Consider the following 113,121-nt stretch of genomic DNA (forward strand, 5'->3'; position numbering starts at 1 on the left):
GTAGAGGATGAGGCCGAGCAGCAGCATGACCCCACCCGCGACCATGAGCGGTCCGGCCCACGGGGTCGAGTTGTCGAGCGGCCAGGACACCACGATGTCATCGGGAGCGTCGGCGGTCCCGTCATAGGCGACGAGCAGACTCGTGCCTTCGGGAAGCTGCATGTTCTCCGCGGTGAGGCGATCCTCCTTGACGAAGGAGTCGAGCCAGAGGTCGGAGCCGCGCGGGTCACGGCCCGTCGGAGCGCCTTCTGACGGATCGGCCTGTCCGTCGCTCGGAGCATCGGTGGACGTGTCGGTCTCGGAGTCGGAGGCGGCGATGTGCTTGACGGCCAGATCGCCGTCCTTCTTCATCGTGACCTGGTTGTAGTCAGAGTCCGCGAGCCAGGCCTCCATGTCGGCCGTGCGACCGTAGCTGCCGAAGATCTCGCCCTGCCCACGGACGATCAGTGTCTGGGCACCGGGATTCGCTCGAAGAACATCGCCGTCGATGAGAACGAACGGTGCCGGTTCACTGATCTCGACTTGGGTCTTCTGAGTGGAGGGGCCCATGAAGATGGTGCGCTGAGCAATCCCTGCACCGATCAGTACGGCAGCCAGCACGAAGGCCACCACGGCCCATACGAAACGCACGAATAGTCTCCTCACGCATCACGGACCTCTGTCCGCGACGCAACACTCGACATTTCAGACTAGCGAAATCAGCTGTGTGTTGCCCACGAGCAGACGCAGTGACGGCTGGACCGGCACGTCGTCCGCGCCGACGAAGCGCGTCTGGATAATCTTGCGGGAGCCGTCCCGAGGAGTCTCCGATGAAGATCCACAATCCCTTCCGCACCGCCCTGGTGGCGACGCTCGGCGTGGGGTTGGGGATCCTGCTGATCAACAGCGTGCAGAATCTCTCCACCGTGCTGCTCTATCTCGGCACCGCCCTGTTCCTGAGTCTCGGACTCGACCCGCTCGTCTCGTTCCTCGAACGCCGACGGCTCCCCCGCTGGGCGGCCGTGTTGGTGACGATCCTCGCGGTGCTCGGCGTCTTCGTGAGCATCGTGCTCATCGTCCTCCCGGTCCTGGTGGACCAGATCTCCCAGCTGGTCGCCCAGATCTCGGCGATCGTCCAGCGCGGGAATCTGATACCCGACCTCAAAGAGTGGATACAGGACGCCTTCCCGAACCTTCTCGTCGACGATGTCTTCACGTACGTCACCAACTGGTTGACGAGCAACCTCGCCGAGATCGGCGGATCCATCGGTCAGGGCGTGCTCGTTGCCAGCGGCGCTGTGCTGGGCGGCCTGTTCGGAGCGTTCATCGTCCTGATCCTGACGATCTACCTGACGGCATCGACGCCGTCGCTCAAGCGCGCTGTCTACCAGCTCGCGCCCGCGTCGAAGCGCGATCGATTCATCGACCTGTCGGAGCAGATCACCGACTCGGTCGGCTATTACGTCATGGGCCAGGTATCGCAGGGTGTGCTCAACGGTGTGCTCAGCGCGATCTACCTCTCGATCATCGATGCGCCCTTCCCCGCCGTCCTGGCCGTGATCGCCTTCTTCTTCTCGCTGATCCCGCTCGTCGGCACGCTCACCGGCTCGACGATCATCGTGCTGGTATGTCTCATCCCCGGACTCGGCTCCCCGGCGACCGCCATCGCCGCCGCGATCTACTACCTGATCTACATGCAGATCGAGGCGTACATCATCTCGCCTCGCATCATGAGCCGCGCCGTATCGGTGCCCGGTGCCGTGGTCGTGGTGGCGGCCCTCGCCGGTGGAAGCCTGCTCGGCCTCCTCGGCGCTCTGATCGCGATCCCCGTGGCCGCGAGCATCCTGATCATCTACCGCCAGGTGCTCATCCCTCGGATGAACGAGCTCTGACGTCGAGGCCGTCGGCCTCTCAGTCGTCGGCGGGCCAGTGGGTGGCGAGAGGCAATGCGGAGGGGTTGACCGCCGCGACGATCTCGGTGAGCACGCGCCGCGTCTGCGTCTCGCCCACCCAGAGATGCTTGCCGCCCTCCACCGCGATGAGCGTGGCGTGCGGAATCGAGGCGAAGCGGTCCTTTGCCTCGGCCGGACGCAAATAGTCGTCGAGTTCCGGCACCAGGACCACGACGGTGCGGTCGGTCGACGCCCAGGCGGCGACCTCTTCCGGCGTGGCGCGGTGCAGCGGCGGCGAGAGAAGGATGATGCCTTCGATGTCGTGCTCCCGGCCGTACTTCAGAGCGAGCTCCGTGCCGAAGGACCATCCGAGCAGCCAGGGGCGCGGTAGAGCGCGCTCGCGGACGAAGTCCATCGCGGCGGCCACGTCGAACTGTTCAGCGGCTCCCCCGTCGAAACTCCCGTCGCTGGTCCCTCGTGGGGATGTGGTGCCTCGCGTGTTGAACCTCAGGACGGCCAGGTCTGCGAGGGCGGGCAGCCGTGCGGCCGCCTTCCGGATGATGTGCGAGTCCATGAAGCCGCCGGCGGTCGGCAGGGGATGCAACGTCACGAGCGTCGCGACCGGTGGTGCATCCTCGGGCTGAGAGAGCTCCCCGACGAGGGTGAGGCCGTCCGCCGTGATCAGTTCGATGTCCTCGCGTCGTGCGGGCAATTCCAGCGGTCCACGGATCTCGATGGTCATGCAAGCCTCCAACAGTGCGTGTGCCAGTGCCGACGGGCCGCCAGGTCAGCGGCGTCCCCGAGTACCCCGTCCGCACGCCAGGCGACGAGATGAGCTGTCCCGGCGACGATGCCCCGGCCGCAGCCGGGGCACACGTACTCCTTCTGTGCCTGCGCGGCCGACACCGGTTGAACGGTCCACTCGCTGCCACGTCGAGTCTCGGTGCGCTTCCAGCCGGCGAGGAGACGATCGAATGAGTCCTCGGATTCAGGGCGCGCCGAAGGGCGTCTGCGGGAGCGGGGCATCGTGCCTGCTCACCACCAGTGGTTGTTGACCCAGAAGTTGTAGGCGCCGGCCCAGCTGCCGTAGCGGCCGGTCGCGTAGCCCGTCGCCCAGCGGAGGTTGTCGACCGGGTTGTAACCGTTGCCGGGAACCTTGCTGCAGGGCAGAGCCTGCACCAGTCCACATGCCCCTGACGACTTGTTCGTGGCGTTGGGGTTCCAGCCGCTCTCACGCGAGACGACGTAGTCGACGTACTGCCAGTCGCTCTGCGCGATACCGGCGGCGGCCATCCACTCCGCAGGAGCCCCACCACCCGTGTACGGAGGAAGCGCGCCGCGGGATGAACCGCCGGACGACCCGGTTTTGGGCGCTGCAGCAACCGTGGGGACGGGAGCCGGTTTCGGCTTCACGTACACTTCGAAGCCTCCGCGCACGACCGGCGCGATCTCGGCACCTTCGACGGTGACGGTGAGGTTCTGCGTGTCAGCGAGCGCGAGCGAATACGCCGAGTCCGGCGACTCCTCCGGTGCCGGCGCGGCCAGTGCCACCCCGGTCGGAGCGACGAGCGCGCCAGCGAAGCCGACGACCGCGAGGGCGCTGAAGACGCCGACGACGCCGCGGCTCCGAGACCAGCGACGGGTGCCCGTGCGCGCCGAACCGGCCTTCGCTGCGGGCACAGGCGAACGGTCGTTTCTGTCTAGAGTCATGTCGTTTCGGGAGTTCACGATGAGGGACAGTCTACGCAAGGTCGCCTGAATCGACCATCAGGAACCTCAACGAACCGCGAGGATGACGTCGATCGTGGCGTCGAGAAGGGCATCCACCTGCTCCTCGCGGTATCCGCCGCGCTGCATCCGGAAGGCTGCGGACCGCAGCTGCTCGGCGGTCAGGGCGTCCCCGTCACGCAGGTAACGAACGATGCGGGTCGACACGTGGTCGACCTCGTCGAGACGATAGCCGAAAGTAAGCACCCCGGTGCGGGCGAAACGATGCCGACGGGGGCGAGCCAGGTGATCCAAGATGACCTGCGCGTCCTCCCGTGCCCGCTCGACCCAGGCTCCGGCCCCCTGTGCGCGCACCACTCGCTCGCGTTCCCGCGCGGCGAAGGCATCTTCGACGCGTCCGAGTGCAGCATCGACATCGGCGACCACGTAGCCGTTCTTGACCAGAGGGAACGAGGCCGTCCGCACATCCTCCGCGCTGAGGTCAGCGCCGCCCTCTTCGAAGGCGCGGCGGGCCGAGGCGAGGAACGTGTCGACGGCTGCACGGTGGTATCCGCGCACGCGTCCGGAGGTGAGGGCGAACGCCGCGGGCGCCTGCGTGGGCTGTTCGTCCAACTGATCTTCGGTCATCACAGAGCCACCCAAGGAGAGAAGAGGAAGTAGAGACACAGAGCGGGGATGGTGGAGGGAAGGATGCTGTCGAGTCGATCGAGCAGCCCGCCGTGACCCGGCAACCAGGAACTCATGTCCTTGATGCCGAGGTCGCGCTTCAGCATGGATTCACCCAGGTCGCCGAGCGTCGCTGAGAGCAGGATCGAGACACCGAACACGAGGCCGCACCACCACGGCAGCTCCAGGAGGAAGATCGCCAGCAGCACGCCAGCGGCGATGGACGCGGCGACCGCCCCTCCGAACCCTTCCCAGGTCTTCTTCGGACTGATCTTCGGCGCCATGGGGTGTCGGCCGAAGGCCAGACCGGCGGCGTAGGCACCCGTGTCAGCGGCGACGGCGATCGCGATGAAGCTGAGCACCCACCACTCACCGCCCTCCTGCTTGAGCAGGATGAGCGCGATACCCGCGAGGAAGGGGACGTACACCTGGACGAAGCCGCTGATCACGGCGTCTGCGAGCACGTCGCCGTAAGTCCGTCCGTCCTTCTCCACCATCTGCGCGATGAGTCGCCAGACGATCACGAAGGCAACGGACACGAAGAGCATCACCCAGCAGAGCCACGGCTCCGCGAAGTATGCCGAAAGCACGAGGAAAGTGGCTGCGATCAGTTGGGGCACCACGTCGACTCGCCGCCCGGAACCCCGCAGGGCTCTCGAGAGCTCGTACACGCCCAGCAACGCGGCCGCGAGGGCGAACGGGACGAAGAGCACCTTGAGGAAGAGCAGGGAGCCGAGCAGCGCAGCTCCGAACGCGAGGCCGATCACCGTGGCGAGGATGAGATCCCGGCCGGTGCGCTCCTTGATGCGTTCGTTCGCCTGGTCGAGCTGGTCACGTGCGTGGGAGACGTGGCTGCCGAGCTCATCCCTCGCCGCCCGCCACTGCTCGCGGATGGCGTTGTGATCTGCCGTGTCCAGGGAGCTGATGTCCCCGACTGCGACGCGGTCCGCGGGGGCTGGAAGTGGCGGCCGAGGGGGTACCTCGGCACTGTCGAACGTGGGGAACGCCGCATCGACGAGCGGGACGCCTTCGGACGGGGTACCGTGATGCGCGTCTCGACGCGCGAACGGCTTGTCGTCGTCGGCATCTCGCGTTTCGTCAGACATCCCGACTACACCTCGAGGAGTTCTGCCTCTTTGCGCTTCAGCGCGTCATCGATGAGATCGACATGCTGGCGCGTCAGAACATCGAGCTCCTTCTCACCGCGAGCGATCTCATCCTCACCGAGCTCGCTCTTGAGCGCGTCCAGCTCATCCTTGGCCTTGCGGCGGATGCCACGGACGTGGACCTTCGCGTCCTCTGCCTTGGTCTTGACGAGCTTGACGTACTCCTTGCGCCGCTCGGCGGTGAGCTCCGGCATTGTCACACGCACCAGGTTGCCGTCGTTCGTGGGATTCGCACCGAGGTTCGGCATGTCGCGGATGGCCTGCTCGATCGCCTTCAGAGCGGACTTGTCGTACGGCGTGATGATGAGCGTCCGCGCCTCCTGGTTCGCCAGGGACGCGAGCTGCGCGATCGGCGTGGGAGTGCCGTAGTAGTCCACGAGGACCTTCTGGAACATCTGCGGGTTCGCACGACCGGTGCGCACCGTGGAGAAGTCCTCCTTGGCAGCTTCGACCGCCCGGTTCATGCGAGTGGTGGTTTCAGCGAGGACGTCCGCGATCACGGTGACTCCTATCGTCGGGGTGTTCTGCAAATTCTATCGGGCGAAGTCGTCTCCGCCCGTCGCACACTCAGGTGGTGACCAGCGTGCCGATCGGGTCTCCGAGCAGAGCGCGGGTGACGTTGCCCGCCGGCTCCATGCCGAAGACCCGCATGTTCATGTTGTTGTCCATGCAGAGACTGAACGCTGTCGAATCGACCACCTTCAGGCCGCGCTGCAGTGCGTCGCTGTAGGTGACCCGCTCGATGCGCTCGGCGTCGGCGTGCTTGTTCGGATCCGCGGTGTAGATGGCATCGACGCCGTTCTTGGCGACGAGGACCTCCTCCGCACCGATCTCCAGCGCACGCTGAGCCGCGACCGTGTCGGTCGAGAAGTACGGAAGACCCGCGCCGGCTCCGAAGATCACGACGCGCCCCTTCTCGAGGTGACGCTCAGCCCGACGCGGGATGTAGGGCTCCGCGACCTGAGTCATCGAGATCGCCGACTGCACGCGCGTGGCGGCACCGGCCTGCTCGAGGAAGTCCTGCAACGCAAGTGCGTTCATGACCGTGCCGAGCATTCCCATGTAATCGGCGCGTCCACGGTCCATGCCGCGCTGGCTCAGCTCGGCTCCGCGGAAGAAGTTCCCTCCCCCGACGACGATCGCCACCTCGACGCGGTCGACGGCAGCGGCGATGTCGCGCGCGATCTGGCTGACGACATCCGGGTTGACGCCCAGCTGTCCAGCGCCGAAGGCCTCTCCGGAGAGCTTGAGAAGGACGCGGCGGCGTCCGGTGCGTTCAGTCATGGGTGGGTGTCCTCTCGTCCCGATTCAAGATAGTGCCTCGTGGGCATGAAGAAGGGGTTCGGATCATGACGATCCGAACCCCTTCGACGTTGCTACGCGCCGACCTTGAAGCGCGCGAAGTCCGTGACGGTGATACCGGCGTCCTTCGCCACCTGGGCGACAGAGAGCTTGTTGTCCTTGGCGTAGTCCTGCTCGAGCAGGGCGACCTGCTTGATGAACGCGGAGACGCGGCCTTCGACGATCTTCGGGAGAGCCGCTTCCGGCTTGCCCTCGTTGCGGGAGATCTCGGTGACGATCTCGCGCTCCTTCTCGACAGCGTCCGCCGGGACGTCCTCGCGGGACAAGTACGACGGGTTGGCGAAGGAGATGTGCTGAGCGATGCTGCGCGCGGTCTCGGCGTCGTCACCCGTGTAGGCGACGACGACGCCGATCTGCGGCGGCAGGTCCTTGCTCGTGCGGTGCAGGTAGACCTCGACCTTGTCGCCGGAGATCGTGCGCACTCGACGCAGCTCGACCTTCTCGCCGATGATCGCAGCCTCTTCGGAGATGACCTGCTCGACGCTCTTGTCGCCGGCGGATGCAGCCAGGGCGGCCTCGACCGAGTCGGCCTTCACCGCGGCTGCGGCGTCGGCGACCTTGTCGGCCAGCGCGATGAAGCGCTCGTTCTTCGCGACGAAGTCCGTCTCGCACGCGAGCTCGATGAGCGTCACGGCGCCATCCTGCTCGCGAGCGACGATGAGTCCCTCGCTGGTCGAACGGTCAGCGCGCTTCGCGTTGCCCTTCGCACCCTTGAGACGCAGGATCTCGGTGGCCTTCGCGACGTCTCCGTCGGCCTCCTCGAGCGCCTTCTTGGTGTCGACCATTCCGGTGCCGAGCTGCTCGCGCAGCGCCTTCAGGTCAGCGATGGTGAAGTTGGCCATGTGTGGTGGCTCCTTGCTTCGTTAGGTGTGTGTACGAGGGATTACTTGGCGTCAGCGGCTTCGGCGGCGGCGACCTCAGCGGTCTCCTCACCGGAAGCGGCGGCGATCGCCTCGTCGTGTGCCTCTGCACCGGCCTCGTCGGCGGCGGTCTCGTCGGCAGCGGGGGTCTCGACGACCGCGGCAGCGTCATCCGCGGTGGTGACCTCGGCGGCGTCAGCGGACTCCTGGACCTCCTGTGCGGGGGCCTCGAGGAGCTCCTTCTCCCAGTCGGCGAGAGGCTCGGCGTCACCGGTCTCCGGGTTGTGCTTCTGCTGCAGACCCTCGGCCGCAGCGTCCGCGATGATGCGGGTGAGCAGCGACACCGAACGGATGGCGTCGTCGTTGCCGGGGATCGGGTACTGGAAGTCGTCCGGGTCGGCGTTCGTGTCGAGGATGCCGATCACGGGGATGCCGAGCTTCTTGGCCTCGTCGATGGCGAGGTGCTCACGCTTGGCGTCGACGACCCAGATGGCAGACGGCGTCTTCGTGAGGTTGCGGATACCACCGAGCGACTTGTGCAGCTTGTCGAGCTCGCGCTTCTTGAGAAGCAGCTCCTTCTTCGTGAAGCCGCTGTTCGCCGGGGTCTCGTAGTCGAGCTCCTCGAGCTCCTTCATACGAGCCAGACGCTTCGAGATCGTCTGGAAGTTGGTGAGGAGACCGCCGAGCCAGCGCTGGTTCACGAACGGCTGGCCGACACGTGTCGCCTGCTCCGCCAGGATCTCCTGCGCCTGCTTCTTGGTGCCGACGAAGAGGATGGTGCCGCCGTGGGCGACCGTCTCCTTGACGAAGTCGTACGCCTTGTCGATGTAGCCGAGCGACTGCTGGAGGTCGATGATGTGGATGCCGCTGCGCTCGGTGAGGATGAAGCGCTTGACCTTCGGGTTCCACCGACGGGTCTGGTGTCCGAAGTGCACGCCGCTGTCGAGCAGCTGGCGGATGGTGACCACAGCCATGGTCGTCTCCTGGTTCTGGCGCGATTCTGCGCCGTTGAGGTTGCAAGCCGACCGGATGATCGGACTCCCTGGTGCCCGGCTCACACCCGCCTGTCGGAGGACAGGACCTGTGGGAGTAGATGCCGCGAAACGAGTCGCTCTGGGCACGCGTAGTCACCTCGATCTCGAGGTGCTCCTCCAGCATACAGGATCAGACGGCCGGCTCCCCTGCACCGTGGCTTCCCCTGCACAGTGGCGTGGTGTCACGTCTTACTCCCCGGATGTGTACGCCGCACTGCGCATGGTGCACCGCGGCAGCGTCGAGCCATCAGGATGCCTTCATGCGCTTGAGATCCAGAACACGAGCCCTGCTCACCCCGACTCTTCTCGTCGTCTCGATGGTCGCCTTCGCAGTGATGCTCTCCCCCGGCGCGGCAGCGTGGTCCGACGAGCCTGACGTACCCGCCTGGAGCTGGCCGGTCACCGGACCACGCTCGGTCGTCGCGCCCTACCGCGCTCCGGCTCATCGATACGGCGCCGGGCATCGTGGCGTCGATCTCAGCGCCGCGATGGGGACGACGGTCTCGGCTCCTGCTGACGGAGTCGTCGCTTTCCGCGGGACGGTCGTGGATCGGCAGCTCATCACCATCGAGCACGCCGGCGGGCTGGTGTCGACATTCGAACCGTTGCGATCCGATCTCCTGGTCGGCGATCTCGTTGCAGAGGGTCAGGAGATCGGAGTGGTCGATGCTGGCGGGCACACACCGCCCGGCGCGATCCATCTCGGCGTACGTCTCGACGGGGACTACATCAACCCGATGCTGCTCTTCGGCGATGTGCCGCGCGCAGTGCTCCTCCCCTGCTGCGAAGCCCCGTGATCGAGCTTCCGAGTCGTCGGAGTCAGGCGCGGGGATGGGCGAGCCGGTAGGTGGCCGTCAGGCGCTCGGTCGAGACGTGCGTGTAGATCTGCGTGGTGCCGAGGCTGGCATGCCCGAGTATCTCCTGCACCGCCCGCAGGTCTGCTCCGCCGTCGAGGAGGTGGGTGGCGGCGGTATGACGGAGCGCGTGCGGACCGATCGTCTCCGCGCCGACGATCGGTGCCAGGACACGCGCGACGAGTTCGTACACCGTTCGCGGGCCCACTCGCCCTCCTCTGCTTCCGAGCATCACGGCGGGGGTGAAGGTCCGTGACCTGGCGATGAGGACCGGCCTTCCTCGTCGCAGGTAGGCGGAGAGCGCATCTCGTGCCGGCGCCCCGTAGGGGACGACGCGTTCCTTGTCTCCCTTGCCGACCACTCGGGCTGTGCCGCGCTCGAGGTCGAGATCGTCGACGTCCAGACCGCAGAGCTCGGAGACGCGGATGCCGGACCCGTAGAGCAGCTCGAGGACGGCATGGTCTCGCAGCGCGAGTGGGTCACCCTCCGACGCTGTGGCGCGATGCGCGTCGAGAAGCTCGGACATCGCATCGCGCGAGGCGACCGTCGGCAACGTCCTCCCCTTCTTCGGCGCGACCAATCTCAGGCTCGGGTCATGCGCGGCGATCCCCTGTTCAGTTGCCCAGCCGAAGAAGGACCGTGCGGTCGCGGCGCGGCGCGCGAGAGTGGACCGCGCGTCTCCACGCTGCGTGGCGTTCCAGAGCCAGTCCCGGAGGACTTCCAGGTCGACGTCCTCGACGGCGACTTCCCCTGCAGAAGCGGCGAGGTCTCGAAGGTCGGAGCGATAGGCCTTCACCGTCGCCGACGACAGCCGACGCACCCGCAGCAGGTGGTCGGCGAATGCGTCTGCGGCCGCCGCGATCTCCATGACCCCAGCTTGCCGCGATCGAGCTTCCTGACCGGCAGCCTCGCCGTCGGATCGGCTATCGTCTGGGCGGCGCAGCCCGGTGCCACCCCGCGCTGTCGAGTGCGACATCTCCTTCCAGGCGCAGCAGTCCGAGCACTGATCGGACGCGATCAGGGGAGAGCCCCGACCGGCGGGCGACCTCGTCGATGGAGAGGCGTGCCCGAACGGTCATGACCTCCAGGATGCGTGCGTGGTGAGGATCCCGCTCCCCCGGGCTCGTGTCGGGTCGATGACCTATCGCGCCGAACAGCTCGCGCACCTCCTGCGCCGATGTGACACACTGCGCGTCGTACTCGCGCAGCAACCGATGGCATCCCGCTGAGGACGCGGAGGTCACCGCTCCGGGGACGGCACCGAGTGGACGCCCGAGCGTCGCAGCGTGACCGGCGGTGTTCAGCGATCCACTCCTCCAGCCCGCTTCCACGACGACCGTCGCGTGTCCCAGTGCGGCGATCAGACGATTCCTCGCCAGGAACCTCCACTTCGTGGGCGCCGTGCCGCAGGGTGGCTCGCTCACCAGTGCCCCCTCTTCGGCGATCCGCCTCAGGAGCGCCTGGTGCCCCGCCGGATAAGCACGGTCGACCCCGCCGGCGAGGAAGGCCACCGTCGCGCCCTCCACTCCGAGGGCAGCTCTATGGGCAGCTCCGTCGATCCCGTACGCACCGCCCGAAACGATCACCACGCCTGTGGCTGCCAGATCTCCCGCGATCTCTGAGGCCACGTGCTCGCCGTACCCCGAGGAGGCGCGCGCACCGACGATGGACACGCGAGGCTGATGGTCGAGCAGCTCCACACGACCCCGCACCCACAGTGCGGCGGGGACATGCGGTCCGAGATCGTCGAGGGCGGCGGGCCACGCCGCGTCGCCGGGAATCAGCAGCCGGACACCAGCGGCAGCGGCTCCGTGGAGCGCTGCCAGCACGGCTCGTGGTGCTGCCCGCGGGGTCCAACGTGCACGCCCGTCGGCGAGCATGCGGGATGCCGCCGCGTTCGCGCTCCCGGGAGACAGCAGCGATGACGAGTGACCCACGGCCACGGCGAGTGCTTCCGCAGCACCGAGCTCCGCGATCAGAGCGCCGGCGACGGCATCGCCCGGCTCCGCGATCACGGTCCATGCGGCGCGTGCCATGCACTCATCCATACTCCCACCCGGGTGGATCTGTTCCGTGAGGGCCACAACTTCGGCGTCGGCCAGGAGCTCGTCGATCATCGCGGCAACCCCCGTCGAAGGTGCAGCGCGCGGCCGATCTCATCGGTTCCCGGCCTGTCCAGCGCAGCCAGGTCCGCCATCGTCCATGCGACCCGGAGAACGCGGTCGTAGCCGCGAAGTGTCAGCGCTCCACGCTCCAGGGCCCGATCGAGCGGCGATCGCGTCGAAGCGGGCAGCCGGAGCGCTCCCTGCCGCAGCCAGGTGCCCGGCACATCCGCATTACGACGCCATCGGGTGCTCCGCCAACGCGACGCTGCTCTCGCCCGCGCGTCCGCGACACGGTCCCGCGCCCGCTCGGTTGTCAGCTCCGCACTCGCGTCACCCATCGCCAGCGATGCGGCGACCCTCGTCACCTGGAGATCGATGTCGATGCGATCGCGGAGCGGTCCGGACAGACGGGTGGCGTAGCGTCTGATCGCCATCGGCGGGCACACGCATTCCGCACCGCGCACCCCATGATTTCCGCAGGGACAGGGATTCATCGCGAGCACGAGCTGGAATTTCGCGGGGAAGGTCGCGGTGAATCCGGCCCGATGCACAGCGATCACCCCCGACTCCAACGGCTGGCGCAGCGCATCCAGCGCGACGCGTGAGAACTCGGCCGCTTCGTCGAATAATCGGAAATACAATCGAATAAGAGACAACCACGAAGGAACGACTACATGGGTACCCCAGCCGCAATCTACGCGCGCTTGTCCGTCGACCGCGACGGCACCAAGGTTGGTATCGACACCCAACTCGAAGACTCTCGCAAGCTCGCTGAACAACGAGGTTGGACAGTCGTTGCTGAGTACGTGGACCGAAACCTCACCGCTGCTGACAAGCTCGTCAAGCGCCCCGAGTACGACCGCATGGTTGCCGACTTCGAATTGAGTCGGTTCTCGAATCTCGTGTGCTGGGACCTCGACCGTCTGACCCGTCAGCCGCGACAGCTCGAAGACTGGATCGACGCCGCCGAGGATCGTGGACTTCGGATCGTCACCGCGAACGGGGAGGCTGATCTCGGCACCGATGGAGGGCGCATGTACGCCCGCATCAAGGCCGCCGTTGCGAAGGGCGAAACCGAGCGTGCGAGTGCACGCCAAAGGCGCAACAAGCTCGAACGTCGCAAGAACGGCCTATGGCACGGAGGCACTCCCCCGTACGGCTACCGAGCCGAGGCAGGGAGACTCGTTCCCAACCCTGCCGAGGTCGAACGCATCCGCGAGGTTGCTCGTCGGATGCTCGATGACCGTGAGGCCATGCACAGCATCGTGACTGACTGGAACAACCGCGGAATCCAGACTCGCAGAGGTAACCACTGGCGCCAGGCCAATCTCCGGTCGATCATGCTCAACCGCGTGATGCTCGGGGAAACGGTTCTCGGTACTCCGGCGCAGTGGGACCCGATCATCGACCAGCGGACGTTCGACCGCATGAACGCGCTTCTCACAGACCCGAGCCGAAAGGTCATCCACTCCCCCGGCGTCAAGGGTGGGAAGTACAGCATGGGTGGAGGACTCACCGTCTGTGGCGCTTGCGGCAAGCCACTCATCACTCACATCCGGACTGAGGGTGGCAGCAAGTCGGTGACCATCGCCTGTCTCGCTCGCGTGCATGGCCCATCGGACAAGCACCCGCGCGAACGTCGTACGCGCGGCGGTGTCGAACGCCCGGAAGACACCGGCCGAGTCTCGATCGTGCACGACGCGCTGGAAGAGGTCGTCTGGGAAGAATTGATCGGCAAGCTGAAGGCGACTCCGCGATTCATGCAGCGCATGTCGGAGCAAGACCCGGAGACTGACGACCAGTTGGATGCTCTCGAACAGGAGCGCCGCGACCTTCGGGCGCAAAAGGAGCGCGCACAAAAGGCGTACGTGCTCGGGATCATGGACGAGCGCGACTCAGTTGCCGAGGTTCAGCGCATCGATACTCTGCTGGATGCGCTCGGCAAGGAGTACGACTCACTGCTCCGATTGCCAATCTCCCTCGCGGACTTCGATCCTGAGAAGGGCATCGACTGGCGATCTTGGACAGCCGGTCGCCGTCGCGCCGCACTCAAGGGATTCGTCAAGCGCATCGAAGTTCACAGCTACCCCGAGGGCATGGCTCGGACGCGCCGTCGCCGCAAGAACGAGTCCGAGCAGGACTACCTCGATGCCAGGTGGAAGATTCTCAAGGAGGCGACGGCTTCGCGAATCAGGATCGTGTGGCAGTGGGAGTCTGCGTAGCGGCTGACGGCCATCGACAGGATGTTGGTCGAAAGAGCACCGTGTACCGCTGCCTGCGCGACCTACGGCGGCCCACGCGCACTGCTCGGCGCGTCGGAAGTTCTTGTCTGCGGAGGCATGGTGAACTGATCGCGACTTCAACCGACCAAGTACGGGGGCCCGATTGTATCTCAAGCGAGTGGAACTGCGCCGGTTTAAGCAGTTCTCCAACAGTAAGACTAACCTCAAGCCTGGGCTCTCAATCGTCGCTGGCGGCAACAACTCTGGGAAATCTAGCCTGCTGCAAGCGATGGCGATTTGGGAGTTCTGCAAAATCGCGACTGTTGCCCAGAAGGGTGCGACAGCTCTGCACGAAGGATCAACCAGCAGCCAAGGTTTTGGATTGGGAGACGATGAGTTCTCCCCCATCAACGTTCCATCTCTGAAGCACTTGTGGAGCAACCTCAAGACACAGAAGACCGACAAAGATCCAGACGGATACACGCTCTTAATAGCGTGCGAATGGGACGATGACGGTGGTACAGCGCATCGTCTGGCGTTCACCCTAGCGCTCGCCAACGACCGTCTGTTCATCAAGGTGGCCGACACAACTCTGAACGAGGGCGACCGGCCACCGGTCATCGCATACTTGCCACCGTTCGCTGGCATCTCTGCCAGAGAAGAGCGCACCTACGGCGCAGTCCGTCGGCGGCGAATCGGCGAGGGCCTCGCTGGCGCGGTTCTCCGGAATCTGCTGCTTGACATGCGCGATGAAAACACCGCCGAGCGGAAACGTCTGCGTGGCGAGAAGACCAAGATTTCAGACGCCGACCTTCGGAACCTACGTGCCACGGACCCGTGGGAGGTCCTGCAGCAGACGCTACGCGAAGTGTTCTCTGCGGAGATCGCAATAGCCGATTTTGACAACGAGTACCACACGTACATTCAGGCGAACGTCGTGAAGGGAAAGGTGGATGGTTACCTCTTGACTAGGTATCCGGGGTACAACTCGCGGGATCTTATGGTTGAGGGCAGTGGATTCCTCCAGTGGCTGAGTGTCTACACTCTCGCTACATCGAGCAGCGTAGACGTCCTGCTTTTCGACGAGCCAGATGCGCACCTCCACGCCTCGCTCCAAGCCCAACTCGTTGACCGTCTTCGGGAACTGGCGTCGACGTTCAAAAAGCAAGTACTTCTGGCCACACATTCAACTGAAATCTTGCGCGCCACCGAACCTGAAGACATCCTCGAGGTTCGTCCGGGAGGTAAGTTCAGATATCTCGAAGGCGAAGAGCAGAAAGTCGGTCTCGTCGTTGGAATTGGGTCAGCATATGCACCCCGCATCGAGAGGGTCCGCGATACCAAAAAGGTCTTCTTCTACGAGGGAAAGAGTGATCTGTCGGTGCTTCGCGAAGTGGGGATCATTGCGGGCCTTCCATTGCCCGAGTCGATCGCTTACTGGCAGACGACCGATCAGCAAAAGGAACGCAAGCAACTTTGGCGTGTATTCGACTCGGAGTTCAGCGGCGTTGAAGCCTTGAGCCTTCGCGACCGCGATGGAGAACCGATCACCACGGTCACCGACGACCTCGAGGACACGTACATGCCAAGCGTTCACGGTTTCACTACAAGAAAGTGGCGCCGCCGTTATATCGAGTCCTACCTTGTTCATCCTGCGGCCATCGCAGCGGCCTCCGGCAAGACTGAACAGGAGGTTCGCCAGGTGTTACAGGATGAGTTCGCCCTTGCCATTGGCGAGAACTTCATCAACGCGGATGTGCCGACCACACTGTGCGACGTACATGCCAAGGAGATTCTCGAACGCTTCGGCGTCTCCGCTGTGCAAGTAGCACGATCACTGCAACCTGATCAGGTCTGCGCGGACATGAAGCTTCTGCTTCGCCAACTTGCTGATTTCGCGACGGGTTAGGCTTCGGCTCCCCAAACAGTGACTTCGGAGCCGCCTAGAGATTTGAGTCAGAACCGATAGCATCCATTCGTGCCACTAGCCGAACAGCAGGGAGCCTATTGGGCAGCGATTGCCCAGATCGTGCCAGTGCTTGCCCTCGCCCTTGCCCTGGAAGCGCGACTGATGGCGCGCCGCTTCAGCCGTCGGAACGCTGGCGTCTCGCGGAGAGCCCAGGGCGCGTTCGCAATCTGGCTCACCGCTACATGGGTCCTGCTGTTCGTCGCTGAGTCGATCGCGATTCGCGCGCTGATGCCTACCGGGCCAGCGTCCTCAGATTCTAACCGGGCCAACATTTTGCTTGCTGGGATCGCAGTGATGAACGGACTCTTTGTCGTGGCGGCGATACCGGTCCATCGCGTGGCTGAGCCTGGCTGGGTCATTATTCACCACTACTTCAGATTCACCCTTCCCTGGGGCAAGCCACAACGTCTCCGGCGGAGCATTGAGCGAGCAAAGGTATCGATCCAGCAGGACCTCACAAACGTTCGAGCTGCGCGCCTCGACCTTCTCCTGCGTACCTCAGAAGCGCTCGTGCGCACTGGCGGGCTCGCGCGTCTGCATAAGACGGTGAGCGCGGAGGTAGCCGGCCTGTACGTTCCGCCGGAGCATAGAGAAAAGCTCGCCACGAACCTCGCTGAGCTCCAGACCCTGGTCTCTGAAGCGCTTGCCTCCTTCGAGAACTCTATGAAACTGATAGTGCAGCACGACGACTTGGAAGCGTACTTGCGCGACATGCTCCGCCGACAGGACAAGCACTTGCGACGACTAGAGAAGATGCGAGCAGGCAACAGCAAACGTGACGAGAGGGCATTTCGAAGCATTTGGGCAGAGGTCGCACGCACCTGACTGGCGAAAGAACGCCGTGTCTCCGTCAAGCGGCTCGCCTGACGCTGGTCGGATACCACCTCCCGCCCTTCGGCGACGCAATGCCGGCCGAATTGAGGTCGTCCGCGATCGCCTGGAGTGTTAGACCCTTGGCGCGCATGGCAGCGATCTGATCCGCGACCTCGGCAGGGACGGCGCTCTGAGGGCCTGGAACGATACCGCGCTCTCTCTTCGCGATGGCAAGAGCGGCCTTGGTGCGTTCACCGATGATCTTCGCCTCCCATTCCGCGACCTGCATGAGAATCCCGGCGACGAGTTGCCCGGTCGCGGTGGTCATGTCGATGCCGAGGTCGAGGGCGATCAGACTCCAACCTTGTCTCGTCGCAGTCCGCAGGATGTTGCCGAAGTCCACGACAGAGCGAGACAGCCGATCAAGCTTGGCGATGACCAGGGTGTCGTACTCCCCCGAGCCAAGGAGAGACAGAGCCTGTTGAACGCCGTCGCGTCGGAGCGATCGAGCACTCTTGCCGTGGTCAACGATGTAGTGAACCGTCCAACCGCGGCGCTCCGCTTCGCGCTCAATCACTTCTCGTTGAGCGTCAACGCCGTAGTCCTGACGATCAGTGGAGACTCGAAGATAGCCGATCACGTTCATGAGCGACCGGCGATCGCGCGCAATGCTGCTACGTGGGGATGCCGGAGTTGCCCCGTGCAATCTGATCGTCGATCCACTTCTTGCAGAGGTGGCAGGTCACATCGTCGAGGTTGTCCGAGGTCTCGTGAGGAGAGGTTGCCCCGCACGGCCAGTAGCCCGAGGTGCTGTTGAGATGAACCTTGTACATGGCGACGTTCCCTCTCGTCGGAGCCTGATGTCTGAATCCTACTCATACGACCCTGCCTTCCATCAGGCAGTAAAGGTCGCCCTCAACGTAGTGAATGACTGCTCCGCTGGCCGGGTGTACGCCCGTCCAGAGGTAGTCCCCTTCCTCGAAGTCAACGCTCCACCCTGCATCTATGATCGCGTCGGCAAGGGTGTCGTCAGCGCCGCCAGGAAAGAAGGCGTCTCCGCTGCTCTTCTGCTCGAAGGTATCGAGTACGAGCTTGACCCCGGCAAAGGTGGTCGGTCGCTCAGCACGGATACGTGCAAGGGTCTGGTCGTAGCGCGTCCAGTACAGATCGAGCGACATCAGTGGACCTCGATCATGTTCATGTGGACGACCATGAAGCTCTCCGCCTCGGCATTGCGACCGGCAGCGCGTAGCTCTTCATAAACGATCTGACCAGCTCCCTGCCCTGAGTCCTCTTCGTGGATCGCGGCAAGGAGAATCGCCAACTCGTTGAGCTGGTACTTCTTCAATGACTTGATGAGCTGTCGAGCAGACTCGCGAGTCTCGTTCATCGGTCGGACTCCCGCTCTTCGAGCGCAGCAACGAACTCGTCGCAGAACAGATCGGTACGGAACCGGTCAACGTTGATGCAGGCGTCGTACGCAGCGGACATGTCGTCGGCTCCGAGCGCAACCAGGTCTCGGGCAAGGGCTCGGAGCACGTCAGGCTCCATGTCGCGAATCACGAACCGGAGCAGAGCAGGCCGCTCTGCGATGTTGGCAGCGGTCAAGGCAATAGAGGCCATGAATTCATTCCTTCGTTAACGTCGTACAGGAATTGCGAAATGCAATTCCTGTTACAACAATTCAACCAGGAAGCATCGCCCATGTCAGGTTCGAGCGAACTCGATAAATGCCTTCTCAATAGCGCTTTATGGCATCGACCTAGAGCATCGATAGCGTCGCCCAAATTTGCTCCAAGGTCGATCGATACCAACCCTCGAAGTTCTCGTCTCAGATCGACGCTCAGCAACGCTGAGGGCAGGTTGGTGGCGATCCTGGCCAGTCGATCCGCAGCCACACGCGCTCTAGAGTCGCGGTAGGTAGAGGTTTCGCCCTCGCTCTAGGGATGGATCATTCAGTCAAACCCTCCCCTCAGACCACCCCGAGACAGGTTTCATGGCCTCAACCGCTCTTAGCTGGCCGATCCGTAAGAACCCAAGATCTACCGAGTTAGTACCCATGTAGTACCTAGTACCCGCTGTACTACCCCTAATAACAAAAATCGAAACTCAAAGAGAGATGTAAATTCCGATTCGCGATATAGAGCCAATCGATAACTTGTATTTGAGGGTAGTACGGCGGGTACTGGGTACTAGTTGGGTACTACTTTCGGGTACTAGCCCTCTCCCTCGCGCCTCTCGGTGTCGCCAGTCACGTCAGAAATCATCTCGGCTTCAAGCCGAGCAATGGCCTCGTCGTAGAACTCGCGGTCCTTGTACTTCAACTTCTGCTTGCGCTGGCTCACGGTTGCGTTCGGGTTGTCAGCGATGAACCTGCGTAGGTTGTCAGCGATTCGAGCGATACGCGTCTCGTGAGCGTCCGCGACGTGCTCCAACGTCCGGGTCTGGACGAACGCTGCACGCTTCGCTGACGCTTCGAGGTTCCGTTCTCTCATGCCTGCCAGCGCCAGTTGCACACGCGCTCTAGTGGCGTTGCTGTGGTCCATGACAGCGCCCGCAAGCTCCCAGTCCTCGTCGTTCAGTTGGTTGCGACCTTCGAGAACCATCAGGCCGACAGCAACTTTGACTCGAACCATCACCGCGTGACCGTCAATGGCGTTGCGCTCTCCTCGGTGCCCCGCGCGCATGTGGTCGCGGTGCTCGCGGTTCATCGCGTCGAGTGCCTTGATGTACGGCACCCCCTCCCATGACACCGGCTTGAGTTCGAACGGCTCTATCCAGACCGCGTTAAAGTCGTCGTGATCGAGCGCCGAATCTCCGAACGGCGGGTAGTCCATCAGGCACCACAGGAACCGTCCGGGCGTACCGCCAGCAACCTCGGCCTCCGATAGCAGAACCTCGGCGCGCGTGGGCTGCGCGTTGATCGTGATCGTGAATCGGTACTGATCCTTGCCCAGTTGGACACCCAGGTTCCCGGCCAGCTTGCGCCCGATCTGCTCGCCAGTCAGAGCTGACTTGATGTACTCGAAGATCGTCGAGCCGTCACGCTTGGCGATAGCACCGAGCTTGCCGACCTCATCGAAGCGGAACCTGTGAGCGTGCGACGGCACAAGCCACGCGAGTTCACGAGTCGGCCCACCTTCTTCGCGCTCGTCCTTCGGGATGTTCCGCCAGTAGGCGTACGAGTCGACGATGGACTCTCCTGAGCCGGCCTCGCTTTCTGAGAACTCCGCAAACGGACCGAAGTCGAGCATGTCGTCCAGCAGCCGCCCTGTCAGGCTCTTATTGCCGCCAGACTCTCCAACGTTGATGACTCCGAGATTGAGAGACGCTGGCCCTCGAAACGACCTGTAGAGCACGTTGTAGGGCACCGTGTGGAGGCCGCGTAGGATCGCGCCACCAAGTGCACCCCAGGGCGATACTCCCGTCTTCTCTGAGTTCGCGTAGATGGACGCCAGAACAGGCCGACGATCCCAGAACCCTTCCTGGTCGTGGAAGAACGGGTCTCCGTCCTCGTGATCTTGCCGGAACGCCTGCTCGATCTTGACCATGGCATCAGCGATAGGGAACGGCGGATTGCATCGAACGGCAGCAGCGACCACGAAGGCCGTCACGATGTCGCGGTTGTCGTTGTACTTGCGCCGAAGCTGGCAAGCCTTCCGGAAGATCGTGTCGTCGCGGCTCCCTTCATCGACACCGTCGAGGAAGTCGAGGTCTGACGGCAGCGGCCCATGTTCGCCGCCACCGACCCCTGACGTCGAGGACAAAAAGTCCACCAAGAGTTCGGGTGCATGGGTGATCCGTACATCGCGGATCACTCGGTAGTCGCCCTTGAGATGGTTCGAGCCCGGCAGGAGAACGTAGCCACCAGTCGCTCGAACATCGACGCCGGGGAGCACGCCTACCCGGTTACGAAGATTGATGCCGCGACCCTCGAAGTAGTAGTGCAGTCCCCCGCTACCCGTCTGAACGACGTGCGTTGCGAAGGGCACGATTGATCGCTCTTCCAACCAGGACTTGATCGCTGCCGCGCCGTCCTTGGTGTCGCTCCGATCGAGGTCGAGCACCCAGGTACCTGACGGCGCGCCAGTTGCAAGCGCCCAGTTCGCATCCGGCCACATCTCCCGCCAACTAGCCACCTGCTCACGGTTGAGGGTTGCCCCCTTGACACCGTTGAAGATTCGCGGGTGCTTCCCCGCAGCAGAGCACTTGACGTCACCGCACGAGCAGTTGCCGTCGCGGATCGAGTGACACGGGAAGATTGCCCACCCCATGTCCGTGTACTTGTGGAGGTCATCGAGGCTAAACACTGTGGCCGCCTACGATCACCGAGAGCGCCGAAAGAATGACCGCGACGTTCGCGGCCACCAACGAAAACAGAGACCATCCGTCGAGCGTGACAGAAAATCGCTCTGACCAGGGCTTCCTGGTATTATCGCTGTTGACTGGAATCGTGATCTTCGGTCTGTTCTTTCTAGCTGCGGTGGGGAGAAGGGTCGCCTTGGTCGGGGCGGCCCTTTTCTCATGCGTGAGTGGCATCGGACTCACCCCCGCGAAGGAACGCGACGAACCAGTCAACGTATTCGTCCGGGATCGGAGCAGGAGTTGCCTGCTCAGCCGAGGCACTCACTGTTCGACCGTTCGCGCGTCGCGACCAGAGCGCGAGAACCGGCTGCCGTTGACGTTGAAATACTTCAGCAACGCGGGCTCGAACATGGTCTGCACCGGCAGACCAATGAGACCTTCGAGAGCGTCGATCTCGTGCGCAGTCGGATAGCTCCGACCACTGATAAGCACGTTGACTCGCGGCACGGAGCAGCCGAGTGCGCGCGCGACCTGCTTGTGAGTGAGTTCACGAGCGCCGATGTGATTGCCGAGTGGCTGGCGACGGAAAGGGAGACCCATCTGGGATCACCACCTAACGGTGTGATCGACCAGAGGTTCTGTCCGTGTGTACTAACCGGAGGTCCGAGCCTCGCCCGACTAGCTGAGTTGCTTCGCAGACTTGGAAGCAGAGATCAGATCGGCGCATTCGCGATTGGTGCGATACAACAATTGTAATACGGATCGATACAGATTTTGATGTCTGGATCAGCCCGTTATCGAACCGTTTTGTTACACCAGACCTACCCGTCGATCAACACCGATTCGGAGCGGTGGATCACTGCCTGAGCGTTGCCGAGCGTCGATCTGAGCGACTTTCTCGTCTACCTGGTCGAATCGATGGACGGCGAACCTAAGCAACGCTGTCGTCGTGCTGCCTGATGTACGCGCGAGCGTCGGAGACACGCCGAAACCCGCAGCATCGGCAATCTCGCATCCCGTGTGGCGAGTCAAGGCATCCAGGCGCGATAGCAAAGGTGATCTGCTTATAGGTTCCCCAGGACTGACCTTCTCCTGCCGACCGCAAGCGCCAACCGCGCTCCCCTACCGGCGTGATCATCGAAGAGGATTCGCGGAGCCACGAACGCGACCGCGTCCAGTCGCCGAATCAGGCATGATTCGTGGACCGTCGAAGCGTTCAAGTTTGGAGAGGTCAGCGACCGGCTCAAGGGATTCATCTACGACTTCGGCATCCTCGATGTCATCGGAGATGGATTGGTAGTCGTCCGTCACCGGCATGATGATCGCCTGCATGGTGACCTCCCACGGCTTGTCTTGCTTGTGCTCGATGGTCATTCCCTTGCCGAAGCCGGTTCGGTCAAGAACCATCGAGACTGCACGGAGCTTGTCGCCGTCGGATGTGCTCGGAGCTTCCAGGATCTTGTTGAGCTCAACGAGCGCGGGCATGACCATAGCCTGCAGCCGCTCTTGCGCCTTGCGCTGAATGTGCGCCGCAGCACCGCCATGCTTCTTGCAGACAGTGCCGCCCTTGATCGGCGCGTTCTTGCACTGTTCGCCGTTGCGCTTCGTGTACCTGCATCGCGGTGCGTCGATGCCGTCGAGCGCCTTCGCGATCACGTCGTTCGGCTTGTGCTTGCCGCCACCATGCGCTTGGCAGACCTTCGAGCCGTGGACTGCCCAGCGACGGCAGGGTGCACCGGCTCGGGTAGTCGCGTTGCAGTAGACGCGTGACATATCAGCCTCGACGCCCTCTACGCGGCGTAGCGACGAGTTCAGAGTCGAACTGGTCTACGAGTGCCACCAGATGCGTATCGGCGCTCACACGCGCGCTCACGGCTGCGTGGAGGCGCTGAGAGATGGGTTCTACCTCGGTGTGCAGCGTGCGTTCGAAGCTTCTCCGAAGCTCGGGATCGAAGCCAGCGCCCATCGGCGTCGTGTTCTTGAAGTCAAGGACGGCGCGCGCGGTAGCAACGTCTCGTCCTGAAAGTAGTGAGTTGATGAATGACATTGGAGTGGCTCTCCCAATCTGTGGCTCGAAAAGGTCAGGGCGCCGTACCGGAGCCACACGGCACGGCGCCCTGGTGTGGAAGTCGCGTCAGAACCCCTAGCGCGACGACCGGAGGTAGGCCTTACGGCCAGGTCGGGTTCTGGTAGGAGCCCGAAGCCTTGATCTGCATGACAGCAGCCGCGCCACGGTGCCGGACACCGACACCGAACCCGCGCGTGAAGTACGAGTTCACCAGGGGGTACCGCGAACCGTCGTTCGGGTTCACGAGGCGAAGGCCGCGGTGCTGCGCGCTGATGTGCTCACGGAACAGGAGCGGGTTGCGAGACGAGTTCGGGCCCGAGGTCGCAAGAGCGATGACGTAGCCCTGCGGCACGCGGTAGTTCTTGCTGATCCAGGCGTCGCCGTAGGAACCCTCGATCGGCAGACCGTTGAACTGCGCCGGAGGTTTGTCGCCGACGATCGTCAGATCGGTGAGGTACGCGGGAGCACTCACAGACGGGATGAAGTCGTATGGGTTCGCCGCCAGGTTCGCAGGGTCACGCCGGAAGGTCGCGATTGCGTCGGCCTCTGTGGGGTGCGCGAAGATCACGATCTGTTCGCCAGACTCGCGACGACCGTAGCCGTGCTCCTGGATCGTGTCGGTCAGTGCCTTGATGTCGCCGCCGTCGACAGTTGCAGCACCCGACACGAGGTAGTGCGAGTGGGAATCGGTGAACGTCTTGCCGTCGTAGACCGGCGGCACTTCGCCGGTCGATCCGTCCCACAGGTCGAAGATGTCCACCCCGTTCTCATTGACGTCGCGGGAACCGGCGATCCGCTTGTCGGTGAGCGCACTCATGGTCTTGCGGAAGACGAGTCGGTTGTCCATCTCCAGCTTGTCCTGGAACTGGAGGTCCACCTGTTCGCGAGATGCGTCGCGCAGGAACGCCGCAGTGAACCGCGATGCGGCGTCGAACCACTCGAGCGGGAGACCCATTCGGAAGTAGTCGATGTCGCGGCGGCTCGAACGCGGTACGCCGAACTCGCTCTGCGGTTCGAAGTCCTCGCCCTTGCCGGGCTCCTTCGGAAGCTGCGCGAACGAATCGGTCGTGTTCGACGTGAACATGGCCGACAGCGCCGAGCGCCCACGGTTCCACTCGTTGAGAGCGTCGATGAACTCGTTGTAGATGTCGTTGAGGGGAACACCGTCAGCCGTCTGCGTAACGATGTCCGCCGCAACGTTGAAGCCTCGGTCGGCTCCGTAGATGTCACGGATCGGAACGTCCATGGCAACTCCTATCGTTGAGATGGGTTGCGCGACCACGGGTCGAGCTGGATGGCTCTGACTTGCGAGAGGGAGCTAGAAGCTCGAACCTCTCTGCTCAGCAGATATGCGGTCGACCACCGGTGTTCCGTTGGTTCAATTGTACTAGGAGGGCTATCGCCCTGTCAGGTTTCTTGATTGTATTCCTGATTGTTTGACTCATCGAGGAACAACACGCCGCGGTGCGCACGCGCTATCGCTCCCGGTCTCGCGGCACGGGACCCGCCACCGACCAGTGCCGCGACCGACGCGCTGTGGTGCGGGGCCTCCAGCGGAGGGAGAGAATCCAGCGCGGACACCGCTTCTCCGCTGAGCGAGCGAACGGATGCGACCTCGAGTGCCTCCTCTTCATCGAGTGCGGGCATAATGCCGGGGAGACGCCGAGCGAGCATCGTCTTTCCGGCGCCGGGAGGACCGCTCAAGAGCAAATGGTGCCCACCGGCAGCGGCGACGACGAGAGCTTCGACGGCCTCCTCCTGCCCGATCACGTCGGCGAGATCGAGGGCCTCGCGCGAGCTCCGCGTGTCGGATGCGACCTCCACGAATTCGACATCGGGCACCTCCACGTCGGCGCCGTGCCAGACGGCGACCTCCGCCAGAGACCCGGCTGCGCGTACGTCGATACCGGGCACCAGCCTCGCCTCTGCCTCGTTCCCGTATGGCACGATCGCCGTCTCGAATCCCGCTCGTGCCGCCGCGAAGACCGCGGGGAGGACACCGGGCACCGGTCGGATCCTGCCGTCGAGACCGAGTTCACCGATATGGACCGTCCGGGCGATGGAACGCGACTCGACGGCTCCGCCCGCCGCCAGACACGCCACGGCCACGCCCAGGTCGAACCCGGCGCCATGCTTCGGAAGGCTTGCGGGCGAGAGATTGACGGTGAGCCGTCGACGTGGCAGATCCAAACCGGCGTTCTTGCAGGCATTGTGCACGCGCTGGACGGCTTCGCCCAATGACTTGTCAGGAAGACCGATGATCCGGAACTCGGGCGCCTGGCTCGACATGTCGGCCTCGACCTCGACGAGGTGTCCGTCCACGCCGGTCAGTGCGACGGCCCAGGTGCGCGCGGTGCTCACGCGATGTCCACGAGATGCTCGAGCACACCGGTGGTCGGATCGGCTCCGATGATGCCGATCGCCTCGAGGCGCACGTCTCGCCCTCGCGCGACTCCCGGATGCTCTGCGATCCACGCCTGCGCCAGTTGCCAGAGCCGCCGGCGCTTGCGCGCGTCGATCGCCTCGAACGGGTGCCCGAATGCGTCCGTCCGCCGTGTCTTGACCTCCACCACGGCGAGATGATCGCCGCATACGGCGACGATGTCGATCTCACCCTGTGCGCACCGCCAGTTCCTCGCGAGCACGGTGTACCCGCTGCTCCTCAGATGTTGCGCGGCGCGGTCTTCTCCCGCTCTTCCGAGTTCATCCTTCGCTGCCATCTGCCCAGCATCACGTGGACACGCTTCCCGGGGTCGGGGCACGGCTGCAGATTCACGGCGTCTGGGGAGAAGTCAGCTCTTCAGCGCAGTGTGGAGTGAGTCCGGGCGCATCGGCGCGAGAGTCTTCGTCACTCGCCGTCGAGCGAGAGCTCCTGCGGGAGTTCGAACTCCCTGCGCTGCAGCTCCTCGACGTTGACGTCCTTGAACGTGAGCACGCGCACAGCCTTCACGAAGCGATCGGCACGGTAGATGTCCCACACCCAGACGTCCGTCATCGAGATCTCGAAATAGAAGTCGTGCTCGGTGTCCCGGCGGACGACGTTCACGTCATTGGCCAGGTAGAACCGGCGCTCGGTCTCCACGACGTACTGGAACTGCGACACCACATCCCGATACTCCCGGAACAGTGCCAGCTCGAGTTCGCGGTCGTAGTCGTCGAAGGCTTCCTCATCCATGATGTGTCCATCCTAGAGTCGCGGGCACCGGGGAGCGTCATCGGCTGCCGGGGCGCGTCCTCGGTGCCTCTGTCAGAACAGCGTGGGAGCGTCGGCTATGGCCCACGACGCCCTGTGGTGCGGCGACAGCCCGATCGTCCGGATCGCATCGCGGTGCTCGATGCTGGCATAGCCCTTGTTGCGGTTCCACTGATACGCGGGATGCGTCTCATGAAGCTCCGCCATGTAGCCGTCCCGCGCGACCTTCGCGATGACGGAGGCCGCCGATACCGAAGCACAATCACGGTCCGCCTTGACCACGGGACGCACATTCAGCGGAGTCGGGTGCACCTTCGACACGTAGTCGTGGTTCCCGTCGAGCAGGATAAGGGCTCCGTCGAGCACGGCACCCTGCGCAGCGACGGCCGAGACCGCGCGGGACGCGGCGAGTCCGAGCGCCCTCATGATGCCGACCTCGTCGACCTCCGCCGCACTCGCCCAACCGACCGCTGACGCCTGCACCCACGCGGCGGCACGGGCGGCCACCTCCGGCCTGCGCTTCTCCGTCACGAGCTTCGAATCACGCAATCCTTCGGGCACACGACGGCGGGCACCGGTCGCATCCATCACGGCAGCACCCACCGCGACCGGTCCCGCGAGCGCACCACGACCGACCTCGTCCAGGGAGATGATCAGTTCGCATTCACCGAGGAGCCGACGTTCCAGGGTGAGCTTCGGCGCGATGACGGTCATTCCGGATCCGGAACGCCGTTGAAGATCTCGTGGTGGCCGTCGATCGGTCCCAGCCGGTTCAACGGCCAGGTCGTGAGGAACGCCTTGCCCACGATGTTCTCCATCGGGACGAAGCCTCCGCTGGGCAGGTCCTGGTGCGCGCGGGCGTCGCGCGAGCGGTCCCTGTTGTCACCCAGCAGCCACACGGAATCCTCCGGGACCACGACATCGAACGGCTCGTTCGACGCGGCAGTGTCGCCCTGAGGGAGATTGAGGTAGCTGAGCTCGTCGATGGGCGCACCGTTGATCGTGATCTGTCCGAGCGCATTGCAGCAGACCACGTGGTCGCCAGGAAGCCCGATCACCCGTTTGACGAGATGATCCTGGGAGTCGGTGGCGGAGATGCCCACGAAGTTCAGTACCCAGTCGACGGCCTCGACCAGAGGCGGCTGTGCGGGCGTCTGCGGCTGTCCGTCCAGCCAGCCTCCCGGGTCCTTGAAGACGACGACGTCTCCGCGCTCGTAGTCGGTCCAGCGCGGAGTGAGCTCGTCGACGAGGATGCGGTCGTTGACCAGGAGCGTGCGCTCCATCGACGCGGAGGGGATGTAGAACGAACGGACCACGAAGGTCTTCACGACGAAGGAGACCAACGCGGCGATCACCACGATCACCAGCACGTCTCGAAGGAAGACCAGGAACCCGCGGCGTCGTCTGGACGTGGGCGCGGATGGGGATTCAGTCATCTGGTTCCTTCACGATCATGCGCCGGCGCGCGGCGACGATATCTAGGGTCGCACACCGGAGGGAGAACGAAGCACCCCGGGACATCGTGTCCCGGGGTGCTTCGGAGATGCGTCGACTCAGCGGTCGCGCTTCTCCTTGATCTTCGCCTTCTTGCCACGCAGCTGGCGGAGGTAGTAGAGCTTCGCGCGACGCACGTCACCGCGGGTGACGACCTCGATGTGGTCGATCACCGGGGAGTGCACCGGGAAGGTACGCTCGACGCCGACCTGGAAGCTGATCTTGCGCACGGTGAACGTCTCGCGCACGCTGTCACCCTGGCGACCGATGACGACGCCCTGGAAGACCTGGATACGAGAGCGGTTGCCCTCGGTGATGTTGACGTGCACCTTGACGGTGTCACCGGGGAAGAAGTCCGGGATGTCCGAACGGAGGGAAGCCGCGTCGACGGCGTCGAGGATCTGCATGATCGTCTCTCTCTGCACCCGCCACAGGTCGCATGCATGTATTTAAAGGAACAAGAAAAGGGTTGAACTGTACGGAGCTGACGCGTCCGCGGGCTCCCCTGTGGCAGAGCCGGTCACAGCACAAACATTCATTCTGCCACGAATGCGGTGACGGGCCAAAACGCGATGTCAGTCCCGGATGTCCGTCTCCCGCACCACGATGACCTCGTGCGCACGCGTCGGCACGGTCGGCTCATCGACGGTGGGGATCGTGGACCAGGAGATGGTCTCGCGCAACCGCGCCCCACTTCCCCTCGCTTCGTTCCACAGCTGCCACAACTGCAGCCAGATCAGCGCGATCCCCGCGACGATAGCCCCCGTGAGCAACCACGGGAATGCGCCGTCGATGAAGAACCCGACCGCGATCGTGAGGCCGTTCCAGATCGTGAACCCGGCGACGTCCCACCACGAGACCGCTCGCTCGATGCGGACGGACGGACGGGACCGCGTCAGAAGGGTGAGGAGAAGCTGCCCGAGGAACACGGAGGGCATGGCCACGAGCAGCACCCACAGGATCGACCAGCCGCCCTGGAAGACACCCCACCCGATCAGCAGCCACAGGGGCAGCAGGAAGGCCGCCGGGAGAAGCCATCGGAAGTAGGCCTGTCGCAACCACATGCTGAGATCGTACGACGACGATCCGACGCGCGCTCCTGTGTTCGCTGAGAGCGCTCGGCCTTCCTCGGCCTCACGATCAGGGAGAATGGGAGGGACGAGAGGACAACCGATGATCGAACTGCGCACCCCCGCCGAGATCGAAGAGATGCGCGCCGCAGGGCGGTTCGTCGCCGAAACCCTGGCGACGTTGCGTGACGAGACCAAGGTCGGAACCAACCTGCTCTCGATCGATCGTCGCGCACACGACATGATCCGTCGCGCCGGCGCCGAGTCGTGCTACATCGACTATCACCCCTCGTTCGGAGCGAGTCCGTTCGGGAAGGTCATCTGCACCTCCGTCAACGACGCCGTGCTGCACGGCCTCCCCCATGACTACGTGCTCCGCGATGGCGACCTCGTCACCCTCGACTTCGCTGTCGCAGTCGACGGCTGGGTCGCCGATTCCGCCGTCTCGTTCGTCGTCGGAACAGCCAGCGACGAAGATCTCCGACTCATCGACACGACCGAGCGCGCCCTGACCGCGGCGATCGACGCCGCATCCGTCGGGAACCGCATCGGCGACATCTCCGCAGCGGTCGCCACGATCGCACACGGTGAGGGTTACTCGATCAACACCGACTTCGGCGGCCACGGCGTCGGCCGGACGATGCACGGCGATCCCCACGTCCCCAACGACGGCCGCCCCGGTCGTGGCTTCCCCCTGCGCGCCGGCCTCGTCCTCGCCTTGGAGCCCTGGCTTCTCGCCACGACCGACGAACTCGTCACAGACCCCGACGGGTGGACGCTGCGCAGCGCAGACGGGTCCCGCGGCGCGCACTCCGAGCACACGATCGCGATCACCGAGCAGGGCCCGATCATCCTGACCGACCGGTCGTTCCTCGGCGTCGACTGACCTGCCACGGTACTGATCGTCGTATCGGGTCGTGCAGACGTAGCACGCAGGCGCGGTCGGCGCTCCGGTGTGCCATCCTGAGTCCATGATTCCGCAGGATCGTCATGTGCCGGAGCGAGTGCTCCTCGCGCGTCACGGGCAGACCCAGTGGAACAGAGAGCATCGCCTGCAGGGACGGCTCGATTCGCCCCTCACTCCCGAGGGAGTCGAACAAGCGCATGCGATCGCGGATCGGTTGACGGACGTCGACGTGCGCACGGTGTGCTCCAGTCCGCTCGGCAGGGCGGTACACACGTCGACGATCGTCGCAGAGCGCCTCGGTGCCGACGTGGTCGAGGTGCCCGAGCTCGCTGAGCTCGACCATGGCGAGCTCAGCGGCCTGACGTGGGAGGAGATCGACGCGGAGTATCCGACCGCAAGGGAAGAGCGGGCGGCCAACCGCTACGGGTGGGCCTTTCCCGGCGGGGAGAGCTACGCGCAGGCGAGAGCGCGCGCACGCAAGGCGCTCAGCAGCTGCGGATGGGTGTCACAAGGCATCCCCCTTCTCATCAGTCACGAGATGATCGGGCGCATGCTGCGTGCGGAACTGCGAGGGTTGGATGCCTCGACCGCACTCGGGCTGAGGCACCCACACGGGGTCGTGTTCGAGATCGACGGCGCCTCCGAGCGCATGCTCTGAGAGACACGTTCCCGGTTCGAGGCCTCGGTCAGGAAGACGGCGACGTGTCGTCGAGGAGATCGGGACGGCGCGACCGTGTTCGCTCGATCTGCTGCTCGTGGCGCCACGCGGCGATCGCCGCATGGTTTCCGCTCAGCAACACGTCGGGCACCGATCGTCCCCGCCACGATGCGGGCTTGGTGTACGACGGATACTCGAGCAGACCGTCCTCGTGGGATTCCTCGACGAGGCTCTCGGGATTGCCGACGACACCAGGGATCAGCCGGCCGATGGCCTCGATCATCGCCATCGTGGCGACCTCTCCCCCGTTGAGGACGTAGTCGCCGAGACTGATCAGCCGGACATCGCCCCGCTCGGCGGCGTACTCGAACACGCGCTCGTCGATGCCCTCGTAGCGGCCGCAGCCGAAGATGAGATGTTCGCGAGTCGCCAGATCACGCGCGGTCTTCTGGGTGAACACCTCTCCGGCGGGCGACGGGAAGATGATGGTGGGACGTTCAGCGACCGTTGCGGCGGCTGCTTCGCTGATGTCATCGAGGGCGAGTCCCCAGGGCTCCGGCTTCATCACCATGCCCGCTCCGCCGCCGTAGGGGGTGTCGTCAACGGTGCGATGACGGTCCGAGGTCCAGTCGCGAAGGTCTCGGATGCGGAGATCGATGATCCCGGTCGCCTGAGCCTTTCCGAGCAGCGAGAGCGTCAGACCGTCGAAGTAGGACGGAAAGATCGAGAGGACGTCGATGCGCACGGGGACCCGTATCAGCGATCACTCGGACGCGTCGGCGTCCGCGCCTGCCTGCGGCTCGGCGTCAGTGGACTCCGGGAGCTCCTCGAAGAGGCCGGGCGGCGGGGTGACGATCACGCGACCGGCCTGCACATCGACGGTGGGGACGATGGCGGAGACGAAGGGCACCATCACCTCGTCCTCGCCTGCCTTGACGATGAGGAGGTCCTGTGCGGGGAAATGCTCCACCCGAACGACCCGACCGATCACGGTGTCATCGCGGACCACCTCGAGGCCGACGAGCTGGTGATCGAACCACGCATCGTCTTCGGCCTCGTCGACATCCTGATCGATCCAGAGGATGGCACGGACGAGGCTGTCAGCCGCGTCGCGGTCCTCGACATCCTGGAAGAACACGACGGGGTTGCCGTTCATCACCCGGTACTCGCGCACCGTGATCTCCTTGCCGTGCCACGGAGATGCCTCGGGCACCTGCAACGTGAAACCGGCTCCGGGGACGAAGCGCCCCTCGGGGTTGTCTGTGTACAGCTCGAGCTTGAGTCCGCCCTTGAGCCCATGCGCCTTGACGAGACGCCCGACTCGCAGCTGGTTCTTGCCCTGGTTGCGGTCCTTCGCCACCACGTCAGTCATCCGCGACATCGACGCGGACCCGCCGCCCGTCAGCGAGTGCGCTGACGAGGGTGCGAAGGGCCTTCGCGGTGCGGCCGCCGCGCCCGATCACGCGTCCACGATCATCGGGGTGCACACGCACCTCGAGGAGGTCGCCTCGCGGCGATGTGGATTCGTTGATGCGGACATCTTCCGGGTGATCGACGATCCCCTTGACGATGTGTTCGAGCGCGGCGGCGAGCACGGCGGATTACTCTGCGTCTGCTGCGGGAGCCTCAGCGGCCTCCGCGTCGGCCGCGGCGGGAGCCTCCTCAGCAGGAGCCTCCGCCTTCTTCTCGGCCTTGGGCTTGACGACGGACTTCTTGGACGCGTCGATCTCGAAGGGGGCCTTCGGCTCGGCGACCTTGAGCGTGGACTTCGCGTCCTTGTCGCCCTTGAACTTGCCCCAGTCACCCGTGATCTTGAGGATGGCAGCGACCTGCTCGGTCGGCTGTGCGCCGACGGAGAGCCAGTACTGCGCACGCTCGGAGTCGACCTCGATGAACGAGGGCTCCTCGGTGGGGTGGTACTTGCCGATCTCCTCGATCACGCGACCATCGCGCTTGGTCTTCGAGTCGGCGACGACGATGCGGTAGTACGGCGCGCGGATCTTGCCCAGGCGCTTGAGACGAATCTTGACAGCCACGATTCTCCTGAATTGTGTGGAAGGAAACGAACCGGTCGCCTGGAGAGTGGGGTGCACACCCGGCGGAAGCTCTAATGAGTGTGGACTCCTGCTGGATAGAGGGTCGAGCAGGTCGTCCGACCCTCTATTCTGCCAGATCCGAGGGCCGGGCGCGAAACGTGGCGAAACCCCCGTTGCCGTGTCGCGCCTGCTGCGTGCCAGACTGTGCGGGTGAAACTCGAGTTCGCCTCTTCGGCCCGGTCCACCGTCGGTCTCGAATGGGAGATCATGCTCGCCGATCCGGTGAGCGGTGACCTCGTCGGGCGCGCACCCGAACTGCTCGCCGCGCTCGAAGCCGAGAGTGCGGACGAGCGACACACCGTCACGGGCGAGCTGCTCACCAACACGATCGAGGTGACGAGCGGCATCGGCGACTCCGTTGCGCACGCGGTCGACGACATCGGGAACGCCATCGCGGCGGTCCGCGCGGCGACGGATCCCGCTGGCATCGAGCTGCTGTCGGCGGGAAGTCACCCGTTCGCACAGTGGTACGACCAGCAGGTGACCGACAAGTCGCGCTACCACACGCTGATCGAGCGCACGCAGTGGTGGGGGCGCAACATGATGATCTGGGGCATCCACGTGCACATCGGCGTCGAGGATCAGCGCAAGGTCTTCCCCATCATCAACGCCCTCGCGGGGTACCTCCCTCATCTACAGTCGCTCGCCGCGTCGAGTCCCTACTGGGCGGGAGAGCGGACCGGCTACGCATCGAACCGCGCGCTCGTGTTCCAGCAGCTTCCCACCGCCGGGCTCCCCTGGCCCCTGCACGACTGGGCGCAATACGAATCGTATCTCGACGACATGGTGCGCACCGGGGTGATGGCCGATGCCACGGAGGTGCGTTGGGACATCCGTCCCGCTCCGCGCTGGGGGACCATCGAGGTGCGCGCCTGCGACGGGCTGTCGACGTTGCCCGAGCTCGCCTCGGTCGCCGCGCTCGTGCAGGTCCTGGTCGAGGACTTCTCACGTCAGCTCGACGAAGGGAGGACCCTCCCCGAGCTTCCCGCCTGGTTCCACCGCGAGAACAAGTGGAGGGCGGCACGCTACGGGCTCGACGCCCGTGTGATCGTGGATGCGACAGGCACACAGCGCCCCGTTCGCGAGCATCTGTCCGAAGCTCTCGAATCACTGGCACCGACCGCTGTCGAACTCGGATGCGGCCGGGAGTTCGGCGGAATCGCCACGATCCTGGACGGCGGTGCCAGCTACGCGCGTCAGCTCGCCGTCGCCGACGCCGCGGACGGCGACCTCGCAGCGGTCGTGCATCATCTGATCAGGGAGTTCCGTTCCGGACCCGAGTCGTCGACCGAAGAGCCGTAGCTCCCGGCACGCCTGACGGCGGACGCCGCAGTTCAGTCCTCGACGAGGCGCCTCGCGAGTCCCTCGTCCAGGACCACATCGGTGATGAGTCCGGCCGCCAGGGCGGCGCGGAGGCTCACCAGCTTCGGGATGCCGGATACGACGCACACGCGGCGTGGAACCCGACGGAGTCGATCCAGGCCGGGGCCCGTGGCGCGCGCGTTCACCCGGATGTCCCGCCACGACCCGTCGGAGCGGAAGAAGACGGTGGCGACATCGCCGATCGCATGGTCCTCGCGGAGGCTGCGATAGTCGTCACGTCCGAGGTACCCGCCCACATAGACACGGCTCGGCACCTCGGCAGCGGGCGAACCGAGGCTGAACACGGCGACATCCATCTTCGCCTGCAGATCGAGCACACGTCGCGTGCTGCGTTCACGCCACATCGCCTCGCGCGTCGCAGGATCGTCGAAGAACGCGGGCACCGGGAACTGCTGGACCTGCGCGCCGAACGCACTGCCGAATCGCTGCAGGATGTCGCTGGAGTACTCGACGCCCGTGGTCTGGGTGTTGCCTGCGCCGTTGAGCTGCACGAAGGTCGTGTTGTGGGTCTCCTTCTGGGTGAGTCCACGACTCACAGCGCTGATCGTCGACCCCCACGCGACGCCGATGACCATGTTCGAATCGACGAATTGCGACAGCAGACGCCCTGCCGTCAGAGCCACGCGCTCGAGGCGCTCGACCTCGCTGAGGATCTCCGGCATCGGCACGACGTGCGCGGCCACTCGATGCCGATCCCGGATCCGGTGTTCGAGCATCCCGAGACGCTCGAGCGGCGAGTTGATCCTGATGTCGACCAGTCCGCTCTCCCGCGCGAAGCTCAGCAGACGTGAGACCGATGATCTCGACGTGCCGAGTTCCTTCGCGATGACCTCCATGGTCTTGTCCTGCATGTAGTAGAGCTGCGCCGCTGTGAGCGCCGCGATCAGCTTGCTGTCGCGAGATTCCGCGCTTGCACCGGCCATGACGTCCTCCTCAGCTTCGATCCTTGCACATATGTGCAGTGGGCTTGCGCGGGATGTCACACAGGTCGATGCTGGTGGCAAGCAAGGAAGAGAGGGTCGACGATGATCGATTCGACACACTCGTCGGCGGAGCGCGCGGAGATTCGCGCTGTCCGCGAATCCGGGCGCACGAGCGTCCTCGTCATCGGCGGCGGGATCAACGGAATCTCCACGTTCCGCGACCTGGCGCTGCAGGGAGTCGACGTCGTGCTCGTCGAACGAGGGGACTTCGCCTCCGGCGCCTCCTCCGCGTCGAGCCACATGATCCACGGCGGCATCCGCTACCTCGAGAACGGCGAGTTCCGACTCGTCCGCGAATCCGTGGAGGAGCGCAACGGTCTTCTGAAGATCGCCCCTCACTACGTGAAGCCGCTCGAGACGACCATCCCGATCTACTCGACCTTCTCGGGCATCCTCTCCGCGCCGTTGCGCTTCCTCACGCACAAGAGCGGCAAGCCGCAGGAGCGCGGAGCCTTCCTCATCAAGATCGGGCTGACGATCTACGACACCTTCTCGCGCGATGGTGGCACCGTTCCTCGGCACCGTTTCCTCGGCCGCAAGAAGTCGCTCGCCGAGCTGCCTTCTCTCGACCCCAAGATCAAGTACACCGCGACCTACTACGACGCCTCGATGCACGACCCCGAGCGCCTGGCTCTGGACGTGCTCCAGGACGGACGATCCGCCCACCCGAGCGCGCACGCGCTGAACTACGTCGAAGCCGTCTCTCGTGACGGCGACAAGGTCGTGCTCCGCGACCGTGAGAGCGGCACGGAGTTCTCCGTGCAGGCCGATGTCGTCGTGAACGCATCGGGTCCCTGGACCGACCTCACGAACGATGCCCTCGGCACCGAGACGAGGTTCATGGGAGGAACCAAGGGCTCGCACATCGTGCTCGACCACCCCGAACTGCTCGAGGCGACCCGCGGACGCGAGATCTTCTTCGAGCACTCCGACGGTCGCATCGTCCTCATCTACCCCCTCAAGGGACGCGTTCTCGTCGGCACCACCGACATCGATGCCGATCCACGCGAAGTGGCCGTGTGCACCGAGGAGGAGGTCGACTACTTCTTCGATCTCATCCACCACGTGTTCCCCACCATTCCGGTGTCGCGCGAGCAGATCGTCTACAAGTTCTCGGGAATCCGTCCCCTGCCTCGTCACGAGGACACGGCCCCCGGGTTCGTCTCCCGCGACTACCGCGTCGAGGTCGACCAGAAGGGCGCCGTGCCGCTTGTGAGCCTCGTCGGCGGCAAGTGGACCACGTTCCGCGCACTCGGCGAGTCCCTCTCCGACACGGTGCTCGGCCTGATCGATCGCACCAGGACGGTCTCGACGGCAGGGCGCGCGATCGGCGGTGGGCGCGAGTTCCCCCGCACCGAGAAGGCCAAGCGCATCTGGTTCCAGGAGAACCTTCCCGGCGCCGGCGCACGTGCCGATCAGCTGCTGGCCCGATACGGTACCCGCGCGGCACAGGTCTGGGAGTTCGTCGAGCAGGGTGCGGACGCGCCACTCGCCGGCGGTGACCTCTCCACGCGTGAACTCGAGTGGATGGTGCAGAACGAGCTGGTGACCCGCCTGGAGGATGTCATCCTGCGTCGCACCAGCATCGCGTTCACCGGCGGGGCGACCGCCGAGGTTCTTGACGAGATCGCCGATGCCCTCGCGCCGATGCTCGGCTGGGACCGAGCGCGCCACGATGCCGAGGTCGAGCAGACCCGCGAACTGTTGAACGAACGTCACGGACTCGATATCCCGTCCCGCGCCCGCGGCTGACGGGGTCTCGGACTGCCGCCCTCCTCGCGGTGCAACTCCCATAAAGTGTCGGGGCAGAGGGGCCCCGACACACAAGAAAGGTCAAAGAAGACATGGCTGATGTGAATCTCGGTCTCTACTTCCTCTCCGAACTGGTAGGAACAGCGATGCTGGTCCTGCTCGGATGTGGTGTCGTCGCCAACGTCGCGCTCGCGAAGAACAAAGGCTTCGGCGGCGGCTTCCTGATGGTCAACTGGGGATGGGGTCTGGCGGTCTTCGCCGGTGTGCTCGTCTCCGCGTACTCCGGTGCCATCCTCAACCCGGCCGTCGGCATCGGACTGCTGATCTCCGGCACGATCGACTTCCCGATGTTCCTCGTCGCCACCGCGGCGGAGCTCGTCGGTGCGATCATCGGTGCGATCGTCGTGTGGCTCGCCTACAAGCAGCACTTCGACGAGGAGCCGGAGGCCGCCAACAAGCTGGGCGTCTTCTCGACCGGCCCCGCGATCCGCTCCTACGGATGGAACCTGGTCACCGAGATCATCGGCACCTTCGTGCTGGTCTTCGTGATCCTCGCGTTCGCGGACTACGGCGACATCGAGGTGGGAACCCCCGGAGGCCTCGGACCGCTCACGGCCCTCCCCGTCGCTCTGCTCGTCGTCGCTATCGGTGCCTCGCTCGGTGGCCCGACCGGTTACGCGATCAACCCTGCCCGCGACCTCGGTCCGCGTATCGCGCACGCGATCCTCCCGATCAAGGGCAAGGGTTCCAGCGACTGGTCCTACTCCTGGGTCCCGGTGGTCGGTCCGCTGATCGGTGGCGCGATCGCCGCTGCCGCAGCGCCCGTCCTGCTGCACCTCGCCTGAACGACCTGAATTCAAAGGAGAACAACATGGCTGACTACATCCTCGCCATCGACCAGGGAACGACTTCGAGCCGCGCGATCATCTTCGACAAGAAGGGCAGCATCATCGCGACGGGCCAGAAGGAGCACGAGCAGATCCTGCCGAAGGCCGGCTGGGTCGAGCACGACGCCTCGGAGATCTGGCGCAACGTCCAGGAGGTCATCGGGCTCGCCCTGAGCCGCGCCGACCTGACGCGCCACGACATCGCGGCCGTCGGCATCACCAACCAGCGCGAGACCGCGGTGGTCTGGGACAAGACCACCGGCAAGCCCGCCTACAACGCGATCGTGTGGCAGGACACCCGCACGCAGGCGATCGTCGATCGTCTCGCGGCGGACGGCGGCGTGGAGCGGTTCAAGCCCGTCGTCGGGCTCCCCCTGGCGACCTACTTCTCGGGAACCAAGATCGCCTGGATCCTCGAGAACGTCGACGGCGCTCGCGAGAAGGCGGAGGCCGGCGACCTGATCTTCGGAACGACCGACAGCTGGGTCCTCTGGAACCTGACCGGCGGCGTCGACGGCGGTGTGCACGTGACGGACGTGACGAACGCATCGCGCACGATGTTCATGGATCTCGAGACGCTCGAGTGGCGCGACGACATCCTCGAGGCCTTCGGTGTGCCGCGATCGATGATGCCGGAGATCCGCTCGTCCTCCGAGGTCTATGGGGCGGCCGAGGACTCCTCGCTGCTGCGTGAGACCCCGATCGCCGGCATCCTGGGCGACCAGCAGGCCGCGACGTTCGGGCAGGCCGCCTTCCAGAAGGGCGAGAGCAAGAACACCTACGGCACGGGCTGCTTCCTCATCTTCAACACGGGCGAGGAGATCGTCCACTCGAAGAACGGGCTGCTCACGACCGTCGGCTACAAGCTCGGCGACCAGCCGACGCACTATGCGCTGGAGGGCTCCATCGCCGTCACCGGATCCCTGATCCAGTGGCTGCGCGACCAGCTCGGCATCATCTCCTCTGCCCCTGAGGTGGAAGAGCTGGCCGACAAGGTCGAGGACAACGGCGGCGTGTACATCGTGCCCGCCTTCTCCGGTCTGTTCGCACCGTACTGGCGTCCTGACGCCCGAGGCGCGATCGTCGGGCTCACCCGTTACGCGAACAAGAACCACATCGCTCGCGCAGCGCTCGAGGCCGTCGCCTTCCAGACGCGCGACGTGCTCGACGCCGTGAATGCGGACGCCGGTGTGGACCTCACCGAGCTCAAGGTCGACGGCGGCATGGTCGCGAATGACGCGCTCATGCAGTTCCAGGCGGATGTCCTCGGCGTGCCGGTGGTGCGTCCGGTCGTCGCGGAGACCACGGCCCTCGGTGCCGCTTATGCGGCAGGCCTCGCAGTCGGGTTCTGGAACGGGCTCGACGACCTCTCCGCCAACTGGCAGGAGGACAAGCGCTGGGAGCCGTCGATGGACGAAGCAGAGCGCGACCGTCAGCTGCGGCTGTGGCGCAAGGCCGTCACGAAGTCGATGGACTGGGTCGACGACGACGTGAAGTGATCTGACACGAAGGCGAAGCGGGTTCGGAGCTCATGCTCCGGACCCGCTTCTCCATGCGCTGTCCGAGCTCTCCCAGCTCGACGTGACGGCTTCCACGACACCGACGAACGCGCGAGCGACGTTCCTCGGTGCCGCCGTATCCCAGGCGAGGTACTCGACCCGCACCGGGCCACCGCGCACTGTCGAGATGGACACGTCGAACGCGGAGCGCTGGACGGTTCCCGGCGCCAGCAAGGTCACCGCCAATCCCGCCTCCACCAAGCCGAGGATGAGGGTCGCGGAGTCGGCTTCGAAAGCCACATCGCGCGTGAGATCGGCCGCGTGGAATGCCGCGTCACTCTGGGCTCGTCCCGAAGTCGCGACGGGGAAGTCCGCGAACGTCATCCCCGCGAGGTCCTCCAGTGCGATGTCGCTCCTGTGCGCGAGCTCGTGCCCTCGAGGGAAGACGGCGACGAGCCGCTCACGAGAGAGAACACGGGACGCCACTCCCAGAGGTTCAACGCCTTCGCGCAGGCCCAGCAGGGCGACATCGAGCTCATCGTGCCGGAGCCTGCGCATCAGGACATCACTGTTCCCGACCTGCAGTTCCACCCGCACGTCCGGGTACGCCGCACGGTAGGCGACGAGCACGGCCGGCACGTCGACGGCGGTCACCGTAGGGATGACACCGACCCGAAGCGTCCCCTCGACGACACCGTCTACCGCGGCCGCATCCTCTCTGGCTCTTTCAGCAGCTCGGAGGGCAGCGCGCGCATGACCGAGGAATGCCTCGCCCGCCTCGCTCAGGCGCACCTGGCGACTGGAGCGAACGAACAAGCGCCGGCCGAGTTCGCGTTCGAGTGAGGCGACCTGATGGCTCAGCGCGGACTGCGTCACGAAGCATCGCTCGGCGGCGCGGGTGAAGCTCAGGGTGTCGGCGACTTCCACGACGTACCGCAATTGTTGGAGTTCCACGATTCATGATCTCTCTTCATGCGTGATGGTGCAATTATGCGTTGGACTCATCGGTTCCATGGTCGCAGGCTGAAGGCATGAACCGCATGACGCTCGTGCTGACCACTGCTCTTGCTCCCATCGCCTGGGGCACCACCTACCTCGTGACCACCGAACTGCTTCCGGCCGGGCACCCGCTGTTCGCGGGTCTGCTCCGCTCACTCCCTGCGGGTCTTCTCGCGGTCGCCATCAGTCGGCGGTTTCCGTCAGGGTCGTGGTGGTGGAAGTCCTTCGCCCTCGGCGCGCTCAACATCGGCGCTTTCTTCCCTCTGCTGTTCCTGGCCGCGGAGCGGCTTCCCGGCGGCGTCGCCGCCGCCGTCGCCGGAGCGCAGCCACTCATCGTCCTGGCTCTCGGAGCGCTCGTCCTACACGAGCGCATCCGGCCGATCACGGCCGCAGCGGCTCTCGTGGGCGCGGGAGGCGTCGCTCTGGTCGTGCTCGGCCCGGCCGCCGAACTCGATCTCTGGGGCGTTCTCGCTGCGCTCGGCGGTGTCACAGCGACGGGTGTGGGCATGATCCTCACCAAACGCTGGGGTCGCCCCGTCGGGGTGGGGCCCGTGTCCTACGCGGGCTGGCAGCTCAGCGCGGGCGGCATGCTGCTGCTACCGGTCACTCTGATGGTCGAGGGCGTGCCTCGGGAGATCGACGGCAATGCCGCTCTCGGCTACCTGTGGCTCGCCACCGCCGGGGGAATCATCGCGTACACGCTCTGGTTCCGAGGCGTCCAGCAGCTGCCGGTCGTCGCGCCGGGGCTCCTTGCACTCCTGTCCCCCATCGTCGCGACACTTCTGGGGTTGGTGGTCGCCGGTGAGCGTTTCACCGCGCCTCAGGCGATCGGATTCGTGCTCACGCTCGGCGCGCTCGTCCTGGGGCAGTTCGTCACGCGTCCGAAGCCGAGCTCAGACCGACGTGCCGAGGAGACACTCGGCGAAGCGCTCTCGGCGCCGCGCTGAGTGCACTCAGTTCTTGCCGAAGAGCTTCTGGATCTCGGCGAGGTCGGCCTCGCTCGGAGCCTGGGCAGCACCGCCGCCGATCCCGAACCCCGATCCGGTGGGCGTGGTCGTGGAGGATGCGATGCCCGCGTTCTCCGCTGCACGCTTCGCAGGGTTTCCCGAGCGGGACTTGCCGGAGGAGGACTTGCTCTTCTTCCCTCGCTTGGACGACGCGCCGGGTCGTCCCATACCAGGCACGGGTCCCATGCCGGGGATGTTGGGGGTACCCCCACGAGCGACGGTCTTCATCATCTTCGCGGCCTGCTCGAAGCGCTGCACGAGCTGGTTCACATCCGTGACGGTCATGCCGGAGCCGCGGGCGATACGCAGCCGACGCGAGCCGTTGAGAACCTTCGGGTTGCGTCGCTCGCCCGGAGTCATCGAGCGGATGATCGCCTCGGTGCGGTCGATCTCGCGCTCGTCGAAGTCGTCGAGCTGCTGCTTCATCTGCCCCATGCCCGGGAGCATCCCGAGCATCTTCTTCATGGAGCCCATCTTCTTCATCTGCTGAAGCTGCTCGAGGAAGTCCTCGAGGGTGAAGGCCTCGGTTGCGAGCTTCTCGGCCATCTTCATGGCCTCTTCCTCATCGAAGGCCTGCTGGGCCTGCTCGATGAGGGTCAGGATGTCGCCGAGGTCGAGGATGCGGCTCGCCATGCGGTCGGGGTGGAACGGTTCGAGGTCCTCGAGACGCTCACCGGTCGAGGCGAAGATGATCGGGCGTCCGGTCACGGAGGCCACCGAGAGCGCAGCGCCACCACGGGCGTCACCATCGAGCTTCGACAGGACGACGCCGGTGAAATCGACGCCCTCCTGGAAGGCCTTGGCGGTGTTCACCGCATCCTGACCGATCATCGCGTCGATGACGAACAGCACTTCGTCGGGGGTCACGGCCTTGCGGATGTCCGCAGCCTGCTTCATCAGCTCGGCATCGACGCCGAGGCGTCCGGCGGTGTCGATGATGACGACGTCGTGCTGCTGACGACGGGCATACTCGACACCGTCGCGCGACACCTTCACCGGGTCGCCGACGCCGTTGCCGGGCTCCGGAGCGAACACGGTCGCGCCCGCCTGCTCCGCGACCACCTGCAGCTGGTTGACGGCATTCGGACGCTGGAGGTCTGCGGCCACGAGCAGAGGCGTGTGCCCCTCGCCCTCGAGCTGCTTGGCCAGCTTGCCGGCGAAGGTCGTCTTACCCGAGCCCTGGAGTCCCGCGAGCATGATCACGGTCGGTGCCGTCTTCGCGAACTGCAGGCGGCGCTGTTCGCCGCCGAGGATCTGCACGAGCTCCTCGTTGACGATCTGCACCACCTGCTGCGCCGGATTCAGCGCCTTGTTGACCTCGTCGCCGAGGGCACGCTCGCGCACCTTCGCCGTGAAGTCCTTGACCACCACGAGCGCGACGTCGGCGTCGAGCAGAGCGCGACGGATCTCGCGCACGGTGCCGTCGACATCGGCGGCGGTGAGCTTTCCCTTCGTGCGCAGATTGCGGAAGGTTTCGGTGAGCCGATCGGAGAGCGAGCCAAAGGTAGCCATGGTGCGTACGATTCTACGCGAGTGAAGCGGCGCCGCTCAGCGCCGTGCGGGCTCAGGACCAGGGCAGGTCGTGAATCATCGCCAGCGCTTCCCGCAACACGGTCTCCGGCGTTCCGCGCCCCGCGCCCTGCTCTGCCCACACGCGCAGCGACGAGAGCACCGCAGCCGCGTGCGCCGCCCCGAGGATGTCGGCCCGGATCACGTCCACGCCCGCCGAGGACGCCGCGAGCGACACGGCAGCGGACAAGCGTGCCATTCGCAGGCCGGTGTCGCGCACGAGCTCGTCCTCCAGCCCCATCGCCCCCGCGTTGCGAAGGGCGAGAGCAAGCGGATCCGGTGCGAAGTCGTGGACGACCCGCAGCAGGATCTCCCGCACCGACTCCCCCGTCGCGACCCGGCCCAGGCCCCGGAGAGACTCGACAGCCTCACCGACCCGTTCGTCGATTCCTGACCACAGCACGTCGCTCTTCGAAGCGAAGTAGTTGAAGAAACTCGAACGGCTCACCCCGGCGCGCTGCGTGATGTCCGCCACCGAAGTGGCAGCGTAACCGCGTTCCAAGAAGAGCTCGCACGCAGCCTCGGCGAGCGTCTCCCGTGACGATGCCTTCGGGCGCCCGGCTTTCCCCGTCGAACTCATGCACTCACGCTACCGCGCGGCGCGGATCGAGAACGCCGTCCTCGACCCGAAGGAGTATTGTTGCTCTCAGTCCATTTACACCGAAGGCGGTTCTGTGATGCTCGAGATCCTCACGCCCGGGTTCGTTCCTACGCCGGTGCCGTACCTCGACGGGTGGGAGCTTCAGCGCCGGGTCCATGCCGACGTGGTCGCAGGCACTCGGCAGGACACCCTCATCCTGCTCGAGCACGAAGCCGTGTACACGGCGGGCAAGCGCACGGAACCGCATGAGCGTCCGCACGACGGCACGCCGGTGATCGACGTCGATCGCGGCGGCAAGATCACCTGGCACGGCCCAGGACAGCTGGTCGGCTATCCGATCGTCCGCCTCGGCGAGCCTATCGACGTGGTCGCCCACGTGCGCCGACTGGAGCGTCTGCTCATCGAGGTGCTGCGCCCGCTCGGAGTCGACGGCTATCAGGTGGAGGGCCGCAGCGGCGTCTGGGTGCGCCGCCCGCTCTCCGAGGACAAGGTAGCCGCGATCGGGGTACGGGTGCAGCAAGGAGTCACGATGCACGGCTTCGCCATCAACTGCGACAACTCCCTGGCCGGTTTCCGCGGCATCATCCCGTGCGGCATCACCGACGCGGGTGTCACGACCGTGAGCGAGGTCACGGGATCCTCCGTCTCGCCCCGTGACCTCGTCGATGCCGTGACCCGTGCGTTTCTCGCCGAATACTCGACCCCCGAACTGTCAGGAGCCCACGCATGACCGCCGCACCCGAGGGCCGGAAGCTCCTCCGTCTGGAGATCCGCAACGCCGAGACACCGATCGAGCGCAAGCCCGAGTGGATCAAGACCAAGGCGAAGATGGGTCCGGAGTACACGGCGTTGCACTCGCTCGTGAAGAGCGAAGACCTGCACACCGTGTGCCAGGAGGCCGGCTGTCCGAACATCTACGAGTGCTGGGAGGATCGCGAAGCGACGTTCCTCATCGGCGGGTCGCAATGCACGCGTCGCTGCGACTTCTGCCAGATCGACACCGGCAAGCCGGCTGACTACGACACCGACGAGCCCCGCCGCGTCGCCGAGAGTGTGCAGCGGATGAACCTCCGGTACGCGACCGTGACCAGCGTGGCCCGTGACGACCTGCCCGACACGGGTGCCTGGCTCAACGCGGAGACCGTCAGGAAGATCCACGAGCTCAACCCGAACACCGGGGTGGAGCTGCTCGCGAACGAGCACAACGCCGATCCGGCTTTCCTCAACCAGATCTTCGACGCCCGACCAGAGGTGTTCGCGCACAACGTGGAGACCGTTCCCCGCATCTTCAAGCGCATCCGACCCGCTTTCCGCTACGAGCGCTCGCTGAACGTGCTCACTCAAGCCCGCGACGCCGGGCTCATCACGAAGTCCAACCTCATCCTGGGCATGGGCGAGGAGCCGGAGGAGGTCGTGCAGGCGCTCAACGATCTGCACGATGCCGGCTGCGACATCATCACGATCACGCAGTATCTCCGCCCGACACCGCGGCACCACCCGGTCTCTCGTTGGGTGAAGCCCGCGGAGTTCGTGGAGTTCAAGGAGGAAGCCGAGCGCATCGGTTTCCTCGGCGTCCTCGCCGGTCCGCTCGTGCGCTCCTCCTACCGGGCGGGGCGCCTGTGGGCGCAGTCGATGACGTCCAAGGGCCGCGAGATCCCCGCGCACCTCTCCCACATCGCAGCGAGCGCCGATCTCGGATTCGCCCAGGCCGTCTGACCTCGTCGCTGCCCGGGGTAGCCGCTCGTGCGGCTAGTCCGCGCTCATCACCGACTGCACGCTGCCGTCGGAGCCGAGGTTGACGAGCAGGACGTCATCTGACGAGCTGTCGTCGAGCGCGTACTCGAGCACCGCGAACGGTTCCGAGCCCCCATGCTCGTCGGCGAGGATCGTCATGCTCATGAGCCGGAGCGAGCGGATGATGTCGACGGCGGCGTCTCCCGACACGTCGACGAGCACGTCGGGCAAGTCATCGCCGTACGCCTCCTGCTGCTGAAGGATGTACTCGGTGACCTCGCTGGTGCGGTCGTCCACCTCTGCGAGCATGCCTCGACGCGCCGTGTCGTCGACGCTCTCCAGGCCCGCGATGAGCGAGGCGGCGATGTCGAGCGCATCGGACGAGACGTCGTCCTGGTCCGGAGCGGTCAGGTCCACGGTCACACTCTGATCACCGAGCTCCACGGTCTCCGACCAGAAGATCGATCCGTCCGGGCCCGAGGACAGGAGTCCGAAGTAGTCGTGTTCGATCGCCATAACGCTATGAAACCAGCCTCGTGCTCACTGCGGTAGTCCCGTCGTCAACCGACCAGCGACTGGACGAAGACATGAGGGGTGAAACCGGTGAGGTCATCGATCCCCTCGCCCTGTCCGAGCAGCTTGACCGGGATGCCCGTGCGCTCCTGCACGGCCAGCACGAAGCCGCCCTTGGCCGACCCGTCCAGCTTGGTGAGGACGAGTCCGGTGACGCCGGCGTGTTCGAGGAATGCCTCCGCCTGCATCACGCCGTTCTGGCCGGTGGTGGCGTCGAGCACGAGCAGCACCTCGCTGATGGGCGCCTGCTTCTCGATCACGCGCCGGACCTTCGAGAGCTCGTCCATGAGGCCGCCCTTCGTGTGCAGGCGGCCCGCCGTGTCGATGATCGCGATCTCGATGCCTTCGCGCTTCGCATACTCGACCGTCTGGAATGCCACTGAGGCGGGGTCCTGACCCTCCTGCTGCGGACGGACGATCGCCGCCCCACCGCGCTGCGCCCAGGTCGCGAGCTGATCGACCGCTGCTGCGCGGAACGTGTCGGCGGCACCGACCACCACACTGCGCTGGTACCCCCGGAGGAACTTGGTGAACTTCCCGATGGTCGTGGTCTTGCCGACGCCGTTGACGCCGACGACGAGGACCACTGCGGGACGCTCGGTGAGCTTCAGCGTCGTGTCGAACTTCGCGAAGTGCTCCTCGAGCGTCTCCCGCAACATGCGCTGGAGGTCTTTGGGGTCGGTCGTCCGGTAACGGTCGACCTTCTGGCGCAGCTCGTCGACGACGCGCTCGCTGATGTCAGGGCCGAAATCAGCCGTGATGAGCGCTGTCTCGAGATCCTCCCAGGTCGTCTCATCGATGGTGGGCTTGACGAACATGCCGCGCAGTGCACGACCAAGAGACCAGGACTTCTCCGCCATCCCACCAGCCTACGGGGTGCTCAGCGGATGGAAGGCGTGCGCGCCGATGGACTCGGTCAGACCGCGGCCGCAGCTCGGTCGCCGACCCGCTGTCCTACGACCGCCGAGACGCCGTCCTGCCGCATCGAGACGCCGTACAGCGCATCAGCGATCTCCATCGTGCGCTTCTGATGCGTGATGACGAGGAGTTGCGAACTCTCCCGCAGCTGCTCGAACACGGTCAGCAGACGACCGAGGTTCGCGTCGTCCAGAGCTGCCTCCACCTCGTCGAGGATGTAGAACGGGCTCGGCCGAGCCTTGAAGATCGCGACCAGCAGAGCCACCGCCGCGAGCGACCTCTCGCCGCCCGACAGCAGCGACAGGCGCTCGATCTTCTTTCCCACAGGACGGACCGACACCTCGATGCCGGTGGTCAGCATGTTGTCGGGATCTGTGAGCGAGATGCTGCCCGTTCCCCCCGGGAACAGCAGCGGGAACACCTGGCCGAAGGCCTCCTTCGTGTCCTCGAAGGCGCTCGCGAAGATGGTCTGCATCCGCTCGTCGAGGTCGGCGATGATCGTCAGCAGGTCCTGTCGCGTCTGAGTGAGGTCGGCCAGCTGCTCGGTGAGGAAGGCGTGGCGTTGCTCCAGCGCGGCGAACTCCTCGAGGGCCAGGGGGTTGACGCGTCCGAGCTGCGCCAGCTTGCGCTCTGCCTCTGCGAGACGGCGCTGCTGGATGCGGCGATCGAAAGGAATCGCCGCGGCGCCGTCTCCGGTGTCTCGGTCCGCCGCTGTCGTCGCGGTCGGATCGCGCGGGACGAGCTGGTCAGGACCATATTCCGCGATGAGAATATCTTCGTCCAGGGCCAGTTCAGAGGAGACCCGCTCCAGCAGGCTGTTCAGGTGCAGCTTCTTCTCGTGTATCTGCAGCTCGAGCCCGTGCACGCTCTCGGTGAGCCCTGTCAGACGTTCGCGCAGCGATGCCTCCTGAGCCCTGAGGCCGACGAGTTCCTGGTTCTGGGCCGACCGAGCGGCCTCGGCCTCTTTGAGCGCGAGACGTGCCTCGGCTACGGAACGATCGAGCGAATCGAGGATGCGCGGCAACTCGTCCGCAACGCCTGAGGCCGACTCCCGCTGCGCGCGGCGGATGACCGCGCGTCGGGCCGCCTCAGCCGCAGCGTCACGTTCCTGCTCGCGCTGCCGTTCCAGGCTCGCGACCCTGGACTGCGCGGCGCGGACGCGCTCGCGCAGGGTCTCGATCTCGAGTCGAGCCCGCACCTCGCCCTCACGTGCCAGCTCGAGAGCTTCGAGGAGCCCGTCCCGTGCGGATGCATCCAGAACCGGCCGCGGCGCTGCGATCGCTTCGTCCAATGCCGCTTTCGCCGCCTCCGCCTTCTCCTCCGCCTCGGAGACGGCGGACTGCGCCTGCGCGAGCCCGGTCTCCAGCCTCTCGCACTCCGCGACGGCGGATTCGTGTCGCACGGTGATCCGGTTGACCTGCTCCGCGTGCGTGGCGAGGGCAGCGTCGTGTTCGCGGAGCGCTCGAAGAGCCTCCTTGGCCTGCCGTCTCGTCGTCTCGACCGCCTCGTCGGCATCCCGACGAGCTTCACGGAGCGAGTCCGCCACGATCCGGATCTCCGCCAAGCGTTCGGCTGCGGCATCGCGTTCAGCCGCGAGCTCGAGACGCGAGCGCTCACCGCCCGAGCCGGTGCGAAGGGTCTGAGCCGTGATCACGTCTCCGCCGAGGGTGACGATGGTGGTCCCGGTGTCCCCCTTCGCATCGAGTGCAGACCGCGCCGCTCTGGCCGAGTCGAGGTCATCCGCTATCAGCACATGCGACAGGATGCCCAGCACTCCCTCGGGGGCGGTAACGACGTCGACGGCGGGCACGACGCCTGCCAGGGACGGCAACGCCGCGTGCGGTCGCGGCGAGTCGGCGATGACGAAGTCCACCACTCCCCTGCGCTGTTGCGCCGATTCGACGGCCATCGCGAAGGCATCAGACGCCGTGTCGATGAGCACGCCCTCCGCAAGCGGCCCGAGGACCGCGGACACCGCCGCCTCATAGCCGGCACGTACCTGCACGGCATCGCCGACCAGGCCGCGGACGCCACGTCCTCCGGCGCTGACGATCTCCGCCGCACCGCCGGAGAGCGCCAGAGCGCTGCTCAGCGCGGATGTCTTGGCGGTCAAGGAGTCGACTTCACGCTCAGCCGAGTGCAGACGCTCCCGGAGCGACTCGCGCTCGGTCTCCGCCGCCGTGGCGGCCCGCTGCGCGCTCTCGTATGCCGCCGCATGCTCGACGGCCGTACCCTCCGGTGCCTCGGCGTCGTCGATGGACTCCAGTGCCTCAGCCGATTCCCGCCGACGAGCGTTCGCGGCCTCGAGGGCGTTCTCCTGGCGGAGAACCGCCCCTCGGACCGCGGCGAGAGCTGACGCCGCAGCCTCGGCGGATCCCCGCAAGGCAGACAGTCGCATGTCGTACTGGGAGACGAGCGCGCTCTGCTCGGCGATGTCGACATCGAGGGTGTCGAGTTCCGCGCGCGCGTGCACGACCTCTCGGCTCGCGGCGGCTGCCGCGTCCTGGGCGTCACCCAGTCCCGCAGAGATCGTGTCGATCTCGGCTCTCGCCTCGTCGATCGTGGCCTGTGTCACGGTGATCGCGGTGACCGCGGCATCGTCGTCGTCCGTGCCGAGCAGCGCGAGGCGCTGATTCGCGAGCGTGTAGAGCCCGCGCATCCGCTCCTGCACCTGCTCGAGACCGAACGCCACGCTGCGCGCCTCGTCCACGGCGACGGAGTTCTGATCCTGTTCGAGCCGCGCGATGCTCGCGCGAACCGTCTCCGCCTGGTCGGACAGAACGAGACGCTCGGTGTGGCGCTCGTGCTCGGTCCGAGTGTGGTCAGCGAGAGCGGCACGCAGAGAAACCACGTCGTCCGCGAAGAGACGCGCCTTGGCATCACGCACCACGGCGGCGATGGTCTGCGCCTCGCGCGCGATCTCGGCCTGTCTTCCCAGAGGCTTGAGCTGCCGCCGGATCTCGCCCGCGAGATCGCTCAATCGGGTGAGATTCGTCTCCATCGCATCGAGCTTGCGGAGCGTCTTCTCCTTGCGACGTCGATGCTTGAGGATTCCCGCCGCTTCCTCGATGAATCCTCGGCGGTCCTCGGGCGACGCCTGCAGCACGGTGTCGAGACGTCCCTGGCCGACGATGACGTGCATCTCGCGTCCGAGTCCCGAGTCGCTCAGAAGCTCTTGAACGTCGAGGAGACGACAGCCCTCGCCATTGATGGCGTACTCGCTCGAACCGTTGCGGAACAGGGTGCGACTGATCGTCACCTCTGCGAACTCGATCGGCAGCGCCCCATCGGAGTTGTCGATCGTCAGCTGCACCTCGGCCCGACCGAGAGGACCGCGTGTCGACGTGCCGGCGAAGATGACGTCTTCCATCTTCCCGCCGCGGAGAGTCTTCGCACCCTGTTCGCCCATCACCCAGGCGAGCGCGTCGACGACGTTCGACTTTCCGGAACCGTTCGGTCCGACGATGCAGGTGACCCCGGGCTCGAAGACGAAGCTCGTCGGCTGCGCGAACGACTTGAACCCTTTGAGCGTCAGGCTCTTCAGATGCATACGGGCACCGCTCGTCCGGGGAGAATCACGCGGCTACGCTACCGGAATTCCGGGCCTGGAGCCTCATCCCGCGCGGGTCGACGGCGAACTCAAGAGGCCGGCGACACGCCGAGCGGAACAGTATGTGCTTGACGTGGCTCTCGCGGGTTCGCTACGGTGGCCTCCGGATCGCCACACGAAAGGAGGTTACCGATGATTACGACTCAGCTCAACGCACAGGCCACTGGCCTCGCCGCGCCCGCGCACTTTGCGCCGCGCCCTGCGTTCTCGGTAACCGCCGGCGTCCGCATGAGCGCTCTCTCGTAGAACCGCAACCCGACTCTCCAGACCTCCCGTAGGTCCAGTCCGGCCGTTTCTCTCGCGCCCCCTCCGCAGATCTGCCACGCAGATCTCGGCACATCCCGCATCCGCTGGCCGCCTCTTCGGCCTGCGTCGACGCCTGCTCTCCCGCACCGTTCGCAGCTGCATCCGCAGCCGACGTGCGGTGCTTCCGCACCCATCATCACCATCACTTCCGAAGGAACCACCGTGAACACCACGTTGCACCGCAGCGACATCCACCCGCCCGATATCGAGGACCACGAGGTCCTCCAGATTCCCCGCCCCGATGAACTGCGTCGCCTTTCGATGGCAGATCGTCTCTCCCTCAGGATCGGCCTCTGGCTCTTCCAGAGGGCACAGCGTCCGCGGCACACCCGTCGCGGCCTGCGCATCGATCCGGCCGACCTGTTCCTCCTCGGCGAGCAGCGTCATCGCTCCGCCGCCGAGTCGTACGCCCTGCTCACGTACGACATGCAGCGCGGCATGCGCTGAGGCCGTCGAGTCCATGACGAGCATCTCTGCGACGGCGTCCGCTCGCCTCACCCGCGAGCGGGCGCCGTCCCATCACAATCCCCTCCACACACCCCGCACGGAAGAACAGACATGAAGACCATGGAAACCACGATCACGCCGCTGATCGTCCCGGTCAGCCTGCAGAGCGAGGATGCCGCCGAGTTCCTCGCCTTCGGCGAGCTCAACAGGCTCGTCTGCGATGAGCAGGTGGGCCTCCCGGACCTCGCACCGGATGCCGCGCAGATGCTGCCGAACTGGCAGGACGACACGGATGCACTCGACGTGGGCTTCGTCGCCCGTATCGACGGCGACATCGTCGGCATGGTGACGATCTCCTTCGCCCAGGAAGCCGATGCTCACGCCGCGGAGATCGACCTGCTGGTTCCGTCGGCCCACTGGGGCCGTGGCGTCGAAGAGGCGCTCCTCGACACAGCGGAGGCGGAAGCGCGCGCGCACGGTCGGAGTGTCCTGCAGATCTGGAGTCTGCACCGTCCCGAGGAGAGCGAACGGATGCTGATTCCCCGCACGGGCTGGGGGCGCGTACCGGCGACGCCGCTCTCCGACCTCGCGGAGGCACGCGGTTTCGTCCTCGAACAGGTGGAGCGCAACAGTGAGTACGACCTCCGAGGCGACTCGGACCTGCTTCGCGCGGCCCTGAGCGACGCGATCGCTCTGGCGGGCGAAGACTACGCACTGCTCGAATGGGACATGCCCACGCCTCCGGAGCTGAGGGCAGGGTTCGCCGCTGTGCTCGCCCGGCTGTCCACGGACGCACCCAGCGGCGACATGGACTTCGTCGAAGAGGTATGGGACGCCGAGCGGGTGGTGCGGCGTGAGGCGCGACTGCTCGGCGCCGGGCAGGCTGTCTCCGTGGCGGCAGTGCGTCATGTCCCGTCCGGGACCATCGTCGCGTACAACGAACTCCTCATCGCCGCCGATCGCACGGGTGTGACGCACCAGTTCGGAACGCTGGTGAGCAAGGACCACCGTGGCCATCGTCTGGGAACCATCGTCAAATGCGCCAACCTGCTCCGCTGGCGGGAGCTGATGCCGGAGTCGACCGTCGTCTCCACTTTCAACGCCGAGGAGAACCGGCCGATGCTGAACATCAACGAGGCCATCGGCTTCGTGCCGGTCTCCTACGCCGGGGCATGGCAGAAGAAGCTCTGACGAGGGTGCGGGCCCGATCTCATTCTCCGGGATGACGTCGAGCCCGCACCGTCATCCGCCCGGGCGACGACCGAGCCGGGCGGGACGGCGAGGCTGGAATCATGAACATCCCCGTGATCGAAGCCCACGCCCTCAGCAAGAACTTCGGGTCGACACGCGCCCTCGCCGGCGTCGACCTCGCCATCCATCGCGGTGAGTCCGTCGCCATCATGGGAGCCTCCGGTTCCGGGAAGACCACTCTCCTCCACGTCTTGGCGGGGATCACCGCACCTGACGCGGGCGGAGTCGTCTTCCGCCCCGCCGAGGGATCCGCTATCGAGGTCACCGCGCTCGGAGAGTCAGCGCGCTCACGACTGCGACGCGAGAAGTTCGGGTTCGTCTTTCAGCAGGGCCTTCTCATCCCCGAGCTGACCGCGGTGGAGAACGTGGCCCTCGCCTCGATGATCAACGGCATCCGACGTCAGGACGCCGTGCAGCACGCGGCATCCTGGCTGGCGGCTCTCGGACTCGCCGGGATGGAGGACCGCCGGATCGGCGAGCTGTCGGGTGGGCAGGCACAGCGCGTCGCCATCGCACGCGCCCAAGCCACCGGCGCGGAGGTCGTCTTCGCGGACGAGCCCACCGGAGCGCTGGACTCCACCACGTCCTCGGAGGTCATGGACGCGCTCCTGTGGTCCACGACCGGACAGGGCCGCACCCTCGTCGTCGTCACCCATGACGCCGAGGTCGCCGCTCGGTGCACGCGAACGATCGCAGTGCGCGACGGACGGATCATCTCGTCGGCGGTGACCGCATGAACCGCAATGTGCTCGCCCTCCTGCTTCGCCCCGCTCCCGGTCAGGGCAGCGTTATCGCTCTGCCGGTCGTCGCCTTCGCCGTGGTCACGACGCTGGTTCTCACCGTCATCGGCGGGGCGCAGTCGTTCTGGGGATGGACCGACGAGTTCGCTCCTCTGTATCAAGCCCTTGCGGCCATCGCCCTCGTGCTGCTGGTCGTCCCGCTGATGTCCGTCGGCGGAGCGGCAGCACGACTCTCCGCGCGTCGACGCGACGAACGACTCTCCACGCTCCGTCTGCTCGGTGTGTCGCCGGCGGGTGTGACCGTCGCCACCGTGGCGGAATCCGTGCTCGTCGCCGCGGCCGGTGCCCTGGTCGGTGTCGTCGCGCACGTCGCCCTCAGCCCCCTCATCGGACTCATCCCGTTCCGCGGCGAAGCCCTCGGATTCGGTGCCGTCGTCCTCCCGCCGGCGCAGACGGCCCTCGTGGTGGCGGCCGTGCTCGCCCTCGCGTCGACGAGTGCGATCATCGGTCTGCGTCGTGTCGTCATCTCACCGCTCGGCGTGCGCACACGCACCGATGTTCCCAAGGTGCACTGGATCCGGGCGGTGTTCGCCGTCTGTGCGATCGCCGTCGCGTTCGTGCTGATCAAGGTCTTCCCTTCCGTGGGCGGACTCGTCCTCACGATCGTCGTACTCGCCGGCCTCTTCGGCGCCGTGCTGGCAGTGCTGAACCTCGTCGGGCCGTGGGTGCTCAAGGTGGTCGCCTCAGGGCAGCTCCGTCGAGCCGAGCGACCGGAGCGACTGCTCGCAGCCCGCATCGTGCTGGACTCGCCGAAAGCGGCCTGGCGGCAGGTCGGTGGTATCGCCATGGCGAGCTTCATGGCCGTCTTCGCCGGTACCGGAGTCGCGCTCTTGAGCATGATGAGCACCTCCGATGCCGCTGCCGCCGACATCGCGCTCGCCCATGACATCCGGACCGGTCTCATCATCACGCTCATCGGCTCCTTCCTGATGGTCGCGGCATCGGTCGGGGTCAACCAGGCCTCAGACGTCCTCGACCAGCGCGAGTTGCACCGCAGTCTGCATCACCTCGGTATGCCTCTCGAGACCGTGGACAGGGCGCGACGGCGGGCGATCATGTCACCGCTGCTGGTGACCGCGATCGGCTCCGCGCTCGTGGCCGCGATCCTCGTGTTCCCGTTGGTCGGAATCGCGCTGATCACGGCGCCCGAGTCGCTGCTGACCATCGCGCTCGTGGTGTCGGTCGGGATCGGTGTCGTCTGGGCGACGACGTGGGCGACCCGTCCACTCCTGCAGCGCTCCTTCGTGGCTACGTGAACACCGTGCCGCCTCTATGGGGTTTCGGTGAGCATGCCGGGGTGTGGCGAGAACTGTCGCCGCGGGCTGTGGTATCCGTGGGGGATGACGTTCAGAGGTCGACGCCGAGCACAAGCGAGATTCGAACAGAAAGTAGCGACTCTTGCGTCGGCCATGAAGCACGAAGCAGGCAAGAACCACGCGCTGCAGCAACAAGTAGCTGGCCTGGTCGCGGAAGTCTCGAGCATCAAGAGGTCGCGTACATGGGTGTGGGTCGGCGGCGTGACCGCGATCGGCAGCGCCCTCGCTGCTCTAGGAACGCTGTTCTTCTCAATGGCTCAGCTCGCCCCCCTCTACGCTCAGGCAGAGTCAGCCCAAGCACAGACTCAAGCGCTTCAGCGCACATCTGATTGGGCGACGGTCGGTGCTGTGACGGTGTCGGTCGAGGAAGGCATGTTCGTCCTGGAGAACCGGTCCCGCAGCGCGATCATGTCCACGACGACCTGGCTCGTGGGAAGCACCGAGGGTTGGGATCGGTTCGATGCGATTCGCTTCGACCTGGAGGGGATTCCGGCCTGCAGCAGCGTCTCCGTACCGGTCGCCGAAGTCACGCGATGGCCCGAGCCGATCCGAGAGCTCACCTGGGTCGAACCACGGAAGAGCTGGGACTGGCCCGAGTTCGTCGACGCCTACACGTACATCATCGCCCCTTCAGGCGGGCTGTACTCGACATCGTCACGGGGCGGCGTCGTGGATCACGGAGTGGTGGGCATGGTGGATCAGGCCTCGGCGAACTACGGAGAACGCGAGTCACCCATACCGGTGAACGTGGACGATCCGACCACTCTCGTGTGGGTCCCGGACACCTTCTGGGAGTTCCGCGACGTCCAGGTCGCCCATGCGGGCGAGCCGCTTTGGGCAGGCGCCCCGCTCATGGGCGCTGATAACGATTCTGTGATCACGCCACTCAGCTGCTATTCCTGATGAGCCTCTCGATCCGCGCTATCTCGGCAGCCGCTGGCAGCGCGGGCAGAAGTGAGAGCCGCGGTTCATGAAGCTCTCGCGCACGATGGGCGTTCCGCACCGCGGGCAGGGCTTGCCCTGCTGCCCGTAGGCGTTGAGCGAGTGCGCGAAATAGCCGGCTTGGCCGTTGACGTTGACGTACTGCGCATCGAAGCTGGTTCCGCCCTCGGCGAGGGCTTTCGCGAGCACGAGCCGGACCTCGGCGAGCAGCCTGCGGACGGCCTGCGTCGACAGACGAACGGCCGGCGTCTCGGGGTGTATCCGCGCTGCCCACAGCGACTCGTCTGCGTAGATGTTGCCGATCCCGCTCACGACACCCTGATCGAGGAGAACACGCTTGATCGCACTCCCCCGTCGCCCCAGAGCTGCTCGAAAGCCACGGTCGTCGAATGCCGGATCCAGGGGGTCACGAGCGATGTGCGCCACCTGAGTCGGGATCCGCGATCCGCCGTCGTCGATCAGCGCGTCGACGGCGAGGGATCCGAAGGTCCGCTGATCGGCGAAGACGATCGCGAGCTCGCCGTGCCGGGGATGCTCGATTCCGATCCGCACCCGCTCATGTCGTTCGGCCCCCGCGTCGGGCGCGCGCAACAGCATCTGACCGCTCATTCCGAGATGCCCGATCAGCGCAGAATCCTCGTCATCGAGCGGCAGCCACAGGAACTTCCCGCGGCGCGATGCGTCGGTGAACATGCGTCCCTCGAGGCGAGCGACGAAGTCAGCGGCACCGGCCACGTGACGAGTGAGGGCGCGCTCATCGAACACGCTCACCGCGGTGATGGTCGATCCGATCACGGCCGGTGCGAGGCCTGCGCGGACGACCTCGACTTCGGGAAGTTCAGGCACGCTCGCTGAGGGTACGCCACACGCTGAGGGCTGCTGCCATCTCGGCGGTCTTCTTGCTGCTGCCGACACCCGTCATGCTCACGTCGCCCACGCTGACCGTGGCCAGGAAACGACGGTCGTGGTCTGGTCCGCTCGCCTCGACCGAGTAGCGAGGCGGGGTGGCGCCGAGCCGTGCGGCGAGCTCCTGCAGGCTGGTCTTCGGATCCATGGCCGCACCGTAGCGCTCCGGGTCAGCCAGCAGGGGCTCCGTCAGTCGGAGCACCAGTTCCGTGGCAGCGTCAGGACCTGCCGAGAGGTAGGTCGCGCCGATGACGGCTTCCATGGTGTCGGCCAGGATGGAGTCCTTGTCCCGACCGCCGGTCTGCTCCTCGCCACGGCCGAGCAGCAGATGGCTGCCGAGGTCGATGCCCCGAGCCACCTCGGCGAGGGCGACGGTCGACACGACGCTGGCTCGTCGCTTCGCCAGCTCGCCCTCGTCGAGATCAGGATGCGTGGTGAAGAGCATGACGGTCACCGCCTGCCCGAGCACCGAGTCACCGAGGAACTCGAGCCGCTCGTTGTGCGGGATGCCGCCGTGCTCGTACGCGTAGGAGCGGTGAGTGAGGGCCAACTCCAGAAGCTCCGCGTCGATATCGACGCGGAGCTTTTCTGGGAGAGGTCTCGTCCCCCCGGGGACCTCCGTCACGGTACGCGACTCAGACGTCGGCGACCTTGCGGCCCTTGTACTCCAGGAAGAGCTCGGTGCCCTGCGAGTCGGTGACGACCTTGGCCTGGTGAGGACGGCTGTAGACGACCTGGCCGTTCTCGATGGTCTTGACGAGCGCGACGGGCGCCGCCTTCCACTGCGCGCGACGCGAGCGGGTGTTCGAACGGGATACCTTGCGCTTCGGGGGGTTACCAGCCATGACTAGCTCTCTTCTTTCTCGGCGGCACGAGATTCTTCCGTGCCGTCTTGGTCTGTGATGTTCTGGAGCGCACTCCACCGAGGATCGATGGGAGCGGCCTGCTCCGTTCCGGTGCTCACGGTCAGTCGTTCACCCGTTTTCGGGTCGAGACCCGGGCAATCCGGCTGACACACCGGCTGAAAAGGAAGTGCCAGTACGGCCGCATCCCTGACGAGAGTTTCAAGATCCACGTGGTCGTCTTGAACCTCGAAGTCAGTTTCTTCCTCACCAGGATACGCGAAAAGCTCCTGGAACTCGACTTCGACGGGCCGAGTGATGTCCATCAGGCATCTTCCGCACACGCCGGCGTACTCGGCCTCGGCGATTCCCGACACGAGGATGCCCTCGTGCACCGACTCGAGGCGGACATCGAGATCGAGCTCGGAGCCGGCCTCGTACGACACGATCCCCTCACCCCATGACTCGGCGAGGGCGACGGTGAACTCGTGTTCCCGCATCTCCCCCGGACGCCGGACGATGTCACGGACGGGGAGCACGAAAGGGCCGTTCATTCGAGAGCGCACACTCCCATGCTACCGGCCGCTGCACGCTGTCGTCCTGAATCCGTGTCCAGGCGAGAGGTTCAGATCCCTCGGGATCCCGTGTCCAGGAATGCAGCGACCGCGGGCGGAACGAAGGGACTCACATCGCCACCGAGAGACGCGACCTGGCGGACGAGGGAACTCGAGACCATGGCGTGCGAGGGGTCGGGAAGGAGGAAAACCGTCTCGATGCCGGCGAGGTGTCTGTTGACGATCGCCATCGGTGACTCATACGCGACATCGATCTGCGAGCGGATGCCCTTCACGAGCACTCCCGCGTTGACGTCACGGGCGTAGTCGACCAAGAGCCCCATGCTCCACGAACCGATCACGATCTCGCCCTGCATGCCGTCGTCGGCGATCGACCTCTCCAGCAACGAGAGCCGCTGCGCGATGGGGAGCATCGCCTCTTTGCCCGGATTGTGCACGACCAGCACGTGCAGCTCGTCGTAGAGGGCCGCGGCGCGCCGGATCACATCGAGGTGACCCAGGGTAGGCGGATCGAAGGAACCCGGGACGACGGCGATCCGGCTGCTCATGGTTCCAGCCTAGGGCACGCCGGTTCCCCGTCAGTTCTTCGCCAGCGCCGCCCGATCCTCGTCGCTCACCCGACGCCCGATGGCCTCGCGGAGACCCGGGTGATCAGCCAGCTGCGGGTCGGCGGCGAGGATACCTTCCGCGACCTCGCGTGCACGGGTGATCAGCCCTGCGTCCTTCACCACCCTGAGCAGCTTCAGAGAGGAGCGAACGCCCGCCTGGGCGGCGCCCAGCACGTCGCCTTCGCCGCGCAGCTCGAGATCGACCTCCGCCAGGGCGAACCCGTCGAGAGTCGCCGCCACCGCGTCGACGCGCTCACGGGCCAGCGTGCCCGCCTCAGCCTCGGTCACGAGCAGGCAGAGCCCTGGCACGCCGCCTCGACCGACCCGGCCGCGGAGCTGATGCAGTTGAGAGACCCCGAACCGGTCCGCGTCGAGGACGATCATCGTCGACGCGTTCGGCACGTCGACGCCCACCTCGATCACGGTCGTGGCCAGGAGCAGATCGATGTCACCGCGTGCGAACGACTGCATCACGGCATCCTTCTCATCCGCTGGCATACGACCGTGGAGCACGGCACGCCGCAGTCCGCCCAGCGTCGGATGGGTCGCCAACGCCTCATCGAGCTGCACCACGCCCCAGCGCGGCCCTGACGCTCCCTCCGGAGCGAGTGCCTGCTGCTCCCCCGCCTCTGTCGTCTTCTTGGCCGTGTCGATCGCGGCGCACACCGCGAAGACCTGCCGCCCCTGGGCGATCTCCTCGGCGGCGCGCTCCCACACACGGTTGAACCACCCCGGGTGCTCTGCGAGCGGGGCGACGAAGGACTCGATGCCGGCACGCCCGGCCGGCATGGTGCGGATCACGGAGGTGTCGAGATCGCCGAAGACGGTCATCGCGACCGTCCTCGGGATCGGAGTCGCGGTCAGCACCAGCGCGTGCGGACTCGATCCCTTCGCGCGCAGCGCCTCGCGCTGCTCGACGCCGAACCGATGCTGTTCGTCGACGACGACCAGACCGAGATCGGCGAAGGTGGTCTTCTCGCCCAGCAGCGCATGAGTACCCACGACGATCAGTGCCTGACCCGAGGCGACCCGCAGGGCTGCCTTGCGGCGATCGGCCGCCGGCATCTGACCGGTCAGGAGTGTCGGCATCAACAGCGGCGCGAGATCGGGACCGAGCATCTTGGTGATCGAGCGAAGGTGCTGCCCCGCGAGCACCTCCGTCGGCGCGATCAAGGCGGCCTGCCCGCCGCTCTCCGCCACCTGCAGCATCGCCCGCAAAGCGACCAGGGTCTTGCCGGAGCCGACTTCTCCCTGGACCAGACGGTTCATGGGCCAGGCGCCCACGAGGTCCGCGGCGATCTGTCGTCCCACCGTCTCCTGGTCGGCGGTGAGCGTGTACGGGAGGCTTGCATCGAAACGTTCGAGCAACCCGCCGGGCATCGAGGGGCGAGACGTGGCGGCCAGCGCCCGGATCGCGTCGCGCTGCTGCAGGAGCGCCGTCTGCAGGGTGAGGGCCTCATGCATTCGCAGCGTCCGCACGGCCGGATCGATGTCGTTCCGTGTCCGCGGTCGATGCACGAGCTCCAGCGCCTCGCGCGCGGTGAGCAGTTCTTCGCGCTCCCTGATCTCCGCGGTCAGGGGATCGGGCGCGTCTGCCAGGTCGTCGAGAACCCGACCGACGAGTCGGGCGATCTGCCATGTCTGGATCGCGGACGTGGCGGGGTAGATGGGGATCGGCACGGTGGCGCGCGCGTCGGCGCTGCGACGGGCGGCGTCCTCATCATCGAACAGCTCGTACTCGGGGTGGGCGAACTGCGTCACGCCGTTGAACTCCCCGACCTTGCCGGAGAACACACCGCGACGACCGACTGCCAGATCCTTCGAGCGCCACTCCGCCGCGCCGACGTTCTTCGCGAAGAACGTGAGAGACATGCGTCCGATGCCGTCGCCGATCACGACGTCGACCATCGCACCGGGACGGTTCCGCATCCGTCGGAAGCTCGAGGAGAGCACCTCGGCCACGATGGTGACTGTCTCGCCGAGCGGGAGGTCACGGATGGGCGTCAGCTCTCCCGGATCGGCGTAGCGGCGAGGGTAGTGGGACAGGAGGTCGCCGACGCTCTTCATGCCGAAGGCCCGACCGAGCGTCTTGGACGACGCCGCACCGATGGCGTCCTCCAACGAGGAATCGAGCGTGAGCGACATGCTCCGAGTCTAGGGAACACGACGGACGCGGCAGGCACTCGAGCTGTCGTATCGTGAACGGGTGACGAGGATCATCGCAGGCAGCGCCAGAGGGGCCCGGCTCGAGGTTCCGGGCTCGGGAACCCGACCCACGAGCGACCGTGTACGCGAATCGCTGTTCGGCGCGCTGGAGTCCCTGAGCGCCATCGCCGGTGCACGGGTCCTCGACCTGTACGCCGGCTCGGGTGCCCTCGGGCTCGAGTCGCTCAGCCGTGGAGCAGCGAGCGTCGAGTTCGTGGAACGCGGCCGCCAGGCCGCAGCCATCGTCCGACGCAACGCGGAAGTCGTCGCGAAGGCGGGGAGCCTCCCGCTCGGGCGCGTTCACGAGAGCACGGCGCATGCCTTCCTGCATCGCGCCGTCGGACCCTACGACCTCGTGTTCAGCGATCCGCCCTACGACCTCGAGGACGCGGCCATGACGGCCGACCTCGTCGCGCTCGCACCGCTGCTGTCCTCGGACGCCGTGGTGGTGGTGGAACGAGCTCGTCGGTCCACGCCTCCGGACTTCGGCGCCGCGAACCTGGAGCAGTTCCGCGAGAAGTCGTACGGCGACACCACCCTGTGGTGGGCCGAGCCGGCGACGGAGGACGAGGACCCTGGCCCCGTGGGTCAGCCCGCGGCCGAGTCCCAGTCCCGATAGGGATCCCAACCGCTGAGGTCGACCGGCTGCTCATCGCACAGCAGGTCCTCATCGCCGGCGGCGCGCACCCTGCCGATGGCTCGGAACGCCGGCGGCAGGAGCCCCTCGGGAAAGGTGGCGAGCAGCGCGTGATCCTCTCCCCCGGCGAGAGCTCGCGCCGGATCGGCGCCGAGGAGCGCGCTGTCGAGGGCGATCGATACGCCGGACGCGGCAGCCATCCGTCGCGCATCGATTGCCAGCCCGTCGGAGATGTCCATCATGGCGGTCGCGCCGGCCGTCGCCGCCACCGCGCCGAGACCGATCGGCGGCGACGGGCGCAACTGTGCGTTCACGGCTTCGCGCTCGCCCGCAGCGAGAGCGGCAGGGTCGACGGGCACCGGCACATCCCCATCCCGGAACCTCCCGAACAGAACGGCGAGACCGCGTGCCGCGTGACCGAGCTCCCCGGCGACGGCGACCACGTCACCGGGACGTGCGCCGCTCCGCGTCACCGCTGCGCGTCCCTCCAGGTCGCCCAGGGCCGTGACCGCGACGGTCAACGTGTCGGAGACGGTGAGATCACCACCGACGACCGCACAGCCCGGCGCGAGCGCGGCACAGGCATCCCGGAAGCCGTCGGCGAGTCGCTCGACGAAGGAGACTCGTAGTTCGCGCGGCACCGCGAGTGCGACCAGGAGCGCCGTCGGGCGCGCGCCCATGGCAGCGACGTCCGCGAGATTCACCGCCGCGGACTTCCAGCCGAGGTCGTATCCGCTGGACCAGGCGAGGCGGAAGTCGGGGCCGTGCACCAGCGTGTCGGTCGTCGCCACCACGGAGCCCGACGGGGTCGCTATCACTGCGGCGTCATCGCCCGGCCCGATGAGCGCGTGCGAGGCCGCCGGCGTGCGTGACAGTATCGCGCGGAGAATGCGCCCTTCGGGCACATCTCCCAGGCGTGGATCGTCGGCGTCGGGTCGGGAGGGCATGCTGTCAAAGGTAGCCTGGAAGCATGCCCCGTTCCCGTCGCCTCGCTGCCCTCGCCGGAGCAGCGGCACTCAGCGCTGTGCTCGCCGGCTGTGCGACCACCGTGCATCTCGAGCCCGCAGCGGATGCGAACAACCCCGCATGCGCGAACGTGTCTGTACTGCTCCCGGAGAGCGTCGGCGGTCTCGATCGCGTCTTCACCGATGCGCAGGCGACAGGTGCGTGGGGAGACCCCACGGTCGTTCTGCGCTGCGGCGTAGAACCCCCTGCTCCGTCCGCGCTGGTGTGCACGACCATCGGCGGAGTCGACTGGCTGGTCCTCGACCAGGAGGAGGAGCGTCAGCGCCTCGTCACGTTCGGTCGCGACCCTGCGGTGGAGGTCACGATCAAGCGCGGCGAGCAGATCGACTTCCAGACCATCGTCGACAAGATCTCGGCCAGCATCCAGTCGGGGCTTCAGCCTGCCACCGGGCAGTGCACTGATCGCGTCGAGTTCCCCGCAGGCTGATCCCCCGGGGAACCGGACGCTCAGCGGCGAAGGCCGGCTTCGACGAGCTCGGTGATGAGATCGCCGTAGCTCAGACCCGACGCGACCCAGCACTTGGGGAACATCGAGATGGGCGTGAACCCCGGCATCGTGTTGAGCTCGTTCACCACGAGTTCGCCGGAGGGTGTCAGGAACATGTCGACACGCGCGAGCCCGCGCCCGTCCACCGCCTCGAAGGCCTGGACGCCGATCTCCTGGATGGCGGTCCGCTCCGCCTCAGTGAGGTCCGCAGGACACACGACGTCCACACCGTCACCACCGAGGTACTTGCCCTCGAAGTCGTAGAAACCCCGCGACGTCAGCACGATCTCCCCGGGGAGCGATGCACGGACGCCGTCGACGCCCTCGAGCACGGCGACCTCGATCTCGCGTCCGCTCACGCCGGTCTCGATCAGCACCTTGTCGTCCTCGGCGAACGCCACGGCCAGCGCCGCATCGAGCTCGTCGGCATTCTCGACCTTGGAGACGCCGACACTCGAGCCCGCCCGCGCGGGCTTCACGAACACAGGAAGACCGAGGCCTGCGGCCCGCGTGCGCACGTGGGAGGCGTCACGGTCCCAGTCCTTTCGCCGTATCGTCACCCAGGGCGCGACCGGGATCCCGGCCGCCTCCAGGGCGATCTTCATGAAGTGCTTGTCCATGCACAGTGCGGAATCGAGCACGCCACCACCGGCGTAGGGAACCTCGAGCGTGTCGAAGTATCCCTGGATCGTCCCGTCCTCGCCGTGCGGTCCGTGCAGGATCGGGAGCACGACATCGATCTCACCGAGGCCCGCGACGGAGCCGTCGGTCTGCACCACACGGAGTGTGCGATCGCCTCCCGGCTCGGGCCACAGGACACGCGTGCCGTTGTCGACGACCTCCGGGAGGTGCGCCGCGTCCAGGGGGAACTTCGCCGGGTCGTCGTCCTCGAGCACGAAAGCGCCCTCGCGAGTGATCCCGACGGGGATCACGTCGTATCGGTCGCGATCAATCGCCCCCAGAACGCCCCCCGCCGTTGCGGAACTGATCGAATGCTCGCTGGAGCGCCCGCCGAAGAGCACCACCACCGTCTGCTTGTCCATGGTTGGTCCTCTCACCCTGCGGGGTGTCGTCGTCCGTCGTCAGGTGGGGTGCGATGTCCCGCGGATCCATCTTGCCGTCGAGCACCATCTTCACCTGCTCGACGATGGGCATGTCGATCTCCGCCTCGCGCGCCAGCTGGAGGATCGGCGCGACGGACGCGAGCCCCTCTGCGGTCTGCTGCATCTGCTTCACCACGTCCTGGAAGCTGTACCCCTGTCCGAGCAGACGCCCGGCGGTGTTGTTGCGACTCAACGGGGACTGGCATGTGGCGATGAGATCGCCGAGACCCGCGAGACCCTGGAGAGTCTCCGGATGCGCGCCGTTCGCCACGGCGAAGTCGGTCATCTCCACCAGTCCGCGGGTGATGATCGACGCCTTGGTGTTCTCGCCATAGCCCACGCCGTCGACGATCCCGATCGCGACCGCGATCAGGTTCTTCAGGACGCCGCCGAACTCGGTCCCGATCACGTCGGTGTTCACGAAGGTGCGGAAGTAGCTGTTCCGTGCTGCGCGTGCGACGATCTCCGCCGTCTCCTGGCTCCGCGACGAGATGACGGCTGCGGTCGGCTGCTCACGGGCGATCTCGAGTGCGAGGTTCGGCCCGGACGCCACGGCCACGCGATCGGGGTCGCAGCGCAGCTCCTGCTGGATGACCTGACTCATCCGCAGCCCGGTGCCGCGCTCGACGCCCTTCATGAGGCTGATGATCTTCGTGTCGCTGTCGGCGATCAGCGGCCGCAGCGCCTTCAGGTTCTCCCGCAACGACTGGCTCGGCACGGAAAGGTAGACCTGGTCGACGCCGTCGAGCGCGGTCGCGAGCTCATGCGTCGCAGCCATGGTGCGTGGAAGGTTGATCCCTGGCAGGTAGCGGGAGTTCCGCTTGCCCTCGTTGATCTCCTGCGCGAGCTCGGCTCGGCGCGCCCACATCGTCACCTGCGCGCCGCCGTCGGCGAGGATCTTCCCGAAGGTCGTGCCCCAGCTGCCCGCGCCGATCACGGCGACTCGTGGACCGACCGGCGCGGTTCTCTTAGGAGTCAAGGCGTCCCGTCTCCTTCTGGCCGTGGGTTGCGGGATTCCAACGTTCGGCCGGTGCCTTCTCGTCGCGGATCTCCTCGAGGAGCGCCGTGATCGCGTTCATGAGCCGAGTGGTCGCTTCGTTGAGGGCTGCCGGCTCCCCGGCGCGCCCTCGCAGATCGGACACGTCGACCGGGTCGCCGATGAGCACCGTCACGGGCTTGCGCAGCGGCCAGAGGCTCAGACCCTTCTGGTAGCGCCCCATGATCTCCTGCGTGCCCCACTGTGCCATCGGGATCAGCGGGATGCCGTCGGCGAGTGCCAGTCGCACCGCGCCCGACTTGCCGCGCATCGGCCACAGGTCGGGATCCCGCGTCAGCGTGCCTTCCGGATAGACGATCACGCCGCGGCCGTGCTCCACGAGCTCTTCCGACTGTTTCATCGTCTGACGCGCGGACGCCGCAGAAGACGTCCGGGCGACGGGGATCATGCCCGTGCGGTGCAGGAACCAGCCGAGAACGGGAACCTTGAACAGGCTCTCCTTGGCCATGAACCGCGGCGCACGACCGGCACGCCACACGGCGACCGCGACGATCAGCGGATCGAACTCCGAGTAGTGGTTGGGCGCCAGGATGTAGGAACCCTGCTGCGGCAGCTTCTCGGCCCCGCGGATCCGGATCTTCGCGATCAGCGACACCGGGGGGATGACGAGCGCCGCGAGCGGCCAGAAGATGCTCGGACGCTTCGTCTCCGATGAACGGGACGTCACGGCGGTCACCGGATGACGTCGAAGTCGGCGCCGAGCGCGTCGAGCTTGGCGAGGAACTTCTCATACCCCCGGCTCAGGATGTCGACACCCGACACCTTCGATTCGCCCGTGGCTGTCAGGGCTGCGATCACGTGGCTGTATCCCCCGCGAAGGTCGGGGACCACGATGTCGGCACCGTGCAGCGGCGTGGGGCCGGTGATGACGGCGGCCTGTTCGAGGTCGCGACGCGGCACGCGGCGCGGTCCGTCCTGCAGACCCCGGGGGTGCACGACGATGTCGGCACCCATCTTCACGAGCGCGTCGGTGAAGCCCATGCGGTTCTCGTAGACCGTCTCGTGCACGACCGAGCGACCGTGCGCCTGGGTCAGTGCGACGACGAGCGGCTGCTGCCAGTCGGTCATGAAGCCGGGGTGCACATCCGTCTCGATCACGACCGGCTTGATGTCGCCGTCGCGACGGAAGAGGATTCCATCTTCCTGGATGTCGAACCAGCCGCCAGCCTTGCGGAAGATGTTGAGGAAGGTCAGCATCTCCTGCTGCTTGGCGCCGCCGACGAAGATCTCGCCGTCGGTGGCCAGCGCCGCGGAGGCCCACGATGCGGCTTCGTTGCGGTCGAAGATCGAGCGGTGGTCGTAGCCGCGGAGCTTCTCCACGCCTTCGATCACGATGACCCGGTTCGGCTCGTAGGAGATGATCGCGCCCATCTTCTGCAGCACCGCGATCAGGTCCATGATCTCGGGCTCGATGGCCGCGTTGCGCAGCTCGGTGACGCCTTCGGCACGGACTGCGGTCAGCAGCACCTGCTCGGTCGCGCCGACGCTCGGGTACGGGAGGTGGATGTTCGCGCCGTGCAGGCGGGTTCCCCCGGTCGAGAGGCGGATGCCGCTGGGGAGCTTCTCGACGATGGCGCCGAACTTGCGCAGTGCGTCCAGGTGGAAGTCGATCGGACGGTCGCCGATGCGGCAGCCGCCGAGGTCGGGGATGAACGCCTGGCCGAGACGGTGCAGTAGCGGGCCGCAGAACAGGATCGGGATGCGCGATGCCCCCGCGTGCGCGTCGATCTCCTCGAAGTGCGCGGACTCCACATCGCTCGGGTCGAACACGAGCGAACCGGGCTCATCGCCCTCTGAGACGCGGACGCCGTGCACTTCGAGCAACGAGCGGACGACGGCCACATCGCTGATCGCCGGCACATCGCGCAGGGTGCTCACGGTCTCGCCGAGGAGCGAGGCGACCATGGCCTTGGTGGCCAGGTTCTTCGCGCCCTTGACGTCGACGCGTCCCCGGAGCGGGCGTCCGCCGCGAATGGCGAGGACGTCTCCGGTGAGTGCAGGGACTCCGTCCGGAAGAGCGTCGCGCACAGGTGTCGTCATTCGGAGCCTCACTTCATCTACGGATTTCGGGGGCGGGTTGCCCCTGGCTCCCCCGCCCCCACCGTCTACTGAACGGGAAGGGTTCGGGGCCGCCACGACTCGCGACGGGCCTCGAACTGCGCGATCTTGTCTTCGTTGCGCAGCGTGAGCCCGATGTCATCGAGCCCTTCGAGGAGCCGCCATCTAGTGTAATCGTCGATCCCGACCTCGGCCTGGACGTCACCGATCGACGCGGTGCGCGCCTCGAGGTCGACGGTCATCTGCGCACCGGGATTCCGGTCGATCTCGGCCCAGAACCGCTCGAGATCCTCTTCCGAGATCGTCGCGGCGAGCAGGCCCTGCTTGCCCGCATTGCCGCGGAAGATGTCGGCGAAACGCGGGCTGAGCACGACCTTGAAGCCGAAGTCGCGCAACGCCCACACGGCGTGCTCACGGCTGGAACCGGTGCCGAAATCAGGACCGGCGACGAGCACGGAGGCACCCTGGAAAGACGGCTGGTTGAGCACGAACTCGGGGTCCTGACGCCAGCCGTGGAACAGCGCGTCTTCGAAGCCGGTCTTCGTGACGCGCTTCAGGAACACCGCAGGGATGATCTGGTCGGTGTCGACGTTCGAACGCTTCAGCGGAGCGGCGATGCCGGTGTGGGTGGTGAACTTCTCCATGGGTCAGAACCCTTCCGTCAGGTCGCTCGGGCTGGACAGGGTGCCGCGGATCGCCGTCGCAGCGGCGACGAGGGGCGACACGAGGTGAGTGCGCCCTCCCTTGCCCTGACGACCCTCGAAGTTGCGGTTCGATGTCGATGCGCAGCGCTCCCCCGGGGCCAGCTGATCGGGGTTCATGCCCAGGCACATCGAACAGCCGGCGAAGCGCCACTCCGCACCGAAGTCCTTGATCACCTTGTCCAGGCCCTCGGCCTCAGCCTCCAGGCGCACTCTGGCGGATCCGGGCACCACCATGACGCGCACGCCATCGGCCTTCTTCTTGCCCTGGATGATCGATGCGAACGCGCGCAGATCCTCGATGCGACTGTTGGTGCACGAGCCCATGAAGACCGCGTCGACCGGCACCTCCTTGAGTGGCGTACCCGGAGTCAGATCCATGTACTCCAGGGCGCGCTCGGCGGCCGCGCGCTCGTTCGGGTCGGCGATCTCGGCGGGATTCGGAACCGCGGCGGAGAGCGAGCTCCCCTGTCCGGGGTTGGTGCCCCACGTCACGAAGGGCTCCAGCTCGTCGGCGTCGATGAAGACCTCCGCGTCGAACGTCGCCCCGTCGTCGGTCGGGAGCGTGCGCCAGTAAGCGACGGCATCGTCCCAGTCCTGGCCCTTCGGGGCGTGCGGGCGGCCCTCGAGGTAGGCGAAGGTCGTCTCGTCCGGCGCCACCATCCCGGCGCGGGCACCGGCCTCGATCGACATGTTGCAGATCGTCATGCGACCCTCCATGGAGAGCGCTCGGATCGCACTGCCGCGGTACTCGAGGACGTAGCCCTGACCGCCTCCGGTCCCGATCTTCGCGATCACGGCCAGGATGATGTCCTTCGCCGTGACGCCGGCACGCAGAGTGCCCTCGACGTTGATGGCCATCGTCTTGAAGGGCTTGAGCGGAAGCGTCTGGGTCGCCATGACGTGCTCGACCTCGCTGGTGCCGATGCCGAACGCCATCGCACCGAACGCGCCGTGGGTGGACGTGTGCGAGTCACCGCAGACCACGGTGATCCCGGGCATCGTCAATCCGAGCTGAGGACCGACGACGTGCACGATCCCCTGCTCCGCATCGCCGAGCGAATGCAGACGCACACCGAACTCGGCCGCGTTGCGCCGGAGCGTCTCGATCTGCGTCCGGCTGGTCAGGTCTGCGATCGGCTTGTCGATCTCCCACGTCGGGGTGTTGTGGTCCTCGGTCGCGATCGTCAGGTCGAGGCGCCGCAGTGGACGCCCCTCGCTGCGCAGGCCGTCGAACGCCTGCGGGCTGGTGACCTCGTGCACGAGGTGGAGGTCGATGTAGATGAGGTCGGGCTCCCCGTCCTCGCCCTTCACGACGAGGTGGTCGTCCCAGACCTTCTCGGCGAGTGTCCTGGGGCGTGCGGAATCCGCACCGGCGGTGGTGGTCATGGCGTGTCTCCTGTGGCTGGCGGTTCGGCCCACGATGGACTCCGCGACGAGGAGGGGCTCAGAACGAGGTCTCGTCGCGGCGCCTAAGAAGAAGGAGCACGGTCCGCATGACGTCAGATTACCACCGCTCCGACATGCCCCGACCCGTCATGACACTCTGAGGACACCCGCACCAGCTGCGCATCGACCGACCGAGAGGCACCGCATGACCGTCGACACCGCCCGCTTCGCCACCCGCGCGGTCCATGCGGCGAGAAGCAGAGAGACGGCCGCCTCTCGGGCCACGCCGATCTACCTTACTGCGGGCTTCGAGTTCGACGACTTCGACCACGCGGCGGATCATTTCAGCACCGGTACCGGATTCGGGTACACCCGAACGGGGAACCCCACGGTGCGCGCGGTGGAGCGCCAGCTCGCCGCTCTCGAGTCGGGGGCGGACGCGGTTCTGGTCGCGAGCGGGCAGGCCGCCGTGGCGACGGCTCTGCTCACCGTCGCGGGTGCCGGCGATCACATCGTCTCCTCCACGCACATCTACGAAGGCACGAGGGGTCTCTTCCTCGACAACCTGGCCCGACTCGACATCGAGACCACGTTCATCGACGACATCTCCGACCCGGAGGCCTGGCGTGCCGCGATCCGCCCGAACACGCGGGCACTGTTCGCGGAGTCGCTCGCGAACGCCCGCAACGACGTTCTCGATGTGCGCGGCGTCAGCGACATCGGCGACGAGCACGCGATCCCGCTGATCGTCGACAACACGCTGGCGACGCCGGCGCTGCTGCGTCCGATCGAGCATGGTGCGGCCATCGTGGTGCACTCCGCTTCGAAGTTCCTCGCCGGGCACGGATCCGTCCTCGGCGGTGTGATCGTCGACGACGGCCGTTTCGACGCAGACCTCGCCGGCCACAATGCACCCCACCTGGTCCTTCCCGGTCGTGGTGACACGCCCAGCGTCTTCGCCCGCCACGGCGGACGCGCACGGATCGGGTACGCGCGAGAGTCCGTGGCCCCGCGATTCGGCGCTTCCCCCTCGCCTCTCAACGCCTTCCTGATCGGGCAGGGCGTGGAGACCCTGGGGCTGCGTGTGGAGAGGCAGTCACGGAATGCACTGCAGATCGCGCAGTGGCTGGAGCAGCACGCCGAAGTCGAGAGCGTGGACTACGTCGGGCTCCCCTCCCACCCGGATCACGAACTCGGGCGACGGTATCTCGATGGTGGCTCCGGCTCGATCTTCACGTTCACGTTGCGAGGAGGGCTTCCGGCGGCTCGAAGATTCGTCGAGCACGTGCAGGTCTTCACGCACATGACCCACATCGGCGACGTGCGCTCTCTGGTGCTGCACCCAGGAACGACGAGTCATGCCCAGCGGACCGAAGAGGAGCGCGAGGTCCTCGGCGTCCGTCCGGGAACTCTGCGACTCTCGATCGGCATCGAGGACGTGGACGATCTCATCTCCGACCTGTCCCACGTGCTACAGCACGTGCGGGAGACGGTGGCATGAGCCGCCCACAGCACTTCGGCTGGTTCCTCGCGCGCGGCTTCGGGCCGCAGGGGTGGGGCTACCCCGCGCTCGATTGGGACTACGACTGGACGCGCCCCGACGTCTATCAGCACGCCGCACGCACGCTCGAACAGGCGGGGTTCGATCTCGTCATCATCGAGGATGCGCCGTCGCTGGGATCGCCCTCGACGATCGACCTGCGCGTGCGGCATGCGTTCGGCGGCCCCAAACACGACCCTCTTCTCCTCGCGCCCTACCTCTTCCAGGCCACCAGGCACCTCGGCGTGGTGCCCACCGTCAACCCGGCGGCCTACCTCCCGTACACCGCGGCTCGGCAGTTCGCGACGCTGCAGCACCTGAGCGGACACCGGCTGGGCCTCAACGTCGTCACCGACACGGGCAGCGCACGGCACTTCTCCGACGCGGCGCAGCTCGGTCACGACGAGGCATACGACCGGGCAGAGGAATGGCTCTCCGGTATCCGCGCCCTGTGGCGAAGCTGGGATGACGGCGCATTGCTCGCCGACCGTGAGACCGGTGTCTTCGCGGACGGCAGCCGGCTGCGGGCCACCGAGCATCGCGGCGAGTACTTCGCCTTCGACGGGCCGCTGAACGCCGTGCCCTTCACCGACGGGGATCCCGCGATCGTCTCACCCGGCGGTTCCGGCCGCGGGCTCGGCTTCGCAGGCGCCAACTCCGATGTGCAGCTCGCGCTCGCTCCGTTGCACGAGAAATCCGTGCGAGAGTATCGCGCCAAGGTGCACGATGCCGCGCTCGCGAAGGGAAGGCGACCCGAGGACATCAAGATCCTCTTCGCCATCCAGCCCGTGATCACGTCGTCGAGCGAGGAGGCCGATCGGATCGTCGCGGCGTCGGCGCAGCCCGACGATTCCGCCCTCGTCCAGATCGCGCGCAAGCAGTCGAGCGACCTCGAGACCGATCTGACCTCCCTCGACCTCGACGAGCCACTCGACATCTCCATCTTCGGAGCGCACGTCTCCCGTGGGAGCATCCAGCGTCTGGTCGGCGATCGCGACCAGGATGCCCCGTTGCGCGCTCACCTCACAGCCCTCGCCCGCACCGGCAGGATCACGGACCGTACGGGGTTCGTCGGGACCGCGCACGAGTTCGCCGATCTGATCGAGGAGCTCGGCGAATGGGGCAACGACGGCGTGCTGCTCTGGGGCGACTTCCATCCGGTGACCCTCCACCGCACGCTCGACGAGCTCGTCCCCGTCCTGCGTCGACGCGGCATCCTCCGGCGCGAGTACGCGGAGGGCGGCCTGCAGACGAACCTCCACCAGTTCTGACCGATCCCGACCGAGCCTCACCAACCCCGCGAGCCGGGAACGCCCTTGAAGGGGCCGACGACCCACGAGGTGACCCAGCCGCCGTAGAACCCGCCCGGCTGCGGAGAAGCGACCTCGTCGCCGACGGTGCACTCATCCATCTGCCCCGCGTACACGGCGACCCGATCGGACAGGATCTCGAACCCGCGAGCCGGTTGCGGGTAGGTCCAGGCGGCTCCTGGGCGCACTGTGTCGCCGGCGCGCACATCGAAGTATCGTGCGGAGCCCTTGAACTCGCAGAACGACGAGCCGGCGGCGTCGACGAGAGCACCGGGGACGAAGTCCGCGATCGGAAGATAGTAGACCGGAGGATGACTCGTCTCCAGCACGCGGACGGCGTCCACCGTGTCGGCGATCAGCTGGCCGCTGAGCCGGATGGTGATGCGCTCCACGACTGCCTCGACACGCGGTGGCCTCGGGTAGTCCCAGACGGATTCCTGCCCAGCGGCGGGGACGATGGGGCGCGGCGTGTGCATCTGCTCACCCTACGTCTGCTCGCGATATGTCGCGCGATACCGTGCCGCGTCATTCGACGGGGGTCGTGGTCCGCGCCGCCCGCTTCTCACGCGCGGAGGCGATGAGGCTCGCGACCGTGGCGATGGTCATCGACGCCAGGATCACGCCGAGCGAGACCATGTTGCTGATGTCGGGGACCCATTCCACGTGCTCCCCGCCGTTGATGAACGGCAGCTCGTTGACATGCAGGGCGTGCAGGATCAGCTTCACGCCGATGAAGCCGAGGATGACGGCGATGCCGTAGTGGAGGTAGCGCAGGCGATCGAGCAGATCGCCGAGCAGGAAGTACAGCTGACGCAGACCCATGAGCGCGAAGATGTTCGCCGAGAAGACGAGGAAGCCGTTCGTCGTGATCTCGAAGATCGCGGGGATCGAGTCGATCGCGAAGATCAGGTCGGTCACACCGATCGTGATGAAGACGATCACCATGGGCGTCCACATCCGCTTGCCGTCGACCGTCGTGCGGATCTTCGAGCCGTCATAGGTCTCGCTGATGTCGACTCGACGACGCAGCAGACGGACGATGAAGTTCTCGCGCTGCACCTCTCCCTCGTGGTCACCTTCCGGCATCGCCTGACGGATCGCGGTCCAGATGAGGAACGCGCCGAAGATGTAGAAGATCGGCGAGAAGTTCTCGACGATCGCGACACCGGCCAGGATGAAGAGCCCGCGCAGCACCAGCGCGATGATGATGCCGATCATGAGCACCTGCTGCTGCAGGCGCCGCGGTACGGCGAACTGCGCCATGATCAGCACGAACACGAACAGGTTGTCGATCGAGAGGCTGTACTCCAGTGCCCACCCGGTGATGAAATCGCCCGCGTTCTGCCAGCCGCCGACGTTGCCGAGGAGCACCGCGAACAGCAGCGCGAGGCCGACGTAGAACACGACCCAGAGGGTGGACTCCTTCGTCGACGGGATGTGCGGCCGCAGCCGGATGAGCAGCAGGTCACCGATCAGGATGATCGTGAGGACGACCATCGAGGTGATCTCGAACCAGACGGGGATTTCCAAGGGCGCACTGGACCTTTCGCGGAGGGGTCGGGAAGGAGTCGAAAGTCTCTCCCCCGCACGGATGTGCGTCGCGCGCCCGGAGCAACGATGACGGTGCTCGTGATGACGGACGCGTGTTTGCGGGATACTCCCTCTCGCCCGGGCAATGCTACCCGAGGCACGGGGCGAGCGGGAACGGGTTGCATTCGAATCTCATCCGCCCGCTCGGCATGGACCACCGATCTGAGACGATGGGGCGGCGATCGACACTCTCCTCGTGAGAGACACCGAACGGAACCAGGATGCCCCTGCACACAGATGATCAGAGATGGGCGGCGCAGGCCGCGGGCGGCGACGAGAGCGCCTTCCGCGAGCTGTACCGCGCTCACGTGCGACCCGTGTACTGGATCGCTCAGGGAATCCTCGCCTCGTCGGCTGATGCCGAGGACGTGACACAGGAGACGTTCGTCGTCGCCTGGCGGAAGCTGCCCGACCTCGAACTCCGGGGCGAGTCGATCCTTCCGTGGCTCGCCACGATCTGCCGGTTCCAGGCGGCGAATCGGCTCCGGCAGCGTCGGCGAGACCAGGCGCACACCGCCGAGGCCGTCGACGAGACACTGTTGGCGGACACGGTGAGCGTCGAGGAACAGGTCATCACCGCGGAGCTCGCGGCGCGGATCACCCGCGAGGTGGGCACGCTCAGCGAGTTGGATCGTGAGGTCTTCCGTCTGTGCGCCACGGAGGGATACGCCTACCAGGTCGCTGCGGATGAGCTCGGGGTGACGCACGCCGTCGTCCGGAACCGTCTCTCACGAGTGCGCACGCAGCTGCGAGGCGCCGTGACCGAAGCGAGGGACGCATGAACGACCAGACCACCAGCGGCGACCTGCCAGAGCTCTCGGACGAGACCATCGCCCGCATCGAAGATGCCGTGTTCACAGAGATCGCCGCAGAGCGGGCGCGGGCACCGCGCACCGCGAAAGAGACGCGGTCGCGGCGACGCGGCTGGCTCACGGCAGGCGGTATCGCTGCAGCCTTCGCTGTCGGAGTTCTCGTGACCCCGCCCATCCTCAGCGCGGTCGGCGGGGCGAGCTCCGTCACCGCCGACGGCGTCAGCATGTCCGAAGACTCCGCCACGGATGCCGCACCGTCGGGTCCCGAGCGGATCACGGGTCTGACCGCCGAGTCGGCACCGGACGGCGCTCTGAGCCCGGACGCGAGCGCGGGTGTGCTTCCCGGCGTTGCGGCGAACGACAGCGGTCGCGAGATCATCGCCACGGCGCAGGCGACCGTTCAGGTGAAGGACATCTCCGAAGCAGCAGCTGAGATCGCCGCTCTCGCCGAGGAGCACGGCGGCTACGTCGAGAGCACCGAGATCGGGAAGTCGGTCGCCGTCGACGGCTCGTCCGAGCCCGTTCCAGATCCCGCAGACTCGGCATACGGCTGGATCAGCATCCGAGTGCCATCCGCCGACCTCCCGAAGGCGATCGCCGCACTCGACGACACCGGCGAAGTACTCTCCTCTTCCACCTCGAAGCAGGATGTGACCTCCGTCGCGATCGACCTGCAGGCCAGGGTCGACTCCACCAAGGCGTCCGTCGAGCGGCTCACGCAGCTGATGGCGCAGTCGGGCAGCGTGTCCGAGCTGATCGAGGCCGAGGTGGCGCTCACCGACCGTCAGGCGCAGCTCGAATCGTACGAACAGCAACTCGCCGCGCTCGACGACCAGGTCGCCATGTCGTCGCTGCAGGTGCAGCTGACGAAGGCGACCGCACCGACGACTGCCGACCCTGCGGGCTTCGGGGACGGTCTGATGGCGGGATGGAACGGACTCGTCGTGTCGCTGAATGCTCTGGTGATCGCGGTCGGCTTCCTCCTCCCCTGGCTCGCGATCGCGGGCGCCGTCGTGCTGCTCGTCTGGCTCATCCGCCGCGCCCGGCGGCGCCGGCGTCGTCGCGACCAGCAGGTCCCGTCCCATCCCGAGGCCGCCGAAGGCAACTGATCGCCCGACGTGGAATGGGCCGGTTCTCCTGACGTGAGGAACCGGCCTGTTCCTTGATTTTCCGCGGTATACAAGAACCCTTGTGCGTTTGACGCCGTGAGCCTAGCGTCGTCTTCCGTGGAAGACATCTCCGTTATCACCGCTGTGCACCATCCGCTGCGCCGCCGCATCTACGACTATCTGCTCCTGTACGGAACGGCACAGGTCACGGCGATCGCCCGCGCGCTGGACAGTCAGGTCGGCAGCATCAGCCATCACCTTCGCATGCTGGAGCGCTCCGGCGTCGTCGAACGCGCCCCTGATCCCGACGGAGACAAGCGCACGAGCTGGTGGAGAGTGGCACGTCGGGGTCTCACCTGGTCGACAGACGATTACGCGGACTCGCCCGCCGATGCCCTCCTCGCCCGTGAGGCGCAGCGTCAGGGTATCCGTATGCAGATCGACCGGCTCCAGCGCTGGCATCGCCATCGCCATGACCCCGCATACGCCGAGTACGACGGATCCAACACGGAGACCACGGCGTGGGCCTCACCCGACGAGCTACGGGATCTCTCCGCGCGGCTGCTCGAGACGATCAGGGAGTGGCAGGACGGCATCGATCTCGACGACGGCCGACGCCGTGCTCCCGTCTTCGTGTTCGCGCACGCGTTCCCGACGGAGCCCTGATGTCCGCCGTCAGCGACCCGGAGGAGATCGTCGCCCCTCCCCCCTTCCGTCGCGATCGTCTCGTGCACGCCTGGATCGGAGTGAAGGCGCTGTCGGATGCCGGCGATGCGCTGTGGACCATCGCGCTCGCCTGGACGGCCGTCCAGGTGGCCTCCCCCGCTGTCGCCGGTCTGATCGTCGCTGCCGGTACCGTGCCGCGTGCCGTGATCCTGCTGTTCGGAGGGGTGATCGCCGACCGCGCGGACCCGCGCCGCATCATGCTCGTGTTCAACGTGCTGCGCGTGGGCGTGCTCGTCGCCGTGGCGCTGTGGGTACTCGCCACCCCGCCCACCGTCTCGGTTCTGCTGTTCGCGGCGATCGCGTTCGGGGTGTGCGACGCGTTCTACGAGCCGTCCGCCGGGACGATCGCCCGTCAGCTCGTGCGAGCCGCCGACCTTCCCTCCTACGGCGCAGCAGCTCAGACGGCCTCGCGGCTGGGGACCATGGGAGGGGCGGCGATAGGCGGATTCATCGTGGCCCATGCCGGCCTTGCGGGAAGCGCGTCCGTGAACGCCCTGACCTTCACACTGGTCGTCGCCTTCATCGCGATCTGGCTCCGCCCGCGCTTCCGCCTCGCCAGGGCGGAGAAGGAGTCGGCACTGCGCGGGATCGCACGCGGGTTCGCGCACCTCGCCGAGAATCCCACGACCCGCACGCTCGTGATCGCCCTCTCCGGGCTCAATCTGGCGGTCGGCCCGGCGATCGGAATCGGACTCGCCCTCCGCGCCCATGCGGAGGGGTGGGGCGCGCAGGCCGTCGGACTCTTCGAAGCGCTGCTCGGGCTCGGTGCAGCGCTCGGCGCGATCTCCGTCGCGAAGTGGCGTCCGAACCACGAGGCCCGCGGCGGGTTCCGGGCGCTGGTGCTTCAGGGCGCCGGGATCATCGCGCTCGGAATCGGGCCGGCGTGGAGCGTCGCCGTGGCGGCCTTCGTCATCGGCGCGACGGCTGGTTACGCATCGGTGCTGTTGAGCGCGACGTTCTCGGCCACCGTCGACACCGCCTACCTCGGCCGGATGAGTTCGCTCACGCGCCTCGGCGACGACTGTCTGATGCCGCTGGCGATGGCCGGATTCGGTGCTCTCGCGTCGTCGACGGCGCTCTGGGTGCCGTTCGCACTCTTCGGAGGAGCCATGATGGCGCTGATGGTCCTGCCCCTGAGCAACCGTTCATTCCGGTCGCTGTCGTTGAGGCCCGCTGTATGAGCGACGACCACCCTGGGAAACGAGAAAGCCTCCGGCGAACCGGAGGCTTTCTCTGTTGTGTGACCCCAGCGGGATTCGAACCCGCGTTACCGCCGTGAGAGGGCAGCGTACTAGGCCGCTATACGATGGGGCCGTCTGGCGGAATGTTTCCGTTCCGCGACAACCGTTCAAGTATGCCACGGCGATTCTCACTGCGCCAAATCGACGCCTCCCCGTCACGAATCCCGGGCGTGGCGCACCGGATCCGTTTGCCGTGCGCGTTCCGAAGGAGTTGACTCTTCCCATGCGCGTCACCAAGTTCGAACATGCCGCCCTCCGTATCGATGCGAACGATGAGACCCTCCTGGTCGATCCCGGGTCGTTCACCGCTCCGCTGAACGACCTCACCGATCTGGTGGCCATCGTGATCACCCACGAGCACCCGGACCACTGGACATCCGAGCACTTCGACCGCCTCCTGCGCGACGCACCGGGGACGCCGATCTTCGCGCCGGCCGGTGTCGCCCGCGCCGCCGAGGGCTACGACATCACGGTCGTCAACCCCGGGGACTTGGTGGAGGTCGGCAGCTTCACACTGCGGTTCTTCGGCGGCACCCACGAGGTCATCCACACCTCGCTTCCGACGGTCGAGAACGTCGGCGTGCTGATCAACGACGAGCTCTACTACCCCGGCGACTCGTACGCGGTCCCTGAGGGCGTCTCCGTCGGCACCCTCGCCGCTCCCCTCGGCGCACCCTGGCTGAAGATCGGCGAGGCCATGGACTATGTGCTGGCTGTCGCGCCGCGCCGGGCGTTCGGAACCCACGACATGACGCTTTCCGTGATCGGCAAGAACATGCATCGTCAGCGGCTCCAGTGGGCGACCGAACAGGGCGGCGGCGAGTTCTTCGTGCTGGAACCCGGCGACTCCCTCGACCTCTGAAACATGGTCGACTCCCCCGCCGCGGAGCTCACCCTGGACGAGCACGGCGTAAGACGGCTCGTTCGGACGGTGGCTCCCGAGCTCGGCGACCTCCCGCTGACGCGCTTCGCGGAGGGCTGGGACAACGTCACCTGGCGTCTCGGATCGGACCTCGCCGTGCGCATGCCCCGCCGGCTCAGGGCAGCGCCGCTCATCCGTCACGAGCAGCACGCACTCCCCCTCTTCGCGATGCATCTCGCAGCGGTGAACATCCACACGCCTCTACCGGTGTTCGCAGGCGCCCCGACGCCGGAGTTCCCCTGGCCCTGGTCGATCGTGCCCTGGCTGCCGGGGAGGCAGGCGCTCGGGCTCCCCCGCCGCGACAACACCTCGTGGGCCTCCCAACTCGCGACAGCCCTCCTCCTGCTCCACCGCGAAGCGCCCGCCGACGCACCCGTGAACCCTGTGCGCGGCGTCCCGCTGGTGGCACGCGACCAGAGCATCAGAGATCGACTCGCCGAACTGACCGCAGCGATCGCCACGCCTCTCGGAGAACTCTGGTCAGCGGGACTCGAGGCCGAGCCCGCCACGGAGCCGGTCTGGATCCACGGCGACCTGCATCCCGGGAACATCCTGATCGACGGCGACAGGCTGTCCGCCGTGATCGACTTCGGCGACGTGACCTCCGGTGACCCCGCCTACGACCTCGCAGCAGGGTGGCTCGCCTTCGACGCCGAAGGTCGACATGTCTTCCGCCGAGCCTCCGGCGGAAGGTACGACGACGCGACCTGGGTCAGGGCACGAGCCTGGGCTGCGGCCATGGCCGCGATCCTCTGCCACTCGAGCGATGATCGCGCGGATCTGCGCGCGCTCGGTCAGCAGACGGCCGCCGAACTGATCAGCTGACCGAAGCTGCACGCACACGGAGATCGCGCGCGAGATGGTCCCGCTGCTCCATCACGAGCCGCCGGAGGGCGGCAGGCGCTGCCGGATTCGCGGCCAGCCACGCATCCACCGGCTCCACCGACTCCGACGCGGGGAAGAGCCCGATGACCAGGCGCCGCGCGATCTCGATGCTGCGCTCTGACCAGGCTCGGCCGATCCGCACGAAATACTCGTCGTCGAACTCGGAGATGAGATCACGGCGTCCCCCCGCACGGAAGCCGCCGATCACCGCGTCGAGATGATCATTGCTGAGCGAGAGGTCGTTCCACGCGGAGTCCCATGCGTCGCGCCGCACATCCGCGTCGGGCCGTGAGGCACGGGCGCGCCGTGCAGCCGTGCGTCCGTCGCCGGTGTCGTCCCGCTCCTGCTCCGCCGTCACGTCTTCGTCATCAGCCTGCCCCACGGTCACGAGCGCGGTGAGGAGCTGCCAGCGCAGGTCGGGGTCGATCACGAGCCCCTCCGGGACATTCCCCTCCAGCAGCGCGCGCACCTCTTCGTGACGACGATCGTCGAAAGCGGACGCGGTCGCGAACGCTCGGGCCCAGGAGAGCTGCGCGTCGCTGCCGGCATCGGCGGTCTCCAGTGCGCTCCACACCGTGTCGGTCCAGCGGCGCTGCTCCTCGTCGCGACTCGCGTCCGGCACGAAGTGACGGATCGTGTAGATCGCGTTCGGCAGCACGCCCGTCAACAGCCCGATGTTGGACTCGTCCGCCGCATGGCTGCGCACGATTCGGAGGTAGCGCAGCGCTTCGAGCTCGCCGTCGCGGGTCGCGTTCCACAGCGAGGACCACACGAGGGCACGTGCCAGCGGATCATCGATCGCGGACAGGGACTCCTCGACCGTGCGGAGGGAGCGTGCGTCCAGACGCGCCTTCACATAGGTGAGGTCGTCGTCGTTGAGCAGCACCAGATCGGCGTCGGGCAGCTCGATCGCGGTGCGCTCACCGATCACGTCGAGCTCCTGCTGCTCGCGACGGAGCACACGACCGTCGAGACGTTCGTACATGCCGATGCGGAGCCGGTGGGGCCTCGGGTCCGTCTGCACCAGGACGGAGCGTCCCTCCTCGTCCGTCTCCGTCGACAGCGTCGACACTCCGGAGGTCTGCAGCCATGCCGCCGACCAGTCGCTCATGTCGCGGCCCGAGACCGCGCTCAGCTGCACCAGGAAGTCGTTCAGCGTCGTGTTGCCGAACGCGTTGGCGGCGAAGTACCGGCGGGCGCCCTCGAAGAACGCGTCATCGCCGACGAATGCCACGAGCTGCTTCAGAACAGCCGCACCCTTGGCGTAGGTGATCCCGTCGAAGTTCAGCTTCGCCGCCTCGAGATCGGTGATGTCCGCGACGATCGGGTGGGTCGTGGGCAGCTGATCCTGCTGATAGGCCCAGGCCTTCCGTCGCGCGGCGAACGTCACCCAGGCGTCCTGGTAGCGCGTCGCCACCGCCGACGCGTGCGCGCCCATGTAGTCGGCGAACGACTCCTTCAGCCAGAGGTCGTCCCACCAGGTCATGGTGACCAGGTCTCCGAACCACATGTGCGCCATCTCGTGCAGGATCGTGTTCGCCCGCGCAGCGCGCTGTGCATCCGTGGCCGCCCCGCGGGAGAGATACGCCTCCGTGAAGGTCACGAGACCCGGATTCTCCATCGCGCCCAGGTTGTACTCCGGCACGAAGATCTGGTCGTACTTACCCCACGGGTACGGGTAGGCGAACGCCTCCGTGAAGAAGTCCAGCCCTTGCCGGGTGACCTCGAGGATCTCGTCCGCGTCGAGGTGCGAGGCGAGCGAACGCCGGACGAGCACGCCGAGGGCGATGTGCAGCTCATCGCGCCGCCACTCGCCGTCGACGCGCGAGTACGGACCGGCAGCGACCGCTGTGATGTAGCTCGAGATCGGCAGAGTCGGGGCGAACTCCACACGCTGCACGCCGACACCCAGGTCGGTGTGCGCAGGCGACTGATTCGAGAGCACCTGCCACCCGGTGGGGGCGTCCACGACGAACGTGTACTCGGCCTTCATGTCCGGCTGCTCGAAGCATGCCATCACCCTGCGCGCGTCCGCCGGCTCGTACTGCGTGTAGAGATAGGTCTCGTCGTCCACAGGGTCATGGAAACGGTGCAGTCCCTCACCGGATCGGCTGTACGCCGCGACCGCCTCGACCCGCACGACGTTGGCGGCCGCGAGACCGGAGAGCGAGATGCGCGCGCCGTCGTAGACGACCTCCTGATCGACGCCGTTCACCGAGACACTCCGGACCTCTTCGCCGATGAAGTCGAGCCAAGTGCTCTCCCCCGTCGCATCGAACTCGAGGGTCGTCACCGTCGGGAACCCGGTACGGGCGCGCTCCGGCGCACCGGTCAGGTCGAGCTCGACGCGGATGCGATGCACGGTGACGGCGGCGGATCGCGCGGCCGTCTCCTCGCGGGTGAGGTTGGCTGTGTCCATGCATCCATCCTGTCACCCGGATGCCCGACGGATCGTCCTCACGCTCACGTCGGTCGGAGCCGGTGTCCGATCGCCGAGTACACCTGTGCGGACGCGTGCGACCGGGCCGCTGCTGCGTCGTCGTCGTGACGTGCGAACGCGATGCGCGACAGGATCGCGTCGCTGCGTGCGACTTCGGCGCGATCTCCGGTCGCCTCCGCGACGCTCCGCGCCTCTTCTGCGTGCCGCTCGGCCTCGGCGAGGAGATGCGGGGACGCGGAGTCGCTCGCCGCAGCGAGGACCAGGATCTCGGCGAGCGAATTCGCAGCCTCGGTGGCGATCAAGGGCGACCCCGCGCGCTCCGACTCCCGGAGGATCCGCTGCGCCGTCGTCCGCGCGCGGTCGGACTGGCCGTTCCGCCCGTCGATCCGGGCGCCGAGGAGTTCGAGATCGGCCGATGTCGCGAACTCTCCTGCGGACTGCAGGGCGCCCATCGCGTCGGCGCACAGTGCACGGGCCCGCAGGTCGTCACCCCGTGCTTCCGCGATGAGCGCACGCGTCCGGCGGACGAACGGCAGCGGTTCACCGTTCGATTCGTCCATCAACTCCTGCAGTTCCTCGTCCGCAGCATCGAGGTGTCCGATCGCGAGGAACAGGAGCGGGCGATTGCCGCGCACGACAGCCACGTTCAGCTCGTCCCCCTCCGCCTTCGCCATGCTCAGCGCAGCGGTGTAGCCCTGCAGCGCCTCCGGGTAGCGGGCGAGGATGCGAAGGGTGTCCGCATGGTTGCCGGTTGCCCGCCCTTCGACGACCCTGTCCCCCGCGTCGCGCGCGTGTGCGATCGCCCGTTCATAGGAGACCAGCGCCTGCTCGAGGTGACTCATCCAGCGCTGCACGTTGCCGATCTGGTTCCAGGTGCGGGCGAGAGCCGCGCCCGAAGCGATACGACGCACGCGGTGCAGGATGATGAGCGCTTCGTCCAGCCGCCCGAGCTTCTCCGCGCAGTGCGCCACGCCGAGAGCGATGTCGGGCACCAGGTCGAGGCCGTCTCCGCGGGCTGCCAGATCGTGCAGCTGCAGCGATTCGCTCCAGAGCGACCAGCGGGACAGCACCGGGTGCGATGTGATCGCCAGCCGTTCCACTTCGGAATCGAGACCGTGCTCGCGAGCCGCCGACGCCACCGCGAGCACCGTCCCCACCTCACGCGCGGCGAAGTCGGGATCCTCTTCCATCCGGACCAGCACGGCGGACGCGGAGTCGCGGACGAAGTCCCTGCGGACGGATGACGGGCGGAGGGAGCGCGACCGCTCTGCGGCGAAGGAGAACACCGTGTCGTGCATCCGCACCCGTCCCTGGCGCAGCTCCACGAGGTGCCGGGCATGCAGACGGTGCAGATCGCGTGCGGCGGCGGGGCCTCCGGCTGCGATGAGCACACCTTCCTCCACCTCTCGGTCGAGCAGCGCGGCGTTCGCGAGGAGATCGGCTTCGCCCCTCGGCAGGGATCGTGTCGCCGCCTCCAGAACAGGTCGGATGCGCACGTCGCGTGGCTCATGCTCGAACCGCGATGCCAGGTCCGCGAACGACCACCCCTGGTGTTCACGGATGATCCCGGCGAGCATCACCAGATCGAGCGGCAGGCCACCCGCCACGGTGACGATGCGCCGCAACGCCGCCGCACGCTCATTGCTCCCTCTGATCACGGTCGAGGAAGCCCCGTCGAGGGAGAGGAGGTGATCGAGCAGGCGCTCGGCTTCTGCGTGCGACATCGGCGGGACGACGACCCTCTCCACGCGCAGAGCCGTCGGGGACAGACGCTCCTCGAGGCCCCCGAGGTCGACGCGCGCCGTCACGATGAACCGCACACCGGGAACCAGCAGCGCAGCCAACCGCACCGGGTCACCCGCGTCCTCGATGACGACCGTCAACTCGCGCGCGCTGATCCGCAGCTGCTCACGAAGACGCGGCAGCTCGTAGGGGAGGGAGCGGACTCCGAGAGCCCCCAGCATCCGCCGCAGGACGTCGATCGGATCCGCCGGAGGGCGTTCGGTGTCGGATTCGCGCAACTGCACGGTGAGCACCGGCGAACGGCCGGCCAGCGCCGAGGCGAGAGTGGTCTTCCCCGCCCCCGGCAGACCGGTGAGAACCAGCACGTCGGCATCGGGAAGAGCGGTCAGCAGCTCTTCGCGTCCGATCTCCGCGCCCGCGGGATCCCGGATTCCGAGTGCCACCTCGACGTGCACCCCCGATCGCGCACCGTTGAGAAGCCGCGCGGTCTCCCGCCACCGCGCAGCCTCCTCGTCGTCGCCCCCGAGCACGCGGACGATATCGCCCACCAGACGATGGTCCACGCGTCGCCGTCCCGGACGGAAGCAGTCGTAGACGGTCACCTTCGGCGGTTCGGCACCGTGACGCACCCCGCCGATCCGACGGGCGATCTCGGCATACGACGGCGAGCCCGCGTCCACACGCATCCGCCCGAGGCCCAGGCAGAGCTCGTCGAGGGTGCGGGGCACGGGCATGAGTCGAGCCTAGGACACGCGGTCGGCGGGGTCGGCGCCGTGCGTTCGGGCTCGTTCGGACTCCGACGGGCCCGCCCAGCGCACACCTAGGCTCTCTCGACGGAGAGGCCACCCGACCTCCCGGAAGAGGAGAGAATCCCCATGACGACACGTGCAGAGATCGCGGCCAAGCTCGACGACTTCTCGTACCAGAAGCTGAATTTCGGCGGGTTCCTGATGAACAAGCGCGCCAAGAACTCGCATGCCCTGTGGACCCGCACCGCCGACAAGGGCGTCACCGAGCTGGCGCTGCTCGCCACAAGGGACTTCGGCGAGGGGAACGTCTACGACGTCGCCGCCTTCACGCTCGAAGGGGCCATCCCGACCGAGGTCCTCGACGAGCTGAAGCAGCAGGCCGAGGCGCTCGTCGACCGCGTCAATCTGCGTGCACACGGATACGTGTACACCTGCCTGGAGCCGTGGGACGGCGGCGGCACCATCTGGATCTCCAAGAAGCCCGAGTTCCGCGAGCTCAGCCGCCTCGATCAGGGCATCCACGTCGTGCCGATCCAGCGGCTCACCGGTCCGGGCGAGCCCCGGTGGCTCGCCTGGGCGCGCGAGGGCGGACAGCTGAACATCGCCATCGTGTACAAGCCCTGACGTGGCACCCTTCTCGGCCGGTCGGGCCGCCCCACTCGCGACGGCTCGCGGATGGGGCAGCCTGACACTGGTCGCGTCGTCGGTCGCCACGCTCGTCATCGCCGGAGCCCTGGCCTTCTATCTCCTGCCGGTCGGATTCGCGCTGTCCGGGACGACGCTCGTGTACGCCCAGGTCGCGACGATGCTGCTCGGCGCCGCACTCGTCGCGTGGTCGACGATGTCCATCAGTCGGCATCGTCGACGGCGCACCGCCCTCGCCGAGATCGCCGCGGCTTTGGGCTGGCGGTATCGCGCTGACATCGGCGACCACCCGTGGGGCGGCTCCATCGACGAGCAGGTCGATCGCGGCGACCGCACCGCGCAGGACCACCTGGACGCCCGACACAGCGCCGTCCCCTTCGACAGCGTCGAACGCACCTTCGTGGTCGGCGATGGAGAGGGCGCGACGATGCACACCGTGCGCGCTGTCCGCATCCCGCTGCCGTCCGAGGCTCCGAGGATCATGCTCCGGTCGCGGCGCGGTGGCGGGGCGCTCAGCGTGCTCCCTCGGCGTCCGACCGGCCGAACCCGCATCCGGCTCGAGGGGGACTTCAGCGACGTGTTCGACGTATCAGTGCCGCCGGGATACGAGACGGACGCGCTCTATGTGCTCACCCCCGACCTCATGGCGATCCTCGTCGACGAGAGCGCCGACCTCGACCTGGAGATCGTGGACAGCACGTTGCATGTCTACTTCCCCGCCGTCGATCTGACCGATGGGGAGGAACTGCGGCGCTTCCTCACCGTGATCGCGGCGCTTCACGATCGCGTCGGGCGACGAACCCTGCTGTACCGCGACGAGGCCGCGACGCCTCTCGATCCGGGGACCTACCGGCGTGACGGCGACACGCTCGCCGGTCGCGCACGCCACGTCGACACGCGTACCCGGTGGTGGCCCGTGATCGCAGCCGTGGCCACGCCCCTCGTGCCGATGCTCATCGCCGTCGTCTGGCTCCGGATCGCCGGGTGACCTTCCTCGAGATCTCCGGACCACCGAGGAGTCTCCTGATGGCGGTCTCAGGCGTCACGGAGAGGTCGAGCGTCCGTCCGCGTCCGTATTGGCTGAAGACCCGAGGATCGATGTAGCTCGCTCGTGCCACCGCGGTCGTGTTGCCGAGCGCCGTCGCCGCCGCCTGCACGGCAAGGCGCTCTGCCTGACTCCGGTGGTTCCGGCTGTCGAGCTCGCCGATCCGGGCGAGGGCGTCCGCGGCGATGATCGTGCCGTGCAGCGTGCGGAAGTCCTTCGCCGTGAAGGACTCCCCCGTGACCTCCCGGAGATAGGCGTTGACCTCTGCGGGCGTGAGACGCACGCGACGCCGGCCTCGGCGGTACGCGAGCAGGAAAGCGCCCGACTTGCCCGCGGCGAAGTCGGTCAGGGCATCGGCCAGGGCTTCATCCGTGATCTCGATCGACGCCGTGCGGCCGCTCTTGGCGGGGAACGACAATGCGACATCACTCCCCGCCACACGCACATCTCGTCGTCGCAGTGTCGTGAGACCGCGGCTGCCGTGTCGCACCAGGTAACGCTCCGACCCGATACGGAGGGCTGCGTCGTCGAGAAGGCGGAAGGCGATGGCGAGGGCGCGCTCCTTCGTCTGCCCCTCCTGGGCCAACGCCCGGGTCACCTGCGCTCTCGCGCGCGGCAGCGCGGCGGCCAGATCGAGGGCGCGCACGAACTTCTTGCGATCTCGGCTCACCCGCCACAGGGGGTGGTACAGGTACTGCTTGCGGTCGGCGCCGTCCACCCCCACCGCCTGAATGTGAGCGAGCGGGTCCGCGGCGATCCACACATCCCGCCATGCGGGTGGGATGACGAGGTCGTTGATCCGCTCGCGATCGGCCTCGGGCGCCGTGTTCCCTGCCGGATCGACGTACCGGAACCCCGATCCCGATCGCACGCGCCGGAACCCCGGATCCTGCCCCGGGGCAACCCGGATGAGTTTCGCCATCGTGAGCCCTTCCTCGACTGCCTGCGCTCGAGGATGCCCCGTGGCACGGATCCGTGGAAGGGAGTGGCGCCGTACCCTGCCCCCGTGCTATTCGCTCCCGGCTTCCGCGCGCGGCGCCGCGAAGGCGCTGCGCATGTGGTCACTGGTGAGGAAGTCGGCGATGCCGATCATGATCAGGCTGAAGACGATCTGCTCCGACACCATCCAGAGCGGGTAGAGCCCGGGGATCGCCGCCATGACGAGCGTGATGACGGGGAAGATCTGCGCGAACAGACGAAGGCGCTGATACGCCCACCGCCAGCCACGCTGTGCCCGCCAGGCGAAGTAGAACAGCGTCGCCGTCATCGCGAGCACCACGAGCGTGCGCATCCAGACGGCGAACGAGACCGACTCGCCGTCGACCGCGAGCACCAGCGCGACGACGACGGCCCCGACGCCGATGACGAGCTCGACGATGAGGAGCCAGATGATCCAGGTGAACGCACGCACCGTCTTGGGATGCGTGCGGTCGGTCTCGCTGATGGCGATGCCGGCCTGCCGCCCACCGGCGATCCGATCCAGTCGGAGGAAGAGGGACTCCAGAGCCATGCTCGGAGCCTATTGGGTCGGGAGCCGGTCCGCCTCGTCCGTTCGATGGATGCCGGTGACGCCGTTGGCGGTCGGGGAGACGACCCGCTCGAGGACGATCGCCAGCACTCCGACGGCGAGACTGCCCGCGATCATGACGCCGATGAATCCGGCATCGAGTCCTCCTCCGAGCATCACACCCGCGACGAGCGGCCCGAGGATCGCCCCTCCCTGGAACGCGGCCGAGTTGATGGCGTTGTACCGACCGCGCGTGCGATCGGTAGCCAGATCGTTGTAGATCGCGGGAACCGTCGGCTGGAGCATCGTCTCGCCGAAGGCGAAGACACCCATGTAGGCGATCACGCCGATCGCCGAGGCGAGGGTGCCAGGCAGGAATCCGGTCGCCCCGAGGAGCACCCATGACAGCGCCCAGATGAGTGCCATCGCCTGCATCACCCGCGTACGACGCTTGCCGGAGATGAGTCTGAGGACGGCGAACTGCAGCAGCACGATCACCGCGGTGTTGACGGCGAACGAGATGCCGACCACCTGCGTCGAGACCTCCGACACCTGTCGGGCGAAGGCAGGGAAGCCCGCCTCCATCTGCCCGTAGCCGATGAACACCGAGAGGAACGTGAGCAGCGTCAGCCAGAGCACGGCGGGGCGACGCAGGATCTCGCGATATCCACCGGCAGGCGGTGCGTCTTCTTCGGCCTCATGCTGAGTGCGCACACGTCGGAGCGGGCCCAGGAGCAGGGCGAGGGGAACGAGGCTGCTCGCGGCGTCGACGAGGAAGATCGTGGTGAACGTCGCGGGGTCGCTGACGTCGACGAAGAAGCCTCCGATCACTCCGCCGACCCCGATGCCGAGGTTGACGAGAGCGAAGTTGACGCCGAAGTACTGCTGGCGCACCTCGCCCTCCACCACCGACGCGATCAGCGCGTTGAAGCCCGGCCACGACACACCGAAGTTCACGCCGATCAGCATGACGGCGATCGCGGCGACGACAGGGTGCGTGGCGAATGCCAGAAGCGCGCACCCCACGATCATCGACAGCAGCCCGACGATCAGCACCCGGCGTGCACCGAACCGATCGATCAGTGTTCCTCCCGGGCCCGTCACCACGAGTCCGGTGATCGCGATGAGGCTCATGAGAGCGCCGGAGACCCCGAGGTCGAACCCACGGACCTCGTGGAAGTAGATGATCGTGAACGGGAGCGTCATGCCGCGTCCGAGTGTCTGGATCGCGACCGTCGACAGCAGCCAGCGCCCCTCCGTTGGCAGGGCGTTCCAGAAGCTCCTCATACCGATCACCTCGACATTCTTCCGGATGCCGGGGACATCGCGATCCACGAGCGGATTGTCCGCCGAGCGTGGTTTCTGCCATCATCGCCAGCATGGCGCTGTCTCTCGACGAATTCCGCACCTCGCTGCAGGACCCCGGTGCCCGGCCGGGCCTTGGCCTCCCCCTCACGGATGCGGAGGCGCAGCAGGTGGCCGCCGACGCGCAGGCGACCCTGAGCTGGTACGAGTACTGGCTGGCCGTGACAGCGCAGGCCGCGCCGCTCGGCACCCACGACTTGGTGCACGCCGCCGCCTTCGCTGCCGCTCCCCCGGCCTATGGCGGCACTCCGCCTGCCGCGGGACCGCATGTCACGCCAGGCGTCGGGCCGGAGAAGAAGAGCCGGGTCGGGCTCTGGGTGACGCTGTCGGTGATCGGCGCACTCCTGCTCATCGCCCTCATCGTCGTGGTCGTCGCCCTCACCACCGCCCGGCACTGGACGAAGGTGGATTCGCCGGAGAAGCCCGAGACCTTCCACAGCGAGGAGTACGAGACCGGCCTCTACCTCGTGGCCGACGACGGTGTGAGCCCGTGCGCCGTCGATCAGGACTGGACCGACTGCATCAACGCGATGGAGGCCCAGTACGCCGGAGCCTGCGCCGGGGTCGAGCTGGTCCCCGCCGCGGCTACCCTCTGCGGACAGCATCGTGCCGAGATCGACCGTATGCGCGCCGAGGACTCGGAGGGATCGGTCGTGGCCTCGCTCGGCGACTTCGGGCACCTCACGCGCACCCCGGAGATCGCGACGCGGCAGGTGTCCAACAACGACTACGAGGCGGCTGTCACCCACGAAGCCGTGTGCTACCTCGGCTTCCTCGGCGAGTGCGAGTAGGCAGGCGGACCCTCCTGCCCCGCACCGCCGCGCTCAGATCGCCGCGTCCGGCAGACCCACCTTCGCCTTCGCCCAGGAGCGCCCGCGGGTGTCCTTGAGGATGTCGTACTCGACGTCGACGTGCGGCTCGATCGCACTGTACTTGTCGTTCGGCGCGCCGATCACGAGCTGGAAGCCGAGTCCACGCCATGCGCCGATCGCGCGCTTCGTGAAGTGGGCATCCGCCTTGATGAGCGCTTCGTCCATGAAGACGGGGGCGTAGCGCGGCCGGGCAGCGCCCGCATCTCCGAGCTGGTAACGCAGCGCTGCTCCCACGATGAACGCGACGAGCTCCTGCGACTCCCCTCCGGACTTCTCGCCGATGTGGTCGTAGAGCGCGACATGCTCCCGCGTCGTCGCTGTGACCCGCTCGGCACTCACGCGCACGTGGTTGCGCACGTCGATGAGCTCGGCGAAGTCGGGAGCCGTACGGCGCATCCGTCCGATCAGACGGCTCATCTTGCGGTACACGGCTTCGCGCTCGGCGTCGGTCTCGGCAGCGTCGATCAGTCCCCGCACCTCGCGGAGCTCGCGGCGGAACCGCTTGCGTGCCTCGCTCTGATTCTCGCGCGGGGTGATCTGAAGACGATGGTCGTCGTCGTAGAACGGCAGCTCCTCCATGATGCGGTTGATCGGGTCGATGCGATCCTTGATCTCGCGGAGCGACCGGCTGAGAGTCGAGTCGAGGCTCGTCAGGTCGTTCCCCGAGAGCTTGAGCAGACTGTCACGCCACTCGGTCTCCAGCTCGTGGAGCCCGTTGGTCTGCAACGCCTCCAGAATGCTCTCGAACTCGCCGACGGACTCGTCGGGGTCCGGCAGGATCGTGAGGTTGTCCCAGCGCTCGAGGAACCCCGTCATCAGTCGCCGCATGCTCTCGCGCTGCTGCTCGTGGGCCTCCGCGGCCTCACGACGGTCCTCGTGCAGGCGCTGAGCGGCGGTCCTGAGCGCGGTGTCCAGGTGTGTGAGCCGCTCCGACGCGGTTACGCTCGCCCCGCTCTCGGCGTGCAGGAACCGGCCGTCCAGGAACGACGCATGTGTCTCGCCGAGCGAGAGGTCCGTGGCTGCCGCGGAATCGATCACTCTCTGACAGGCGTCGACGTCGTCGGTGACCTGTCCCCAGTGCTCCTGGGTCTGGGCGAGTTCGTTGCTGAGGCGCGCCTCCTCGTCCCGGAGCGTGCTCGCGCGGGACCGCAGATCCTCCGCCTGACGCTTGAGCTGCGCGATCTCGGGGCTGGCTGTCGTGACCTCCGCTTCGACGGCGAGCCAACGTTCCCGTTCGGCCTCGACCGCATCGACATCGATCTGCTCCCACGTGAGGTCCTCGATCTTCGCGAATGCGGTCGATCGTGCCTCGATGCGGTCGAGGGCGGCTTCGGCGTCCTGCGCCGTCGATGCGTAGCCGTCGTGACGCACGGTCAGCAGCCGCAGCTGGTCATCGATCTCGCGAAGCCGACGGTCGTTGGTGAAGCCGAGCACGTTGGCGCGTCCCTGACCGCCGTGGGCTCCCCTGCTGCCCTGCGACACCTGGCCGTTGATGGTGAGCGCCTTCTGATGGGCGTCCAACTGGGACGATGAGTCGACGCACACGTATCCGAACCGGTCCTGCAGCCGCTGCTGGAGCCACCCGGTGAAGGGGGTCGGCAGGTAGTCGAGCCTCCCGGGGAGGGTCTGCGGATCGGCGTTGCGCACCTCGAGGAGTCCGGTGGGGACGCCCTCGTAGTTCAGGCGCTCCGGGGTGCGCGTGGAGTTGATCGCCGCCCGGAAGGACGACAGCTTCTCCGCGTCGACGAGGAGCGTCCTGGCGAAGCCGCCGAGGGCGAGGTTGAAGGCCTCGCGCCACGGCTCGAACTCCGTCCGCACCTCGATGAGCTCTCCCACGAAGGGAAGCTCCGAAGGGTCGAGACCAGCCGCCTCCGCGAGCATGGCGCGGGACTCGTCGAGGTGGGAGGGAATGCTGCCGCGCACCAGACCGGTGCGCTCGCGCTCCTGACGCAGTCGTGAGATCTCGAGCTCGGTCGTCCTGCGGGCGGTCTCGGCATCGGCGAAGGCCGCGCGCGCGTCCCGGATCCCCGATCTCGGCGATGAACCCCGACTGTCGGCCACGAGGGCCTCGAACTGGTCGGCGTTCTCCACTTCCGCACCGAGATCCCGCACGATGGCGTCGAACTTCGCGCGTTCCCGCCGCACGTCGTCCAGGCGACGTTCGGCGACGCGGAGCTCCCGTTGCGCTGTCTCGAGGCGGTCACCGCCGGACTGCCGCAGGACATCGAGCAGACCCTCCCGCTCGGCATCGGCGGCGTCGACGAGGGCGCGCTTCTCCCGCACGGCGAGGCTGAGGGCGCGGGAGCGGTCACCCAGCTCGACCTCGACCTCGCGCAGCAGATCCAGGCGGCGCTGAGCGTTCCAGAGCGCGGCGAGGGACGACGGATCGGTGAAGACTCCGACTTCGTCGATGATCCGCACCCGTTCGGCTGAAGCCGCGATGCGCTCCTTGATTCCGCGGATGGGTTCGAGTGCGCTGACCTGCTGCTTCGCCGTCAGCATCCGGGTGCGCGTGCTCTCCAACTCATCGAAGTGCGCCACGACGGCATCCGCTGTGGCCATCGTCTCCGGCTCTTCCAGCACGAGCTTCTTGTACAGATCGTCGACCGTGGTGATCTGCTGCCCCGCTTGGATCCTGGCCAGCAGGCTGATCGCCTTCGCCCCGGACCCGGCCGCCCCGATCCCGAGCACCGCCTGCAGCCGGGCAGAGAACTCCCGGTCCGTCGCCAGCGTCTCCAGTCCCGCTGCCCGCACCGACGCATCGGAGAGCCGCTGCGTCGCGGCCTTCTCCAACTGTGCCAGGTCGAACGCCCCGTTCACGGTCGCTCGAACCCGGGTCGTGTCCTCCAGCACGCGGGCATCCGCCGGGATGTACCAGGCCCGCACGGCGGTGAACCGCGACCCGTCGTGGTCGAGCCAGGTCGTCGCGATGGCACTCCACGTGTCTTCGCCGTCGCCGCGGAGGACTCGCAGCTTGGTGCCGTCCTCCGTGCGGGATTCGTCGATCTTCCCTCGCCCGTACGAGAGGATGTTCCGCTGCTCCTCGCCGCGCGGTCGGCCGGTCACTCCGCCGTTCGACGCACCGTTGAACGGCGTCGTGTGAGGCATCATCAGGGCGATGTACGCGTCCATCAGCGTCGACTTGCCGGAGCCGGAGCCGCCGCACAGCAGCGTGGCGTTCGGCGAGAAGCGCACCCGGTGCGGGCCCCCGTCGTATCCACCCCAGTTGATCAGCTGCAGCTCGTCCGCGATCCACTGCTGTCCCCGCGAGCCGGCGGGGATGAGCCCGAAGAGCGTGTCGACCATCGTCATCGTTGCACCGCTTCCTGCGACCGCAGCCAGTCGCGGAGTTCCTTCAGGGTCTCGGCGCTGAGGACGACCTCGACGAGCGCAGTGATCCGATAGCGCCCGCTGGTCTCCTCCTGCACGATCCCCTCGCGATCCAGTCTGTCCATCGCGTTCCTGATCGCCTTCTGCTGCCGTGCCGTTCCGCCATCGACATCAGTGAAGTAGCTCAGCACGGTCTGCTCGAGATCCTCGATGTCGATGCGCACCGACGACTCGCCGGCCGCGGACTCCCGCTGGTAGACGGTGCGCAGATGCACGAGCACGAGCGTCTCCGCACGTGTGTACGGGGAGTCCTTCAGCAGCACCGGCATATCGATCTCATCGGAGCGCAGCTGCTGCTTGTAGGCGAAACCGCGACCGTGGTCGACGACAAGTCGGAGGTACAGGTCGTTCAGACGCGACTCGATCACGTGCTGATGATCGAGCAGCAGCGTCCACTCCTTGCGGTTGCGCTCCGCGGCGATGAAGCGCCGCTGAAGGATGTGGGCGAGCAGACGGCGGATCTCCGGATCGAGGGTGCCGCGGTCGCCGGCGAAATGCTCCTCGATGTCTTCTTCCATGGGGACGGGAGCGATGAACGGGTCATCGACCGCTGCTTCCGGCGCGGGGCTCTCTTCAGGCATGTGCGTCTTCCTTCGTGTTGCGCGCCGTGACGGCACCGAACGCGAAGCGTCGCGTCGAGCCGTCGGGGCGCAGAGCTTCGACCACCGACACCGTCTCGCTCTCGGTCATGCCGTTGCGGTGGGCGATCTCGAGCAGTCCGACAAGGTCGACAGGGCGCCGGGTGTCGTCGTCGCTCTCGGCGAATGCGGCGGCGAGATCGAACTCGGGTCCGAGCCCCGCGACGTACTGCTCGAGCTCCGCATACCTCGGACCACCCCACGCGCGGGAGTCGACGTCGGCGAACTCGACGTCCCCGGCGTCGGCCAGAGGGGCGGGGACCGCGGGTGGACGGATGCTGCTCACGGTCTGCCTGAGGTGCCCCAGGTCGGCGAGCGGAAGACTGCGCACCGGTGCGTCGCTCGCCCCCGTCCCGTCCCACACGTGCAGCGCGGCGATGACGTCACGCAGCAGGTCGTCGATCTGACGGTCCCGCAGCGGATCGTGTGTCTTCACCTGGCCGGTGATGACGTGCGAGGCTCGACGTTGCGCAGCCAGCACCTCCTCGACCCCGAGCTCCACGCGGCGTCCGATCGCGTCGAGCTCGGCCCGCTGCGTGCTGTCGAGCATCCGGGCGAACGGCTGTCGGAGCAGACCGTGCAGTTGGTCGGTGAGGGCATCGATGCGCTCCGGATCGCCGATCAGCTTGAGAGCGCCGGCGAAGGCGCGTCCTTCCGGCGTCGAGTTCATAACATCCTGCGCACGCTGCAGGTACTCGCGCAGCACCTCACCCGTCGGCCGCTCATCACGGCGCAGATGGGCGACGACGTCGCGCTGCATGAGTTTGAGGGATTCGGCGACCCGGGTGAAGTCGGCGGGAAGCTCGCGCGCCAGATGCAGCACGTTCTCCGCTTCCTCGAAGAGCTCTTCATCATCGAGTGGATCGGCTCTGCCCGACTCCTCGATCCGATCGATCTCGGCATCGAGTGCGGCGCGCTCCTCCCGGAGGCGGGCGAGTCGACGAACGGGGTCTGCCTCGGCGCTGTCGGCCAGATGCTCCACGGCCTCGAGGAGCGTGCGCACTCGGGAGTTGGATACGCGCGTGCGCCCGCCGCCCGTGCGCCCCGCGATCTCCAGAGCCTCGACAGCGTGCGCGGAGAGTCGATACACCTCGACGTCCTCGTCGATCTGCTGCACCAACCAGCCCAGGCGGACCCAGTTCCTCGCGACATCGCGGCCGGTCCCCGAAGGGACCCGGCGATCGTCGTCATCGTCGCTCGCATCCCTGAGTTCATCGAGGATCTCCGCGAGCTCGGCCTGGGCGTCGGCGATCGGGATGGAGACCCGGTCCGCCGTGAACAGAAGAGACAGCGACGCCACGACGAAGGGGGCGAAACGGCCGTGCAGCAGGTCGAGAGTCGGAGTGCTGAAGGCGGTGACGGCGCGGGAGAATGCCGCTTCCACTCGAGTGCCTGTCACACCTTCCAGAATAGTCGGCGCCCTCGTCGTCCCTCGACGCGACGCGATGGTCTCGGAAACGAAGAAACCCCCGCCTGAGCGGGGGTTTTCATCTTGCTGGGGTACCTGGACTCGAACCAAGAATAACGGAACCAGAAACCGTCGTGTTGCCAATTACACCATACCCCAAGGGCGAAACCAGGGCCTCGCACCGAGAGTCAAGCCTACCTGAGCGGCGGCGGAACACCAAAACCGGTGGACCGAGGACCGCCGCCCGGGCGCGTCGCGACTCAGCCGGCCAGGAACACCGAGAGCGAGCGGAGCCGACGCAGCGACTCCTCCTTGCCCAGCAGCTCCATCGATTCGAACAGCGGCGGCGAGACCCGGCGGCCGGTGATGGCGACACGGGGCGGACCGTAGGCGATGCGCGGCTTGAGCTCGAGCCTCTCGACGAGCTCCGCGGCGAGGGCCTCCTGGATCTTCTCCGGGGTGAAGTCGTCGAGGGGCTCGAGAGCCACGACGCACGCGTCGAGCACCTCGGCAGCATTTGCCGGAAGGCCCTTGAGGGCGTCCTCCGCGTACGAGACCTCATCGGTGAACAGGAAGCCCACCATGCCGGGCACCTCGCCGAGCAGCTGCACCCGCTCCTGCACGAGAGGCGCGACGCGGAATGCCGTCACCAGCTGTTCGTGCGTCGGCTCGTCGAAGAGTCCGGCTGCGGCGAGGTACGGGATCGTCCGCTCGGCGAAGTCTTTCTCGCCGAGCATCCGGATGTGGTCGCCGTTGATCGACTCGGCCTTCTTCTGGTCGAAGCGCGCCGGGTTCGGGTTCACGTCGACGATGTCGAACGCGGCGGTGAACTCGTCGAGCGAGAACACGTCGCGGTCATGTCCGATCGACCAGCCGAGCAGGGCGAGGTAGTTCAGCAGTCCCTCGGGGATGAAGCCGCGGTCGCGGTGCAGGAACAGATCCGCCTGCGGGTCGCGCTTGGAGAGCTTCTTGTTGCCGGTCTCCCCCAGCACCAACGGCATATGCGCGAACCGCGGGACGAACGTCGTCACACCCGCATCGATGAGAGCCGCATACAGCGAGAGCTGCCGGGCGGTGGACGGCATCAGGTCTTCACCACGCAGCACGTGCGTGATGCCCATGAGCGCGTCGTCGACCGGATTCACGAACGTGTACAGCGGCACACCGTTCGGGCGCACGACCACGAAGTCGGGGAACGATCCTGCGGGGAAGGTCACCTCGCCGCGGATGAGGTCCACATACGTGACGTCTTCGTCCGGCACCCGAAGGCGCAGCGCCGGCTGACGACCCTCCGCACGGAACGCCGCCTTCTGCTCGTCGGTGAGGTCGCGGTCGAAGTTGTCGTAACCGAGCTGCTTGGCGCGCCCGGCGGCCTCGTTGCGCGCGTCGATCTCCTCGGCAGTGGAGTAGCTCTCGTAGAGGGCTCCCGTGGCGATGAGCTTGTCGATCACCTCGCGGTAGATGTCGTGGCGCTCCGACTGCCGGTACGGCGCGTGGGGTCCACCGACCTCGACACCCTCATCCCAATCGATCTTGAGCCAGGTGAGCGCGTCCACCAGCTGGCGGAAGCTCTCCTCGCTGTCACGGGCGGCATCGGTGTCCTCGATGCGGAACACCATCTTCCCGCCGTTGTGACGGGCGTACGCCCAGTTGTAGAGAGCCGTGCGGACCATGCCGACGTGCGGCAATCCGGTCGGCGAGGGGCAGAAGCGGACGCGGACGTCGGCACCACTGACGGTCGTGGTGAGGGGGTGAGGGGTAGCCATAGCCCTTCGATTCTACGGGGACCGCGCGTTCGCCCATCGGCGGGCGCGAGGGCTCAGCCTCCTGGGCAGTCGCAATCGCCACCGCTGTGACACTGGCAGATCGGAGGCGGGTGATCCGCCGCCGTCACCGTCTCCCGCACCTGAAGGTCTGAGAACGGGACGACCTCGTCGTAGCTGGCCGCATCAACGGCGTCACCGCAGGCAGCGCCCTCCGTGCGGATCTCGGCGGCAGCCTCAGGGAAGACGAAGTCGACGCACGTGACGGCGGTCGACTGCTGGTACCAGAGCCCTCCGCCGGTCTCCGCCCCGCCTTCCACCGCGAGCGTCAGGGCCACGCCGTCCCCGGCCTCCTCGACGGCCAGCAGGGTGTAGAGGTGGCTGCCGGTGTCCGCCCCGCCTCGCGCATCAACGATGAAGTCGAATCCGGCGACGGTCGCTTCCGGATCCTCGATCATCTGGTCGCGGTACTCCCACAGCATGTCCTGCGCATCTTCCACGGAGTCGGCGAGGCTGTCCCTCATCAGGGTCCCGATGCTCGGCGCGCACCCGGCGAGAACACCGACGGTGGCGGCGAGCACGGCACCTGCGGCGATCCGTCCGGCGAGAGAGGACATGGCTCTGACCGTAGCGCAGTGCGCAACGCATCCGCCGGAACCCAGGGCGACATGCTCAGGGCGACATGCTCACGGCGACCGCCGCACGATGCTCCAGGGGCAGGTGGCCTTCGACGCTGCGCTCGTCCACGACGAGCTCGAACGCTGCACGGAATCGCCGACGATCATCGTGTCCGAGCCGGGCGTAGAGAGCACCGGCACCGGCCACGCCCCCTTCGACCGAACGCCAGAGTGCATTCGGGTCCGCGTGCCAGGTCCAGCCGTGCTCGGCGGCGGTCACGCGCTCCAGGCCCGCGTCCCGCAGCATCTGCGCGAAGCCGGCGGCGCTCCGCTCGAATTCCTCGTCGGCAGGGAGCTTCGCACCGACGAACGGCGCCACTCCCGCGCGTTCAGCGACCTCCGCCCAGAACCATGAGGGCGACAGCGTCCAGATCGTCGCGACCACGGGGCCACGACTCACGCGCCGCAGCTCAGCCGCCGACCTGCGTGGGGAGCCGACATGGTTCAAGACGAAGTTCGCGACGACCACATCGACCGCGCCGTCGGCGAACGGCAGATCCGGCAGCCCCGCATCGATCGTGACGATCTGCGGACGGTCGCGGCGCGACACCGCGCGCATGGACGCCTCCGGCTCGCACGCCTGCACGCGCCATCCCGCGTCGGCCCAGGCTGCAGCGAGCCTGCCGTCACCCGCGCCGACGTCGAGCAGACTGCGCCCTCGCGGTGCGCCGAGGGCGAGCTGCATCGCCGGGAAGGTCCCTGCGCAGAGCGCGGCGTACGATGCGGAATACGCCGCGCCGACGCCGGCCCAGTCCTTCATCGGGAGCCGGAGCGAGCGAGCGGGGACAGCGCCACGATCGCGATGACCAGGACGAAGGCCGCCACGCCGAGTCCCGCGTACTGGAAGTTCGCCAGCACCAAGCCCGCCAGCACCGATCCCGCCGCCGCGGACAAGCTCATCAGGGAATCGCTGCGCCCTTGCCTCCGTGTGCGGAGCTCGGGTGCGGACGACTCCGTGAGAAGGGCGGCACCGGCCACCGTCGCCGCGCTCCATCCCAGTCCGAGCAGGATGAGCGCGACCATCACGCCCCAGGCCTCCGTCCCCGTGAACACCGCGAACGCCAGAGCACCGGCGAGCAGCACCTGTCCGAGCAGCACCACCTGGAGCCTGCCCCAGCGGTCGGCCAGCACGCCGAAGACGGGCGAGAGGGCGTACATGCCACCCACGTGCAACGCGATCGTGATCCCCACGAGCGCTGACACATCGGCGGGGGTCGCTGCCATGCCCCCGGCGCCGTGCGCCATGTGCGAGAGATGCACCGGAGTCATGGCCATGACCGAGGCCATGACCACGTGGGATCCGGCGATCGCGAAGATCGCGTACCGGGCGACGCGCGGCCGATCCACGGCCACCGCCCCGTCCGTCGAAGCCGAGGCCTTCGCGAGACGCTGCGCCGCGAGCAGCGGATCCGGACGCAGAGCGACGACGTACAGCACGAGCGCAGCGCACTGCGCGACGAAGGAGAAGAGGTACGAACCCGTCTGCGGCGGCATCCCCACCGCCTGGCCGACGATCTCCCCCGGCCCGAGAAGCAGCGGACCGGCGACCCCGCCGATCGTGGTCGACCAGACGACGATGGACAGGTCTCGTCCGCGGTGCTGCGGCGCGGCGAGATCGGTCGCCGCGAACCGCGACTGCAGGTTTCCCGCGTTGCCGGCCCCGATCATCAGGATGCCGACGAGCAGCATCGGGAAGATCCGCAGAGACGCGGCGAGGATGACCACCGCGATGCCCACCAGGGCGAACAGGTTGCCGAGAGTGAGCGCACGACGACGCCCGACACGGGCGGCGAGACGTGCGAGCGGGATGGCGCACGCGGCCGCTCCCAGTGTGACGGAAGCTGTCGCGAGACCGGAGAGGGCATCGTTCCCCGAGATGTCCGCCGCGAGGAGGGCGCCGAGGGAGACAGTGGCACCGAAGGCGATCCCGCCGAGCACCTGCCCCAGCGACAGGACCAGGACGGTACGTCGCTGAACCGCCTGCTGCTGCGTCGCCGTCAGGGCGACATCGGTCATGACGCGGGTACGGCGTCGCGCACGGTGTTGCGAAGGATGCCGAGTCCGGAGATCTCGACCTCGACGACGTCTCCCGCCACGAACGTGCCCACGCCCGCCGGAGTCCCCGTCATGATGACGTCGCCCGGAAGCAGCGTGAACACCGCCGACGCGTACTCGATGATCGCCGGCACCGAGTGGATCATGTCGGTGAGTGGCGCCTGCTGCCGCACCTCGCCGTTCACCCGTGTCTCGATCGTGGCCTGCGCCGGATCGAAGTCCGTCTCGATCACGGGACCGAGCGGGCAGAAGGTGTCGAAGCCTTTGGCCCGCGACCACTGACCGTCCTTGCGCTGGAGGTCACGCGCGGTGACGTCGTTGCCGATCGTGTATCCGAGCACGTAGTCGAGTGCGTTCTCTGCCTTCACGTTCTTCGCGATCTTGCCGATCACCACCACGAGCTCACCCTCGTACTCGGTGCGCTCGGAGAGCGCCGGACGCACGATCGTGTCTCCGGGCCCGATCACCGAGGTGTTCGGCTTGAGGAACAGCAGTGGCTCCTCTGGGGCCTCTCCCCCCATCTCCGCCGCGTGATCGTGGTAGTTCTTGCCGACGCAGACGACCTTGGACCGCGGGATCACCGGAGCGAGCAGAGCGGCATCCGCGAGCGGCACGCGGGCACCGGTGGTCTCGTACCCCGTGAACATCGGGTCTCCGGCGAGCACCACGAGCTCACGCTCGTCGATGATCCCGTACATGATGGCTTCGTCGTGGCTGAACCGGGCGATCTTCATGGGATCAGCCTATCGAGCGCCTCGCCAGGCCTGGAGCCCCAGCAACCTCCGAGACCCCCTGCTCGCGACGAGACCCACGGCCCCGGGCGGACGACAGCATGGGTGTCGGCGGGGGACGTGGGTCTCGGCAGCAGGAAACTCAGGCGTCGAGGCGGAGGAGCCAGCCGTGCTTGTCCTCGCGGCGCCCGTACTGGATGTCGGTGAGTTCTTCGCGGAGGGACAGCGCCAGCTCGCCCAGCGGCTGGGGCTCGTCGAAGCCTTCGCCCACGAGCGTGCCGATCGGGGTCACGACCGCGGCCGTGCCACAGGCGAACACCTCGACGATGTCGCCGGAGGCCACGCCCTCGCGCCACTCGTCGATCGAGATCGGACGCTTCTCGACCGTGTAGCCGCGGTCCTCGGCCAGCTGCAGCAGCGAGTCGCGGGTGATGCCCTCGAGGATGCTGTCCGACTCCGGCGTGACGACCCGGCCGTCCTTGAAGACGAACACGACGTTCATGCCGCCGAGCTCCTCCACGTCGCGGTTCTCGTTGAGGAACACGACCTGGTCGCAGCCCTTCGCACTGGCCTCGGCCTGGGGAAGGAGGCTGGAGGCGTAGTTGCCGCCTGTCTTCGCTTTGCCGGTGCCACCGCGACCCGCGCGGGCGTAGTCCTCGGAGAGCCAGATGCGCACAGGCTTCACTCCCCCGGTGAAGTAGGCACCGGCGGGGCTCGCGATCACGTAGTAGGCGACCTTCTGCGCCGCCCGCACACCGAGGAAGGCCTCCTTGGCGAACATGAACGGTCGCAGGTACAGGCTCTGGTCGGCACCGGAGGGCACCCACCGACCGTCGACGGCGATGAGCTCCCGCAGCGACTGGATGAAGTACTCGGTCGGCAGCTCCGGCAGCGCGAGGCGGCGGGCGCTGGCCTGCAGACGCGCGGCGTTCCGGTCGGGACGGAAGGTGTGGATCGTGCCGTCGGCGTGCCGGTAGGCCTTGATGCCCTCGAAGATCTCCTGTGCGTAGTGCAGCACGGAGGCGGCGGGGTCGAGCGGGATCGGACCGTAGGGCTGCACGCGCGGACGGTGCCATCCACCCTTGGCGGACCAGCAGATGTCGACCATGTGGTCGGTGAAGACGACCCCGAACCCGGGGTTCTCCAGCACTTCGGCGACGCGTGCCGGCGAGGCCGCGTTCAGGTTCTTCGTCACGGCGAACTCCAGAGGAGCCACGCTCGTCTCGGCGTCGATCGTCGTCATGTCATCATCCAATCCTCGTGGGGCGGGCGCATCCTCGCGCCCTGTCAGCCTACGCCCGCTGTTCAGAGACGGGCAGCGATCGCGGAGCCGATCTCCGCGGTGGTGCGGGCACCGCTCCGGGCGGCGATGTCCGCCTCGACCGCGGCGCTCACCCGCGCCGACTCGACCGTGAGGCCGAGGTGGTCGAGCAGCAGCGCGATGGAGAGGATCGCGGCGGTCGGGTCGGCCTTCTGCTGACCCGCGATGTCCGGAGCCGAGCCGTGCACGGGCTCGAACATCGACGGGAAGGCGCCATCGGGGTTGATGTTCCCCGATGCGGCGAGGCCGATGCCGCCCGTGACGGCGCCGGCGAGGTCGGTGAGGATGTCACCGAAGAGATTGTCGGTCACGATCACGTCGAAGCGCGAGGGATCGGTGACCAGGAAGATGGTGGCCGCGTCGACGTGCAGATAGTCGACGGCGACGTCGGGGTGTTCGGAGGCGACCTCGTTCACGATGCGCTGCCAGATGGCGCCCGCATGCACGAGCACGTTGGTCTTGTGCACGAGGGTCAGCTTCTTGCGACGACGCTCCGCGAGGGCGAACGCGTAGCGCACGACCCGCTCGACACCGAAGGCCGTGTTCACGGAGGTCTCGTTCGCCACCTCCTGCGGCGTCCCCTTCCGGATCGCCCCGCCGTTGCCGACGTAGGGACCCTCCGTGCCCTCGCGGACGACGACGAAGTCGATCTCCCCCGGGTTCGACAGCGGACCGGATGCGCCGGCGAAGAGCTTCGAGGGGCGCAGGTTCACGTAGTGGTCGAGAGTGAACCGCAGCTTGAGCAGCAGTCCGCGCTCGATGTTCGCGTCCTTCAGCCGCGGGTCGCCCGGCGTGCCGCCGACGGCACCCAGGAGGATCGCGTCGTGTGCGGAGATCGCGGCGAGGTCGTCATCCGTGAGCGTGTCGCCGGTCTCGAGGTACCGGCCGGCACCGAGCGAGAAGCGGGTCTTGTCGAACGTCACGTCGCTGTCGACGGTGACGGCGTCGAGCACCTTCTCCGCCTCGGCGATGACCTCGGGACCGATGCCGTCACCCGGGATGACGGCCAGCTTCACGACACGCGACATGAGACTCCTTGCGCACTGCACGGGGGTGGACCGACTCGTTCCCGCCCGAGAGCAGGAGAGCCGGTCCCCCCAGCGTACTGGTCAGTGCGTGGGTGCCTTGCGCAGTGTGACGGCCGCGATCACTCCGGCCGCGACCACGAGGCCGGCACCGATGAGCGAGGTGACGGTGACGCCGGAGCCGAACGCGTCCGACGCGGCCTGCCACAGCGCATCGCCGAGCTGCGTCGGCAGAGCCTGCGCAGCGGTGTAGGCGCCAGCCAGAGTCTCCTCCGCTGCATGCGCCACGTCGGCGGGAAGACCCGCCGGAAGAACGAGCGCTCCGCGGTAGAAGGCCGTGATGATGCCGCCGAGCACAGCCGTTCCGAGCACCGCTCCGAGCTCGTACGCCGTCTCGGACACCGCGCTGGCCGCTCCTGCCTTGGCCGCAGGAGCGCTCGACAGGATGAGCTCGTTGGAGATCGTCTCGGCCGCGCCGATCCCGATGCCCAGCACCACGAACGCGATCACCAGCGGCAGGACGCCGTGCTCGTGCGTCGTGAGAGCGACGATCAGGTAGCCGGCGACGGAGAACGCGAGCCCGGCGGGGATCACGATGTGCGGCGGGATCCGGCGCGAGATCGGCACGACCGACAGCCCGGCCACGATCATCGCCACCATTCCCGGCACCAGCGCGAGACCTGCCGTCATCGGCGACAGCCCGAGGACGAGCTGCAGATGCTGCGACACGAAGTAGAGGAAGCCGACCAGAGCCACGACACTGAGCAGGTTGACCAGGATCGCCCCGGAGAACGACCCCCGCTTGAACAGCGCCATGTCGAGCATCGGCGTCTTGGCACGCAGCTGGCGCCGCACGAACAGGAAACCCATCGCGAGGCCGAGAAGTGCCCACGCACCGGCCTTCAGACTCGGACCATCCACGGCCAGCGACTTGATCGCGTAGACCACCGGGATCATCGTGGCCATCGACAGGACGATGCTGATCAAGTCGATGCGACCGGGGTGGGGGTCGCGGCTCTCCGGCACCAGCAACGGCGCAGCGACGAGCAGAGGGATCAGCACCGGCACCGCGATGAGGAAGACGGACCCCCAGGAGAAGTGCTCGAGGAGGAAACCGCCGACGATCGGTCCCAGCGCCGATCCTGCGGAGAAGGCCGAGGCCCACACCGCGATCGCCATGCGGCGCTGGTCGCGGTTCTGGAAGATCGAGCGCAGCAGGGACAGGGTCGACGGCATGAGCATCGCTCCGAAGAAGCCGAGCAGAGCACGAGCGGCGATCAGCAAGCCGGCCGTGGGCGCGAAGGCTGCGAGGGCGGAGACCGCCGCGAAACCAGTGGCTCCGATCAGCAGCATCTTCCGACGCCCGAATCGGTCGCCCAAGGTACCCATGGTGACGAGCAGGCCCGCGAGCACCAGGGGGTACACGTCGATGATCCACAGCTGCTCGGCCCCTGTGGGCGCGAGCGCGATGGAGATCTCGGGGAGCGCGAAGCTCAGCACCGTGTTGTCCACCGACACCAGCAGCACCGGCAGCATGAGGACGACGAGCGCCGCCCAGCCGCGGGCTCCGACGCGGGGAGCATCCGTCTCTGTCGTCGGGATCGACGCAGTACGGGTCATGGAACACCTCTCAGGATCTTGATCGCACGGTTAGTGAACCGTCCAGATGGTATAGTAACAGAAGTCCCGCCCCCGAATCCGCAGAGGATCCACGATGCCCCGACCTCCGCTCGCCCGCGAGAAGGTGCTCGACGCCTTCGAAGCGATCCTCATCGAAGACGGCGAACGAGCCGCGACACTCGACGCCACGGCGAAAGCGGCCGGTGTGTCGAAGGGCGGCCTGCTCTATCACTTCGGCTCCAAGGACGAGCTCGAGGCCGGCCTCGTGGAACGGCTCGATCGCCTCACGACCATGGACCTCGAACGGATGGCCGCCGCGGAGGAAGGTCCCGTCGCCTACTACGTGCGCACCTCCGTGATGGAGGACGACGCACTCGATCGCGTGCTGATCGCGACGACGCGCCTCGCCCAGGGCGGGTCGATCCCCGCAGCGGACATGCTCCGCGACACGAGGCGCCGCTGGGCGGAGACGATCCGCCCGCACGTGCGCGACAACGCGAGCCTCGATCTGGTGATGCTGGTGAGCGACGGACTCTACTTCAACAACTCGCTCGACGTGCACGGCCCCGAGCGACTCGTGCCCCGCAGCGATGAACTCGCGGAGCTGATCACCCTGGTTCTGAAGGCGACCGCCTGAGGATCACCGCAGACACGAGAGAGGGCGGGAGCTTCACGCTCCCGCCCTCTCTGCTGCGTCTGCCGATCAGATCTCGGTGATCTCGATCTGACGGAACAGGTCGGCGTCGATGGCACCGCGCACGTCGTCGAGCAGCTCGTCCGAGACGGGCGAGTCGAGCGTCAGCACACTGAGCGCCTGGGCGCCTGCCGCCTGACGGGCGATCTGCATTCCGGCGATGTTGATGCCCGCCTCGCCGAACTTCTGGCCGTACACGGCGACGATGCCGGGGCGGTCGGTGTAGAGCATCACGACGTGGTGCTTCTCGATCGGCAGCTCGAGCCGGTGGTCGTTGATGCCGACGAGCTTCTCCGTCTGCTTCGGACCGGTGAGCGTGCCGGACACCGAGAGCTGAGTGCCGTCGGACAGCGCACCGCTGAGAGTGATGACGTTGCGGTACTCGTCGCTCACATCGTCCTTGAGCAGCCGCACCGCGATCCCGCGCTGGTCGGCGAGGAGCGGAGCGTTGACGTAGGACACCGTCTCACTGACGATATTGGTGAACACGCCCTTGAGCGCGGCGAGCTTGAGCACGCTCACGTCGTAGTCGTTCAGCTCGCCGTGCACCTCGACGTCGAGGCTGGTGAGAGGCGACGTCGCGAGCGCGGCGAAGATCTGGCCGAGCTTCTCGACGAGCGAGATGCCGGGACGCACGTAGGGGTCGATGACGCCGCCGGCCACGTTCACGGCGTCCGGGACGAGGTCACCGCCGAGGGCGAGGCGCACGGAACGAGCGACCGAGACGCCTGCCTTCTCCTGCGCCTCCTCGGTGCTCGCGCCGAGGTGGGGCGTGACGACCACGTTCGGGAGGTCGAGCAACGGACGAGCCGTGCCGCCCTCAGCGGGCGGCTCCGAGGTGAAGACGTCGAGACCGGCGCCCGCGATCTCCCCGGCGACGAGCGCCGCGTGCAGGGCCTCCTCGTCGATGAGGCCGCCACGGGCCACGTTCACCACGAACGCGGTCGGCTTCATCGCCGCGAACTGCTCGGCGCCGATCATGCCCGTCGTCTCCGGGGTCTTGGGCATGTGGATGGTCAGGAAGTCCGACTCGGCGACGAGTTCGTCGAGGGAGAGCAGCTGCACGCCGAGCTGCTGGGCGCGTGCAGAGGTGACGTAGGGGTCATAGGCGACGACACGCATGTCGAAGGCCGCGAGGCGCGCGGCGACGAGAGCACCGATGCGACCGAGGCCGACGATGCCGACGGTCTTCTCGAAGAGCTCGGCTCCGGTGAAGGAGCTGCGCTTCCACGCTCCGGCGGAGAGAGAGGCATGCGCGGCAGGGATGCGGCGGGCGAGGCTCAGGATGTGGCCGACCGTGAGCTCGGCGGCCGAGACGATGTTCGAGGTCGGGGCGTTGACGACCATGACCCCGGCAGCCGTGGCCGCCTTGATGTCGACGTTGTCGAGGCCCACGCCGGCGCGGGCGACGACCTTGAGCTTCGGCGCGTGGCTCAGCGCCTCCTCGTCGATGCGCGTGGCCGAGCGGACCAGCACGGCGTCGGCGTCGGCGAGTGCGGCGAACAGCGCCTCGCGGTCGGTGCCGTCGACGTCGCGGACGTCGAAGTCGGGACCGAGAGCGTCGATCGTGGCGGGAGAGAGTACTTCGGCGATGAGCACGACAGGCTTCGGCACAGTGGATCCTTCGGGGCAGCGCGGCAGGGGCCGATGCGCCGCACACCATGGGGGCGCGATCGCCACAACTCTACCGGAGCGCCGACAGCGCTCCGTGCCGTGTGACGCGTCTCGACGGGCGGCTCAGGCGCTCGGCATCGTGAGGCTCAGCGCGATCAGACTCATCCAGAACACGGCGACGACACCGAGTCCGGCGAGGAAGACGAGGGCGAGCTCGCCCACCGTGCGACGCCGTCCGATGACATACGCGAAGGCGAACACGATCGCGGGGAAGACGACTCCGAACAGCAGGGTCGCCCAACCTCCCCCGGTCAGCCCCGTCTGAGCCATCGCGATCAGGTGCGCCACGGCGTTCCACACGGCGTAGGCGTAGAAGAGTCCGGCCAGTCCGGTGACGAGCCCGATGAGCCAGCGGGGAGAACCCGCCGACGTCGATGTTCCGACCGCGGAAGCCATCATGATCCGATCACCCCCACGGTGACGAACGGCCAGGGAACGAGCAGGACGACGCCGGCGAGCAGCACGGCGACGCGGATCCAGCCTGCCTTCCCCCGCGTGAGCACCCAGCTCGCGAGGAACCAGAGGGCCGGGGCGGCGATCGCGAGGAAGAACCACGGGAGGAACATCACATCGGAGACCAGGAACGACGCGAGGGGCTGCAGCCGCAGTCCGCCGACGATCCAGCCGATCGTGTAGAGGAGATAGATGCCCCCGACGATCCCGACGAGCAGCAGCATCGGCGTGCTCAGGCCCGCCTGCTCCTCGACAGCCGCCTGCTCCTCGACAGCCGCCTGTTCCTCTGCCGGCACCTGCTCGACCGCTGGCGCCTGTTCGGCGGTGCCGCCTTCCTCGATCGTCCCCACCTCGTCGCTCCCCCGTCCGACGGCCTTCCAGCCGCGCGGTAGGGCGCGCTCCTTGGGGTTCGAGGCCTCGTCGCCGTCCCAGCTGAGGGCGTCGTCGGAATCGGAAGTCATGTCCCCAGCGTAGGACACGCGGTCCACTAGGATCGGGGTTGCCTCGAGCCGGAACGGCGGGCATCGGACGTTATGGGGGATCATCGTGGCCGACAACGACAAGACGGAAGCCAGCAGCGGATCGACACCCGCAGGCTCTGCACCCGCCACCTCTCGATCCACCACCTCGACTCCCGAGCCGCCCGCCGGCTGGGTCCCGACTCCGGAAGCCAAGGCGAAGGCCACGCGGTTCCGTTGGATCGCCGGCATCCTCTGGGCGGTCGCGATCATCGGCGAAGGCGTCGGCATCTTCTGGCTCCTGCGTCAGCGGGTCTTCGTCGGCGAGGACGGCACTCTGGTGCGCGACCCCGACACCGGACTGCTGGAGGAGCAGGGCGTCACGGCGACCTTCCCGCAGTGGGCGTTCATCACACTCCTCGTGCTGCTCGTGATCATCGCTGCTCTGTCCATCACCGGTTCCGTGCTCTGGAAGAAGGCCAACCGCCTCGACCCGGCCCGTAGAGCGGACAAGACACGATTCTTCGTACAGAACCAGCTCGGGGCCATCATCGCCGTGGTCGCCTTCCTCCCGCTCGTCATCCTGATCTTCCTCAACAAGGACATGGACAAGGGCCAGAAGGCCACAGCCGGGATCGTCGGCGTCGTGCTCGCCGCCCTCGCGGTGTTCATCGGCGCCGACTTCAACCCGCCGTCCGTCGAGCAGTACACGGCCGACCAGTCGGCCGTGATCCAGCTCCTCGGAAAGGACGAGGTCGTCTGGGTCGACGGTGGCAAGGTCTACCACGTCTGCGACGAGGTGCCCGCGATCCAGACGGGGAGCGAGATCCGCACCGGTACGACCGCACAGGCCGTCGAGGCCGGGAAGATCCGCCTCACCCTGCAGTTCGGCTCCGAGCTGCGAGCCTGCGGTCTCCCGGTGCCGGAGAACGATGAGGAGATCACCGAGGCTCTGCGCGCGATCCAGGCGGGCCAGGTCGACACGGTCCTCCCCGCACCGGTGTGGGCCGACCCCGCAGAGGCACCCATCGTGGTCGAGGAGGCATCGGCGCCGTGACGCCCGCTCGACGCTAGTCCGCGTCGAGCGCTTCCACGAGCCGATCCTCCGCTGACGACAGATGGGCTTCGAGGAGGGCGGCCGCCCGCTCCCCGTCCCCTGACGCCACGGCATCGAGGATGTCGGCGTGCTGCGCGGCGATGTCCGCGGCATCGAGAAGACGGCGGCCCTGCACCTGCGCCATGCACAGCCGCACCTCGTCGAGGACGCTGCGGTACATGCGGCCCGTACGCTCGCTGTCGAGCGCGTCGATGAGGGCCGTGTGGAAGCGCAGGTCGGGAGCGACGGTCGCAGGGTCGGGGCCCCCGGGCATCGCCATGATCTCCGCGTTCGCCGCGAGGGCCGCGGCAGGAACGTTCTTCGACGCGGCGAGTTCGCGAAGCGCCGCACTCTCCAGGCGGGTTCTGGTGCGATACACGTCGCGCACGGTCACGGAGTCGATGTCGACGACGCGCGCGCTCCGGTGCGCGGTGCGCACGAGCAGGCCGCTGGCGACGAGCTGCTCGATCGCCGCCTTCGCGCTCGGACGTGCGACTCCGAAGCTCTGCGACACCGCGGCCTCGGTGATCGGGGAGCCGGAGCGGATCGCACCGCTCAGGATGCGACCGCGCAGCTGCGCTGTCACGGCATCGACGACGCCGACGACTCCGAGCGGCGCTTCCGAGGTGGTGCTCATCCGGTCAGCCTATCGAAGAGCCGCGCAGTCGGTACACTTGTCTGACAATCTCATGACGGAGCAGAGGAGCACCGTGAAGACCACCCTCGCCGAGCCGCTGGATCCTGCCCTGCTGGGGCCGACGACGCAGGTGCACGCACGCTCGATCGACCGTTTCGCCCGCGCGCACGACGCGTCCCACTACCTGCTGATCCCCGATGCCGTCCTCTCCCCCGCTGACGCGGAGGGTGTCGCTCGTGCCTTCGGAGCGGTCAGAGCTGCCGGTCGCACGATGACGTTCCGCTCCGGAGGCACCAGCCTGTCCGGTCAGAGCGTCAGCGGAGACATCCTGGTGGACACGCGCAGCGGCTTCCGCGACATCCGTGTCGAGGACGACGGCGCTGCGGTCCGGGTGGGTCCGGGTGCGACGGTGCGCCAGGTGAACACCAGGCTCGCGAGGTACCGCCGCAAGCTCGGCCCCGATCCGGCGAGTGAGATCGCGTGCACGATCGGCGGCGTCGTCGCCAACAACTCCAGCGGCATGGCGTGCGGTATCACCGAGAACTCGTACCGGACGATCGAGTCGATGACGATCGTGCTTCCCAGCGGCACGATCCTCGACACCGGCCACCCGGATGCGAACGAGATGCTCCGCGCGGCGGAACCCGCCATCGCCGAGGGCCTGCTCTCCCTGCGGGAGCGTCTGCTGGCATCCCCCGAGCACGTCGCCTTCCTCCGTCAGCAGTTCTCGATGAAGAACACGATGGGCTACGGGCTCAATGCACTGCTCGACTTCGATGATCCGGTGCGCATCCTGGAGCATCTCGTCATCGGATCCGAGGGCACGCTCGCCTTCGTGGCGGAAGCCCGCTTCCGCACGATCGAGGTGCTCCCCTCGATCGCGACCGGCCTCCTGGTCTTCGACACGCTGTCCGCCGCGATGACGGCTCTGCCTGATCTCACGCGACTCGGTCTCGCCACGATCGAGCTGATGGACGCCGCCTCGCTGCGAGTCGCGCAGGGGCTGAGCGACGTGCCGGACGCCATCGCCGAGATCGAGGTGCAGGGACACGCCGCTCTGCTGGTCGAAGTCCATGCTCAGGACGCAGACACCCTCGTCGCGTCGAGCTCCGCCGCCCAGACGCACTTCGAAGCCCTCCCGCTCGCCGTCGCCCCGCGCCTCACCACGGATGCGGCCGAACGCGCCGCGCTGTGGCACGTGCGCAAGGGGCTCTACACGGCGGTCGCGGGCGCCCGACCGTCCGGAACGACCGCCCTGCTGGAGGACATCGTGGTCCCGGTGCCGCGTCTCCTCCACACCTGCGAGCGCCTCATCGAGCTCTTCTCCGAGCACGGCTACGAGGGCTCGGTCATCTTCGGACACGCCAAGGACGGCAACATCCACTTCCTCCTCAACGAGCGGTTCGACGATGCGGAAAGCGTCGCGCGCTATCGGCGCTTCACCGACGACCTCGTCGAGCTCGTGCTCTCGCAGCAGGGGTCGCTGAAGGCGGAGCACGGCACCGGTCGGATCATGGCGCCGTTCGTCCGCCGACAGTACGGCGACCAGCTCACCGACATGATGTGGGAGATCAAGAACCTCCTCGACCCGCACGGCATCCTGAACCCGGGCGTTGTGCTCTCCGACGACCCCGACTCCTACCTGCACGACCTCAAACGGGTGCCGACGGTGGAGAAGGAAGTCGACCGCTGCGTCGAGTGCGGGTACTGCGAGCCGACCTGTCCCAGCAAGAGCATCACGCTCACGCCTCGACAGCGCATCGTGATCCGTCGCGATATGGCGTGGGCCGAGGAACAAGGCGACACCGAGCTGCTGCGCGATCTGCAGAAGGACTACGACTACGACGGCGTGCAGACCTGCGCGGTCGACGGCATGTGCGGTGTGGCCTGCCCGGTCGACATCAACACGGGCGACCTGGTGCGTCGACTTCGCGCGGAGCAGTCGAACGCGATCGAGGGGGCCGTGTGGGGCACGGCGGCCAAGCACTGGGGTACGGTCACCCGCGCCGGCGGCGTCGCGCTCACCGTCGCGGACGCCCTCCCCGCCCCTCTGGTGCGCGGGGTCACGCACCTCGGCCGCGCGGTGCTGGGGGCCGACACCGTACCGCTGTACGACGGAGGACTCCCCCACGGCGGCTCGAAGCCACCGCGTCCGGAGGCGCCGACCGATGCGCAGGCCGTCTTCTTCGGCGCGTGCATCGGCACCATGTTCGGCGCGGAGGGCGACGGCGAGGGGTCACGGAATGCGCTGCGAGCGCTCCTGGACCGCGCGGGTATCCCCGTCGTGATCCCGGAGGAGAACGGCGGCCTCTGCTGCGGGACACCCTGGAAGTCGAAGGGGCATCTCGACGGCTATGCCCTGATGTCGGACCGGGTGCTCGATTCGCTGTGGGAGGCCAGTCGCGCGGGTGAGCTTCCCGTGGTGTGCGACGCGGCCTCCTGCACCGAGGGCCTGGACGTCATGCTCGCACAGGCCGTCGCGAAGAGCCCTCGATACGCCGGGCTGAGGATCGAGGATGCGACCACCTTCGTGGCACGCGAAGTACTGCCGAAGCTGACCGTGCCCGCGAAGCTGCCCACCGTCGCCGTGCATCCGACATGCTCCACGACGGCGCTCGGAGCGACGGGAGCGTTGACCGCGATCGCCGCCGCTGTCGCGGATGACGTGTTCGTTCCCGAGGGGTGGGGCTGCTGCGCATTCGCGGGCGACCGCGGCATGCTGCATCCGGAGCTCACCGCCAGCGCGACGGCACAGGAGTCCGCGGAGATCGCAGCGGCCGAGCGCGCCCAGGGCGGCTTCGACGCCTTCGTCTCGGCGAACCGCACCTGCGAGATCGGAATGTCCCGCGCCACCGGCCGGCCGTACCGTCACGTGATCGAGGTGCTCGAGGAGCTCACGCGGGGCTGACACCGCGCGAAGACGCCGAGGGCCCTTCCGATGCCGTCGGAGGGGCCCTCGTCTCGTCGCGAACCGTCCGTCTCAGCCTGCGGACAGCACCGCGACGGCCTCTCCACGCAGACGCGCGGGGATCACCACGACCGCACGATCACCGTCGGCCTTCTCGACCGCACTGCCGTCGGTCCACCGCAGGTCGGACTGCAGGAGCTCGTCCGGCAGATCGAGCGTCCCGATGCTCGGGTCGAGAGCATGCACGTGCACGGTCGACCCGGTGGTGGTGTAGCGACGCGGGGCACCGCTGCGCTCCTCCATCCGGATCCACGGGCGCGTGCCGTAGACCGTGTCGCCGTTCGTCTGCAGCCATGCACCCAGCTCGCGCATCGCACGACGCTGGAGCTCGGGGATGGAGCCGTCCGCTGCGGGGCCGACGTTGATCAGCAGGTTGCCGTTCTTCGCCACGACGTCGACGAGCAGACGGATCAGCGCCGCGCCGGACAGCGAGTGGCGTTCGTCCTCTGCCTGATTGAAGCCGAAGGAGTAGCCGAGTCCACGCGTCGACTCCCACGGATCCGGGATGATCTCGGGGATGTCCGTGTATTCGCGTGTGAGGAAGCCGTGGTACGGGACGCCCCAACGGTCGTTGACGACACCGTCGGGCACCGCATCGAAGTACCGCTGTAGGAGGGCGGCGACCGCATACTCGTCGTGCCCCTTGCCACCGTCGGGCCACTCGATGTCGTTCCACAGCACGTCCGGCGAGAAGCGGGACACGAGCTCTTCGAGCTGGGCAGCCGAGTAGCGGGCGAAGTGCGCATCGTTGCGACGGAAGCGGAACAGATCGGTGTCGGACTCGATCGGCGGGAAGTCGCTCACGTGCCAGTCGAGCGCACCGGAGTAGTACACCCCGAACTTCGCCCCCGCGCGACGGGTGGCGTCGTGGAACTCGGAGATCAGGTCGCGGCGCGGACCACGAGCGACCGAGTTGAAACCGGTGGACGCCGTGTCCCAGAGGCAGAAACCCTCGTGGTGCTTGGTCGTGGGGACGATGTACTTGGCCCCGGCACCGACCAACTCGCCCACGAAGGCATCCGCGTCGAACGCCGAGGCGTCCCACCGATCGGCCAGGTCCTCGTACGAGGTGCCGGGGCCGAACAACTGCTGGTGGCGCTCCCAGGTGGGGCTGCCCGCGATCCGCACCGTGTTGCCGTACCACTCGGCGTACTGATGCCAGGCGTACGCATCCTCGGTCGGGATGTTCACGCCGTCGCCGTGCTGCACCGCCCACGCCGGCACCGAGTACAGCCCCCAGTGGACGAAGAACCCGAGCTTCGCGTCCCGATACCAGTCGGGCACACCCTGAGTCGGGTACACCGGGGCGTCAACGCCGAAGTCGGGGCCTGTCCGCTTCTCGAAGTTCATCATGCGTTCTGCTCCTCTGCGGTTCCGCGGCGGACGACGGTGGCGGTCAG

Annotated in this window: 110 protein-coding genes, 2 tRNA genes and 1 pseudogene (2 of these 113 cut by a window edge); 35 read left to right on the forward strand and 78 right to left on the reverse strand. The window is 67.0% G+C overall.

The window, feature by feature from the left end; genetic code table 11:
• On the reverse strand, positions 1-630 hold the beginning of the coding sequence (locus MOX01_RS11430; RefSeq protein WP_058630618.1) for a DUF8094 domain-containing protein. The gene continues 1,320 nt to the left of window position 1, outside the view; the window shows 630 of its 1,950 coding nt (coding positions 1-630); its start codon is at positions 628-630; its stop codon lies off the left edge, out of view.
• 179 nt (positions 631-809) lie between these two features.
• Here MOX01_RS11430 and MOX01_RS11435 point away from each other — a divergent pair, with 179 nt between their 5' ends.
• Positions 810-1,871 carry an AI-2E family transporter gene (locus tag MOX01_RS11435; RefSeq protein WP_046747060.1) on the forward strand — a complete coding sequence of 354 codons (1,062 nt, stop codon included), beginning with the start codon at positions 810-812 and terminating at the stop codon, positions 1,869-1,871.
• Between the two features lie 19 nt (positions 1,872-1,890).
• On the opposite strand, the gene MOX01_RS11440 is transcribed toward MOX01_RS11435, so the two are convergent.
• The 9 genes from MOX01_RS11440 to rpsB all read right to left on the reverse strand — a co-directional run bounded on the left by MOX01_RS11440 (position 1,891) and on the right by rpsB (position 8,627).
• A complete protein-coding gene (locus MOX01_RS11440) occupies positions 1,891-2,613 on the reverse strand; it encodes an alpha/beta hydrolase (protein WP_058630617.1) in 723 nt (240 codons plus the stop codon).
• A complete protein-coding gene (locus MOX01_RS19400) occupies positions 2,610-2,897 on the reverse strand; it encodes an Rv1322 family protein (protein WP_082108564.1) in 288 nt (95 codons plus the stop codon). The genes MOX01_RS11440 and MOX01_RS19400 overlap by 4 nt, the downstream gene beginning before the upstream one ends.
• Positions 2,898-2,906: 9 nt before the next feature.
• A complete protein-coding gene (locus MOX01_RS11450; protein ID WP_218867353.1) occupies positions 2,907-3,581 on the reverse strand; it encodes an aggregation-promoting factor C-terminal-like domain-containing protein in 675 nt (224 codons plus the stop codon).
• 66 nt (positions 3,582-3,647) lie between these two features.
• A complete protein-coding gene (locus MOX01_RS11455; protein ID WP_058630616.1) occupies positions 3,648-4,226 on the reverse strand; it encodes a DivIVA domain-containing protein in 579 nt (192 codons plus the stop codon).
• Complete coding sequence (locus tag MOX01_RS11460; RefSeq protein ID WP_061018443.1) at positions 4,226-5,371, reverse strand: phosphatidate cytidylyltransferase; 1,146 nt, start codon at positions 5,369-5,371, stop codon at positions 4,226-4,228. Before MOX01_RS11460 ends, MOX01_RS11455 begins: the two co-directional genes overlap by 1 nt.
• Positions 5,372-5,376: 5 nt before the next feature.
• Positions 5,377-5,931 (reverse strand): ribosome recycling factor, encoded by a 555-nt coding sequence (gene frr, locus MOX01_RS11465; protein ID WP_017830710.1) that lies wholly within the window; start codon positions 5,929-5,931, stop codon positions 5,377-5,379.
• A 67-nt stretch (positions 5,932-5,998) separates the two neighbouring features.
• Positions 5,999-6,715, reverse strand: coding sequence for a UMP kinase (gene pyrH / locus MOX01_RS11470; RefSeq protein ID WP_046747064.1), 717 nt, complete (start codon positions 6,713-6,715; stop codon positions 5,999-6,001).
• Between the two features lie 92 nt (positions 6,716-6,807).
• Entirely contained in the window at positions 6,808-7,635 is an 828-nt protein-coding gene (gene tsf / locus MOX01_RS11475; protein ID WP_141369803.1) for a translation elongation factor Ts, read from the reverse strand.
• Between the two features lie 41 nt (positions 7,636-7,676).
• A complete protein-coding gene (gene rpsB / locus MOX01_RS11480) occupies positions 7,677-8,627 on the reverse strand; it encodes a 30S ribosomal protein S2 (protein WP_046747065.1) in 951 nt (316 codons plus the stop codon).
• A 320-nt stretch (positions 8,628-8,947) separates the two neighbouring features.
• On the opposite strand from rpsB, the gene MOX01_RS11485 reads away from it, so the two are divergent.
• Positions 8,948-9,484, forward strand: a complete 537-nt coding sequence (locus MOX01_RS11485; RefSeq protein WP_141369805.1) for a murein hydrolase activator EnvC family protein — start codon at positions 8,948-8,950, stop codon at positions 9,482-9,484.
• Positions 9,485-9,506: 22 nt separating this feature from the next.
• On the opposite strand, the gene MOX01_RS11490 is transcribed toward MOX01_RS11485, so the two are convergent.
• The 3 genes from MOX01_RS11490 to MOX01_RS11500 all read right to left on the reverse strand — a co-directional run bounded on the left by MOX01_RS11490 (position 9,507) and on the right by MOX01_RS11500 (position 12,395).
• Positions 9,507-10,409 carry a tyrosine recombinase XerC gene (locus tag MOX01_RS11490; RefSeq protein ID WP_046747066.1) on the reverse strand — a complete coding sequence of 301 codons (903 nt, stop codon included), beginning with the start codon at positions 10,407-10,409 and terminating at the stop codon, positions 9,507-9,509.
• A gap of 55 nt (positions 10,410-10,464) precedes the next feature.
• Positions 10,465-11,577: a DNA-processing protein DprA gene (dprA, locus tag MOX01_RS11495; protein ID WP_230977885.1), complete on the reverse strand. Its 1,113-nt coding sequence runs from the start codon at positions 11,575-11,577 to the stop codon at positions 10,465-10,467.
• A 77-nt stretch (positions 11,578-11,654) separates the two neighbouring features.
• Positions 11,655-12,395, reverse strand: a complete 741-nt coding sequence (locus MOX01_RS11500) for an ATP-binding protein (protein WP_371861860.1) — start codon at positions 12,393-12,395, stop codon at positions 11,655-11,657.
• Between MOX01_RS11500 and MOX01_RS19205 the strand changes: the two genes are divergently transcribed.
• From MOX01_RS19205 to MOX01_RS11515, 3 genes are all read left to right on the forward strand, one after another.
• Positions 12,321-13,868 carry a recombinase family protein gene (locus MOX01_RS19205; protein WP_151485322.1) on the forward strand — a complete coding sequence of 516 codons (1,548 nt, stop codon included), beginning with the start codon at positions 12,321-12,323 and terminating at the stop codon, positions 13,866-13,868. The two genes, MOX01_RS11500 and MOX01_RS19205, sit on opposite strands and share 75 nt — an antisense overlap.
• A gap of 163 nt (positions 13,869-14,031) precedes the next feature.
• Positions 14,032-15,777: an ATP-dependent nuclease gene (locus MOX01_RS11510; protein ID WP_141369809.1), complete on the forward strand. Its 1,746-nt coding sequence runs from the start codon at positions 14,032-14,034 to the stop codon at positions 15,775-15,777.
• A 69-nt stretch (positions 15,778-15,846) separates the two neighbouring features.
• Positions 15,847-16,662 (forward strand): hypothetical protein, encoded by an 816-nt coding sequence (locus MOX01_RS11515; protein ID WP_141369811.1) that lies wholly within the window; start codon positions 15,847-15,849, stop codon positions 16,660-16,662.
• 25 nt (positions 16,663-16,687) lie between these two features.
• Here MOX01_RS11515 and MOX01_RS11520 read toward each other — a convergent pair whose 3' ends face one another.
• The 15 genes and pseudogenes from MOX01_RS11520 to MOX01_RS11590 form a co-directional block, all read right to left on the reverse strand.
• Positions 16,688-17,296: a recombinase family protein gene (locus MOX01_RS11520; protein ID WP_141369812.1), complete on the reverse strand. Its 609-nt coding sequence runs from the start codon at positions 17,294-17,296 to the stop codon at positions 16,688-16,690.
• Between the two features lie 229 nt (positions 17,297-17,525).
• Positions 17,526-17,828, reverse strand: coding sequence for a hypothetical protein (locus MOX01_RS11525; RefSeq protein WP_141369814.1), 303 nt, complete (start codon positions 17,826-17,828; stop codon positions 17,526-17,528).
• On the reverse strand, positions 17,828-18,040 hold the full coding sequence (locus MOX01_RS11530; protein WP_141369816.1) for a hypothetical protein: 213 nt from the start codon (positions 18,038-18,040) through the stop codon (positions 17,828-17,830). The genes MOX01_RS11525 and MOX01_RS11530 overlap by 1 nt, the downstream gene beginning before the upstream one ends.
• Positions 18,037-18,273 carry a hypothetical protein gene (locus tag MOX01_RS11535; protein ID WP_141369818.1) on the reverse strand — a complete coding sequence of 79 codons (237 nt, stop codon included), beginning with the start codon at positions 18,271-18,273 and terminating at the stop codon, positions 18,037-18,039. The genes MOX01_RS11530 and MOX01_RS11535 overlap by 4 nt, the downstream gene beginning before the upstream one ends.
• Positions 18,274-18,866: 593 nt before the next feature.
• Entirely contained in the window at positions 18,867-20,960 is a 2,094-nt protein-coding gene (locus MOX01_RS11540; protein ID WP_141369820.1) for a bifunctional DNA primase/polymerase, read from the reverse strand.
• A 316-nt stretch (positions 20,961-21,276) separates the two neighbouring features.
• The gene (locus MOX01_RS11545) at positions 21,277-21,555 is read right to left on the reverse strand and encodes a helix-turn-helix domain-containing protein (RefSeq protein ID WP_141369822.1); all 279 of its coding nucleotides are present in this window, start codon (positions 21,553-21,555) and stop codon (positions 21,277-21,279) included.
• Positions 21,556-22,089: 534 nt separating this feature from the next.
• The gene (locus tag MOX01_RS11550; RefSeq protein ID WP_151485321.1) at positions 22,090-22,728 is read right to left on the reverse strand and encodes a hypothetical protein; all 639 of its coding nucleotides are present in this window, start codon (positions 22,726-22,728) and stop codon (positions 22,090-22,092) included.
• Between the two features lie 395 nt (positions 22,729-23,123).
• On the reverse strand, positions 23,124-24,269 hold the full coding sequence (locus tag MOX01_RS11555; RefSeq protein WP_141369826.1) for a hypothetical protein: 1,146 nt from the start codon (positions 24,267-24,269) through the stop codon (positions 23,124-23,126).
• A 191-nt stretch (positions 24,270-24,460) separates the two neighbouring features.
• Positions 24,461-25,384, reverse strand: a pseudogene (locus MOX01_RS11560) (ATP-binding protein); the annotation flags it as partial.
• Positions 25,381-25,743: a YraN family protein gene (locus MOX01_RS11565; RefSeq protein ID WP_046747068.1), complete on the reverse strand. Its 363-nt coding sequence runs from the start codon at positions 25,741-25,743 to the stop codon at positions 25,381-25,383. The gene MOX01_RS11565 and the pseudogene MOX01_RS11560, both read right to left, overlap by 4 nt.
• A 128-nt stretch (positions 25,744-25,871) precedes the next feature.
• Positions 25,872-26,198: a DUF2469 family protein gene (locus MOX01_RS11570; RefSeq protein ID WP_045265213.1), complete on the reverse strand. Its 327-nt coding sequence runs from the start codon at positions 26,196-26,198 to the stop codon at positions 25,872-25,874.
• Positions 26,199-26,270: 72 nt separating this feature from the next.
• Entirely contained in the window at positions 26,271-26,930 is a 660-nt protein-coding gene (rnhB, locus tag MOX01_RS11575) for a ribonuclease HII (protein WP_046747069.1), read from the reverse strand.
• Entirely contained in the window at positions 26,927-27,652 is a 726-nt protein-coding gene (gene lepB / locus MOX01_RS11580) for a signal peptidase I (RefSeq protein WP_058630610.1), read from the reverse strand. Before lepB ends, rnhB begins: the two co-directional genes overlap by 4 nt.
• A 117-nt stretch (positions 27,653-27,769) precedes the next feature.
• The gene (gene rplS / locus MOX01_RS11585; RefSeq protein WP_045265383.1) at positions 27,770-28,117 is read right to left on the reverse strand and encodes a 50S ribosomal protein L19; all 348 of its coding nucleotides are present in this window, start codon (positions 28,115-28,117) and stop codon (positions 27,770-27,772) included.
• Positions 28,118-28,285: 168 nt separating this feature from the next.
• Positions 28,286-28,774, reverse strand: a complete 489-nt coding sequence (locus MOX01_RS11590; protein WP_058630609.1) for a hypothetical protein — start codon at positions 28,772-28,774, stop codon at positions 28,286-28,288.
• Positions 28,775-28,883: 109 nt separating this feature from the next.
• On the opposite strand from MOX01_RS11590, the gene map reads away from it, so the two are divergent.
• Together map and MOX01_RS11600 are read left to right on the forward strand one after the other, a co-directional pair.
• Entirely contained in the window at positions 28,884-29,666 is a 783-nt protein-coding gene (map, locus tag MOX01_RS11595; protein ID WP_046747071.1) for a type I methionyl aminopeptidase, read from the forward strand.
• Between the two features lie 85 nt (positions 29,667-29,751).
• Positions 29,752-30,345: a histidine phosphatase family protein gene (locus tag MOX01_RS11600; RefSeq protein WP_227750938.1), complete on the forward strand. Its 594-nt coding sequence runs from the start codon at positions 29,752-29,754 to the stop codon at positions 30,343-30,345.
• Between the two features lie 28 nt (positions 30,346-30,373).
• On the opposite strand, the gene trmD is transcribed toward MOX01_RS11600, so the two are convergent.
• The 4 genes from trmD to rpsP are packed head-to-tail and all read right to left on the reverse strand — an operon-like array spanning position 30,374 to position 32,381.
• Positions 30,374-31,090 (reverse strand): tRNA (guanosine(37)-N1)-methyltransferase TrmD, encoded by a 717-nt coding sequence (trmD, locus tag MOX01_RS11605; RefSeq protein ID WP_058630607.1) that lies wholly within the window; start codon positions 31,088-31,090, stop codon positions 30,374-30,376.
• Between the two features lie 18 nt (positions 31,091-31,108).
• Positions 31,109-31,717: a ribosome maturation factor RimM gene (rimM, locus tag MOX01_RS11610; RefSeq protein ID WP_061017658.1), complete on the reverse strand. Its 609-nt coding sequence runs from the start codon at positions 31,715-31,717 to the stop codon at positions 31,109-31,111.
• Positions 31,710-31,940 (reverse strand): RNA-binding protein, encoded by a 231-nt coding sequence (locus tag MOX01_RS11615; RefSeq protein WP_017830729.1) that lies wholly within the window; start codon positions 31,938-31,940, stop codon positions 31,710-31,712. Before MOX01_RS11615 ends, rimM begins: the two co-directional genes overlap by 8 nt.
• 6 nt (positions 31,941-31,946) lie before the next feature.
• A complete protein-coding gene (gene rpsP / locus MOX01_RS11620) occupies positions 31,947-32,381 on the reverse strand; it encodes a 30S ribosomal protein S16 (RefSeq protein ID WP_046747075.1) in 435 nt (144 codons plus the stop codon).
• 210 nt (positions 32,382-32,591) lie between these two features.
• Between rpsP and MOX01_RS11625 the strand changes: the two genes are divergently transcribed.
• Complete coding sequence (locus tag MOX01_RS11625) at positions 32,592-33,743, forward strand: glutamate--cysteine ligase (protein ID WP_046747076.1); 1,152 nt, start codon at positions 32,592-32,594, stop codon at positions 33,741-33,743.
• A 32-nt stretch (positions 33,744-33,775) separates the two neighbouring features.
• On the opposite strand, the gene MOX01_RS11630 is transcribed toward MOX01_RS11625, so the two are convergent.
• Positions 33,776-34,747: a sugar-binding transcriptional regulator gene (locus MOX01_RS11630; protein WP_021200458.1), complete on the reverse strand. Its 972-nt coding sequence runs from the start codon at positions 34,745-34,747 to the stop codon at positions 33,776-33,778.
• A 102-nt stretch (positions 34,748-34,849) separates the two neighbouring features.
• Between MOX01_RS11630 and MOX01_RS11635 the strand changes: the two genes are divergently transcribed.
• The 3 genes from MOX01_RS11635 (at position 34,850) to glpK (ending at position 38,945) form a co-directional block, all read left to right on the forward strand.
• Entirely contained in the window at positions 34,850-36,559 is a 1,710-nt protein-coding gene (locus tag MOX01_RS11635; protein ID WP_061017655.1) for a glycerol-3-phosphate dehydrogenase/oxidase, read from the forward strand.
• Between the two features lie 92 nt (positions 36,560-36,651).
• The gene (locus tag MOX01_RS11640) at positions 36,652-37,404 is read left to right on the forward strand and encodes an MIP/aquaporin family protein (protein WP_028501983.1); all 753 of its coding nucleotides are present in this window, start codon (positions 36,652-36,654) and stop codon (positions 37,402-37,404) included.
• Between the two features lie 26 nt (positions 37,405-37,430).
• Positions 37,431-38,945, forward strand: a complete 1,515-nt coding sequence (glpK, locus tag MOX01_RS11645) for a glycerol kinase GlpK (protein ID WP_058630604.1) — start codon at positions 37,431-37,433, stop codon at positions 38,943-38,945.
• A 30-nt stretch (positions 38,946-38,975) separates the two neighbouring features.
• Here the strand turns inward: glpK and MOX01_RS11650 are convergent, their stop codons facing one another.
• Positions 38,976-39,899, reverse strand: a complete 924-nt coding sequence (locus MOX01_RS11650) for a LysR family transcriptional regulator (protein ID WP_058630603.1) — start codon at positions 39,897-39,899, stop codon at positions 38,976-38,978.
• Positions 39,900-39,976: 77 nt separating this feature from the next.
• On the opposite strand from MOX01_RS11650, the gene MOX01_RS11655 reads away from it, so the two are divergent.
• Entirely contained in the window at positions 39,977-40,891 is a 915-nt protein-coding gene (locus MOX01_RS11655; protein ID WP_058630602.1) for an EamA family transporter, read from the forward strand.
• Between the two features lie 6 nt (positions 40,892-40,897).
• On the opposite strand, the gene ffh is transcribed toward MOX01_RS11655, so the two are convergent.
• Together ffh and MOX01_RS11665 are read right to left on the reverse strand one after the other, a co-directional pair.
• Positions 40,898-42,463: a signal recognition particle protein gene (gene ffh / locus MOX01_RS11660; protein ID WP_141369828.1), complete on the reverse strand. Its 1,566-nt coding sequence runs from the start codon at positions 42,461-42,463 to the stop codon at positions 40,898-40,900.
• A 52-nt stretch (positions 42,464-42,515) separates the two neighbouring features.
• Positions 42,516-43,100, reverse strand: coding sequence for a TetR/AcrR family transcriptional regulator (locus tag MOX01_RS11665; protein ID WP_046747082.1), 585 nt, complete (start codon positions 43,098-43,100; stop codon positions 42,516-42,518).
• A gap of 97 nt (positions 43,101-43,197) precedes the next feature.
• On the opposite strand from MOX01_RS11665, the gene lipB reads away from it, so the two are divergent.
• Together lipB and lipA are read left to right on the forward strand one after the other, a co-directional pair.
• A complete protein-coding gene (gene lipB / locus MOX01_RS11670) occupies positions 43,198-43,851 on the forward strand; it encodes a lipoyl(octanoyl) transferase LipB (RefSeq protein ID WP_061017677.1) in 654 nt (217 codons plus the stop codon).
• Positions 43,848-44,837: a lipoyl synthase gene (gene lipA / locus MOX01_RS11675; RefSeq protein ID WP_046747083.1), complete on the forward strand. Its 990-nt coding sequence runs from the start codon at positions 43,848-43,850 to the stop codon at positions 44,835-44,837. The genes lipB and lipA overlap by 4 nt, the downstream gene beginning before the upstream one ends.
• A 33-nt stretch (positions 44,838-44,870) precedes the next feature.
• Here the strand turns inward: lipA and MOX01_RS11680 are convergent, their stop codons facing one another.
• From MOX01_RS11680 to smc, 3 genes are read right to left on the reverse strand one after another with little or no spacing between them, the layout of a single operon-like run.
• Positions 44,871-45,371 carry a DUF2004 domain-containing protein gene (locus MOX01_RS11680; RefSeq protein WP_046748457.1) on the reverse strand — a complete coding sequence of 167 codons (501 nt, stop codon included), beginning with the start codon at positions 45,369-45,371 and terminating at the stop codon, positions 44,871-44,873.
• Positions 45,372-45,415: 44 nt separating this feature from the next.
• Entirely contained in the window at positions 45,416-46,288 is an 873-nt protein-coding gene (gene ftsY, locus MOX01_RS11685; RefSeq protein ID WP_045265192.1) for a signal recognition particle-docking protein FtsY, read from the reverse strand.
• Positions 46,289-46,344: 56 nt separating this feature from the next.
• Positions 46,345-49,896 carry a chromosome segregation protein SMC gene (gene smc / locus MOX01_RS11690; RefSeq protein ID WP_141369830.1) on the reverse strand — a complete coding sequence of 1,184 codons (3,552 nt, stop codon included), beginning with the start codon at positions 49,894-49,896 and terminating at the stop codon, positions 46,345-46,347.
• A 528-nt stretch (positions 49,897-50,424) separates the two neighbouring features.
• On the opposite strand from smc, the gene MOX01_RS11695 reads away from it, so the two are divergent.
• The 5 genes from MOX01_RS11695 (at position 50,425) to MOX01_RS11715 (ending at position 54,979) form a co-directional block, all read left to right on the forward strand.
• Positions 50,425-50,709, forward strand: coding sequence for a hypothetical protein (locus MOX01_RS11695; protein ID WP_061017650.1), 285 nt, complete (start codon positions 50,425-50,427; stop codon positions 50,707-50,709).
• A gap of 111 nt (positions 50,710-50,820) precedes the next feature.
• Positions 50,821-51,900 (forward strand): GNAT family N-acetyltransferase, encoded by a 1,080-nt coding sequence (locus MOX01_RS11700; protein ID WP_141369832.1) that lies wholly within the window; start codon positions 50,821-50,823, stop codon positions 51,898-51,900.
• Positions 51,901-52,001: 101 nt separating this feature from the next.
• Positions 52,002-52,697, forward strand: a complete 696-nt coding sequence (locus tag MOX01_RS11705; protein WP_046748454.1) for an ABC transporter ATP-binding protein — start codon at positions 52,002-52,004, stop codon at positions 52,695-52,697.
• Positions 52,694-54,016 carry a permease gene (locus MOX01_RS11710; RefSeq protein ID WP_141369834.1) on the forward strand — a complete coding sequence of 441 codons (1,323 nt, stop codon included), beginning with the start codon at positions 52,694-52,696 and terminating at the stop codon, positions 54,014-54,016. The genes MOX01_RS11705 and MOX01_RS11710 overlap by 4 nt, the downstream gene beginning before the upstream one ends.
• 84 nt (positions 54,017-54,100) lie before the next feature.
• Entirely contained in the window at positions 54,101-54,979 is an 879-nt protein-coding gene (locus tag MOX01_RS11715) for a hypothetical protein (RefSeq protein WP_141369836.1), read from the forward strand.
• Positions 54,980-54,997: 18 nt separating this feature from the next.
• On the opposite strand, the gene mutM is transcribed toward MOX01_RS11715, so the two are convergent.
• The 6 genes from mutM to MOX01_RS11745 all read right to left on the reverse strand — a co-directional run bounded on the left by mutM (position 54,998) and on the right by MOX01_RS11745 (position 60,094).
• Positions 54,998-55,864 (reverse strand): bifunctional DNA-formamidopyrimidine glycosylase/DNA-(apurinic or apyrimidinic site) lyase, encoded by an 867-nt coding sequence (mutM, locus tag MOX01_RS11720; protein ID WP_141369838.1) that lies wholly within the window; start codon positions 55,862-55,864, stop codon positions 54,998-55,000.
• Positions 55,857-56,549: a ribonuclease III gene (gene rnc / locus MOX01_RS11725; RefSeq protein WP_058630595.1), complete on the reverse strand. Its 693-nt coding sequence runs from the start codon at positions 56,547-56,549 to the stop codon at positions 55,857-55,859. The genes mutM and rnc overlap by 8 nt, the downstream gene beginning before the upstream one ends.
• A 10-nt stretch (positions 56,550-56,559) precedes the next feature.
• Entirely contained in the window at positions 56,560-56,769 is a 210-nt protein-coding gene (rpmF, locus tag MOX01_RS11730) for a 50S ribosomal protein L32 (RefSeq protein WP_017830754.1), read from the reverse strand.
• A 2-nt stretch (positions 56,770-56,771) separates the two neighbouring features.
• A complete protein-coding gene (locus MOX01_RS11735) occupies positions 56,772-57,320 on the reverse strand; it encodes a YceD family protein (RefSeq protein ID WP_046748451.1) in 549 nt (182 codons plus the stop codon).
• A gap of 71 nt (positions 57,321-57,391) precedes the next feature.
• A complete protein-coding gene (coaD, locus tag MOX01_RS11740; protein WP_046748450.1) occupies positions 57,392-57,889 on the reverse strand; it encodes a pantetheine-phosphate adenylyltransferase in 498 nt (165 codons plus the stop codon).
• A 30-nt stretch (positions 57,890-57,919) separates the two neighbouring features.
• Positions 57,920-60,094 carry an ATP-dependent DNA helicase RecG gene (locus MOX01_RS11745; RefSeq protein WP_141369840.1) on the reverse strand — a complete coding sequence of 725 codons (2,175 nt, stop codon included), beginning with the start codon at positions 60,092-60,094 and terminating at the stop codon, positions 57,920-57,922.
• Between the two features lie 61 nt (positions 60,095-60,155).
• Here MOX01_RS11745 and rsmD point away from each other — a divergent pair, with 61 nt between their 5' ends.
• Positions 60,156-60,773 carry a 16S rRNA (guanine(966)-N(2))-methyltransferase RsmD gene (gene rsmD, locus MOX01_RS11750; protein ID WP_141369842.1) on the forward strand — a complete coding sequence of 206 codons (618 nt, stop codon included), beginning with the start codon at positions 60,156-60,158 and terminating at the stop codon, positions 60,771-60,773.
• Here the strand turns inward: rsmD and thiL are convergent.
• The gene (gene thiL / locus MOX01_RS11755) at positions 60,743-61,738 is read right to left on the reverse strand and encodes a thiamine-phosphate kinase (RefSeq protein WP_141369844.1); all 996 of its coding nucleotides are present in this window, start codon (positions 61,736-61,738) and stop codon (positions 60,743-60,745) included. The two genes, rsmD and thiL, sit on opposite strands and share 31 nt — an antisense overlap.
• 23 nt (positions 61,739-61,761) lie before the next feature.
• On the opposite strand from thiL, the gene MOX01_RS11760 reads away from it, so the two are divergent.
• A complete protein-coding gene (locus tag MOX01_RS11760) occupies positions 61,762-62,244 on the forward strand; it encodes a DUF3515 domain-containing protein (protein WP_046748446.1) in 483 nt (160 codons plus the stop codon).
• A 20-nt stretch (positions 62,245-62,264) separates the two neighbouring features.
• On the opposite strand, the gene MOX01_RS11765 is transcribed toward MOX01_RS11760, so the two are convergent.
• The 6 genes from MOX01_RS11765 to leuC all read right to left on the reverse strand — a co-directional run bounded on the left by MOX01_RS11765 (position 62,265) and on the right by leuC (position 68,612).
• A complete protein-coding gene (locus MOX01_RS11765; RefSeq protein WP_141369846.1) occupies positions 62,265-63,347 on the reverse strand; it encodes a D-alanine--D-alanine ligase family protein in 1,083 nt (360 codons plus the stop codon).
• Positions 63,253-64,386, reverse strand: coding sequence for an NAD(P)H-dependent glycerol-3-phosphate dehydrogenase (locus tag MOX01_RS11770; RefSeq protein WP_046748444.1), 1,134 nt, complete (start codon positions 64,384-64,386; stop codon positions 63,253-63,255). The genes MOX01_RS11765 and MOX01_RS11770 overlap by 95 nt, the downstream gene beginning before the upstream one ends.
• On the reverse strand, positions 64,376-65,140 hold the full coding sequence (locus MOX01_RS11775; protein ID WP_046748443.1) for a lysophospholipid acyltransferase family protein: 765 nt from the start codon (positions 65,138-65,140) through the stop codon (positions 64,376-64,378). The genes MOX01_RS11770 and MOX01_RS11775 overlap by 11 nt, the downstream gene beginning before the upstream one ends.
• Positions 65,137-66,504, reverse strand: a complete 1,368-nt coding sequence (gene murA / locus MOX01_RS11780) for a UDP-N-acetylglucosamine 1-carboxyvinyltransferase (protein WP_061017630.1) — start codon at positions 66,502-66,504, stop codon at positions 65,137-65,139. Before murA ends, MOX01_RS11775 begins: the two co-directional genes overlap by 4 nt.
• Positions 66,505-66,569: 65 nt before the next feature.
• The gene (gene leuD, locus MOX01_RS11785; RefSeq protein WP_058630588.1) at positions 66,570-67,166 is read right to left on the reverse strand and encodes a 3-isopropylmalate dehydratase small subunit; all 597 of its coding nucleotides are present in this window, start codon (positions 67,164-67,166) and stop codon (positions 66,570-66,572) included.
• Between the two features lie 3 nt (positions 67,167-67,169).
• Positions 67,170-68,612 (reverse strand): 3-isopropylmalate dehydratase large subunit, encoded by a 1,443-nt coding sequence (gene leuC, locus MOX01_RS11790; RefSeq protein ID WP_061017628.1) that lies wholly within the window; start codon positions 68,610-68,612, stop codon positions 67,170-67,172.
• 205 nt (positions 68,613-68,817) lie between these two features.
• Here leuC and MOX01_RS11795 point away from each other — a divergent pair, with 205 nt between their 5' ends.
• Positions 68,818-70,113: an O-acetylhomoserine aminocarboxypropyltransferase/cysteine synthase family protein gene (locus MOX01_RS11795; protein WP_058630586.1), complete on the forward strand. Its 1,296-nt coding sequence runs from the start codon at positions 68,818-68,820 to the stop codon at positions 70,111-70,113.
• A complete protein-coding gene (locus tag MOX01_RS11800) occupies positions 70,110-71,423 on the forward strand; it encodes an LLM class flavin-dependent oxidoreductase (RefSeq protein ID WP_141369848.1) in 1,314 nt (437 codons plus the stop codon). Before MOX01_RS11795 ends, MOX01_RS11800 begins: the two co-directional genes overlap by 4 nt.
• Before the next feature lie 17 nt (positions 71,424-71,440).
• Here MOX01_RS11800 and MOX01_RS11805 read toward each other — a convergent pair whose 3' ends face one another.
• On the reverse strand, positions 71,441-71,938 hold the full coding sequence (locus MOX01_RS11805) for a DUF427 domain-containing protein (RefSeq protein WP_141369850.1): 498 nt from the start codon (positions 71,936-71,938) through the stop codon (positions 71,441-71,443).
• A 49-nt stretch (positions 71,939-71,987) separates the two neighbouring features.
• Positions 71,988-72,992 (reverse strand): TerC/Alx family metal homeostasis membrane protein, encoded by a 1,005-nt coding sequence (locus MOX01_RS11810; RefSeq protein ID WP_046748436.1) that lies wholly within the window; start codon positions 72,990-72,992, stop codon positions 71,988-71,990.
• Between the two features lie 281 nt (positions 72,993-73,273).
• Between MOX01_RS11810 and MOX01_RS11815 the strand changes: the two genes are divergently transcribed.
• From MOX01_RS11815 to MOX01_RS11830, 4 genes are all read left to right on the forward strand, one after another.
• Positions 73,274-73,834: an RNA polymerase sigma factor gene (locus MOX01_RS11815; RefSeq protein WP_058630584.1), complete on the forward strand. Its 561-nt coding sequence runs from the start codon at positions 73,274-73,276 to the stop codon at positions 73,832-73,834.
• A complete protein-coding gene (locus tag MOX01_RS11820) occupies positions 73,831-74,973 on the forward strand; it encodes a DUF4349 domain-containing protein (protein WP_061017623.1) in 1,143 nt (380 codons plus the stop codon). Before MOX01_RS11815 ends, MOX01_RS11820 begins: the two co-directional genes overlap by 4 nt.
• Positions 74,974-75,090: 117 nt before the next feature.
• Positions 75,091-75,639 (forward strand): helix-turn-helix domain-containing protein, encoded by a 549-nt coding sequence (locus MOX01_RS11825; RefSeq protein WP_058630582.1) that lies wholly within the window; start codon positions 75,091-75,093, stop codon positions 75,637-75,639.
• Positions 75,639-76,880 (forward strand): MFS transporter, encoded by a 1,242-nt coding sequence (locus MOX01_RS11830; protein WP_141369852.1) that lies wholly within the window; start codon positions 75,639-75,641, stop codon positions 76,878-76,880. The genes MOX01_RS11825 and MOX01_RS11830 overlap by 1 nt, the downstream gene beginning before the upstream one ends.
• A 60-nt stretch (positions 76,881-76,940) precedes the next feature.
• On the opposite strand, the gene MOX01_RS11835 is transcribed toward MOX01_RS11830, so the two are convergent.
• A tRNA-Glu gene (locus MOX01_RS11835) sits at positions 76,941-77,013 on the reverse strand.
• A gap of 150 nt (positions 77,014-77,163) precedes the next feature.
• On the opposite strand from MOX01_RS11835, the gene MOX01_RS11840 reads away from it, so the two are divergent.
• Together MOX01_RS11840 and MOX01_RS11845 are read left to right on the forward strand one after the other, a co-directional pair.
• Positions 77,164-77,802 (forward strand): MBL fold metallo-hydrolase, encoded by a 639-nt coding sequence (locus MOX01_RS11840; protein WP_141369854.1) that lies wholly within the window; start codon positions 77,164-77,166, stop codon positions 77,800-77,802.
• A gap of 3 nt (positions 77,803-77,805) precedes the next feature.
• Positions 77,806-78,687, forward strand: coding sequence for an aminoglycoside phosphotransferase family protein (locus MOX01_RS11845; RefSeq protein WP_141369856.1), 882 nt, complete (start codon positions 77,806-77,808; stop codon positions 78,685-78,687).
• On the opposite strand, the gene pepN is transcribed toward MOX01_RS11845, so the two are convergent.
• Entirely contained in the window at positions 78,680-81,166 is a 2,487-nt protein-coding gene (pepN, locus tag MOX01_RS11850) for an aminopeptidase N (RefSeq protein WP_141369858.1), read from the reverse strand. The genes MOX01_RS11845 and pepN overlap by 8 nt on opposite strands.
• Positions 81,167-81,210: 44 nt before the next feature.
• Positions 81,211-83,664, reverse strand: coding sequence for a hypothetical protein (locus MOX01_RS11855; protein ID WP_141369860.1), 2,454 nt, complete (start codon positions 83,662-83,664; stop codon positions 81,211-81,213).
• Positions 83,665-83,805: 141 nt separating this feature from the next.
• On the opposite strand from MOX01_RS11855, the gene MOX01_RS11860 reads away from it, so the two are divergent.
• Together MOX01_RS11860 and MOX01_RS11865 are read left to right on the forward strand one after the other, a co-directional pair.
• Positions 83,806-84,303: a hypothetical protein gene (locus tag MOX01_RS11860; protein ID WP_058630576.1), complete on the forward strand. Its 498-nt coding sequence runs from the start codon at positions 83,806-83,808 to the stop codon at positions 84,301-84,303.
• Between the two features lies 1 nt (position 84,304).
• Positions 84,305-85,312: a DUF3137 domain-containing protein gene (locus MOX01_RS11865; RefSeq protein WP_230977881.1), complete on the forward strand. Its 1,008-nt coding sequence runs from the start codon at positions 84,305-84,307 to the stop codon at positions 85,310-85,312.
• Here MOX01_RS11865 and MOX01_RS11870 read toward each other — a convergent pair.
• The 3 genes from MOX01_RS11870 to MOX01_RS11880 form a co-directional block, all read right to left on the reverse strand.
• On the reverse strand, positions 85,278-86,291 hold the full coding sequence (locus MOX01_RS11870; RefSeq protein WP_141369862.1) for a DNA topoisomerase IB: 1,014 nt from the start codon (positions 86,289-86,291) through the stop codon (positions 85,278-85,280). The two genes, MOX01_RS11865 and MOX01_RS11870, sit on opposite strands and share 35 nt — an antisense overlap.
• Before the next feature lie 87 nt (positions 86,292-86,378).
• Positions 86,379-86,879, reverse strand: coding sequence for a hypothetical protein (locus MOX01_RS11875; protein WP_061017614.1), 501 nt, complete (start codon positions 86,877-86,879; stop codon positions 86,379-86,381).
• Between the two features lie 9 nt (positions 86,880-86,888).
• Positions 86,889-88,211, reverse strand: a complete 1,323-nt coding sequence (locus MOX01_RS11880) for an MFS transporter (protein WP_230977880.1) — start codon at positions 88,209-88,211, stop codon at positions 86,889-86,891.
• A gap of 44 nt (positions 88,212-88,255) precedes the next feature.
• On the opposite strand from MOX01_RS11880, the gene MOX01_RS11885 reads away from it, so the two are divergent.
• Positions 88,256-89,032 carry a hypothetical protein gene (locus tag MOX01_RS11885; protein ID WP_141369864.1) on the forward strand — a complete coding sequence of 259 codons (777 nt, stop codon included), beginning with the start codon at positions 88,256-88,258 and terminating at the stop codon, positions 89,030-89,032.
• A gap of 33 nt (positions 89,033-89,065) precedes the next feature.
• Here the strand turns inward: MOX01_RS11885 and MOX01_RS11890 are convergent, their stop codons facing one another.
• From MOX01_RS11890 to MOX01_RS11945, 12 genes are all read right to left on the reverse strand, one after another.
• Entirely contained in the window at positions 89,066-92,425 is a 3,360-nt protein-coding gene (locus MOX01_RS11890; RefSeq protein ID WP_141369866.1) for an ATP-binding protein, read from the reverse strand.
• Complete coding sequence (locus MOX01_RS11895; RefSeq protein ID WP_046748422.1) at positions 92,422-93,084, reverse strand: DUF4194 domain-containing protein; 663 nt, start codon at positions 93,082-93,084, stop codon at positions 92,422-92,424. The genes MOX01_RS11890 and MOX01_RS11895 overlap by 4 nt, the downstream gene beginning before the upstream one ends.
• Positions 93,077-94,540, reverse strand: a complete 1,464-nt coding sequence (locus MOX01_RS11900) for a DUF3375 domain-containing protein (protein WP_141369868.1) — start codon at positions 94,538-94,540, stop codon at positions 93,077-93,079. The genes MOX01_RS11895 and MOX01_RS11900 overlap by 8 nt, the downstream gene beginning before the upstream one ends.
• Positions 94,541-94,636: 96 nt before the next feature.
• A tRNA-Gln gene (locus MOX01_RS11905) sits at positions 94,637-94,708 on the reverse strand.
• Positions 94,709-94,809: 101 nt separating this feature from the next.
• Positions 94,810-96,315: a glutamate--tRNA ligase gene (gene gltX / locus MOX01_RS11910; RefSeq protein WP_046748420.1), complete on the reverse strand. Its 1,506-nt coding sequence runs from the start codon at positions 96,313-96,315 to the stop codon at positions 94,810-94,812.
• A 53-nt stretch (positions 96,316-96,368) separates the two neighbouring features.
• Complete coding sequence (locus MOX01_RS11915) at positions 96,369-96,929, reverse strand: hypothetical protein (protein WP_141369870.1); 561 nt, start codon at positions 96,927-96,929, stop codon at positions 96,369-96,371.
• A gap of 55 nt (positions 96,930-96,984) precedes the next feature.
• Positions 96,985-97,749 (reverse strand): class I SAM-dependent methyltransferase, encoded by a 765-nt coding sequence (locus MOX01_RS11920; RefSeq protein WP_141369872.1) that lies wholly within the window; start codon positions 97,747-97,749, stop codon positions 96,985-96,987.
• Positions 97,746-99,005, reverse strand: coding sequence for an MFS transporter (locus tag MOX01_RS11925; protein ID WP_141369874.1), 1,260 nt, complete (start codon positions 99,003-99,005; stop codon positions 97,746-97,748). Before MOX01_RS11925 ends, MOX01_RS11920 begins: the two co-directional genes overlap by 4 nt.
• Entirely contained in the window at positions 99,002-99,778 is a 777-nt protein-coding gene (locus MOX01_RS11930) for a fumarylacetoacetate hydrolase family protein (RefSeq protein ID WP_127012250.1), read from the reverse strand. Before MOX01_RS11930 ends, MOX01_RS11925 begins: the two co-directional genes overlap by 4 nt.
• A 139-nt stretch (positions 99,779-99,917) precedes the next feature.
• The gene (locus MOX01_RS11935) at positions 99,918-101,018 is read right to left on the reverse strand and encodes a branched-chain amino acid aminotransferase (RefSeq protein ID WP_141369876.1); all 1,101 of its coding nucleotides are present in this window, start codon (positions 101,016-101,018) and stop codon (positions 99,918-99,920) included.
• Positions 101,019-101,080: 62 nt separating this feature from the next.
• Complete coding sequence (locus MOX01_RS11940; protein WP_061017595.1) at positions 101,081-102,124, reverse strand: 3-isopropylmalate dehydrogenase; 1,044 nt, start codon at positions 102,122-102,124, stop codon at positions 101,081-101,083.
• A gap of 81 nt (positions 102,125-102,205) precedes the next feature.
• Positions 102,206-103,741 carry an MFS transporter gene (locus tag MOX01_RS11945; protein WP_046748413.1) on the reverse strand — a complete coding sequence of 512 codons (1,536 nt, stop codon included), beginning with the start codon at positions 103,739-103,741 and terminating at the stop codon, positions 102,206-102,208.
• A gap of 94 nt (positions 103,742-103,835) precedes the next feature.
• On the opposite strand from MOX01_RS11945, the gene MOX01_RS11950 reads away from it, so the two are divergent.
• The gene (locus MOX01_RS11950; protein WP_046748412.1) at positions 103,836-104,378 is read left to right on the forward strand and encodes a TetR/AcrR family transcriptional regulator; all 543 of its coding nucleotides are present in this window, start codon (positions 103,836-103,838) and stop codon (positions 104,376-104,378) included.
• 66 nt (positions 104,379-104,444) lie between these two features.
• On the opposite strand, the gene serA is transcribed toward MOX01_RS11950, so the two are convergent.
• The 3 genes from serA to MOX01_RS11965 form a co-directional block, all read right to left on the reverse strand.
• Complete coding sequence (gene serA, locus MOX01_RS11955) at positions 104,445-106,049, reverse strand: phosphoglycerate dehydrogenase (protein WP_058630564.1); 1,605 nt, start codon at positions 106,047-106,049, stop codon at positions 104,445-104,447.
• Between the two features lie 123 nt (positions 106,050-106,172).
• Positions 106,173-106,508, reverse strand: a complete 336-nt coding sequence (locus MOX01_RS11960) for a hypothetical protein (RefSeq protein ID WP_058630563.1) — start codon at positions 106,506-106,508, stop codon at positions 106,173-106,175.
• Positions 106,505-107,023, reverse strand: a complete 519-nt coding sequence (locus tag MOX01_RS11965; protein WP_113681975.1) for a hypothetical protein — start codon at positions 107,021-107,023, stop codon at positions 106,505-106,507. The genes MOX01_RS11960 and MOX01_RS11965 overlap by 4 nt, the downstream gene beginning before the upstream one ends.
• A gap of 85 nt (positions 107,024-107,108) precedes the next feature.
• Between MOX01_RS11965 and MOX01_RS11970 the strand changes: the two genes are divergently transcribed.
• Positions 107,109-108,077: a hypothetical protein gene (locus MOX01_RS11970; RefSeq protein WP_230977879.1), complete on the forward strand. Its 969-nt coding sequence runs from the start codon at positions 107,109-107,111 to the stop codon at positions 108,075-108,077.
• Positions 108,078-108,090: 13 nt separating this feature from the next.
• Here the strand turns inward: MOX01_RS11970 and MOX01_RS11975 are convergent, their stop codons facing one another.
• Complete coding sequence (locus MOX01_RS11975) at positions 108,091-108,753, reverse strand: GntR family transcriptional regulator (RefSeq protein ID WP_058630561.1); 663 nt, start codon at positions 108,751-108,753, stop codon at positions 108,091-108,093.
• A 52-nt stretch (positions 108,754-108,805) separates the two neighbouring features.
• On the opposite strand from MOX01_RS11975, the gene MOX01_RS11980 reads away from it, so the two are divergent.
• Positions 108,806-111,661, forward strand: coding sequence for an FAD-binding and (Fe-S)-binding domain-containing protein (locus MOX01_RS11980; protein WP_230979367.1), 2,856 nt, complete (start codon positions 108,806-108,808; stop codon positions 111,659-111,661).
• Positions 111,662-111,733: 72 nt separating this feature from the next.
• Here MOX01_RS11980 and MOX01_RS11985 read toward each other — a convergent pair whose 3' ends face one another.
• Both MOX01_RS11985 and MOX01_RS11990 read right to left on the reverse strand, forming a co-directional pair.
• On the reverse strand, positions 111,734-113,074 hold the full coding sequence (locus MOX01_RS11985) for an alpha-L-fucosidase (RefSeq protein ID WP_141369880.1): 1,341 nt from the start codon (positions 113,072-113,074) through the stop codon (positions 111,734-111,736).
• Positions 113,071-113,121 carry the final stretch of a M81 family metallopeptidase gene (locus tag MOX01_RS11990; protein WP_307723509.1) on the reverse strand. It continues 1,494 nt past the right edge of the window, so the window shows 51 of its 1,545 coding nt (coding positions 1,495-1,545); its start codon lies beyond the right edge, outside the window; it ends in the stop codon at positions 113,071-113,073. Before MOX01_RS11990 ends, MOX01_RS11985 begins: the two co-directional genes overlap by 4 nt.

The sequence above is a fragment of the Microbacterium oxydans genome (assembly GCF_006540085.1).
GTDB lineage: Bacteria > Actinomycetota > Actinomycetes > Actinomycetales > Microbacteriaceae > Microbacterium > Microbacterium oxydans.

Bases quoted from the DNA above. Each gene is read 5' to 3' on its own strand.
- MOX01_RS11655 (WP_058630602.1), top strand. From the start codon at position 39,977: ATGAACCGCATGACGCTCGTGCTGACCACTGCTCTTGCTCCCATCGCC.
- MOX01_RS11860 (WP_058630576.1), top strand. From the start codon at position 83,806: ATGACGACACGTGCAGAGATCGCGGCCAAGCTCGACGACTTCTCGTAC.
- leuD (WP_058630588.1), bottom strand. From the start codon at position 67,166: ATGGAGAAGTTCACCACCCACACCGGCATCGCCGCTCCGCTGAAGCGT.
- MOX01_RS11460 (WP_061018443.1), bottom strand. From the start codon at position 5,371: ATGTCTGACGAAACGCGAGATGCCGACGACGACAAGCCGTTCGCGCGT.
- MOX01_RS11765 (WP_141369846.1), bottom strand. From the start codon at position 63,347: ATGGACAAGCAGACGGTGGTGGTGCTCTTCGGCGGGCGCTCCAGCGAG.
- MOX01_RS11535 (WP_141369818.1), bottom strand. From the start codon at position 18,273: ATGGCCTCTATTGCCTTGACCGCTGCCAACATCGCAGAGCGGCCTGCT.
- rplS (WP_045265383.1), bottom strand. From the start codon at position 28,117: ATGCAGATCCTCGACGCCGTCGACGCGGCTTCCCTCCGTTCGGACATC.
- MOX01_RS11965 (WP_113681975.1), bottom strand. From the start codon at position 107,023: ATGACTTCCGATTCCGACGACGCCCTCAGCTGGGACGGCGACGAGGCC.
- MOX01_RS11820 (WP_061017623.1), top strand. From the start codon at position 73,831: ATGAACGACCAGACCACCAGCGGCGACCTGCCAGAGCTCTCGGACGAG.
- dprA (WP_230977885.1), bottom strand. From the start codon at position 11,577: ATGGCACGCGCCGCATGGACCGTGATCGCGGAGCCGGGCGATGCCGTC.
- MOX01_RS11570 (WP_045265213.1), bottom strand. From the start codon at position 26,198: ATGGATGAGGAAGCCTTCGACGACTACGACCGCGAACTCGAGCTGGCA.
- MOX01_RS11925 (WP_141369874.1), bottom strand. From the start codon at position 99,005: ATGACCGATGTCGCCCTGACGGCGACGCAGCAGCAGGCGGTTCAGCGA.
- lepB (WP_058630610.1), bottom strand. From the start codon at position 27,652: ATGACTGAATCCCCATCCGCGCCCACGTCCAGACGACGCCGCGGGTTC.
- MOX01_RS11665 (WP_046747082.1), bottom strand. From the start codon at position 43,100: ATGAGTTCGACGGGGAAAGCCGGGCGCCCGAAGGCATCGTCACGGGAG.
- MOX01_RS11590 (WP_058630609.1), bottom strand. From the start codon at position 28,774: ATGTGGTTGCGACAGGCCTACTTCCGATGGCTTCTCCCGGCGGCCTTC.
- rpmF (WP_017830754.1), bottom strand. From the start codon at position 56,769: ATGGCTGGTAACCCCCCGAAGCGCAAGGTATCCCGTTCGAACACCCGC.
- rnhB (WP_046747069.1), bottom strand. From the start codon at position 26,930: ATGACCGTCATCGCGCCGAAGCTCACCCTGGAACGTCGGCTCCTCGGT.
- MOX01_RS11700 (WP_141369832.1), top strand. From the start codon at position 50,821: ATGAAGACCATGGAAACCACGATCACGCCGCTGATCGTCCCGGTCAGC.
- MOX01_RS11760 (WP_046748446.1), top strand. From the start codon at position 61,762: ATGCCCCGTTCCCGTCGCCTCGCTGCCCTCGCCGGAGCAGCGGCACTC.
- smc (WP_141369830.1), bottom strand. From the start codon at position 49,896: ATGCATCTGAAGAGCCTGACGCTCAAAGGGTTCAAGTCGTTCGCGCAG.
- leuC (WP_061017628.1), bottom strand. From the start codon at position 68,612: ATGACCACCACCGCCGGTGCGGATTCCGCACGCCCCAGGACACTCGCC.
- MOX01_RS11805 (WP_141369850.1), bottom strand. From the start codon at position 71,938: ATGCACACGCCGCGCCCCATCGTCCCCGCCGCTGGGCAGGAATCCGTC.
- MOX01_RS11435 (WP_046747060.1), top strand. From the start codon at position 810: ATGAAGATCCACAATCCCTTCCGCACCGCCCTGGTGGCGACGCTCGGC.
- map (WP_046747071.1), top strand. From the start codon at position 28,884: ATGATCGAACTGCGCACCCCCGCCGAGATCGAAGAGATGCGCGCCGCA.
- coaD (WP_046748450.1), bottom strand. From the start codon at position 57,889: ATGAGCAGCCGGATCGCCGTCGTCCCGGGTTCCTTCGATCCGCCTACC.
- MOX01_RS11870 (WP_141369862.1), bottom strand. From the start codon at position 86,291: ATGGCGAAACTCATCCGGGTTGCCCCGGGGCAGGATCCGGGGTTCCGG.
- MOX01_RS11985 (WP_141369880.1), bottom strand. From the start codon at position 113,074: ATGATGAACTTCGAGAAGCGGACAGGCCCCGACTTCGGCGTTGACGCC.
- MOX01_RS11710 (WP_141369834.1), top strand. From the start codon at position 52,694: ATGAACCGCAATGTGCTCGCCCTCCTGCTTCGCCCCGCTCCCGGTCAG.
- rpsB (WP_046747065.1), bottom strand. From the start codon at position 8,627: ATGGCTGTGGTCACCATCCGCCAGCTGCTCGACAGCGGCGTGCACTTC.
- MOX01_RS11640 (WP_028501983.1), top strand. From the start codon at position 36,652: ATGGCTGATGTGAATCTCGGTCTCTACTTCCTCTCCGAACTGGTAGGA.
- tsf (WP_141369803.1), bottom strand. From the start codon at position 7,635: ATGGCCAACTTCACCATCGCTGACCTGAAGGCGCTGCGCGAGCAGCTC.
- ffh (WP_141369828.1), bottom strand. From the start codon at position 42,463: ATGGCTACCTTTGGCTCGCTCTCCGATCGGCTCACCGAAACCTTCCGC.
- MOX01_RS11735 (WP_046748451.1), bottom strand. From the start codon at position 57,320: ATGAACGGCCCTTTCGTGCTCCCCGTCCGTGACATCGTCCGGCGTCCG.
- MOX01_RS11975 (WP_058630561.1), bottom strand. From the start codon at position 108,753: ATGAGCACCACCTCGGAAGCGCCGCTCGGAGTCGTCGGCGTCGTCGAT.
- MOX01_RS11855 (WP_141369860.1), bottom strand. From the start codon at position 83,664: ATGCCCGTGCCCCGCACCCTCGACGAGCTCTGCCTGGGCCTCGGGCGG.
- MOX01_RS11920 (WP_141369872.1), bottom strand. From the start codon at position 97,749: ATGAAGGACTGGGCCGGCGTCGGCGCGGCGTATTCCGCATCGTACGCC.
- MOX01_RS19400 (WP_082108564.1), bottom strand. From the start codon at position 2,897: ATGCCCCGCTCCCGCAGACGCCCTTCGGCGCGCCCTGAATCCGAGGAC.
- MOX01_RS11940 (WP_061017595.1), bottom strand. From the start codon at position 102,124: ATGTCGCGTGTCGTGAAGCTGGCCGTCATCCCGGGTGACGGCATCGGT.
- MOX01_RS11935 (WP_141369876.1), bottom strand. From the start codon at position 101,018: ATGACGACGATCGACGCCGAGACGAGCGTGGCTCCTCTGGAGTTCGCC.
- glpK (WP_058630604.1), top strand. From the start codon at position 37,431: ATGGCTGACTACATCCTCGCCATCGACCAGGGAACGACTTCGAGCCGC.
- MOX01_RS11830 (WP_141369852.1), top strand. From the start codon at position 75,639: ATGTCCGCCGTCAGCGACCCGGAGGAGATCGTCGCCCCTCCCCCCTTC.
- MOX01_RS11890 (WP_141369866.1), bottom strand. From the start codon at position 92,425: ATGACGATGGTCGACACGCTCTTCGGGCTCATCCCCGCCGGCTCGCGG.
- MOX01_RS11950 (WP_046748412.1), top strand. From the start codon at position 103,836: ATGCCCCGACCTCCGCTCGCCCGCGAGAAGGTGCTCGACGCCTTCGAA.
- MOX01_RS11885 (WP_141369864.1), top strand. From the start codon at position 88,256: ATGGCGCTGTCTCTCGACGAATTCCGCACCTCGCTGCAGGACCCCGGT.
- pepN (WP_141369858.1), bottom strand. From the start codon at position 81,166: ATGGACACAGCCAACCTCACCCGCGAGGAGACGGCCGCGCGATCCGCC.
- MOX01_RS11705 (WP_046748454.1), top strand. From the start codon at position 52,002: ATGAACATCCCCGTGATCGAAGCCCACGCCCTCAGCAAGAACTTCGGG.
- murA (WP_061017630.1), bottom strand. From the start codon at position 66,504: ATGACGACACCTGTGCGCGACGCTCTTCCGGACGGAGTCCCTGCACTC.
- MOX01_RS11815 (WP_058630584.1), top strand. From the start codon at position 73,274: ATGCCCCTGCACACAGATGATCAGAGATGGGCGGCGCAGGCCGCGGGC.
- MOX01_RS11915 (WP_141369870.1), bottom strand. From the start codon at position 96,929: ATGTCCTCTCTCGCCGGACGGATCGCCGCAGGTGCCGTGCTCGCCGCC.
- MOX01_RS11530 (WP_141369816.1), bottom strand. From the start codon at position 18,040: ATGAACGAGACTCGCGAGTCTGCTCGACAGCTCATCAAGTCATTGAAG.
- MOX01_RS11680 (WP_046748457.1), bottom strand. From the start codon at position 45,371: ATGGCGATCGAACACGACTACTTCGGACTCCTGTCCTCGGGCCCGGAC.
- gltX (WP_046748420.1), bottom strand. From the start codon at position 96,315: ATGGCTACCCCTCACCCCCTCACCACGACCGTCAGTGGTGCCGACGTC.
- MOX01_RS11960 (WP_058630563.1), bottom strand. From the start codon at position 106,508: ATGATGGCTTCCGCGGTCGGAACATCGACGTCGGCGGGTTCTCCCCGC.
- MOX01_RS11800 (WP_141369848.1), top strand. From the start codon at position 70,110: ATGAGCCGCCCACAGCACTTCGGCTGGTTCCTCGCGCGCGGCTTCGGG.
- MOX01_RS11440 (WP_058630617.1), bottom strand. From the start codon at position 2,613: ATGACCATCGAGATCCGTGGACCGCTGGAATTGCCCGCACGACGCGAG.
- pyrH (WP_046747064.1), bottom strand. From the start codon at position 6,715: ATGACTGAACGCACCGGACGCCGCCGCGTCCTTCTCAAGCTCTCCGGA.
- MOX01_RS11980 (WP_230979367.1), top strand. From the start codon at position 108,806: ATGACGGAGCAGAGGAGCACCGTGAAGACCACCCTCGCCGAGCCGCTG.
- MOX01_RS11550 (WP_151485321.1), bottom strand. From the start codon at position 22,728: ATGTCACGCGTCTACTGCAACGCGACTACCCGAGCCGGTGCACCCTGC.
- lipB (WP_061017677.1), top strand. From the start codon at position 43,198: ATGCTCGAGATCCTCACGCCCGGGTTCGTTCCTACGCCGGTGCCGTAC.
- MOX01_RS11600 (WP_227750938.1), top strand. From the start codon at position 29,752: ATGATTCCGCAGGATCGTCATGTGCCGGAGCGAGTGCTCCTCGCGCGT.
- MOX01_RS11895 (WP_046748422.1), bottom strand. From the start codon at position 93,084: ATGCCTGAAGAGAGCCCCGCGCCGGAAGCAGCGGTCGATGACCCGTTC.
- MOX01_RS11490 (WP_046747066.1), bottom strand. From the start codon at position 10,409: ATGGAGATCGCGGCGGCCGCAGACGCATTCGCCGACCACCTGCTGCGG.
- MOX01_RS11545 (WP_141369822.1), bottom strand. From the start codon at position 21,555: ATGGGTCTCCCTTTCCGTCGCCAGCCACTCGGCAATCACATCGGCGCT.
- MOX01_RS11630 (WP_021200458.1), bottom strand. From the start codon at position 34,747: ATGGCCGGTGCAAGCGCGGAATCTCGCGACAGCAAGCTGATCGCGGCG.
- lipA (WP_046747083.1), top strand. From the start codon at position 43,848: ATGACCGCCGCACCCGAGGGCCGGAAGCTCCTCCGTCTGGAGATCCGC.
- MOX01_RS11845 (WP_141369856.1), top strand. From the start codon at position 77,806: ATGGTCGACTCCCCCGCCGCGGAGCTCACCCTGGACGAGCACGGCGTA.
- MOX01_RS11565 (WP_046747068.1), bottom strand. From the start codon at position 25,743: ATGGCAGCGAAGGATGAACTCGGAAGAGCGGGAGAAGACCGCGCCGCG.
- MOX01_RS11520 (WP_141369812.1), bottom strand. From the start codon at position 17,296: ATGAACGTGATCGGCTATCTTCGAGTCTCCACTGATCGTCAGGACTAC.
- ftsY (WP_045265192.1), bottom strand. From the start codon at position 46,288: ATGGCGGAGAAGTCCTGGTCTCTTGGTCGTGCACTGCGCGGCATGTTC.
- rimM (WP_061017658.1), bottom strand. From the start codon at position 31,717: ATGACTGACGTGGTGGCGAAGGACCGCAACCAGGGCAAGAACCAGCTG.
- MOX01_RS11945 (WP_046748413.1), bottom strand. From the start codon at position 103,741: ATGACCCGTACTGCGTCGATCCCGACGACAGAGACGGATGCTCCCCGC.
- MOX01_RS11840 (WP_141369854.1), top strand. From the start codon at position 77,164: ATGCGCGTCACCAAGTTCGAACATGCCGCCCTCCGTATCGATGCGAAC.
- MOX01_RS11525 (WP_141369814.1), bottom strand. From the start codon at position 17,828: ATGTCGCTCGATCTGTACTGGACGCGCTACGACCAGACCCTTGCACGT.
- MOX01_RS11450 (WP_218867353.1), bottom strand. From the start codon at position 3,581: ATGACTCTAGACAGAAACGACCGTTCGCCTGTGCCCGCAGCGAAGGCC.
- MOX01_RS11485 (WP_141369805.1), top strand. From the start codon at position 8,948: ATGCGCTTGAGATCCAGAACACGAGCCCTGCTCACCCCGACTCTTCTC.
- thiL (WP_141369844.1), bottom strand. From the start codon at position 61,738: ATGCCCTCCCGACCCGACGCCGACGATCCACGCCTGGGAGATGTGCCC.
- MOX01_RS11795 (WP_058630586.1), top strand. From the start codon at position 68,818: ATGACCGTCGACACCGCCCGCTTCGCCACCCGCGCGGTCCATGCGGCG.
- MOX01_RS11635 (WP_061017655.1), top strand. From the start codon at position 34,850: ATGATCGATTCGACACACTCGTCGGCGGAGCGCGCGGAGATTCGCGCT.
- MOX01_RS11930 (WP_127012250.1), bottom strand. From the start codon at position 99,778: ATGAAGATCGCCCGGTTCAGCCACGACGAAGCCATCATGTACGGGATC.
- MOX01_RS11875 (WP_061017614.1), bottom strand. From the start codon at position 86,879: ATGGCTCTGGAGTCCCTCTTCCTCCGACTGGATCGGATCGCCGGTGGG.
- MOX01_RS11455 (WP_058630616.1), bottom strand. From the start codon at position 4,226: ATGACCGAAGATCAGTTGGACGAACAGCCCACGCAGGCGCCCGCGGCG.
- MOX01_RS11555 (WP_141369826.1), bottom strand. From the start codon at position 24,269: ATGGACGTTCCGATCCGTGACATCTACGGAGCCGACCGAGGCTTCAAC.
- MOX01_RS11715 (WP_141369836.1), top strand. From the start codon at position 54,101: ATGACGTTCAGAGGTCGACGCCGAGCACAAGCGAGATTCGAACAGAAA.
- MOX01_RS19205 (WP_151485322.1), top strand. From the start codon at position 12,321: ATGGGTACCCCAGCCGCAATCTACGCGCGCTTGTCCGTCGACCGCGAC.
- MOX01_RS11745 (WP_141369840.1), bottom strand. From the start codon at position 60,094: ATGTCGCTCACGCTCGATTCCTCGTTGGAGGACGCCATCGGTGCGGCG.